Below are 115,343 nucleotides of genomic sequence, written 5' to 3'. Positions count from 1 at the left end.
TATTCGCCTTTTAACGGTGACTTAGTTTACTGGTCTAAGAGACAGTCCAAACTTTACGATGGAGCAACTTCTAGGTCTTTAATCCGACAGAACCATACCTGTGGATATTGTGGCTTGAAATTTATTGATGAGGAAAGAATACATCTGCACCACATCGATAGAAATCACGCTAATGGTCGAGCCAATAATCTTTTGGCAGTACACGAATCATGCCACGATTACATCCACAGGTGCAAAAGTGAAAGCTAAGATTATCGGGAGCCGAGTGCGGTGAAAGTCGCACGCTCGGCTCTAAGAGAGAGGTGCGGAGGATAATACCTCCCATCGACTCTACCCATCTTTTTCTGTGGCATGATCAGTTCGACAACCGATAATCTGCCTTCCGTGCCAACGAACAACTCTGAAATACAGAACCAAGCAAGAAGCGTCTTGGATGCAATTGCGTTTACTCCCTTTGAGCAATGCCAACCCTTGAGCCGGGATTTTAGTGACATTCCTGATTGTCCTGGCATTTACGCAGTCATACCATTTTTCTTTATTCGTGGCAGACATTCTACTCCTTTCTCCCTTTTTGGGAGAAGGGTTGGGGGTGAGGGAAATTAACCATCTCTGCCATTACTTTAGAAAAATGGTATCAGGCATAGATCTCAGGGATTGCTTTACATTGGTAAAACCAAAAGTTTACGGGGTCGTTTTAAAGGTGGACACAAAGCTTTTTTGTGGGCTTGGCTGGATCAATACAACAGCGAAGATGTACGCATAGCAGTGCAGACAATACCTTACTCGAAAAACCCTGCGCTACTATTAGAACTAGAGGCGATCATTTTGAGAGCGACTGAGCCACCCTATAATGTTCAAATTCATGCTGGAGTCCTAACCCATGCAAGCGAAACTTTCAGAGCAAATCTCGTCCACTGATGCAGAAATTATTTTAAGACGCTTACCAGACTGGATTCAGGATGCTTTGATTGCTCGCGCTACTGAAATTGATTATCCCGTTGAAGCGATTCTTGAGATGGCGATCGCCAGTTTTTTAGACACAGAGGCATTAAGTTTTGCCGACTGTAAGCCAGGGCGAGGTCAATAAGTGGGATGGCTACCGCTGTAGGGTGCGTTCCCTAATGCAGGATTTTTGAGAACGCACCATCCTCATTGATTGAAGTCGTTAGATTAGGGGTCGAGAAGGTCGTCACCGACCTCCCCTCCCATTCAGAACCGTGCGTGATACTTTCGCATCACACGGCTCCTAGTTTGACTGTTCCCCTGTTAAGGATACAACTTGACATCTTTTGGTTGTCCTTGTATTATCTACATTAACTTCTGATGGTGTCAATGTAGATGATTTTTAGGCTTCCATCCGATGCCGATTTATCATCGTGACAGTGGCGGTGTAGTAATTGAAGGTTCTTATATTCATCCTTTCCGCCTAAGCTTAGAGGGTGAATGTGGTCAACTTCAATTAAATCCGATGGGGTGAAATACTGCCCACATCGGCTACACTTGCCTTGTTGCTTCTTAAGTAGTTTGGCTACTCTTGTCGGTGTGTCGATTGCTTGTCCTCTTCTGGTCGCCCAGTAAGTCCAATTTCCGTCATAAGGTGATGCGTCGGGGCGTACTAGGGTATGTCTGACAATTGGTGTCCAATTATGTTTCCATAATTGATAACCATCTTTGGTTTGAAATAACCAAGATTCGTGTCTTTCTTTCCCATTGCTGAGTTTAACTGTACCCGGTCTAAAATAGTTTCTCAGTTTTTCGTAGTTCGCTTTACCGCATCTTGCTACTGTCCATGCCCTTAACATTAACCAGATTGTGTAGTCTAGTTTATTGAAGGTATCTGTGGATACTACTCCTGAGTAGTAGTTAGCCCAACCTCTAATAATTGGGTTTAAATGACTAATCAAGGCTGATTGAGGTGCTGTTTTGTATTTTTTGATTACACCTTTAATCGCTTCTGTGTGGGCTTTAACTGCTTTTTGACTGGGTTTAATGTGGGTTTTGTGACCAATTAATCGGCTTCCTCTCCCTCCTGTTTTCCCAGATTTGTATTTTCCTACTGGATATTGTCTGATATTGAATCCTAGAAAGTCAAAACCGGGTTCTTCTGTTTTCCCATTGTATTCAATGGGGTTGAGTGTATGACACACTCTGGTTTTCTCTGGTTTGAGTTCTAATCCAATGGGTTTTAACCATTCAGAAATAGCAGTTTTGCACTGTTCAATGATTTCGAGTGATGGGGAAATTACTACAAAATCATCGGCGTATCTTATTGAGACGGCTTGGATATATCTCTTTTTGGGAAATAAAGTTTCAATTAATCTCATCATTCCATCCAGTGCGATGTTGGCAAGTAGTGGACTTATTACCCCTCCTTGTGGTGTCCCTGTTTCTGTTTCTTCAAATACGCCGTTATCCAATACTCCTGCTTTAAGCCATTGTTTAATGTCTCTTTTCAGGGAACTTGGACAATGAATTTTAGACAGTAAAAAGTTGTGATTAATTCGGTCAAAACACTTGGCAATATCGGCATCTAATACAAAGTAGCTACCTTGATTAATGGTGGTGTATATCCTTGATATTGCGTCATGGGCAGACCTTCCCGGTCGGAAACCATAACTGGTTCCTTCCATTTTTGACTCCCATTCTGGTTCAAGTGCCGATTTAATCAACGCTTGTCTAGCTCTGTCTTTGATGGTTGGTATTCCTAGTGGGCGTTTTTCGTCCCTGCCGGGTTTAGGAATCCATACCCTTCTTAGTGGTTTTGCTTTAAGTGTTCCCTTGATTTCTTCGGTTAGATTTAGCCTTTGTTCTGGGGATACTGCTATCATTCCATCGACTCCTGCTGTTTTCTTTCCTTGGTTATCTTGGGTTACTTTGCGAACCGCTAATAGGCGAGCGTAGTACGATTTCACCAATAGACGTTGCAACCTTCTAACCTTTGCATCCTGTCCCGATTTAGCCGCTTGGTATATCCTCTTTTGGAGCTTGAAAACATATCTTTGGACTTTCGCCCAATTGATAGCCTTCCATACATTCGTAGTCTTAGTGGTTTTCGGTTTCCCGAACCCTTTACCTTCTCTCGATTTCGTCATATAGACTCCTACTGAACTCTATCCTTACAATCAAACCGTAACCCGTCAGCATATCCTGACTATTACCGTCAAGCGTTGGCTTTTGGTTACATCTCACACCCTTTAAGGCTTGCGCTTACACTTATCACTACTGGGTATTTCGACCGATACCAGAGCCTTAAAGGGGTTTATTACGTTCCGTTTATATGGGCATTCCATCTTTAGATTTATCCTCTCCACCGGGGTACTTTAAAGGTCTGTGTGAGTTAAAAGCAAAATTTTCTCACTGTTTCCCTTATTCTTTTGAACGCAGTGTGTCAACCTATTTCACTGCTTATTAATTACGATGGTTCAGGTCAGACATTCGGCTCACGCCTAATCATGGATGGTTGGCATTGGTCTCGATTCTGGTGTTAGGTTATACCTCGGAGCCTTCCGTTCCCCGCTTCAGTCCCAGAGTTGTGACTTCTGAATCTGGGGGTGGCTATCGCCGTTACTCTCACCTTTGAGACAATTGTAAATAATTGTTACAAAGTGTTTTGACCTTGAGTCCCCTTGCCTAGCTTGGTATCAAGTGATACTAAACGTCGGGACATATAAACAGTTATAAGGTTGGTCAAGGTTGACCTTTTAGATTCAGTCAAGGGACTGAAGACCTTACTAGGCGGTTATTTCAGGCATTTCAGCCCTATTTCATGCCTAAACGTTTCGCACTACCGCTTCAATTTTAGGGTAATATGGCATAGAACGAGTTAGTTAGGACAGATGCCTGAAGGCTTTACTCACAGCATCCACAAGGTTTTCACTATCATTGATAATCTGACTAACATAGTTTTTCAATCTAGCCCAGAACTTTTCAATTTTGTTGAGGTCTGGAGAATAGGCGGGTAAAAATAGCACTTCACATCCCGCTTTAGCTAACAATTTTTTGATTCTCTCTTTGGGATGAAAACTGGCGTTATCAATGATGATAATTTGACCGGGTAGTAGTTCGGGTAATAGCAATTGTTCTATCCACTCACACACCAACTCTGTATTACAGTACCCCTCAAACACCATTGGCGCGATCGTGGAACCACGCCACCAACCGCTGATCACACTAACTCGTTCGCTACAGTGACCTAACTTTAAAGCCTCAAATCTTTCTGATTTGTGACAATATCCATAAGGATAATCGATGGTGTTATCTATTCCAGCTTCATCAATATAGACAAATCTTTCCGGGGCATAACCTCTGATTTTTTGGAGAAACTCTTTTCGGGCTTCTTCATCTCTTTCTCTGTAGCCATAAGTTTTTTTTTTCTAGTAAATCCAATTCTTTTGAGCGCTTGACCAATTCTCATCCTACTGACTGGGTTAGCCCATTTTTGCGCCATTTTTTCTTGGGTCAAATGCCCATATTGTTCGGCCAACTTTTGAAAGGCTTCTAAATCGTCAATTTTGGGCTTCGGCCCTCGACGATAGTTAGTTTTAGCGGCCACCGTCCCAGTTTGTTTCTTCCGTTTCAGCCATAGGTCTAATGTATTACGACTAATATTGAGGGTGCGACAGACATGGCTTTTTTTCTCCCCTCGCTCTACGGCACTCACTGCTTTCTGTCTTAAATCATCACTATAGGGTGCTGCCATGAAAGCTTCTCCTCATTTCTTTTTCTCTATTATGTCCTAACTATCCCGCTCTTTGCTATAGTTGCTAAGGTTCGCTAACCTCACCGGTGAAGCCACCTAGGGAGAGGTTTTTGATCGCTAAAAAATTCTTTATTCTCCATAAAGACAATAAAATCTCTATTCTGGAAGCATAAAGAGGCTTCAGGCGAATTTAAAGGCACATTTAAGCTATATAAATCGAATATTTACACTTTTTTCAGCTAATCAAGCTATTAATGGCTTGATTTATTTGCATCTAACCTAACTAAGAGTGTATAAATTTTTCTTCAATGTATTGTAATTGTTTTTTATTTCATATAAAATACAATCTCAGGAAAAATACCTAGCAATCTCCCATAAATAAACAAAGGAGCCGATGACATCGTGATCCATGAGCCTAGACCCGAAAAACCGAAAACCCTCTTACCTTTTATTTCTCTAGCTACGGCTGCCGTCGTCACAACGGGAATTGGACTAGCTTCTAGTCCCCTATCGGCATCGGGGAATCTGCTGGCAAGTCCGGATAAACAGCAAGCTAAACAACAAACCGTGGAAATCACCCTAGTTTCCTACGCGGTGACTCAATCGGCCTACTCAAAAATCATTCCTCTATTCGTCAACAAATGGAAAAGAGAGAAAAAACAGGATGTGGTGATTAAACAGAGTTATGGCGGCTCTGGTTCCCAAACCCGCGCTGTTATCGACGGATTAGATGCAGATGTGGTAAATTTGGCTATCGGTTCCGATGTGGAACGCTTGCAAAAAGCGGGTTTAGTTAACCCCGGTTGGCAGAAAGAACTCCCCAATAACGCCATCGCCACTCGTTCCGTGGTAGCTTTAGTTACTCGTCAGGGCAATCCCAAAGGAATCCGCAACTGGCCAGATCTAGCCAAATCGGGGATTAAAGTCATTACTGCCAACCCGAAAACCTCTGGGGTGGCCCGGTGGAATTTTCTGGCCCTGTGGGGATCGGTAACTCGGACCGGAGGCAATGAAGCACAAGCGACCAATTTCGTCCGTAATGTCTATAAAAACGTTCCTGTACTACCCAAAGATGCCCGGGAGGCGAGCGATGTATTCTTTAAACAGGATCAGGGGGATGTGCTGCTTAACTACGAAAACGAGGTGATTCTGGCCCGTCAAAAAGGAGAAACCGGTTTTTCCTATACTATTCCTGCGGTCAATGTTTCGATCGATCCGCCCGTGGCCGTAGTGGATAAAATAGTTGATAAACGCAAAACCCGGGAAGTAGCGACAGCTTTTGCCCAATTTCTCTTTACTCCCGAAGCGCAGCGGGAATTCGCCAAGGTGGGTTTCCGTCCCGTTAATGCTAATGTGGCTAAAGAGTTTAGTAAACAATACCCAAAAGTGTCGAATCTGTTCCCCTATACGGCGGTCGGTAGCTGGGATGCGATCCAGAAAAAATTCTTCGCTGATGGGGCGATTTTTGACCAAATTCAGCGTTAATTAGTCTTGATCCGTCAGCCGTCAGCTAGATAACTGTGATTACAAAAGTAATGGCAGAGATAGTTGATTGCTGATGGCCAAAAAAACAAAACTGATAGTTAGTAAGTAGTCGTGCAAAATTAATTTCCTAGTGAAGATAGGCAAGAGGCACTCTTGCAAGAGGCAAGAGGTGTTTAGATATGTGTAATTAATTTTGCTTAGGTACTTAGCTAAAAAAAGATGTATCTACTTGACAAAATCAAAAATGGAAACTTGCTATTGATTCTTCCATTCTCGACCCCTAATATATTTCTATTATTTCCCTCTCAATTCTAGCATTTTAAACACCTCTTGCGCCACTCGATCGCAACTGCCCACCGTTCCTAAACCGGCCCTAGTTTCTGCGTATTCATCTAACATTTTTTGCCGACGTTGCTGATTTAATAATAGGTCTAGACATTCCTGCATAATTCTTTCCGGGTTAGCTTCCTCTTGTAATAATTCGGGAACAATTTCTCGCATTAAAACTAAATTTACCGGTGAGACAAATGGCACAGAAAACTTCATAATATTGCGGGCAATCCAAGCAGTAATTGCACTTAAACGGTAAACCACCACCTGCGGCACGTTTAACAAAGCAATTTCGAGATTAACTGTACCAGACTTAGCCACAGCCAGATCGGCGGCGGCAATGGCTTCTAAAGTCTGATCTCGTTCCATAATCACCGCATTTAATCCATATTCCGCCACTAATTCTCGCATTTTTGGTTCGTATAAAGCTAAGGGAACGGGAATTAAAAACTTAATATCGGGAATTTTTTCCTGTAATTTTTGGGCAGCAGCGCACACCGTCGGCACGAGATATTTAAACTCCTGTTGACGGGAAGCGGGTAACAAAGCAATCACCGTTTCTTCGGGTTTTATTGCCCATTTTTGCCGCATTTCTTGGCGATTGGGAGCATTGGCCATACGATCAACTAAAGGATGTCCCACCCAAGTTACTGGTAAACCTTTTGCTTCAAAAAAACGGGCTTCGGCAGGAAAAATTGCCAATAATTTATCGGTGACGGCGATTAATTTTTCCGTATTAAATAACTTTTCTGCTGTGGCCCTTAGTTTAGCTGAGGGAATATTTTCTTCCGACCAAATCCACACCTGTGGGGCAATATAATAAATAATTGGCACCTGGGGAATAATTTTTTTAGCCGATTGACCGATCGCCACATTTGCCCCCACATAATCAATTAAAATAATCAGATCGGGGGGATGATCTCTAAAAAACTCTTTTGCCCGTTTTTGTAGTTGTAAAGTTGGCCAAATAAAGGGGATAGATTCAATTAATCCCATGGCAGCCAATCGAGTGGTTTTACCCAACATTTTCGCCCCGGCTAACTCCATGCGATCACCGCCGAGGGCAAAAATTTCTAACTCAATTGCCTGGGTTTTAGCTAGTTTAAAAAGGGATTCAATCAGCATCGCTGCCTGTAAATCACCCGATACCTCACCCGTACTAATAAATATACGCATTTGGATAATTATTTGATAATAAAAGAATTCAGGAGTCAGGAGTCAGGAGTCGGGAGATAGGAGTCAGGATTCAGGAGATAGGAGTCAGGAGACAGGAGATTATTTTTATTTATTCTTCCCACTTCCCCACTTCCCCATCACCCCACACCCGTTCGGCTGAGCTCACGGCCGAAGCCCACATCCCACACCCCACACCCCATACCCCATACCCTGTTCCTCAATCAAGAAATTATTTCCCCGGAATTAAACCGCGACGTTTTTCTCCTGTGGTAGAGGATTGTAAAAATTGACAGAGATGTTGAACGTGGGGATTATCGGTTAAGAGAGAAACTTGTTCTAAAGCCTCCTGAAGATTTATATTAGAACGATAGATAATCCGAAAAGCTTTTTTCAGTAAAGTTAAATCTTCATCGGTAAAACCGGCCCTTTGTAAACCGACTAAATTAAGAGTTCGTACCCGACAGGGATTGCCTTCTACTAAAGTAAAAGGGGGAACATCGCGATCAATACGACTCATTCCTCCTAACATAGCCATTTTGCCAATATGAACAAATTGATGTACTCCTAAAACCCCCCCGATAACTGCTTTTGATTCGATCTGGACATGACCTGCCAAAGCGACACTATTAGCGATAATAATGTTATCTTGCAAAATACAATTATGGGCAACGTGAACATAGGCCATTAATAAATTATTATTGCCAATTTGGGTAACTTCTCCCGTATCCGTGGCGCGATTAATCGTGACAAACTCGCGAATTTGGTTATGATCACCAATTTCTACGCTACTTTCGCCCCCTTTATACTTTAAATCCTGTGGTTCATTACCAATAACAGCCCCGGAAAAAATATGATTACCCTTGCCAATTTTGGTCGGACCCTCAATGACCACATGGGCATCAATAATTGTATCAGCTTCAATTTCCACATTGGCCCCGATCACAGCATAGGGGCCAACTTTAACCTTGGGATCAAGTTTTGCCGACGGATGGATAACCGCAGTGGGGTGGATTAACGTATTCAAAGGGAAGTCTCCCGCGCTCAACTTCGTCACTGTATGAATCATGGTATAGCTTATCCTATATTGGACAGATTGTGATCAAGATTGATAGCGGTTGCTTAGGGAGGGGACGACTTTAATGGGGAACCAGAACCCGATAAACTATTAACCAGATTCTCTTGGTTCTCCCGTCCCTCCCATCCTGATAAAAAATATATGAGTAATAATAGACCTAAAATCATAGTCTTAGATGACGACCCGACAGGTTCCCAAACAGTCCATAGTTGTCTGTTATTGATGCGGTGGGATGAAGATACTCTCCGCTTGGGATTGGCAGATAATGCGCCAATTTTCTTTGTTTTGACCAATACTCGCGCTTTAACCCCCGAAAAAGCCGAGTCTGTCACGCGAGAAGTCTGTCATAACCTGAAAACTGCCTTAACTAAAGAGGGAATCGAGGATTTTTTGGTGGTTAGTCGTTCCGATTCTACCCTGCGCGGGCATTATCCGATCGAAACTGATGTTATTGCCGAAGAATTGGGCGGTTTTGATGCTCATTTCCTGATTCCGGCCTTTTTTGAGGGGGGCAGAATCACTCGCGATAGTATTCACTATTTAATCATCGATGGCGTTCCCACTCCTGTCCACGAGACGGAATTCGCTCGCGATTCGGTTTTTGCCTACCATTACAGTTATCTGCCGGATTATGTGGAGGAGAAAACCCAAGGTAGAATTAAAGCAGATGACGTGGAGAGATTTTTACTGACAGATATCCGTCAAGGTAGTTTAGAAAGACTGCAAAAGCTCAAAAATAATCAATGTGGGGTGGTAGATGGGGAAACTCAAGCGGATCTCGATCGCTTTGCTGAAGATATTTTAACCGCCGCAGGGGAGGGAAAAAAATTTTTATTCCGTAGTGCCGCCAGTATTTTAACTTCTTTGGCTAATTTAGGAACTCAACCGATCGCGCCCGAATCTATGGGTAAGTATAAGCCCACGGGGGAAGCCGGGGCAATTATCGTCGGTTCCCACGTCAAAAAAACTAGCCAACAATTAGATGAACTGCTTCAACAACCCAACACCGTCGGAGTCGAAATCGATGTGACGGCATTGCGCGATCGTCCCGACCAACGAGAGCAACTCCTAGCACAAGTTCTGGAAAAAGTCAAGCTTATTCACAAAAATAAACAAACCCCCGTGATCTATACCAGTCGGCAAGAGTTAACCTTTGCCTCTGTGCAGAAACGTCTTGATTTTGGGGTTGCCGTCTCCACCCTGTTAATGGACATTGTTAAGGGTTTACCCAGTGACATCAGTTTTTTAATCAGTAAAGGCGGAATTACCTCCAATGATGTCTTAAGTACGGGTTTAAGCCTGCGTTCAGCCCGTTTACTCGGTCAGATTCTCCCCGGGGTCTCCATGGTTCGCACAGCAGCCGCTCATCCCCTCTTTCCTAATTTACCCGTGGTTCTTTTCCCGGGTAACGTTGGTGATGTGCAAGCTTTAGCCACAGTTTATCAGCGCTTGTGCCAATAACCGATTTGCTATCAAGGAAGGATCGAGAAAGCGGATTTTTTGGTAAGAGATTCGCTTCCTCACCGCCCAAATAACGATATAGAGGCATATTTTCAGAAGCAGCCGCGAATTTTAGGCGTACAGGGTATATTTTCCCGCAAAAATCCCCCTCTCTGGGGAGAAGGGGAAAAATAAACCCAAGATTAACCCTGCACCATCACCGAGGCAGCGGCAGCCACACCGGCGCCGGGGGTGACACCTTCCACACCTAACTCGATTAAAGTCGCTTCAATGGCAGCGATAACCGTGAGGATATCCCTCTCACTAGCAAAACCTAAATGACCGATACGGAAGATTTTACCCTTGAGGTGATCCTGACCACCAGCCACAGCGATGTCGAACTTTTTATTGAGAGTCGAACGAATTTTTTCCGCATCCACCAGAGTGGGGGCCACCGCAGTAATCGCCGTGGAAGCCCAGGAATCCGCCGCGTAGAGGGGCAAATCCAGGGCGCGCATACCGGCCCGCGTCATCTTCGTTAAGCGTTGGTGACGGGCGAAAATTGCCGCTAATCCCTCCCTTCTCATCATTTGCAGAGAAGCTTGTAAACCGTACATCAGGTTAATTGGAGGGGTAAAGGGGGAACTATCCTCATCGGTAGCTTTTTTGTATTTGCCTAAATCTAGATAAAAACGGGGCAGTTTGGCGGTTTCGTAGGCTTTCCAAGCTTTTTTACTTACGGAAACAAAACCTAAACCGGGGGGAATCATATAACCTTTCTGGGAACCAGAACCGACCACATCTAAACCCCATTCATCGATGGGGATATGATAAGCTCCTAAACTGGTGACAGCATCGACGATGATTAAAGCTTCCCCGTGGTTTTTTACCGCTTTGTTGATGCTTTCCAAGTCATTGAGAACCCCGGTGGAAGTTTCCGAATGGGTGATAATTACCGCTTTGATGGCTTTTTCCTTGTCTTCGGTCAGTTTAGCGGTAAATGCTTCTGGATCTAGGGGTTTACCCCATTCTGCCTTAACTACATCCACATTTAAACCGTATGCTTTCGCGACTTTCGCCCAACGTTCCCCAAATTTACCATTATCCCCCACCAAAACTCGATCGCCGGGGCTGAGAAAATTAATAATTCCCGCTTCCATGACACCGGTTCCCGAAGCGGTTAACATTAAGACATCGCCACTGGTTTGATGCAACCATTTGAGATTTTCGGTTAATTCGGCGATTACCTTGCTAAAAGCACCCGTCCGATGACCTATCGGTGCTTTAGCCATAGCCAATAATACCGCTTCCGGCACTGGTGTGGGGCCGGGAATCATCAACATATTTTTATTTTCCATGGTTCGTCCTCTCTCGTTGGGCCATATTTAACAAAGATAAAAAACCAAATCTCGATCGCATCAATTCTGAGGGGATGATTTAAGATTCGGCAAACTCTGATTATATCGCAGGAGGCAGGCTTGTCAGGAGTCAGTATTCAGGAGATAGGGTGATAGGGTTTTGGGGTGATGGGGTGATGAGACAGCTTTCCCACTTCCCCACTTCCCCACTTCCTAACTCCTATTCCCGATTTTCAAAGAGTTTTTGGATACCTGCGGCAGGATCGGGCAGTTTTACCAAAGATTCGCCGATTAGAACCGCATTTGCTCCTGCTTGCTTCACTTTCGCCAGATCTGTTGCTGTGTGTAATCCCGATTCGCTGACGATCAGAATACCTTTTTCTCGCACCTTTTCGCCCCTGGCTTCTAGTAATTGGCGAGTATTGTCTAAATCGACTTTAAATGTCTCTAAATTGCGGTTATTGATGCCGATTAGTTCGATTCCCTCAATGGCTAACACTCGATCGAATTCGGCCAGACTATGCACCTCTACCAAAGCTGTCATCCCTAAACCCTTGACAATTTTGACAAAATATGCTAGGTCTTGATCGCTTAAAATAGCGGCAATTAAAAGGACAGCATCGGCTCCTTGAGAGCGAGCGTAGTAGATTTGATAGGGATAAAGGATAAATTCCTTGCATAGTAGGGGTAAAGATACCGCTTGCCGGACGAGGCTAAGATTTTCGTAACTACCTTGAAAAAACTTACTATCGGTTAAAACCGATAAACAAGTGGCCCCACCCCGTTCATAGGTACGGGCGATCGCTACAGGATCAAAATCTTCCAGGATGACTCCCTTGCTAGGGGAAGCTTTTTTCACTTCGGCAATCAAAGCGGGTTGGGTTTTACCCTGTTTTAAGGCGGCTAAAAAGTGGCAAGGTGGCGCAGTATTGGCTATTTTTTGGCGTAATTCCGATAAAGGCAACTTTTCGCGCAATTTATCGACTTCGATCTCCTTATGCCAAACGATTTCTTCTAAAATATTTTGTGGTTGTGCCTCTGGCACTTTCACCACATAACTCAAACTCTCAACTTTGACGGCAGGATTGGGGTGTTTTCTTCGGATCTGCATTGTTTCACTGTCCAGAGTGTGAACAGTGATTAGTTTAACAGTGATTAGTTATCGGTAATTGAAATAGAGACGGGGAAAACCACGTCTCTACAGATATTTATCTATAACTTTTGTGGACATTCCCAGTCTTCACCTAAAGGCTATTGCATAGCTTCGATCGAACGTTCTAAAATTTTATCTTGGAGTTTTTCGTCTTCTTGACGATTTTCAGTTAATAAAACCCGCGCTTTCGCAGTTTCTGCCTCCCCTTCCCCTAAAAGCTCCTCCGTACGAGTTAAGACATTTTCTTCGAGCATTCCCTCTGCTTGTCGTTCTTGGGTTAAATTAAGACGTGCTTTTTCTTGAATATTCATAAATTTACCCTTGCCACAGGTGCGATCAACTTCTACCTTCAGTCTGACACAAATTTAGTATTCCGTATCATTAACTACAGAAAAATTTAGAATCTTACCTATGAAACTGAGATTTAGGTATTTGTTCTCATTCCTCAAATGGACAGGGATCGATCGACCTCAAGCTATACAATAAAACCTATGGAACAATTCCCCAGCGTAATCAAGCTTGTATATCGGGCGAATAATGATCGATTGCCTAAGCCAACAGATTTCTTGACAGTATCCGACTCTATCGTAATATCCTATTTGCAGAGCTTATGACCAAAGGTAATTTAAACGATCTCATCCGTACAGAAGCTAATAAAGAGGTAGAATCCCAACCCTCTCCTTCTGTCAAACGTTCTAAGGAAACTAACGCCACCTTACAGGCAAAAATTAACGACTTGACGGCAGAATTAGAAAAAACCGAGAAAAATGGGCAAACTCTCCAAGAAAAAGTTATTTCTCTGGAAGAAGAACTTAAAGAACAGCTGGAACTCTCTGTCAGTTTACAGCAGTTACAACAACAGACTGAGCAGTTAGAATCTGTCCTCTCGGAAAAAACCACTTTGGTGGCACAATTATCGAGTCAATTAAGTCAATCCCAGACGGAATTAACCGAGAAAAAACAGTTAATTGAAAAACTATCGAGTCAATTAAGTCAATCCCAGACGGAATTAACCGAGAAAAAACAGTTAATTGAAAAACTATCGAGTCAATTAAGTCAATCCCAGACGGAACTGACTGAGAAAAAACAGTTAACTGAAAAATTATATAATCAAATTAAAACCCTAGAAAATAGTCCCACCCCCACTCCTGAATCCTCACCAATTATCAAACCTGCGCCGAAGAAACCCAGTCTTTATAACTTTGAAATGGCAACTTTAGCCCGTTATATTGCCCCCAATCCTACCCCCACAGAGTTAACGGATTCCGAAATCGGTTGGTTCGATTAATTATGGCTAGTAAAAATCAAGAACAACAACATCCACAGGAAAGACTCGATCGCCCGATTGTTGATCAGCTGCTGCAATCAGAACCCAATGATTTAAACTTAGCTGAATGCGCTCGTTTACGCATACGTTATCAAAACTTTCCGGGGGCAAGAGAAATCCAAAGAGATTTAGATTTAATCCTAGAAAAATGGCAGTTAGATGAAGCTAGTTTATGGGCAAAAACTCGACAACTGCACAGTCACGGACAAGTGTATCAAATTCGCCAAACCGAGGAGCAACAGGATTGGAGTTAAATTGCAGCAGTTATCTTAATGGTGCGAGAGGAAAAATAAAACCTATAATTTGATTTTATCTAATAATCTCTGAAAACGATTTTTTGGTTTGCTTGCCTGCGGATCTGCGGGGGGATTAGGATCATCTAGATAACGATAATATTTCCAGATATCCCAGTAGGGACAACCGGGTTCGATGCGAATTCCTGCCCAATGTAAATATTTTAAGGGCTGATTTAATCTCGGATCGATTAAGATATTCCCCTGACGTTGAAAATGAGAACTTCCCCCCCAATTTCCCGCTTGACAACCCGGGGCGCGGACAATATTAAATCGATTGGGAACTCGTTTGAGAATGGTATAATTAATAATCGGTTGATCGGAGGTTTTTTGAGAAAAATCAAAATATTCTGGATGAGCGGCACATTCTTGAAAAGCACTATATAATTCCTGTTCTGAGAACAGATTCTTTTTACTAGCCCAAAAACCACCGTTAAACATCCCAGTTAGATCATTTTCTGTGAAGATTCCTTGTTCTAAAACAAGCGGATTAAAGACGTTAGTAATCCCTTTTTTGTGTTGGTAATCACAGCAGAGAAAATCGTAGGTATCGAGGAAATTTAGATTATCTATTATTTTTTCAAAAACTACGATATCCGTATCGATATAAAGAAATTGATCTAATTCTCCAAACCAACACACCTGCTTGCGAAATTGATTGGGACGAGCAAAGAATTTTTCTCCAAAAATATCGTAGATTTTCTGGGCTAATTCTTCCACTAATTGCAGATCGGGATAGAGAATAACCCCGTATTTTTCTGCCAATAAATCGGCAATTTGTTGATAATTATTGTCGTAGGGAATCAAGATGACGGGAGAATCGGGATCGTACAAGCGAATACTATTCATCAATGCGATCGCCTGATCGATAACTCGATCGTTAGCGGTAATGTAAATTCCTCGCTTCATAAATATCCTCGGGGTAAGAGTTAAGTAGTCGTGCAAAATTAATTTCCCAGTCGAGACAGGAGACAGGAGAAGGGATCAGATTTGAGTTTTTAGTTTACTGTTTACTGTTCACTGATAACTGATAACTGAGAGGAGATGTCTGGAAGGGATCATAGCCGATCGATCTTTCTCTGTCAACTCTCAAAGTTGATGCGTTTACTTAAACAGTTTTTTCTTAAGTTTAGCGAGGGAACTCTGTATCCATAATTTTTTAAGTCGCAGGGGTTCTAAACCTTCTATATCAGCCGGATAGCGTTTTTTAATATCAAAGAAATCATTAATTTCTCTTAAAATTGTTTCAAAACGTGGTAGTAATTTTTCGGGATGATAATCATCGAGAAAATTAGCAGGTAAAGAATTAACGGGAAAATTACGGGCATAATTAAGAATACGTTCCAGATCGTATTGAGTGGAATAGGCCCCGATTTTTTGACAATTGAAACCGGGATCGAGATAATCGGCTAAGGCGCTATTGACGCTAGAAAATACCGTACAACCACAGGCTAAAGCTTCCAGGGGCGGTAAGCCAAAACCCTCGGTTAAACCGTTTACAGCCCAATATTCAGCCGAATCGTAGAGATAAACCCGACTGCGATTGAATAATCCCACTAAATCCTCCACATAGCTATCTAAAACCTTAACGCGACAGTGGGGACGGAGGGCGGGAACTAGACGATTGAGAAGATACTTTGAGGATTTGCGCCCCTGTACTAGGACATCGATATCCCTTTCTAAGCCTAAATTGAGAAATTCTGAGCCAATTTGATTAGGAAGATAGTAAATCAAAGCATTAGGAGCTTTTTCTCCCCAATAACCCATAGTATTGCGGCTAACGGTGATAATTGGTATTTGGGAGGGTAAACGGAAACCGTAACCTGTACTATGGGCATGATAAATGATATTATGCGATCGCAATCTTGGCACCAGTTTAGGCAGATCAAAACCCCAGCTAACCACAAAAATACTGTCATCCGAGCTTATTTTCGCGAGTATATCCTCTAAAAAAGGATAATTTAACTCTTTTTGACGATAAGTCACAATCTGGGCGGTACAAATTTGACTAGCCAAATTGACAGTTTTCATTTCTGCCCACAGTCCACCCCCACCAAAAGGAGAAGTAGTACCGGGCAAGAGAAAATAGAGGTTTCTCATCAGGATAATAGAAGTTTTGGTTAAGCGTTAGTCGTAAGACTTGGCTATTATTGATCAGAACCGTGCCTGAGACTTTCACCTCAGACGGCTCCTAGTTTGACTGCTCCATTGTTAAGGATACAGCTTGTCTTAGGCGCTTGGAATATCCTCTTTTGGAAGTACCGGTTTCCCGCTGATGAGAAAGGCTGTAACTGAATATTAGAAGATAGGGAGATGAGAGCTTTTTTGCTGTGATCGGTAAACAGTAATCAGTGAACTGAAAACTGAAAACTGAAAACTGAAAACTGACCGGTATAATGGGGGAGAAAACCGGAAAAAATCGATGTCTAGCCTTCCAGAAACCGATAATCCCAGCTACAAGGGCATCTTAGAGGCATTAAACCATTTAATCACCGTTGTTGCCCGTTTACGAGACCCAGAAAGCGGCTGTCCTTGGGATTTAGCCCAAACCCCAGCAACCCTGATTCCCTACGTTATCGAAGAAGCTTATGAGGTGGTAGCGGCAATTAAAAGCGGTGATAAAACTGCCATTGCCGAGGAATTAGGCGATTTACTGCTACAGGTGGTTTTACAAGCTCAAATTGCCAGTGATGAGGGTAATTTTAGCCTAGAAGAAGTGGCTAGAGGCATCACCGATAAATTAATTCGTCGTCATCCCCACGTTTTTGGAGATCTATCCCTAGAAAATCCCGAACAGGTGCGTCAAAATTGGGAGAAAATCAAAGCTGAGGAAAAAAATGACCCGACTATTAGCGGCAAATTAACTCGTTATGCCCAAACTTTACCACCCTTGATCGGGGCGATGAAAATTTCTCGGCAAGCGGCGCGAGTCGGTTTTGAGTGGGAAAATATCGCGGGAGTCTGGGAAAAATTCGGCGAAGAGTTGGCAGAATGGCAAGATTCCCTAGAATCGGGCGATAAAGAGCATCAACAGGCAGAATTAGGCGATTTACTCTTTACTATTGTTAATCTTGCTCGCTGGTATAATTTAGACCCCAGTATCGCTTTACAAGAGACTAATCTGCGTTTTATTCAACGTTTTTCCCTAGTGGAATCTGTGGCGGAAAAGCCTCTCCATGACTATACACTAGAGGAATTAACAGTTTTCTGGCAGCAAGCGAAGGCTAAGTTACACCAACCATCACCCTGGCAATAATGCAAGAGCAAGAAATTAATAAGGACAAATCCAAGAGTTTTTGGGCTTCTATTCGAGAAAATCTGCAAATTATCACTATAGCTTTAGTTTTAGCCCTACTGATCCGCACTTTTGTCGCCGAACCTCGTTTTATCCCCTCTGATTCTATGTTACCCACCTTAGCACAGGGCGATCGCTTAGTAGTGGAAAAACTTTCCTACGATTTCCATCCTCCTCGACGGGGGGATATCGTCGTCTTTGAACCGCCAGCACAATTACAATTACAGGGATACCAAAAGAACCAAGCTTTTATTAAAAGAGTGATTGCCACAGCAGGGGATGTAATTGCTGTCAAGGAGGGCAAAATTTATCTGAATAATCAACCCTTGTCAGAGGATTATATTCTCGAACCCCCTCAATATAATTTAATGCCTTTGCTCGTGCCGGAAAATAATTTATTTGTCATGGGAGATAATCGCAATAATAGCAATGACTCCCATATCTGGGGGGTTTTACCAGAAAATAACGTGATTGGTCGGGCGTTTTTTCGCTTTTTTCCTTTTAATCGTTTGGGGATTTTAGGGGGGAATAGCTAATACTAAATCCTGTTTAGAAGGTATAGGGGAGCGGGGAGCGGGGAGCGGGGAGAAACAATTCATAACTTAGGAGTTAATCACACTATTAAAAACGGATTTGGTATCACTTATCAGAGAGAGCCTTGGCTTTGTTGTGATGTGGCTAGAAAAGCGCTTAGGCAAGGAATCGAAAAGGTTAGGGTGAAATATCCTTTTGTGATTGATGCTTTTGTTCTATTACCTGATCATTTTCATTGTTTATGGACGTTACCAGATGATGATCAAGATTTTTCGGTAAGGTTACGATTAATCAAAACTTATGTCACAAAGCATTATGGGCAGGCATTGGGGGTTAATCGTGAAGTTTCTCGATCGCGGCAAAAACGAGGAGAAGGGAATCTTTGGCAACGCCGATTTTGGGAGCATTTAATCCGAGATGAACAAGATTTTGCAACACATTGCGATTATATTCATGACAATCCAGTGCGGCATGGTTTCTGTGAAAATCCTCAAGATTGGCAATATTCCAGTATCCATCGGTTTATCGCTCAAGGAATTTATCCCCAGGATTGGGGTAGTGGTGAACGTATAGCCAAGCCTGAAGGTTTTTGGGGTGATTAAGCAATATAAATGTATCAAATGTAGTGGATTGTTTCAGCTAAAATAGGGCGATAGATTTCGGCTTAAAGTCTTAGATTATAGAATTTATAGCATTTTTCTAATACACCAAATTAGCTGAAACAGTCCACTACAAGATCGGCTACCTGAAATTTCAGCTATCTGTAACCCTACAGGCCAAAATAGTTTAAAAATCGGCCGAGAATTTCTAGGATAGAAGTAAAGACCATCCTTGCCTACTTTTTCTATGATCCTAGCCGCCGAAACTGGACTAAAAACCGCTACTCTAGACGTAAAAGGCATGAAATGCGCCGGCTGTGTGAGTGCCGTAGAACGACAACTCAGCCAAAATCAAGGGGTAAAATCGGCCCAAGTTAACCTAATCACGGAAATTGCCGTGATTGAATACCAACCAGATGCGATCGCACCAGAGCAATTAGCCGCAAAATTAACCGCGATTGGATTCCCCACCCAACCGCGCAGCTCATCGACTCCCCTTTCTCAACAAAATCAACGTCGGCAAAACCAACAAAAAGAACAGCAACAACAATTATACCGATTAGCGATCGCTTGTTGTTTACTGGTTTTTTCCCTGATCGGTCACTTACACCACATCGGGGGACCAGAAATCCCCATCTTTCAAAGTATTGCTTTTCACTGGACTTTAGCCACCCTAGCCATTTTATTCCCCGGCCGCGATATTTTCATCGATGGTTGGCGGGGATTACGGCACGGGATGCCAAATATGAACACTCTCGTTAGTTTAGGCACAGGTAGCGCCTATATAGCCAGTTGTTTGGCTCTTATCTTCCCTAATCTCGGTTTAGAGTGCTTTTTTGATGAACCAGTCATGCTGTTAGGTTTTATTCTCCTCGGACGGACTCTAGAAGCGCATTCCCGTCATCGCGCAGCCGCAGACTTAGAAGCGCTTACCTCCCTACAACCGGCAGTGGCTCACCTGATTGGTAGTACAGATGACCGTGTGGGCGTGGCGATTCCGGTGGAACAGGTGCGCGTCGGGGAATGGGTGCGCGTCTTACCCGGGGAAAAAATTCCCGTGGATGGGGAGATTATTCAGGGAAGAACCACGGTAGATGAAGCTTTATTAACGGGGGAATCGCTGCCGGTGGTTAAGGAAATGGGAGATCTAGTCATTGCTGGCAGTTTCAATCTCTCTGGTGCGATCGCCGTGCAAACTCGTCAGGTGGGGACCGATACCACCCTAGCTAAGATTATCGCAGCCGTGGAATCAGCCCAAACTCGCAAGGCCCCAGTGCAGAAGATAGCAGACCGGGTAGCGGGTTATTTTGCCTACGGAGTCATGATAATTGCCCTAATTGTGCTGCTCTTTTGGTATTTTTGGGGAACTAGGCTTTTTCCAGAGGTGTTAGGGTCAACCACAGGACACCACGAGATGATTCAACCCACTTCTCCCCTACTTTTGTCCCTAAAATTAGCGATTTCCGTGCTTGTGGTCGCTTGTCCCTGCGCTCTCGGTTTAGCCACACCGACGGCCCTACTGGTGGGAACCAGTTTAGCAGCCGAACGGGGTATTTTGATTAAAGGGGGTGATGTTTTGGAAACCGTCTCGCAACTGCAAACGGTGGTTTTTGACAAAACGGGAACCCTTAGCCAAGGTCATCCGGAAATTACCGATTGTTTGAGTTTTTCTATCCTTAATCCCCTGGAAATTCAACAATTAGCGGCAGTAGTGGAGAGTGGTACTAATCATCCTCTTGCTCAGGCGATTTTAGACGCGGTTACTCCCCCTACTAACCTGACGGGGGAAGATTTTCAAACTGTGGCCGGATTGGGAGTTTCGGCAAGGGTGCAGGGGTCGAAAATTGTTCTGGGAAATCGGCAATGGTTGGCGCAGAACGGCATTAAAATCGATGAAACTATCCCCAGTATTCAAGAGCTTTTACAAGCGGGTAAAACGGTGATTTATCTGGGGATGGAAGAACAATTACTCGGCGCGATCGCTTTTCAGGATCGATTGCGTCCCGATGCTCAAACAACCGTTAATCAGTTGCAAAAACTCGGTTTAGAGGTGATTTTACTCAGTGGCGATCGCCAAGAAGTGGTAACAGCGATCGCTAATAGTTTGGGTATTAGCCAATTTTATGCCGAAGTTGCCCCCACCGAAAAATCGGCCTTAATTGCCGACCTACAGACAAAAGAGGGCAAAATCGTGGCTATGGTCGGGGATGGTATCAATGATGCTCCTGCACTAGGACAGGCTAACATCGGTATTGCTCTGGCCGGTGGCACGGAAGTGGCCATGGAAACGGCTGGGATCGTTTTAATTAGCGATCGCCTAGAGGATGTGGTGCAATCTCTGCATTTAAGTCTGGCCACATGGCAAAAAATCCGACAAAATCTTTTTTGGGCTTTGGGTTATAATACCTTTGCTATTCCCATTGCTGGTGGTTTATTACTGCCCCGTTGGGGTCTAGCTTTCAGTCCGGCCTTGGCGGCAGCTTTAATGGCTTTTAGTTCGGTTATGGTAGTGAGTAATTCCTTGCTTTTACGTCGTAAATTTCCTCCGCTCAAATCGACGAAGGAAAGCGAAAATTAAAGCAATTATCGATTTTTTCTCGATAAATCTATCAAGCGCCAAAAAGAGCGACTCTCTTATTCTTTGTGTGATAAGTTTCACTGATACAGGAGCGATCAATCTCTGTGTCCTCTGTGTCTTTGTGGTTCGTTACCTAAGAGAGCCAAGATGGTATTTTGTCCCCGTCTTTGTCAGTTGACGGAGACAGGAACAAATCGGGTTAAGCGGTAATTCTGGTCAGGGATTGCCCTTGATAATTGTTGGTAATAATCTGGTGAATAGATTGGAAAAATTGCCGACAACGATTATTAGTTCTCAGGGGCAGCTCATGATTTTTTACCAATAAATCGATCTGAAGTTCCGAGCTAGTGGGGGGATGAATAAATAACTCCACTTTCACTAACTGGGGAAAGAGAGCATCGTTAGGAACTTCCGATAAAAGCAAGACATCGGACCGGCGCTTGATGATTTCAAATTCACCCAAACTTAGGATATCATCGTATAAAAGCCCGGTTTGATGGGGAGAAATTCCGACAAAATAAGAACAGGAATAGCGAGCCATGGCAGGGAAAAGATGATAGATTGGTCACGGTTAATCGGTCAAAATCAGGCCATTGAACTACTACAAAGAGCGCTTGAAATCAATTCGATCGCTCCCGCTTACTTATTCGCCGGCGCTAAGGGGATTGGACGCAATCTGGCCGCAAAATGTTTCTGTCAAGACTTGTTAACTAGAGATCGATCGCCGGAAACAAGGGAATTAATCCTCAAACGCTTTCTGGGAGGCAATCATCCCGATTTACTCTGGATTGAACCCACTTATCAACACCAAGGCAAACTGCTCACCGCAAAAGAAGCACAGGAAAGCAATCTCAAGCGTAAAGCTCCCCCGCAAATCCGCATCGAACAAATTCGCGAGATTACTAACTTTTTAAGTCGTCCTCCCCTGGAATCGTCCCGCTCTGTGGTAGTGATCGAGCAAGCAGACACCATGACGGAATCAGCAGCAAATGCCCTCTTAAAAACGCTTGAGGAACCGGGAAAAGCCACTTTAATCCTGATTGCTCCCAGTCCTTCCTCTTTACTACCCACTCTCGTTTCTCGCTGTCAACACATCCCTTTTCAGCGTCTTTCGGAAGAAAATCTCGCTCAAGTCCTCCGCTCTAACGGACACGCTCGCGTTCTCAATTATCCGGCAATTCTCGGTTTAGCCCAAGGTAGCCCGGGAGAAGCGATCGCCGCTTTAGAATTTCTCGACAGTCTCCCCCAAGATTTACCGCGATCTTTGAGCAAATTTCCCCTAAAACTCTCCCAAGCACTGGAATTAGCCAAAATTATCGCTCAAACTCTTGACACGGAAACCCAATTATGGTATGTGAGTTATCTTCAGTATGAGGATTGGCAACGACGACGAGAGCGATCGATTTTAGAAATCTTGGAAAAAACCCGCCGGCAGCTGTTAGCCTACGTTCAACCCCGTTTAGTCTGGGAATGCACTTTCTTGGCATTGGCCAAACTATCCACCGCCCAAAAGTCTTAAAATTGTTATATTTATCGATCGAGTGGGGAGAAAGACTATGAAAATCAAATCCTTAGTTTTGCTGATTCTGTTAACCTTGACTACGGTTTTAGGCGCTTGTCAGGGAGGAAAAGAAGCCGAAGAACCGAAAAATGGCTCTCCTGCGGTGGAATCACCGCAAAAAAACGAAGATAGCGATGAAGACGGGGAAAATCGGCAAAAAGACGATGATAATGACCAGAATAAAGACGATGACGATGATGATAACTAGGGTTTGCGGCAAAAAGTTTTTCTTGGGGGCAGGGTGTGGGGTGTGGGGTGTGGGGTGTAGGGTTTTACCGATTTTGAAGGGGTCAATTACCTAATTTTCAGGGAAAAAGTCCCTGAATTTTCCCCCCGATCACTCCCATATCTGGTACTTTTTGATTTACAAAAACTCTAAAAGTCTTAACCCACAAGGGTTTTACCATTATTCAGCAAGCCATAACTAAATCCCTAGTATAAAAAAATCGGGTGAGCTTTAACCCACCCGATCGCCTATAGATTGAAATCAACCTATAACTGTGGTACAAACTGTTCTTTTTCGGGAACGTAGGCGTATTCAGCCACAATTTGCCGGAATTCTTCCCCATTGATCGTTTCTTTTTCGATCAGCAGATCCACCACTCGATCGATCACTTCGCGATGATCGCGGACAATTTGTCGAGAAATTTCATGGCAGTGTTCCACGATCGATCGCACTTGATCATCGATACGAGTAGCGACCTTCTCAGAATACTCGGAACGAGTCATCAAACCGCCACCGAGGAACACTTCACCCCCTTGACTTTCTAGGGACAAAGGACCCAAATCGCTCATCCCGAAACGAGTCACCATCTGGCGGGCCATATCAGAGACTTGCTGTAAATCGCCACCGGCACCGGTAGTCACCTCATCATAGCCGAAGATTTCTTCCTCAGCCGCCCGACCACCTAACGCACCGGAAATCCGGGCCATTAACTGCGCTTTCGTGGTTAAACCCTGTTCTTCGTTGGGAGTGAACCAAGTTAAACCCTGGGCCTGTCCCCGGGGAATCAGAGTCACTTTCTGGACGGGATCGTGATCTTTTAAGAGCGTACCCACGATCGCATGGCCCACTTCATGGTAAGCGATTAAGCGCTTGCTCTTGCTATCGACTAAAGGAGTGCCTTCCATACCGGCGATAACGCGATCTACCGCGTCATCTATCTCTAGGAGGGTAATGGCTTCTTTGCGACGACGAGCGGTTAAAATTGCCGCTTCGTTCAGTAAATTGGCTAAATCTGCTCCACTGAACCCCGGAGTGCGCCGGGCGATCGCTTCGATGGAAACGTCGTTAGCCAGCTTTTTATTGCGGGCGTGAACGTCTAAAATCTCTAAACGACCTTTAAAATCGGGCGCATCCACGGTTACTTGCCGATCAAAACGGCCCGGACGCATGAGAGCGGAATCGAGAACATCGGGGCGGTTAGTGGCGGCAATGATGATAATTCCCGTATTCCCCTCGAAACCGTCCATTTCTGTCAATAATTGGTTTAGGGTTTGTTCCCGTTCATCGTTACCACCACCGATACCGGCACCCCGTTGACGACCTACCGCGTCAATTTCATCGATAAAGATTAAACAGGGGGCATTTTCCTTGGCTTTTTTGAACAAGTCGCGCACGCGAGAAGCACCGACACCGACAAACATTTCCACAAATTCCGAACCGGAAATGCTGAAGAAAGGTACACCCGCTTCACCGGCGATCGCTTTGGCTAACAGGGTTTTACCCGTACCCGGAGGGCCAACTAACAGGACTCCTTTGGGGATTTTGGCCCCGACGGCGGTAAATTTCTCCGGTTGTTTGAGGAAAGTGACGACTTCCTGTAATTCTTCCTTCGCTTCGTCAATTCCCGCCACATCATCAAAGGTGATGCCGGTTTTTGCTTCCATCTGGAAGCGAGCTTTTGATTTACCAAAACTCATCGCTTGACCGGGGCCGCCTGGCATATTATTAGAACGGCGGAACAGGAAAAAGAGAGCGGCAATCAGCAAAAAGGGGAAAAGTAGATTACCGAGGAATCCCCACCAAGCGCCATCATTCCGCATCGGGTGAGCATCGAAACTGATTTTAGAATCGCGTAAACGGGCGATTAAATCGGGGGAATTGGCAGGTAAATCGACCCGCAGGCGTTGTACTCGGTTTTCTAGTTCTGGATCTAGGGCCTGTACGATCGCGGTTCTGCCCCCTTCGTAGAGATCGACACTGACAACCCTACCACTGTCTAGGTATTCTAGAAAGCGTCCGTAGGTCATGCGGGTACTGGCGGTGTTATTGCCGATATTACTGGTGGCTGTGGCAAAAGTGCCTTGCCAGAGGAAAAAACCGACCACAAGGGCGGGCAATGTCCACAGTAAAATCGTTTTCCAGGATAGTTTCATGTTTGTTTAGTGGTTCTAGGATAAAGATTTTTGCTTAACTCATTTAGCTGTTTTTGTCAAGGATTTTACGTTATTTTTTCGAGATTAATCCCCGCAGCCAATTAAATCTTAACTAAATGTAACGTAATTCTCATAATTCTGACAAGAATGGTGACGAGAGATTTTTTTAGTTCATTTGTTCTAACAAGATACCATGGTTTCTGGGATAAGCTGTACTGAATTTAAACTGTCTAGAAGTATATACTATATCTATTGATACGAAAATCATCTCCAAAATCCTAGAATTGCTTCTTTTTCCCATATTTGATAATTTTGCTAGATGTAACCAATTAAAGATAGAGGGGTGTATCTCACTTATGCAGAAATACCAACAATCAGCAATTATCAGTGATCCTTAAATTATTACAGATATATCAGCAGCTACCTGTAAGCATCCCACCGAAAAACTAATGCGCTCCGAGGTTTGGGGCGGTGCCACGCACCCAACGGGGGGTTTGGGTAGGGTTGATTCATGAATCAACCCTACTATAGAGTTCTTGCATAATTAATTTTTGAGAGGGCAAAAATGAGATGCACCCAAGATAGAGTTAGTATCTCAACAAAATTTTTACCCTGATTTGACCTTTATTCACGAGCCAACAGGAGCTAAGTTTGCTGTGGATAGAAATTACTGTTAATGAGGAGAGTGTTTAGTGAAGTTAACGCCACTTGTGCCACCGATTAAGTGTCAAGGAATTAAAACTAAATTGGTGAAAGATATTAAAAATATTGTGTCTGATCTGAGCTTTGGGCGTTGGATAGAACCCTTTTCTGGATCGGGGGTGGTGGCTTTTAATATTAATCCCAAAAAGGCTTTACTTGCGGACACAAATACTCATATTATCCAGTTTTATAATAATCTAAAAAATCAAGTTATTACCAGTAAAACTGTTAAGCTTTTTTTGCAAGAAAATGGTCAAGTTCTTAAGGAGCAGGGAGAAAGTTATTATTATCAAGTACGAGAAAGATTTAATCAAGCTCCTAATTCTCTAGATTTTTTATTTCTGAATCGCTCCTGTTTTAATGGCGTGATGAGATTCAATCGTAAGGGACAGTTTAACGTCCCTTACTGTCATAAATCAGAACGATTTTCTCAAGCATATATTACCAAAATAGTCAATCAAGTTATTGCCCTAGAAAATATTCTTATTAAAACTGATTATAATTTTCAAGTTGCTGACTTTCGAGAAACTTTATCTAATTGGCAAAAAACAGACTTGATCTATCTCGATCCTCCTTATTTAGGGAGACACACCGATTATTTTAACTCTTGGTCTGAAGAGGATGAAGATTGTTTGGTGACTATTTTAAAGGATATTTCTTGTCGGTTTATTTTGTCCACTTGGCACAGTAATCAGTTTAGAAGCAATCCTTTAATTAAAAAAAATTGGAGTGCTGATAAGTTTTATATCTATACTAAAGAGCATTTTTATCATGTTGGTTCCACAGAAAAATTACGTCATCCGATCACCGAAGCGATCATTACTAACTTTAACATTCCCTTGTTGCCAGAGCGAGGAACTGATTTGCAACAACTGTCATTAAGCTGTTCGTAATTTAAATTGCTTGTTGAGACGAGGCAAGAGGCAAGAGGCAAGAGGCAAGAGGCAACAGTAAAGGGATTGGGGGAGATTCGGCTAATCTTAAGAATAAGCGCTTTAAATGCGTCTTAGCTTATCCCCATCGACAGCAGAAAATAAGGGAGTGAGAACAGTCTAGAAGATGCCTAGTTGCTAATTCTCACTCCTTACTATTTATCCTTGGCTTTGGCGTAGATGGTCATTAATTTGGCGTTTACGCTTTTCTTCGGGGGTAGTGCTAGTAATTTCGCCAAAATCTTGACTACTCATGGAAAGATGGGACATTATCTTTCTTTTGCGCTCTTTAGCAGTTAATTCCGGTGAAGGAGTTACTGGAGGCGGCGCTGCCACGGGTTCCACTGCCACCGGGGGAGTTTCCACAATTGGCAGCGGTTTTTTAGGAATATAGTCAGCACCAGTGGTACTTCTGGAGAGATGATCGAGAATGCGCCGTTTGCGATCGTCAGTAGCCATAAAAATCTTTGCCAATCTAGTTTAAAGTTTTGTAACTATCACCTATTGTCAAACATCCCTATCCCCTTGAGAAGTCAAGGGAGACTTTATCTTGAGGGATTGAAGACATATATAGCGTTTTTCAGTCTGCTGAGGTACAAAAGTTATGGGTTTTAGGCAAAAGGCAAGAGGCAAAAGTCAAAAGGGAAGAAAAATATGTGTACCTCACTAGCTTAGGAAACGCTATAATAACCTGCGATCGCATTTATCTGGCCGTGGAACTGGGGGTCTTCTCGCCCAAGGTGATAAGATAAAAAACTAAGTCTTTGAAAATATGACAAAGGATTTATCTATCATGACACCCTCTTTAGCTAACTTTCTCTGGAGCCTTGTTTTAGGTGCGGTTATCGTCCTGATCCCCGCCACTATCGGTTTGATTTTCATCAGTCAATACGACAAGATCAAACGGACTTAATTTAATCTAACTCTAAAATGCCCAGACGGATTCCTCTGGGCATTTTAGCTAATTTTGGAACTGGCAAGAGCGATCGCACCGACTACCCGATATCCCTCTGTGCGTAAAACCTGCACAGCTTCCTCGATCGTGGTTCCCGTGGTATAAATATCATCAATTAAGAGAATCGGCACTGATTTCGGTAAATTTTTCCCCAGTTGAAAAGCCGCTTGCATCGTCTTTTTTCTCGCCTCGGCTGCCAGACTAAATAAAGCTGCCGTGTTCTTAATCCGAATTAATCCGCGACTAGCCAGAGGATAACCGGTTAAACGACAAAAACCCTCGGCAATGACTTCTGCTTGATTAAAACCCCTTTCCTTTAATCTTTCTGGGTGGAGAGGGATAGGAATCACCGTCAAACGTTTATCGGTGAGGGGAGGACGAAGCAGCCAAGTTTCCCCCATGCAACTGCCTAGCAAAGAGCCGAGAGCGGGATGGCGATCATATTTCATTTTAGCGATCGCCTGTTTTAATTTACCTTCGTAGCGTCCCCAGATAAACAGGGGAATAGAACCACGCCAGAGAAAAAGCGGGTTATTCTGACGATAGGACTGTAATTGTCGCCCACAATCACGGCAAAGCTCTCGCTCGCTCTGCCGTTGACAAAGAGGACAGGGAGACTTAAGAAATAAAGCGAGAAAAGGTTCGAGCATGGGAAGTCAAAGTTTTAGCTAGATGCTGATTTCCATCGTCAAAAACGGTCAAATAATGGGGATTACTCCGCTCGATCGAAAGACTGATTCCTTGCGCTCCTTCGGACTCTATATCCTGTAGATAACCCCCCTGATGCTGTTGTGCTTCCTCAAAAGAAGCAAAGGGACCAAAATAGTAAATACAGTGGGGGGAAAGGGAGGTAATTTTCAGCCACCAAGGCGTGTTATCGTCAGAAATTTTATTTGTCTCTAAGAAAGATAAAATCATGTTCTGGTAGTGATAGGGGACAGGGATTGCAGGAATCAAGGATAGGTTTTGAGGAACTTTGCCTCCATAATTCCCATTTGCTGGCCAAAAAATCGAGCTTTTGGCCAAAGAGAGTCTTTTTATCGTATTAGAGTAACAAGGGGATCGGTCGCCAAATCGAAAGAGATTCTAAAAATTCCCCTCAGCCAAGGGGAAGCGGATCGAGATAGGATAGTAAAAAGTTTTTTTTTAGAAAGCTAAGGGGATCAGATAACTATGAGCCAGATCACAGACACAGATAAGAGTCTTGAGGCGATGAAGAATTTTGCCGAACAGTACGCTAGACGTACAAATACTTACTTCTGTAGCGATCTCTCGGTGACAGCGGTAGTAATTGAGGGATTAGCGCGTCATAAGGACGAATTAGGCGCTCCTTTATGTCCCTGTCGTCACTACGAAGACAAAGAAGCGGAGGTAAAAAATACTTTCTGGAATTGTCCCTGTGTACCAATGCGGGAACGGAAAGAATGTCACTGTATGCTATTTATTACCCCCGATAACGAGTTTGCTGGGGAAGAACAGGTAATTTCCCTCGACTATATCCAAGAAGTCCGCGAATCGATGAAGGGGCATTAGTTTAGGGTAATGACAGCCACCGCTTTTGGGCAAGGAATCGACGAATTTAATCGCCAGCAATTCTATGCTTGTCATGATACCCTAGAGGCTTTGTGGATGGAGTCCGCAGAGCCTGAAAAAACCTTTTATCAAGGCATTTTGCAGATTGCTGTCGCTTGTTACCATCTAGAAAATAATAACTGGCGCGGGGCGGTAATTCTTTTGGGAGAAGGGGTTAGACGTTTACAACACTATCAACCCGATTACGAGGGGATCAACGTGACGCACTTAGTCGGGGAGAGTTTGGATCTATTAAACTTTTTACAGAATCTCGATCCCCAAGCTTTACCGGCAGTGCTAGAAGGGATGAAAAGCAATCAGGAACACCCTCATCCCCACCTCGATCGATCTATCTGTTCTCTGCCGAAAATCCTCAAAAGTCATCCCGTTCTCTAAAAAGCTAGATTATACCATTTTTCTAAAGTAATGTCAGAGATGGTTAATTACCCTCACCCCCAACCCCCCCCCAACCCCCAACCCCCCGACATCGGGGGGGTCGGGGGGCAAGGGGGGGCGGGAGAGAGGAGTAGGATGCCTGCCACGAATAAAGAAAAATGGTATTAGTTAGTCAATACAATTACCTCTAAGTAGGTGGGTGTTAAAAATTGTCTAATCCCCCCCTTATCAAGGGGGGATTAAGGGGGGATCAAGGGGGGATCAAGGGGGGATTTATCTTCAATTTAATTGAAACCATTTACTTATAGGTGACATTTCTATGAGAGCAAGATACGCAAAAATCAGCGGATGGCTAGTTGCCCTCGTTTCTACTAGCTTAGTCATGGGATTAGGTACTTCTCCCCTAGTCAAGGCACAGCAGAACATTGTACCGGGTAATGCCATGACAGTGCGATCGGATATTCAGGAGGCGAACTCAAAAACGGGGGTAATTACTGCTCGAGGTAACGTACAAGTGTTCTATCCCGCTCGCAAAATGCAGGCCACTTCCGCCCAAGCTCAGTATTTTAGCCGCGAACGTCGTTTAGTGATGACGGGTAACGTTTACGTTTTGCAGGAAGGCAACAGTATCCGCGCCGAAACGATGACTTATCTTGTCGATGAGGGCAGATTTATCGCTACTCCCCAAACCAGTCAGCAGGTGGAGTCAATTTATTTAGTCAAAGATAACGAAACTTCCCCCCAACCGGCTGCTTCCCCGACACCCGCACCCATACCTTCCCCTTCCCTCCCCGCTGCCCCAATTATTAACCCGCAGTGATTAGGAGTCAGGAGTCTCCGAGTCAGGAGTCTCCGAGTCAGGAGTCTCCGAGTCAGGCGTCTCCGAGTCAGGAGGCAGGAGGCAGGAGTCTCCGAGTCAGGAGTCTCCGAGTCAGGAGTCTCCGAGTCAGGAGTCTCCGAGTCAGGAGTTTCCCACACCCCACACCCCACACCCCACACCCCACACCCCACACCCCACACCCAACAGCCGCTCAAGATGACTTTAGTATTAGAAAATATCCATAAATCCTACGGTAAAAGGCTCGTGGTTAACCGGGTGAGTATTACTGTTGCCCCGGGGGAAATTGTCGGGTTATTAGGACCAAATGGTGCGGGAAAAACCACAACTTTTTATATCGCCACGGGATTAATCAAACCGAATCAAGGGCGCGTTTGGCTCGATCAAAAAGAAATTACCAAATTACCCCTTAATCAAAGGGCGCGTCTGGGTATTGGCTATCTGACGCAGCAGGCCAGTATTTTTCGTTATTTAACTGTATCAGAAAATATTCAGTTAGCCCTAGAACAGTCGGGGGTTCCCTTTTCCCAACGGGCAAATCGTCTCTATGATTTATTAAAAGAATTTCGCCTCGATAAGATTGTTGGCACTAAAGGCGCTTACGTTTCCGGAGGAGAAAGAAGAAGGACAGAATTAGCCCGCGCTTTAGCGGTGGGAGTCAACGGACCAAGATTTTTATTATTAGATGAACCTTTCGCTGGGGTGGATCCGATCGCCGTGTCCGAGATTCAAGCGATGATCGCTGGTTTAAGGGAGCGTCAGATGGGAATTTTAATTACTGATCACAATGTGCGAGAAACTTTGGCTATCACTAATCGGGCTTATATTATGCGCGAAGGGCAGATTTTAGCGGCGGGAAGTGGCGAAGAACTTTATAATAATCCTCTGGTGCGTCAGTATTATTTGGGTGATAATTTTTTCAGATAATTGTTATTAATAAAAATCGCTGCATTATATCATGAAAGTTGGCAATTGGCAAGGAAATTTAAGTAGAATACCCGGATTTAGCATCTTAGACCGCTATATTTTTGTCGAGTTATTATTACCCTTTCTATTTGGTATGGGTTTATTCACTTCTTTGGGAGTGGCGATCGGTACTTTATTTGATTTAGTGCGACGGATTACTGAATCGGGTTTACCCTTGACTTTGGCCTTAAAAATTCTCTTATTAAAAATGCCAGAGTTTATCGTTTTAGCCTTTCCCATGTCAATACTTTTAGCGGCTTTAATGGCCTACAGTCGTTTAGCCAGTGATAGCGAATTAATTGCTTTTAAAAGTATTGGAATTAGTGTTTATCGCCTAATAATTCCGGCCATTGTGCTAAGTTTAATAGTGACGGGATTAACCTACGTTTTTAATGATTATGTGGCTCCAGCTGCCAGTTATGAAGCTAATGCTACCATGACCAAAGCCCTGCGACCAAATCGCAAATCTTTTATTGAAGATAATATTATTTATCCTGAATACGGCAAAGTGCGGCAACCGAATGGAGGGGAACCCCAAACGGTATTAAGAAGGTTATTTTATGCCGAAAGATTTAACGGTCAAGAGATGCTAGGTTTAACCATTCTCGATCGCACCCAACCGGAAGTTAATCAAATTATTACCTCAGAATCAGCTTCTTGGAATATTGAAAAAAATATCTGGGATTTTTATAACGGCACAATTTATCTAATTGATCCTAATGGTTCCTATCGTAATATTGTCCGCTTTCAACATCAACAATTAGCCCTACCGCGTACCCCTTTAGATTTAGCTTTTCGAGGCCGAGATGGTTCAGAAATGACCCTAAGACAAGCGCAGGAATACCTAAAAATACTGCAATTAAGTGGCAATCCCACCAAAATTAGAAAATTGCAGGTTCAAATCGAGCAGAAAATATCTTTACCCTTTGTTTGTTTAGTTTTTGGGATGATTGGGGCGGCCTTGGGATTACGTCCCCAAAATTCTAATAAAGCCACCAGTTTCGGTATTTGTATTGTCCTAATTTTCTCCTATTATCTCCTATCTTTTGTCACCAGTTCCTTAGGCATTGGCGGAGTTTTAACCCCCTTGATGGCCGCTTGGTTGCCCAATATTTTAGGATTAACTGCTGGGGGAATTTTGTTACTTCAGTCGGCTAAGTAATCGAGGGTTAGCGGTGGGAATAAAAATTGATAATCATCAAATTTCCAAAGCTAATTTATATAAACGACTGCGGGATAAATTAGTAACTTGTGCTAATTGTCTGCTGGCTTGCGATCGATTAACTCCTCCTTCGATAATTTGTTTTAATTCCCGTTTTAATTCCTCATCGGATAATTGGATATTATCGGCCTGATTGTTGCCCATAACTACGAGCGTAAATTCCCCTTTAGGAGTTTTATTCTCCCGATATAAATTAATCGCCTCGGCGATAGTTCCTCGCCAAATTTCTTCGTAAAGCTTGGTTAATTCCCGACCTAAAACTATCTTTCTCGTTGGGCCGAAAGTTTCTCGTAAATCCTCCAAAGTCTTAATAAGTTTATGAGGTGCTTCATAAAAAACCATCGTTCTCGTTTCAGTTTTTAAACCCTCTAAGCGCTCTTGTTTCATCTTTTCCTTACCCGGAAGAAATCCTTCAAAACAGAATCTTTCCGTGGGTAATCCCGACACCGCTAAAGCAGTAATTACCGCCGTTACTCCGGGGATGGGAACCACTTCGATATTAGCTTCTATACAAGCTTTAATTAACTCATAACCCGGGTCAGAAATTCCAGGCATTCCCGCATCAGTAACCAAAGCGATATCCTGACCTTGGCTGAGAATATTTAATAACTCATCGAGACGGGAAAGGCGATTATGTTCGTGGTAACTAATTTGAGGGGTCGGAATATCAAAATGCTGCAATAATTTGCCCGTGTGTCTGGTATCTTCGGCAGCAATTAGAGTGACTTTTTTGAGAGTTGCCAGGGACCGGAAAGTCAGATCGTCTAAATTGCCGATCGGCGTTCCCACCACATACAATTTACCGAGATTATTCATAAATTGGCTAAAAATAGGCTGGTTGGGCGTATTTTAAGTGATCAGTAAACAGTAAACAGTAAACTAAAAACTCGGCTCTCCCAGGTTTGGTGGGTAAAATGTATTCTAAGATACAGTCTTGGGGCAGTGAGTGGAACGAACCACAGAGACACAAAGGACACAAAGATCGATCAATCCTCTGTAAGTTAAACTTATCACACAGAACCTAGAAGAGCCAAAACTCACATCTGCTCACCGCTCACTGATAACTGCTCACTGATAACTGATAACTGATAACTGATAACTGAAGACCGATCGCTTTTGTCTGTTCAGGGATCACTCAAATAGGGTAAAGTAGGTCAAGGTATGCTCACCCTGTTATTGCATTAATCTAGTCTAAGGAGAACGTCTTAGTAATGTTAACCCTAAAAATCGCCGTTTATATCGTTGTTTCCTTCTTTGTCTTACTTTTTATCTTTGGCTTCCTTTCCGGCGATCCTACCCGTAACCCCGGACGCAAAGACTTTGAGTAGAAGACAATTACCAAACCGGTTCTAGGGTAGAGACACAGGGAACAAGTTATCGGACTTTCCCTGTCTCCCTAGGAATAATGATCATGGTAGTATCATTGAGGTTCGCTCGTCCTCTATTTTGATCGCCGACTCGTGCAGTCATGTCTTTTTTTCTCTTAGCTGTTGAACCACCTGCCCTGATTAATACTGTAGCCGAACCGGAAACGGAGGAGCGCCAAGTTTCTGAAAATAGTCCCGCGTCAGTAATTCCCCTCCCTGTCACCCCAGCACCTCTAGAAGCAAAAAAGCCTTCAGAAGAGAGCGTTTCTATTCCCCTCACCGTCACTCCACCCCCGGAAACCGTCGAGGTAAAACCTTTGGTTCCCGATGAGGGTATTCCCCTAAAACCATTACCTAGCAGTGCGGGTGATGCGGCAGCTTTAGGAAAACCCCTTTCTGTTCAGAATTCTCCACCCCCCGCAGCCGTTGGTGTCACCATTCATCCCGAAACCGAGATAGTTTCAGGATTAAATCAAAAAGCTCTTAACCAGAAAAATGGCTCAACTCGGCTATTAGTGCGGAAAAAAGGCGAAACAACCAGCCAAGAATACTTGATTTCCCTCAATAACAGCCTAGCTCAGACCGCTGCAGTTAATCCAGAAGGGGAAAGACCCCTAGAATTAGTGGCCGATGAGCAGGAATTTGACCAAAATCGGCAGATTATCACCGCTAGAGGTAATGTCACCCTGCGTTTTGCCCAAAGTGTACTAACGGCCGATCGCTTACAGATTAATCTTCCCGAAAAGTTAGCGGTAGCGGAGGGCCAGGTGATCCTAACCCGGGGAGATCAAATCCTGCGCGGCGATCGCTTCGAGTATTATTTCGTCCAGGATAGCGGTGTGGTATTTAATGCTAATGGGGAGATTTTTCAACCCAGCACCGCTAGGGATTTAGGACAAACGCTGCCCACGGATGTGGGGGCCGGTAGTTCTTTTGCAACCCTAACTGATCGTTTGACATTAAATCAACCCTTGCAGAGAATCACCACGGGAGAGGGTTTTCAATTTGTCGTCGGGGGACAGGATCCCAGTCGGCGCGATCGACAGAATATTAGTGGTCCGTCGGGGGGAACGATTAATCGTGTCCGTTTTCAGGCCGAACGCTTGAATTTTGATGGTAAGGTGTGGAATGCCACTAATGTGCGTCTGACTAATGACCCTTTTTCCCCTCCTGAATTGGAAGTTCGGGCCAATTCCGCCACTTTTCGCAGTACTGGCCCCTTTACCGATGAGTTGCGGATGAGTAATTCCCAGTTGGTTTTCGATCAACGGGTAGTGGCCCCCACTTTTATTAATAGTCTCACTTTCGATCGCCGTCGTCGTCGTCCTTTTTTAATTGCCCCGGGCTATGATGGGGAGGATCGGGGCGGATTTTTCGTAGAAAGTCCCCTAACTTTAGTGGAGACACCGAAGACTCTTTTTGAGTTGACACCGCAATATTTAGTGCAAAAAGTCCTTAATCCCGATGCTTTTCCCTCAGCTAACCCCGGAGGTGGCGAAGTTTCGCCCCTTAGTCCGAAAGCTTTTGGTTTATTGGGGAATTTTGCCACTAATTTTGGCGAGCGCTCGTTTTTGCAAGCAACAGCCTCTTTTTCTAATTTAGATTTGGAACAGATCGAAAATATTGTTCGTTCTAAGATTCGCTTTCAACAGACGATCGGACAGTTGCAGGATCCCTATCTGCTCAATGTGGAGTACAATTATCGCGAGCGTCTCTTTAACGGTTCTTTAGGGTTTCAGACGGTTAATAGCAGTTTTGGGGCAATTTTGACCTCACCGGTGATTGTCGTCCCGAATACGGATATTAGACTCAGTTATCAAGCTTCTGTTCAGAATATCAACGCACCCACCGATCGCAGTGATCTCTTAGCGGCCAATGCAACGGATAATGTTACTAATTTAAGCCGTTTTCAGGGGGCTGTCTCCCTCAATCGCAGTTTTTTACTCTGGTATGCCCCTACTTTACCACCGACTCCCGACCAAGGGTTAAGATTTTCTCCTCTTCCCGTTCAACCCTATATTGCTATTGTCACTGGTGTCACCGGTGTCACCAGTTATTACACTAATGGAGAGACGCAAAATTCCGTCACGGGAACCGTGGGATTATTAGGGCAGTTTGGGCGTTTTTCCGGCAATTTTCTCGACTATACCGGGTTTAATATCAGTTTTAGTCAGGGTTTGGTTAACGGACAATCACCCTTTTTCTTCGATCGCTTTGTTGATCAACAAACAATGTCCTATGGTATAACTCAACAGGTATATGGTCCGATTCGTGTGGGTTTCCAGAGTATTTACAGTATCGATCAAGCTAAGGAAATCAGTACAGAATATTTTCTCGAATGGAGTCGTCGCACCTATAGTTTAATTTTGCGCTATAACCCGGTGCTGCAGTTGGGAATACTCAACATCCGCGTGTCGGATTTCAACTGGACAGGCAACCCCGGCTATTTTGAGGGCAGCGATGTCCGTCCGGTGGTGGATGGAGTAACCCGTTAAGACTACATGGGAATGATGAATTATGAATTATGAATGATGAATTATGAATGATGAATTATGAATTATGAATTATGAATGATGAATTATGAATTATGAATTATTGTGTAAGATGGTGATCGCACTACAACGCCCACCCTACTCCAATGGAAAGGCTATAGATGACTACTACTCTTGAAAGCTTACAGGAATTTATTGATTTTTGTCAACAGCATATTACTGGCAAAGAAAGGAAAGAAGCTCAGATTTTCCTAGACCGTTTCTTTCGAGTTTTTGGTCATAAAGGTGCGTTAGAAGCGGGTGCAACCTATGAGGAGGCGATTACTAAAGGTAGCAAGAAAGGTAAAACCGGATTTGCTGATTTAGTTTGGAAACCTCGTGTTTTAATTGAAATGAAAAAGCGAGGAGAAGATTTAAGTAAGCACTATCCCCAAGCTTTTGAATACTGGAGTCGATTGGTTCCTAATCGCCCTCGCTATGTCTTATTATGTAATTTTGATCAGTTCTGGATTTTTGATTTTGATCTTCAAATAGATGAACCGGTAGATCGAGTAAATCTCAACGATTTGAAAAATCGGGTGAGTGCCTTCAATTTTATGGAAGTAGGGAATCGTACCCCTATCTTTCAGAATAATCAAGTCGAGATTACAGAAACGGCGGCGCGGCGGATGGGTGAGTTATTTCAACTGTTAAAAAAACGCAGTCATAAAAGCGGTTTTGATGAGTTGACGGCCCAGCGATTTATTTTGCAGTGTGTATTAGCAATGTTTGCTGAGGATCGAGGATTGTTACCAAGAGATTTATTTATTTCTTGTGTACAAGAATGTCTAAATGGGGGCAATTCCTATGATGTCTTGGGGGGATTATTTCAACAGATGAACCAACCCGGAATTACCCCCGTTGGCAAGTATCAGGGAGTGGATTATTTTAATGGGGGACTGTTTAGTATAATTCATCCAATTGAATTAACTAATAAAGAATTAGAGTTTCTGGATGTGGCGGCGCGTCAGGATTGGAGTAAGATCCGTCCGGCAATTTTTGGTAATATTTTTGAGGGGACGGCTAATGCTGAAGAACGCCACACCTACGGAATGCACTTTACCTCAGAAGCGGATATTATGAAAATTGTTCGCCCAACTATTAGCCGTTACTGGGAGGAGAAAATTGAGCAAGCTGGGACGATTGGTGAGTTAAATACACTTCAGTTAGAATTACAGCAGTATAAGGTATTAGATCCGGCTTGCGGTTCGGGTAATTTTCTCTATGTCGCCTATCAAGAATTAAAGCGCATTGAACAGTTATTAATTGAAAAGATTGCTAACCGTCGTCGTTCTTCTAGTGACCAGTTACAGATTAGTTTTGTTACGCCTAAACAGTTTTATGGAATGGATATTAATCCTTTTGCTGTAGAGTTGGCGCGGGTGACTTTAATGATTGCCAGAAAGGTGGCGATTGATAAGTTTAATTTGACGGAAGCTTCTTTACCTTTGGATACTTTGGATAGTAATATTATTTGTGCTGATGCTTTGTTTACGGATTGGCAAAAAGCAGACGCAATTATCGGTAATCCTCCATTTTTGGGAGGTAAACACATGAGATTAAATCTCAGTGATGATTATGTTAATAAAGTGTTTGGAAGGTTTTCTGAGGTTAAAGACTCGGTTGATTTTTGTTCCTATTGGTTTCGTCTAGCACATAATCAATTAGATGAGAAAGGAAGAGCGGGTTTAGTCGGAACTAATTCTATTAGTCAAGGGAAAAGTCGTGTAGCGGCGTTGGATTATATTACTCACAATGGTGGACACATTCATGAGGCGATTTCTACTCAGCCTTGGTCTGGTGAGGCTAATGTTCATGTTAGTATTGTCAATTGGAGTAAAGTTGAACCAGTAAGTTATTATTTAGATAATCATCAAGTTTCTCAAATTAATTCTTCTTTAAAAGCGACTGTAGATGTCTCTAAATCTCCGCGATTAAAAGCTAATCTTAATCAATGTTTTCAAGGAGTGATTCCTGTTGGTAAAGGTTTTCTAGTTAGTGAAAAACAAGTTGATGAATGGATTAAACAAGATTCTAAAAATAGGAATGTCCTTAAGTTGTTTTCAATGGGAGCAAATCTAGCCCAAAATCCTCACGGTAAGCCAGAACGCTGGATTATTGATTTTAATGATATGAGTTTAGAGGATGCTAGTGAATATACACTACCTTTCGAGCATATTAAAGTAAATGTTAAGCCAGAAAGAGAGATAAATCGGATGAAAGTCAGAAGAGAGAATTGGTGGAAGATGGGATCGAATGCTTCAATAATGAGAGAATATATTGTTAAAAAATCGTTTTATTTTACTGTCCCACGAGTCTCTAAATGGGCGGTTTTTATTCCAGCACCTCTTGACTGGCTTCCTGGAGATTTAAATATTGTTCTTGCCTCCGATGATTTCTACATTCTCGGTATCCTGACATCTAAGATTCATCGCCTCTGGGTAAAAGCTCAAAGTTCAACTCTTGAAGACAGAACTCGCTATACTAATACAACCTGTTTTGAAACCTTCCCTTTTCCCCAGAAACCTTCACAGGAACTTGTCGAAAAAATCCGTAAAACCGCCAACGAATTACACGAATACCGCAGCCAACAGATGGAGAAAAAACAATGGGGAATCACCAAACTATATAACCAATTCTTTAACGAACCCAGTAGCCAACTGTATCAACTCCATCAGAAATTAGACAAGCTAGTGATGGAAGCATATCACTTCCAAGCTGACGACGACATCTTAGAGAAACTATTAACCTTAAACCTGGAATTAGCAGAAAAAGAGAAGCGAGGAGAAACCGTCATCGGTCCCTGGTCTCCTTACTCTTAGATTACTCCAAAGCCTTACATTAGATTGAAACAATCTGAATTTCCCTGACTCGGTGCATTGGTTTGGTTGGCTTTTCGGTGGTGATTAGTTCATCAGCTTGAATTTGCAGCGCAGCAGCAACATGAAGTGCATCCATCGCCGCTAAACCGTAAGTGCCAGCAATTTCATGAGCATTCTGTATAATTTTTTCTAAGTCAGTTGCCCAGTAATTAACAGCCAGAAAAAATGTTTCGTAAAATTCTATTTCTTCTTGTTGCTTGTTAAAAGTTGCTTTAGGCAATACTTCTAACTGAACAAATCGACTGGAGGCAAACTCCCGATTTTCATCGTTGAGAATTTGATAGGCTTTGATACTGGCTGATTGGATGCCTTGGAAAGCAGTAATCAGTACGCCAGAGTCTATGTAGGCTTTCCTATGACTCACTGCACCCTCCTCGACGTGCAGCAAGTTCTTGTTCTATTTCCTCTTCATTGAGCAGTTGCAATCCAGCTGCGATCGCCCGATGTCGGATTTCCCATAACTTTTTGCTTAATGGTGTTTGGGGAATAAATTTAGCTTCTGGTGTTGTTTGTGACTCAGATTTAAGTATTTGAACAAATTGCCAAACTTTTTGTTGCTTTTCCGGGGTCAATTCTCGCCATTGTTCAAGTAGTTCTTCTTCTTTATCCATAAATACCTCGCTCTTAAATTACCCATTCCTCGAATCGTTGGCTGTCCAAGACATATTTGTGGATTAACTTTCGGCTCTTGTAGTAGATATGTATGGGTAGTTCAGGTGTTTTAGGTGGGAACTGGTTCACCTGGCCGCAAACTAGACCATTTACCAGTTTCGCGTAAAAAGCTTTCACAACCCACCACATCCCACTCCATTTCGATATAATCTTCCTTGGTGCGAATGTTAACGTTAATAGAAGGGTTCTTCGCTTCAAAGTCCGGTGTCTCGGTGAGATGACGTTCCTGATGTTGTGTTTCTACGGCATGATAGGTGAGACAGCGATCAACAAAATAGCAGTTAATACAAATACACATAGGTTTAACTCTATAGGTCTTTTCCGCTAATCTAGCTCAGTCTCTCCCCAAATGGGGCCTGTCAAAATTATATTTTTGTAAATTTATCTTCTCGATGTCTTGTCAAAAAAACCTAGATAGTTTAGTTAAAGAAGTTTTTGCGATTAATCGGCAAGAATTGCCAGAAAATGCTTATTTAGTCGGTGGTGCTGTGCGAGACGCTTTATTAAACCGTCAGAAAGACTATATTGACCTAGATTTTGTGGTTCCCGAAAAAGCGATCGAAATTGCTCAAACTATTGCCCATCATTATAAAGCGGGTTTTGTGGTTTTAGATGCCGTTCGTCAAATTGCTCGCGTCGTTTTTCCGCAGGGTACTCTTGATTTCGCACAACAGGAGGGAGAATCTCTAGAAATAGACCTAAAAAGACGGGATTTCACCGTTAATGCTCTCGCTTATAATCTCCACACCCAAGAAATTTTCGATCCTTTAGGGGGATTAAAAGATTTAGGCTGCCAATCCCTGCGGATGATTTCCCCCGAAAATCTCCAAGATGATCCCCTAAGATTATTAAGGGCCTATCGACAAGCGGCTCAATTGGACTTTGAGATCGAACCCCATACCCGTGCAACTATTCGTTCTCTTGCCCCTTTATTGCACCGTGTAGCCGCCGAAAGGGTACAATCCGAGTTGAATTACCTTTTGCTCAATTCCCGTGGCAATAAATGGCTAAAAAGTGCCTGGGAAGATGGCTTATTATCTCTCTGGTTGCGTCGGATTACCCCCGCAAAAATGGAGCGAGTTATGGGGGTGGAAGCGGCAGCGGGATTTTTAGAATCTTTGTTACCGGAAAAATTTATCTTTTCCCCTTCTCAGTTACAGTTGACAAAATTGGCCCTATTGGTATCGGATATTTTGGCAGAAGCGGAAAAAGAGTTAATCGATCTCAAGTATTCCCGTGGGGAAATTCGCACGGTAATCACGGTGATTAAGTGTTTACCTCCCCTCAAGGAGGCAGATAATTTAAGTCTGCGGGAACAGTATTTTATTTATCTAAATACGGGAAAAGTATTTCCTATCTTTGCCCTTTTTGCTTTATCAATGGGGATTAACAAAAATATCGTCGCTTCTCTGTTGACTTCCTATCTCGATCCCGATAATATTATCGCCCATCCCCGACCTTTATTAAGGGGCGATGATTTAATTAACCATTTACACCTGGAACCTAGTCCGATTATCGGTAAGTTATTAACCGAGGTACAAATTGCCCAAATTGAAGGCAAAGTCACAGTTTTTCAGGAAGCGATCGATTTTGCTAAAAAGTTATTATAAGTGGTTGGTTATAATTAAATTAAAAATGGATTTTAGGTTCGATCCCCCCTGCCCCCCTTGATAAGGGGGGTGCCGATAGGCGGGGGGATCTACCCTTGATAAGGGGGGTGCCGATCCCCCCTTAATCCCCCCTTAATAAGGGCGGCATCTGACAACTTTTAACGCCTACCTACTTAGCAATTGTTCACAGTTTGGAGAGTTTTGTCTGTTAATCAGAGTTTTAGATTCCGATTGAGTCTCGGGGTTTCGACTTATCCAAAACTCAGATTATCCACAACTGAGATTTATTTAGTTTTAAGCTGTGAAGATTGGGGAGCGTTTTCTCCTTCTATAGCAAAGAGCGGGATAGTTAGGACATAATAGAGAAAAAGAAATGAGGAGAAGCTTTCATGGCAGCACCCTATAGTGATGATTTAAGACAGAAAGCAGTGAGTGCCGTAGAGCGAGGGGAGAAAAAAAGCCATGTCTGTCGCACCCTCAATATTAGTCGTAATACATTAGACCTATGGCTGAAACGGAAGAAACAAACTGGGACGGTGGCCGCTAAAACTAACTATCGTCGAGGGCCGAAGCCCAAAATTGACGATTTAGAAGCCTTTCAAAAGTTGGCCGAACAATATGGGCATTTGACCCAAGAAAAAATGGCGCAAAAATGGGCTAACCCAGTCAGTAGGATGAGAATTGGTCAAGCGCTCAAAAGAATTGGATTTACTAGAAAAAAAAAACTTATGGCTACAGAGAAAGAGATGAAGAAGCCCGAAAAGAGTTTCTCCAAAAAATCAGAGGTTATGCCCCGGAAAGATTTGTCTATATTGATGAAGCTGGAATAGATAACACCATCGATTACCCTTATGGATATTGTCACAAATCAGAAAGATTTGAGGCTTTAAAGTTAGGTCACTGTAGCGAAAGAGTTAGTGTGATCAGCGGTTGGTGGCGTGGTTCCACGATCGCGCCAATGGTGTTTGAGGGGTACTGTAATACAGAGTTGGTGTGTGAGTGGATAGAACAATTGCTATTACCCGAACTACTACCCGGTCAAATTATCATCATTGATAACGCCAGTTTTCATCCCAAAGAGAGAATCAAAAAATTGTTAGCTAAAGCGGGATGTGAAGTGCTATTTTTACCCGCCTATTCTCCAGATATCAACAAAATTGAAAAGTTCTGGGCTAGATTGAAAAACTATGTTAGTCAGATTATCAATGATAGTGAAAACCTTGTGGATGCTGTGAGTAAAGCCTTCAGGCATCTGTCCTAACTAACTCGTTCTATGCCATACAACTAAAGATTTCACATGAGAACCTTGAAACTTTTCCATATTGCTCACTCGCCACATAGCCAGGGGAAAAGTAATGGCAAATAAACCAAAAAGTCCCACTAATATCCAGACGATATCGTGCATTTTACGCGAGGAAAACTTTCTAACTTGAGCGTTCATTTTGTCACCTCTTAGGCTTTAAGTTAAAGGTAAATAGGGAAATAGTGGATGCCATGACATGGCCGTGGCGGCAATCATGAGGGCAAAAAACCAAAAGAGAATGGTCTTAGCTTTTATCTGGCGATCTTTCCAAAGATAATGCAGTATCGGCCAACTGACTAACCAGCCAATTAATAACATCGTTTCTTTGCCGGTATAACTGCCGATATTGCCCCACATTTTGCTAGGATTTTTACTGCCAGGTATCCAACTGCCCAAATTCCAAAGAAGAGTTTCTACGGTTTTTGAATGGTCTGCATCGGAAAAATGGTGAGCAACCATCATTAAAAAACAGCCAATACCAGCACTAATAATCGCCGCCGCTGCTGGGCCAGAAGTGGCGGGGGAACGTTTGGCACCTTGGGCTAAACCTTGGGGAAATTGTTTTAAAAAAGCCCAGATTTTTCCATACCAAGGACTATCGACGTAACGTTGAGTCATCAGATTTGTTCCTATTTTTTCAGAGTTCGTAAGTGTCTAAAACCGAAAAGTCCCACCACTAAAAGTCCCCAACCGTATTACCAGCAGTAGGGAAACGACCGACGATTTGACTTTGGTTGCTAATGCTGGCCGCCCTCGTATCCGTACCATCGGGGCTAAGTTTACACCCCCTAGGGCGGGAGCGGTGATAGATAACCCGAAAACCGTAGCTAAAACGAGCAAAAGTTTAATTTTGTTCACTTTTGAGGTAAAGTAGCTAAATAATGGTTTACAGGGCGTGAATTTTGGCAACACCGAGGCCGCTAACGAGTCCACCCATGGCAAAAAACATCATCGCCATCAGGGCAATGCAAGTGACCGTTAACACCGGTCGATTAGCTTTGTCTAGGATTGAGTCGCCGTATTTCCAGAGAATCCAAGTGCAGGCCACCCCTAGGGGTAGGGTAAAAAGGACGCTGAATTCGTGGTATTCCATGAGGACGTATTGACCGAGGGGCGAATTTTCCTTTAGCCATGCCCGCGCACCGCCAAACTCTAAACCGGCCCGATAGCGCATATAGGCTAAATTGCCAGTGGCGATCGCCAAAGAAGCGAGGACGGTGGACCAGAAGGTGAGGGTTCGCATTTGCTGCAAAATTTTGCCAGAACCTCTTAGCAGCGGAAAAGCGAGATGACCAGCGTAAACAATCACGACTAGGGCTAATAGGGAACCAAAACCGTGAATTGTGCCTAGCCATCGCTGCCACGGACTCGGATGCAGCAGGTTGACGAAGGGCAGAAATAAAAATAGGCCCGCCGAGAGGATTCCTAGCCCATAGACGCAAACGGTGGCTATATCTAGGGTTTTAGGAAAATCAATTTTTTCTGATTCTGTGGTATAAGATGACATCGGTTTCTCCTTAACGGTCTAGAGAAGCTAAATGGGATTATTTCTCATTTAGCCCGGAATCTTGTTAGAACAAGTCCAGAGGGCATATTTGTCCAACCATCAGGGCATTTTTGGACTCAAGTTGACAATAAATAGAGTCAAGACTTGAATTTCGCCAATTCAAGTCTGAATTGCATCCCTGTCTGCTCTACAGCGTTTCTCGGATATATGAGGTATGTTTTCGCAACTGAAATTCTTACTTCGGCAAGGTTTATTACAATTCACCTTGACGAGAAACGCTACATCTTAATATGATCCCTGATTCGGGGTGCGATAGTCAAGACATTTTCAAGGAAGATTGTTAATAAAGTTTACGGATATTTTTACCTAGTTCTTCGTTACTTGGTATGGTTTGATCGGGTGGCATAAATCGACTACATCCTTATTAGATGAGCTTACCCTGAGAATCTGGCAAAGAAGGTTAGAAACTCAGTACATCAAAGCTTTTAGCTTAACTAATTAGGACTTGCTGAATAATGGTAAAACCCTTTGAAAATAAGGCTTTTGACCTGTTAAAATCTGATGTTAGTGCAGGAAAATAGGATTGGGACATTCAAAAACCTTGCATTATTCTCCTCGTAGTACAAAACTGGCACAAAAAAAGAGGGCAACAAAGCCTGAAACGACCGACTCCTGACTCCTGACTCCTGACTCCTACCCCCACGAAAAACTTTTTCAGCAAACCCTAATTAGGTTTTGGATTCGGCCCTTGTTATCAGGGAGCAACGTTACGCGAAAAAACCGAGTTAAATCTCAAAATTAGGCGTTTTTATCGAAAAAATTGTCGAATCGAATTTTAAACAAAAACACGATGCTGTAGGGAAGGCATTTGTCGTCGCACCTGTTGCAGACGTTGGGGATTAATTTCGGCAATTGCCACCCCCGCTTCTTCCCCCGCGTCGGCTAAAACCACACCCCAAGGATCGATAATCATAGCGTGACCGTGGGTGTAACGGCGTTCGTAATTATTGCCCGTTTGAGCAGGAGCTATTATATAACAAGTATTCTCGATCGCTCGCGCTTGTAACAAAACTTTCCAATGATCTTTCCCTGTAAAAGCCGTAAACGCCGCAGGTACAAATAAAACATCGGCTCCTTGCCGCGATAAATAGCGATAGAGTTCGGGAAAACGCACATCATAGCAAATCGAGAGGCCAATTTTGCCCAAGCTATCGGAGCCATAAATCGGCGGTAAATCGATCCCTGCCATGACTGTACTCGATTCCTGATAGGTGTTACCATCCGGGACATTGACATCAAAGAGATGGACTTTTTGATAACGGGCTAATTCCGCACCGTTGCCATCAACTAAAATAGCCGTATTATAAGCCTTATCGGGAATACCCGTCACCGGCACGGGAAAACCACCCCCTAAAATGGTCACTTGAAACCGTTGGGCCATGGTGCGGAGGAATTTATCGGCTTTTCGAGCAATAGTCTCGGCCTGGGCGATTTTATCGCTTTCTGCCCCCATAAAAGCGAAATTTTCTGGTAAACCGATTAATTCCGCCCCTTTACCCACGGCAAGTTCGATCAATTCTTCAGCGGCAGCGAGATTTTTCTCTAAATCCGGCTGACTGGTCATTTGAATGGCGGCGGCGAGATAGGATTTCATGGGGGTTGAAGCTCTAGAGTCGGATAATCTCTGTAAAATTAATCATAACCTTCGATTATATCCAATTTCAGATATTTTGTCACCCCATGAGTAAAATTGTTTTCTGTGACTTTGATGGCACTATCACCGCCGTGGAAACTTTTGCGGGTATGCTCAAAGAATTCGCCCCCGATTTATCGGCCCAAATTATGCCCCAAATGTACGCCCGCACTCTGACTCTGCGCCGGGGTGTTCGTCAACTGCTAGAGTCGATACCGAGCCAAAAATACGCCGATATTCTTGCCTATGCCGAAAGCAAGCCAATTCGCCCCGGATTAGCCGAATTCCTCGCTTTTTTACAGGAGCAATCCATCCCTTTTATTATTATCTCCGGTGGTATCCAAGCCATGATTGAAACGGTCTTAAAACGGGAGGGACTATTAGATAAAGTGACGGCAATTTATGGGGTCAATCTTCATACTCAAGGGGAATATCTGCAAGTTCATTCCGATTGGGAAAATGAGACGGAATTAGTGGCTAAAGCCTTGATTATGGCCAAATATTCAGGAGTAGAAACTATTGCGATCGGTGATTCTGTTACCGATATTACCATGGCTAGAAGGGCCGATCTAGTTTTTGCTAGGGATCGTTTAATCGATTATCTGCAAGCGGAAAATCAACCCTATATTCCTTGGGATAACTTTTTTGAGATTCGCGAATATCTGTTATTGAGAGATTAGGGATTGGCTGTTAATTAGGTAGGGGTTAAAAATTGTCAGATCCCCCCTTGGATTAAGGGGGGATCAAAGAGGGCGAATGCAATTCGCCCCTACGATAGATAATATTATTGCGCCAATGGTAGGAGCGCACTGTGGTCAGTGAGTTTATCGAACTGCGTGCGCCCTGTAATATAGATATTTCGACCAAATTGAGATTTACTACCCTACTCTTAAGGGTAACAATAATTATAAAATTTTGTAAATTTGTGTTGTTAGATATTGCAAAATCTCAATTTTTGTTGACAAGACAGAACCAAATCGGGGGGGGGGGTAGAATCCCGTTATGGCTCTGTTTTGTCATTAGAGGAACTAACTTAAAATTTAGTGATTGGCAATTTTGAAAAAACCAATTTTTCTCCCTTGCCAATGTCGCTTAATTTGAGATTTTCTCCTTTAAAGGTCAGTCAGAACATTTGTTTGTTTGTTTGTTTTGAGGAAAATTTCTGGATATGAAAACTTCGACTGTGCTTAAAAATTGCTCCAGAGTAGCAGCCGGTACTGTCTTTGTAACTTTGGGGATACTGACTACGGGAACCGCCCATGCCGCTGAATTGATTACCAACGGCGGCTTTGAAACAGGTTTTACGGGTTGGAATGTCTCAATACAACCTGGGAGTAACTCGACGAGTGGTTTCTTTATTGATGATGCTAACGGCTCCACGCCTTTCAGTGGTCAAGCAACTGTTGGTCCAGCCAGTGGCTCTTTCTATGCAGTGTCTGACCAAGGCGGTCCGGGAGCCTATGCGCTAACCCAGACTTTTATCGTTCCTGGAGCTGCCTCATCGGTAATTTTGTCTTACGATATGTTCGTCAATGATTGGAGTGGACTTGGACCTATCGTCAATCCATCTGGACTAGACTACACCAGTATTCCCAACCAACACGCACGGGTGGATATCCTAGTTGCTGGGGCCAACCCCTTCTCAACCAATCCTGCGGATATCGTCGGTAATTTCTATTTAGGAAACGATCCCTTTGCTTCCAATCCTAACCCTTATACTTCTTATAGTTTTGACATTACCAGCTTGGTAGGAGCAGGCGGGAGCTACATTCTCCGATTTGCAGAAGTTGACAACCGGTCATTTTTTAATCAAGGAGTCGATAATGTCAGTATTGATTTTACTCCTCTAGCTACTCCTGTTCCCGAACCTGCTTCAGTCTTGGGTTTACTCGCCATTGGTGCTTTAGGTGCGGGTGCAGCCTGGAAGCGCAAATTAAAATAAAAAACTGGTCAATCTAGCCTTAAATTAGCAGCGATCGCGCTCTATCAATAGAGTGCGATCGCTTTTTGGGGTTATAATAATTAAAGACACGATAAATTAATTCAAGTCAAGCCCATGCCACTAACTCTTAATTTAACATCGGAAATCGAACAATATCTCAGCCAAAAAGCGAGGGAGAAAGGTCTTTCTCTAGAAGCTTATGTCCTAAAGTTGCTCAAGGATACTATTTTAGAACAAGAAAAACAGACTAAACTGGTTAATTTACCTCAGTCTTGGATTGATGAAAAAGATGAACAATAACAAAAAGAAACTGGCGAATATTTAATAGAAAAACTCGAACAAGATCGCTTATCTGAGCGTCCTTTATTTCCGGCTGAATTAAAGGGAGTAACTTGGTGAATAGAGTAGTTTTATTAGATACGGGAATTATCGGTTTAATTACTAATCCTAAGCGATCGCCTGAAAGTCTAGCTTGTAATTTTTGGCTACAAACACTAATTAAAGCAGGTATTAGGGTTATTCTTCCAGAAATTGCTGATTATGAGGTGCGTCGAGAGTTGTTACGCGCTAACAAGATTAAAGGAATTAAGCGACTGGATGAGTTAGCTAACTTAATAGAATACCTAGCCATTACAACGGATGCAATGCGAAAAGCTGCTTTATTTTGGGCGCAGGCACGCCAACAAGGACAACCCACAGCAGGAGATAAAACAATTGATGGTGATATGATTTTAATTGCACAAGCTGTCACGTTATCTGTGAAAAATCCGATAATTGCAACAACAAATGTAGGTCATTTATCCAAATTTGTCAGAGCAGATTTATGGCAAAATATTAGTTTTGATTGACATCTTTCTCAGAGGAACTTTATTGCAAGGGAAGTGACGCAAACCGAACGAGAAGCTTATGAAGAGGGATGAGCCAGAAATGGAAGATGATTTACGGACAGAGTATGACTTGAAGCACCTCCGAGTTAGAAAGTTAGGCTCTGGAAGAAAAAGCTTTGGTGGAGTCACTGTGCGCTTGGAGCCTGATGTCGCAGAAATGTTTCCCACTGCTGATGCGGTTAACGAAGCATTAAGATTGTTGATCAGAGTAATGCGAGATAACAAAACTCTTGCTTCTACAGTACAGGCTAACATGAAGGCTGAGTCCTGACGAAATGCGGGGCGGGATTGAGTATTTATGAGAAAGCGAAGGGAATGGCGAATAAAGCTATAGTCTCGAATTAGATGCGATCACGCTATATTTGTAGAGGGCGATCGCTTTTTGTGTTATGATGGTAGGAGTGTGGATGAATGAAGCAAAATTGAAAATCTATTTCGACGCTTGAATTGAGGAAAATTACTATGAAAGTTAAAACAGATTTGACTATTCCTGAGATTAAGGAAATTAGCAAAGAGGGAGTTAAAGCTCTTGTAGAGAGATTGGGAATTGCTAAAGCGGCTTTCTTTCTAAGAGAAACAGCATCCCAACCTCTAAATTATTTAGAAACTAAAGATCAGTTATTTGGTGAAATGACAGCGACGGATATTTACGCTCAAAGTAAAGGCGGCTATCACTGAAATGATTGAGGAAATTCGTCAAAAAGTTAGACAAAACCAATTGGAATTTTCTCAACACGCTGTCAATCAAAGTATCCTGCGTCAGATCAGTGTTCAAGAATTACGGGAGGCGATGGAACAAAGCGAAATTATTGAAGATTATCCGGCTGATAAGTATGGTGCAAGCTGTTTACTTTTGGGATTTACTCTAATTAATAGAGCCTTACACATTCATTGTAGCTATCCCTCTCGCCCTTTGCTCAAAATTATTACCCTATATGAACCCGATCCAAATTTATGGATTGATTTTAAATCAAGGAGAACACCAGATGTCAACTAATTCTAGACAAGAAACCTTAATTGAACAAGAAGTTACCTATACCCTTGAAATCAATGGCAATTTTTTTATTATAGAAAATGTCCCCGCTAGAGTCTGTGTAGAAACGGGAGAGCGTTTTTTTGCACCAGAAACTGTCGAACGCTTGCAGGAAATTATCTGGGAAAATAAGCGACCAAAACGGGTAATTGAAACACCAGTATTTGACTTTGCTAGTTAGTGTTTAATAGAAAACTGGCAAATCGAGCAACAATTGAAGTCTTAAATTAGGGGCGATTGCGCTATATTTGTAGAGTGCGATCGCTTTTTTGGGTTATAATAGTTAAAGACACGATAAATTAATTCAAGTCAAGCCCATGCCACTAACTCTTAATTTAACATCCTCAAGCTACTTAAAGATACTATTTTAGAACAAAAAAAACAGACTAAACTGGTTAATTTACTTCAATCTTGGATTGATGAAGAAGATGAACAGGAACAACAAGAAACCGGTGAATATTTAATCGAAGCACTCGATCAAGATCGTTTATCTGAGCGTCCTTTATTTCCGGCTGAATTAAAGGGAGTAACTTGGTGAATAAGCTGCCCGCAAATTTAAATTGCTTGTTGAGATCAGGCAAGGGGGGATTGGTGGAGATTTAGCTGCGCGGGGGTAGCAAGCTCCTGTCCTCCCTAAGGGGGTTTGGGGAGTAGAAACCCTCAAGGGCTGGGATTGGGTGATAAAATAATCAGAAGCAAAGCCCAATTTTAACCGAGGGGTTCCTTTAAAAAATCCCAACTTAGTCAATATCAAAAATGAGATGTACCCCAGAGGAGTTCTCCCTATGGATAGCAAACGATTAATCGAAGAATTAAAAAATCCCGACTTTTATCCTCATTCTGTCAAAATTCCCGTTGAAATTATCCAAACCCATGCTTCAATTATCTTCTTGACAGGAGATTATGCCTATAAAGTCAAGAAACCAGTTAATTATAATTTTTTGGATTTCTCCACTTTAGAAAAGAGAAAATATTATCTAGAACAGGAACTAGACTTAAATAAAAGAGTTGCCGCCAATATCTATCTGGAAGTTTTGTCAATTAATGAGGAACGGGGTAGCATAAGTTTAAATGGAGAAGGGAAAGCGATCGAATACGTTTTAAAAATGAATCAGTTTCCCCAAGAATGTTTACTGAGTAAAATTTTTGAACGGGGAGAAATAACGGAAAAAGCTATAGAGTCTTTGGCTGAAAAAGTGGCACAATTTCATCGGCAAGCTGTGACTAATTCCTATATTACTCAATTTGGCAATTTAGAAGTTATTAAACAAGCTTTTGATGAAAACTACCAACAAACCGAGAAATATATTAATCTTGTCCAAACCCAAAAACAATACGATGAAACGAAAGCTTATACAGATAAATTCTTCGCAGAACACGGAGATTGGTTAGAAGAAAGACAAATAAAAGGGATGATTCGCGAATGTCACGGCGACTTACATTTAAATAATATCTGTCAGTGGCAGGGAGAAATACAATTATTTGATCGCATAGAATTTAATGAATCTTTTCGCTTCGTTGATGTCATGTACGATATTGCTTTTACAGTCATGGATTTAACCGCTAGGGGGAGAGAAGATTTCGCTAATTTATTTGTGAATACTTATTTAGAACAAACCGCCGACTGGGAGGGTTTAAAAGTCTTGCCTCTCTACCTGACCAGACAAGCGTATGTGAGGGCAAAAGTCAATAGTTTTTTGCTTGATGGTGACAGTTTTTACGAGAAAATTAAAGCAGATGCACAAGATTATTATCAATTAGCTTGGCAGTACACACAACCGCAGAAACCGAGATTAATTCTGATGTCGGGATTTTCTGGATCGGGTAAGAGTACCATAGGGAAAGTAATTGCTAAAAATCTTAATGCTATTCAGATTCGTTCCGATGCAGTTCGCAAACATTTGGCTGGAATTGACTTAAATCAAACGGGAAGTCTAGACATATATAGTCTCGAAATGAGTCAAAAAACCTTCGCTAGACTGGCAGAATTAGCGGAAATTTTAATAGCTTTAGGTTATCCAGTTATTCTCGATGCACGCTACGATAAATATGCTTGGCGAGAACCTTTATTAACCTATGCCCAAAATTTACAGATTCCTTTTCATATTGTCCATTGTCACGCACCTATAGAAGTTTTAAAACAACGGATTGCCGCTAGAAAAGGCGATATTTCTGACGCTACTATCGAGGTTTTAAATGCCCAAATTGAGAAAACAGAACCTTTTAATGAAAAAGAACAACCCTATCTAATTTCCCTAGACACTACTAATCCCGATTGGCCAGAATTTTTGGAGAGTCAATTAGGTAAATAGCTTGAGATGAATCAACGATAGGGCCATTCTTATAATTAAGTTATAGTTGATAAAGTAGCAAAAAGGAGAAGCGATGGAAACTGTAGTGTTAAATCTAGAGACAGTTAATCTGACCGATGAACAATTTTATCATCTCTGTCAGGCTAATCAAACATGGAATTTAGAACGTAATCAAAAAGGAGAATTATTAATTATGCCTCCCGTGGGTGGAAATACTGGTAAACAAGAAGCTAATTTGATTGTTAAAGTGGGGGTATGGAACGAGCAAACTCAACTTGGTGAGGTGTTTAGTTCTTCGACAATTTTTCGTTTACCAAAGGGAGGATATCGTTCTCCTGATGTTGCTTGGATAAAACGGGAGAGATGGGAAGCTTTGAGCGCAGAAGAGCGAGAAAAGTTCCCACCTTTGTGTCCCGATTTTGTGATTGAATTACGTTCTCGTAGCGATTCTTTAACCTCTTTACGCGACAAGATGCGCGAATATTTAGCCAGTGGTTTACGTTTGGGTTGGTTGATTAATCCTCAACAGCAGCAGGTGGAAATCTACCGACTAAATGGCGGTGTGGAAATTATTAATTTACCTGCTACTTTATCCGGGGAAGATGTCTTACCCGGGTTTGTTTTGCATTTAACTTAGGAAGAATGACAGGGAATAACAAAGGGAATGAGACAGAATCAGGATATCTCTATTCTGTCAAAACATTTCCAGAAAAGCGATCGATTGTCAGCTTGAAGGTGTATAATCTCTCAAAAGCCAGCATCAAGCTACAAAGTTCTCAATATCGCCCAAAAAAAAGAATCAGGATTTCAGGAACAGATTCTCTGGCTACTTCTTCAAAGAAAGAGGAAACTCTCAGTCACAACATTGATATTTGTCAATAATGTCACCTAAAATTTTCAATCATCACTTTACTCCTCTTAAATCCCTCTCTCTGGGATTATTTCTCCTGCAAGCTTTCACTCCCCTCACCCTAGCAGCCCCCCCGCGAGAACCGGATCAAACCGTCGGCTGTGATATTCTGGTGGTGGGTGGTGGTTTAGCCGGTGCCGGTGCGGCCTACGAAGCTTTATTATTAGGAAAAACCGTCTGTTTAACCGAGATTACCGACTGGGTAGGGGGACAGATATCTTCTCAGGGAACCTCCGCATTAGATGAAAGACGAACACAAAGAGAAAAATTATTTTTCCCGAAAGGTTATCTAGAATTTAGGGAAAGAATTAGAAAGCATTACGGGAAACGCAACCCCGGGGAATGTTGGGTAAGCGGGTCTTGTTTTTTGCCTTTTGATGGACATAAATTATTATTTCAACAGTTAGAAGACGCTGCCAAAAAAGGCAAAGGAACCCTGAAATGGTTTCCCTCCACGGTAGTCAAAGAATTAAATATTGAAACTTTACCCAATCGCGGTACTGGTCAACAGATTACCAGTGTAATTGCTATTCAACATAGTCCCGCAAAAGGTACTCCTCCCCTAAATACCGAGTTTTTATCGCAAAAAATGGAGGATATCTATCGCTACGAAAATTCTCCCCGTTTTGATAAGAAAATCCTCCGTTTTGTCCCCAAATCCTCCCAACCGAATCAATTAGCAGATTGGTATGTGATTGAAGCGACCGAAACCGGGGAAATAATCGGATTATCAGATATTCCCTACCGTTTAGGTGTCGATAAGCGCAGTTATCTCGAACCTTCTTCCTCTAGCGTCACTGGCGACCCCTACTGTACCCAAGGCTTTACCTATACCTTTGCCATGGAGGAAACAGAAAAGCCACAAACCCACGAGAAACCCGTTTATTATGAACGCTATGCCCCCTATTTTAGCTATGAATTGCCGCGATTAGCCGATTTTGACCTCGTTTTCACCTATCGTCGTATTTGGAGTCCGCAACTAGGTAAAGAGAAAACCTTTGGGGGAATTACTTTTACCGAACCAGTTCCAGGGGATATTTCCATGCAGAATTGGACTTGGGGAAATGATTATCGTCCGGGGACTGGGAAGGATAACTTTATCTACACCCGTGAACAGTTGCAACAGCTAGGACAGTTATCTCCGGGGGGATGGATGGGAGGATTACGCACAGAAACCCTCGCGAGGGGCGAAGAACACGCCATTTCCTACTATTATTGGTTAGTAGAAGGAACCACCGATTCCCAGTTAGGGGACGGGGTAAAAGTTCCCCATTTGAATAACCGTTATCTCTCCGGTTTTGATTCTCCCATGGGTACTGCCCACGGTTTGTCAAAATATCCCTATATTCGGGAAGCAAGACGGATTATCGGTCGTCCTTCCCTGACTTTCCCCGCTGGTTTTACCGTCACAGAAATCGATATTTCCCGACAAAATTTTCAAAGCGATTTCTATCGTCAAAATCTTTCCCCGGCAGAATATCGGCGCTTAATTGCCACCTTGGCAGGATTAGAGGGATTTTCCGTACTTGATGGCACATTATCCCCCGATAAGGCCGTTAAACGCAAGCGATCGACTATTTACCCCGATTCCGTCGGTATCGGCCACTATGCGATTGATTTTCATCCCTGCATGACGGAACATCCCCCCGAAAAACCGGGTAATACAGAAAAAGCAGGAGAAAGACAGGGACAAGGGCAAGCTTATCCCTTCGAGATACCTTTAAGGGCTATAATTCCCCAAAAAATCGATAATTTACTGATAGCGGGTAAAAGTATCGCCCTCAGTCATATTGCCGCGGCCGCCTATCGTGTCCATTCCTTCGAGTGGTCCTCCGGGGTAGCTGCTGGCATCACGGCAGTGTATGCTTTAGATAATAATGTACTGCCCTATCAATTAGTAGAAAGTGATTTTCTCATCGGCAATAAACAACTGCGAGAATTACGGCAAAAAATCGACGCAAGTGGTAATCCAACTATGTTCCCCGATGCCTCAATTTTCCAGTCGATGGATAATTGGTATTAATTAGGGTTTACTGAAAAAGTTTGTTGGTGGGGTTAGGAGTCGGGAGTCAGTATTCTCCGAGTCAGTATTCTCCCCTCTCCCTTCTCCCCACCCTCCTATACCTTTTAAGCAGAATTTAGTATTAAGTAGTCGTGCAAAATTAATTTCCTAGTCGAGACGGTCGTCAGGAGACTGTCGTCAGGAGACGGGAGACGGGAGACGGGAGACGGGATACAGCTATTAGGGATCGGATTTGAGTTTTCAGTTCACTGTTTCCTCACATCAGAAGTCTGACGGAGTAGTGGCTTAGATGTGTAATTAATTGTGCTTAGATACTTACAAGAGGTCTAATAGGAAAAAACCCCATCTTGAACAAAGATGGGGTAAGGTAAAAATCAAATCAATCTAAACAGTAACAGGTTCTCGATCGAGGGGTTTAACGCGATTGAGCAGGGTCTGCAATTGTTCCCCTTCAATCACCTCTTTACTGAGGATTTCTTGGGCAATTTCTTCGAGTAAATCGCGATTTTGAGCCAGGATATCCAGGGCCTGCTGATGACCATTTTCGACAATCTCTTTCACTTCATTATCGATCGCTTTGGCCGTATCATCGCTCACCAAGCGCCGGGGATTCATCATGCCATCTCCCAGAAAACTATTCTGTTGACCTTTTTCGTAGGCTAGAGGACCCAAGGTCTTACTCATACCATAGGTCGTCACCATACGTTCGGCCAAGTCCGTCGCCCGCTGCAGGTCATTAGCGGCCCCAGTAGTAATACTACCGAAGATAATTTCTTCGGCGGCCCGACCGCCTAAAAGAGTAGCAATTTGGTCGCGTAATTCCGTATCATCCATAAGGAAACGGTCTTCCGTGGGCATTTGCAGGGTATAACCGAGGGCTGCCATGCCGCGAGGCACGATCGAAATCTTAGCAACTTTACCACCCCCCGGCATAACTGCACCGACGAGAGCGTGACCAACTTCGTGATAAGCGACGATTTTCTTCTCTTTTTCCGAGAGAACCCGGCTTTTCTTCTCTAAACCCGCCACTACCCGCTCGATTGCCTCATTAAAGTCCTCTTGGGCGACGGTGCTGCGTTGATTGCGGGCTGCCAATAAAGCGGCCTCATTGACTAGATTAGCTAAGTCAGCACCAGCAAAACCGGGGGTACGGGTAGCAATCTGTTTTAAATCCGCATCCGAGCCTAATTTTACCTTACCTGCGTAGATTTCGAGGATTTTTAAGCGTCCAGCCAGATCGGGGCGATCAACTAACACTTGGCGATCAAAACGGCCGGGGCGTAAAAGGGCGGGATCAAGAGTTTCGGGGCGATTAGTGGCGGCCAGTACGATCACCGTCGCATCACCAGCGTTAAAACCGTCCATTTCCGTCAATAATTGGTTTAAAGTCTGTTCCCGTTCATCGTTACCCCCCATAAAATTACCGTTAGCGCGAGATTTACCGATCGCGTCTAATTCATCGATAAAAATAATACAGGGGGCTTTTTTCTTGGCCTGTTCAAACAGATCCCGCACTCGGGCTGCCCCTGCACCGACAAAGAGTTCCACGAATTCCGAACCTGAGATACTAAAGAAAGGAACCCCCGCTTCTCCTGCGACTGCTTTTGCCAGCAGGGTTTTTCCTGTCCCCGGCGGACCGACTAGGAGGACACCCTTGGGAATCCGCGCCCCGATTTGAATGTAACGTTGGGGATATTTGAGAAATTCGACGATTTCTGCCAATTCGGTTTTCGCTTCTTCCACACCGGCCACATCTTTAAAAGTGGTTTTGGTGGTGTCTCCTTCCACATAGACTTTAGCGCGACTTTTGGTAATCGAGAGGGCCCCGGCCGGACCACCGCCGCCGCTGCGGGCGAGGAAAAATTGCCAAATACCGACAAAAATCAGGGGAGGAATCACCCAACTAAGGACACTACCAATCCAGCCATTTTTTGGCGGTGGAGCGGCGGCGAATTCTACGCCCTTAGCTTCCAGACGTTTGGGCAATTCTAGGTCAAAAATCGGTGTAGTGCTGAAAATTCGTCCGTAGTTGCCCTCTTGGTCGTTTTTAAGCTGATAACGAATCTCATTCTGTCCCACGGATACCCTAGCGACGTTGCCATCTTCCACTTGGTCGATAAAAAGACTGTAGGGAACTTTGGGGACGCTAGGGCCAAATAATTGCGGAAAAAGGAGATTAACAATCAGAAATAAGCCGCCTACGGCTAATAAAACATTACCGATCAGGCGAGATTGTGAAGGAGGTTTGCTTTTTATACTCATTGCTGGGCCTGATTCATTAAAATTAGTCTCTATACTTTCCCCATTGTAGGCTGTTGACTGCTCAAGTTCAGATTGAATCAGGCGGGGGGATTACCGTCGTCTTCGGGCGGTTTTTGCCCTAGTAAAGCGTCTAGACGAGTTTGGGCAAGCTCAAAATCCGGCGCAATCCCTAAAGCTTTTTGATAACAGGCGATCGCTGCTTGGGTTTCGCCCAAATTTTCTAGGGTACTGCCGCGATTGTACCAAGCTTGATAAAAATTATCGTCCGCTTCTAGCACCTGTTGCCAACATTCTAAGGCTTCTTGCCAACGTTGCAGTCCGTATAGGGCGCTGCCTCTAGCGTTAATGACTTGGTGATCGTTGGGGGTGATTTCTAGGGCGCGATCATAACTATTTAAAGCTTCTTCGTAGTTACCAATCATGGCTAAGGCACCACCACGATTATGCCAGGCCGAGGCTAATTGGGGATCGATCTTCAGGGCCTGTTCCCAATCAGCGATCGCATTTGACCAATTGCCTAAATTTGCCTGTTCTAAGCCCTGATTAAACCAATCTGCGGCAGTTTCAGGGTTTTTACCCTCCTGGGAGGAAAATTGAGCGATCAGACTATTAATAATGCTTTCTGCGTCCTTATTTTCGATGCCTAATTGTTCGGCCATTTGGCCCGCTAGGGTAGGATCGTTGTGCAGACGGTTAAATAATTCATCGAGGGTGAGGGTTTCTAATTGGGGATTTTCTGGGTCAGCACCGTTAAAATCGCTAGTTTCACTGGAATATAAGAGATTTTCTGGGGTAGCAACAGTATAACTGCCCGGGTCCTCATCTTCGCCGGCGTATTCCCAGATTAAAGTGGCAGTTTCTTTGGTGTAGAGTTGATAACCGATCTCGTAGGAAGCTTCACCAATACGTTCAATTCCGGGGAAAGCGCGGGCTAATTCTCCTAAACGAATCATTCTGGTGGCGAGAAGTTGGTTAAGGGAAGCGGAGGATTGCAGACGGGTCCCAAAGCGCTCTAACCATTCTACCCAATCTTTTTGCCGACCTCGATCGCCCAGTTTTTCAAAAAATCTCAGAATTCTGCCTTCGTGCCAACCGTGGGCCACTCCATCGAGTAACTGCATATAGAGAAATTCGTAATCTGTATCGGTTAGGGGAACAGATTCGATCGCTTGTACTTTCCCCTTTCCCCCTTGTCCCCCCAAAAGTCGGGTAAAAAAGTTTTCTATCGCGCGCCAAAGTTTTCTTAAAAGTCCCTGCATTCTAATCTCGACACTGGTTTTATTAATCTTGCAAGCGTAACCCAATTAGTCTAGCAGTTATCAGTTATCAGGGAATAGGGGTTAGGGTTTGGGGAGATTTGTCAGGGATCGGTAAACAGTAAACAGTGAAAATACTCCCCACTTAATAAGCTGTTCGTAATTTAAATTGCTTGTTGAGACGAGGCAAGGGGCAACCCCCCCGACGTCGGGGGGGCAAGGGGGGGCGGCTAATCTAAGAATAAGCGGTTTAAATGCGTCTTAGCTTACCGCTTACCGATCACCGATAACTTAATTATTGGCCATCACCCAATTAACTAGAGTGCGGACGGGAAAACCGGTGGCCCCGGCATTATTAACGCCATTTTCCTTGTCGGACCAGACGGGACCCGCGATATCTAGGTGCAGCCAGGGAGTGTTATTAATGAATTGCTTCAAAAATAAAGCGGCTGTAATGGAACCGCCGGGGCGCGGGCCGGTGTTTTTCATATCGGCAATTTGAGACTTCAGCCCCTCGAAATATTTTTCTTCTAGGGGCATCGGCCAGAATTTTTCGCCGGCTAATTTAGCGGCCTCTTGGAGTTGATCAGCGAGACTCTCATCGCTACTCCATAAACCGGCGATATCGTCTCCCAAAGCAACGACACAGGCCCCGGTTAAAGTGGCTAGATCCACGATCGCATCCACCTCTAATTTTTCCGCAAAAACCAAGCCATCGGCCAGGGTTAATCGTCCCTCGGCATCGGTGTTATTGACTTCAATAGTTTTGCCATTAGAAGCGGTTAAAATGTCCCCGGGGTGCATAGCGCGACCACTAATCATATTTTCCGTAGCCGGACAGATAAAGTGTACTTCCACTTCTGGCCGTAATTGGGCGATCGCCTTGGCTGCCCCTAGGGTGGCGGCACCACCTCCCATATCCATTTTCATGGTTTCGATGCCACTGCCGGCCCCTTTAATATTCAAACCGCCGGAATCAAAGGTTAAACTTTTGCCAACGATTGCTAGTTTACGTTTCGGGGTCCCTTGGGGTTTATAGATTAAATGAAGGAATTTCGGGGGAATATCCGAGGCTTTGGCTACTCCTAAGAAGGCTCCCATCCCCAAGCTTTCGCATTCTTCCTGTTCCAGAATTTTCAGACTTAATCCGTATTCGCTGGCAATTTGCTCGGCGGTTTCTGCCATGGTCAGGGGGGTGACGGTGTTAGCGGGAGCATTGACTAATTCTCTGGCCAGAATCACCCCGGAACAGATTTGCTCGGCGTTAGCGATCGCCGATGATTGTTCTCCTAAACCCAATAACTCGACGGTTGCTAATTTGGCTCCTTTTTCCTCTTTAGTGGACTTGAAGCGGGTATCCTGATGATTGGCCAGTAGTAGTCCTTCCGTGATTGCTCCGGCGGTGGCGGACTGATCACCAACTACCGGTAAACTGATGGCCAGAGCTTGGCTTTTTTGTTGTTTGGCCAGACGAGCGATCGCGGCGGCCGCTAGACGCAGGGTTTGCAGGTCGAAATCGGCAGTTTTTCCCAATCCCACCAGGATTAATTTGCGAATCGGACCACCACCACCTAGACGAGTCGCCGCACTGCTGCCTAATTTTCCCTCGAATTCCGTCTCGGAGATGAGATCCCCTAGGTTTCCCCCTAGTTTATCGTTTAATTCTGCCAATTCTCCTGCAATCTCGATGGCTCCTTCTGGTAAACCTAGGGCTAAAGTATCTCCTGTCCAAGTAAGGAGCGAGGTGTCAGTCGATCGAATATCCATTCTTTATCTCGATAATTCTTTGCAAATTGCTTCTATTAATCACTATACTGTAAGCTCTATCAGTTATCATCGATCATCTGTTGAGGTTTAGTGGCTCCCTGTCAAGAATCAAGGTCTAGCTCTTGCTAAAATCATTGTCCCTGATTGCTGATGCTGACTGGGGATAACTGCCAGGGGTTCTACTACTTAGAAAAAAATTATCAAGTTTGTGTCGATCACTCAAGGAGAAATTTTTATGGAAATATCTCGTCCTAATCAAGTAGAATTAACCGCAGAAGAACAACAGGAACTAGAAAAGTTGCGAGCTATTATCGAACAGGCTAGTGTTGATGGCGTGATCACTCAAGGGGAAAGGGAAAGAATCGCCCTAGCTATGAGGTCTGATGGTAAAGTGACCCTAGAAGAATTAGAGTTAGTCAGAACTTTAATTACCGAAAAAGTGAGCAAAGGGGAATTAGTTCTGGATTATCTTTAAACTCTGGAAAATCAGATAAAAAAAAGACGGGGTTTTCACCCCGTCCTATTTGTCAATAATTATGACAAATCCTTGACTTGTGATACTAATTGTGCTACCACATCTTGAGCGCTACCAAAGAGCATAAAGGTTTTGGGATTGTAGAATAATTCGTTTTCTACCCCGGCAAAACCCGATCGCATACTGCGCTTAATCACGATCGTGTGCTGTGCCTTATCCACGTCCAGAATCGGCATTCCATAAATGGGACTAGCTTTATCGTGACGGGCAGCGGGATTAACCACATCATTCGCCCCAATAATTAACGCCACATCGACGCGCTCAAACTCAGGATTAATATCATCCATATCGTAGAGTTGCGGATAGGGAACATTAGCTTCGGCCAATAATACATTCATGTGTCCTGGCATTCTTCCCGCCACGGGGTGAATAGCATATTTAACCTCAACGCCATTTTTTTCCAACTGTTCGGCTAATTCTCGCACCGCGTGTTGTGCTTGGGCCACCGCCATGCCGTAACCGGGTACAATCACCACAGAACGCGCATAACCGAGCATCATTGCCCCTTCTTCTGAATCAATAGCATGAACCGATTTATCAAGGCTAGAAGTGGCGCTGGCTTCGCCTCCGGCACTAGCACCTGTACCGAATGCCCCAAATAGTACACTAGCCAGCGATCGATTCATGGCTTTACACATGATCTGAGTCAGGATAATCCCCGACGCACCCACCAAAGCACCGGCGATGATCAACATACTATTCATCAGGATAAAACCGACTACGCTGGCGGCAAGTCCCGAAAAAGAGTTTAAGAGGGAGATAACCACGGGCATATCGCCGCCGCCGATGGGAAGCACGAATAAAGCCCCGAAAATTAAGGAAAGTGCCACCAAGGTCAGGAAAACATCGATCGAGGTGGGATCAAAAAAGAGATAGACACTACCCCCTAAAAAGGTGAGTAGCAAGAGAATGTTAAAGGGTTGTTGGAAAGGAAAAGTTACGGGCGCGCCACTGATTAATTCCTGTAATTTGGCAAAAGCGAGGACACTACCGGTAAAAGTGACACCGCCGATCAATATACCCAAAATAGCGATCAGTATCGAGTCAAAGGCAATATTTTCACCACTTTGCAGTAAACGCCAGTATTCGCCAATGGCAATTAAAGCACTGGCAGCACCGCCTAAACCGTTAAAAATCGCCACCATTTGGGGCATAGCCGTCATCGGGACTTTTTGCGCCGAAACTAAGCCGATAATTGAGCCAATCACCAACGCTACGGCGATTAAACCATAGCTGAGGATTTCTTGATTGATTAAGGTGGCAATAACGGCGATTAGCATCCCGATGGCAGCCAGAAAATTGCCTTGACGGGCGGTAGCGGGGGAAGATAATTGTTTAAGACCGATGATAAATAAAATGGCGGCCAGTAGATAGGATAACTCGATCCCTGTGGTAAGGGCATTATTCATGATTTAGCCTCTTTTTTCTTGAACATTTGCAGCATTCGATCGGTAACGACAAAACCACCGACCACGTTAACCATCGCCAAAATAACGGCAATTAACCCTAAAATTACGGTTAATTCGTGCCAATCCGTGCCTCCGGCGATGAGGAGCGCACCAACAACGGCGATACCTGAAATTGCATTCGCTCCCGACATCAGGGGTGTATGGAGAGTGGGAGGGACTTTATTGATTACCTCGAAACCGACAAAGGAAGCGAGGACAAATACCACTAAAGCGGTTAAAAGTTGGGCAGTCATTGGTTAAGTAAAAAGGGGATAGGGTTTGGGGATTGGGGAAGTGGGGTGTGGGGTGTGGGGTGTGGGGTGTGGGGAGAATAAAGCTGCCTTCTGCCTTTTGCCTTTTGCCTTTTGCCTCCTGCCTCCTGATAGCTAAAAAGCTGATAACTGTTCACTGAGGGCGGATTTAATGCGTTGGTTGCGGATTTCGCCAGCGTGGGTGACACAGGCACTATTAATGATGTCATCGGCAAAATCGAGGTTTAAACTGCCGTCTTTGCTGACTAGAAGCTGTAGCAGCATTTGCAGGTTTTTGGCGTACATCTGGCTGGCATTGGTGGCCACTGTGGCAGGAAGATTAACGGCTCCGACGATTTTTACCCCATTTTCGATGATTTCTCGTCCCGGTTGGGTGTAGGCGCAATTTCCGCCCTGTTCCGCCGCTAAATCAACGATTACCGACCCCGGTTTCATGGTGGCGATCATTTCTTTGGTAACTAGCAGCGGGGCCTGTTTCCCCGGTACTTGGGCGGTGGTGATCACCACATCAGCCCGCTTAATTGGTTCCGTTAGGGCTTGACAAATGCGCTCCTGTGTGCTAAGAGAAACCTCTTTGGCGTAACCGTTATCGGCGACGGTATCTTCTTCTAGGGGCATTTCAATAAATTTCGCCCCGACACTCTGTACTTCTTCTTTGACTTGGGGACGAATATCAAAAGCCTCCACCACTGCCCCCAAACGGCGGGCGGTAGCGCAAGCTTGCAATCCGGCAACTCCTGCCCCCAATACCAGCACTTTGGCTGGGGCGATCGTACCGGCGGCGGTAGTCATCATCGGGAACATTTTCGGCAGCTCAACGGCGGCGAGGAGTACCGCTTTGTAACCGGCGAGGTTAGCCTGAGAGGAGAGGGCATCCATGCTCTGGGCGCGACTACTGCGGGGAATTAATTCCATGCTCAAAGCGGTGATCCCGCGCTCGGCTAATTTGGCAATGCGCCGGGGTTGACGCAGGGGATCGAGAAAGCCGATGAGGATACCACCATTTTTCAGGCGATCGATCTCGCTATCGCTAGGAGGGACGACTTTGAGAATAATATCAGCAGTTTCATAGATATATTCGCTGTTTTCGCTCAGGGCGGCTCCCACGGCACTATAGGCACTATCGGCAAAGTTAGCGCTAATTCCCGCCCCATTTTGGACAATTACCTCAAATCCCGCCTTGACTAAACGGGCGACGGTATCCGGCACTAGCGCCACCCGCGCCTCGCCTTGGTCACTTTCTTTGATTACGCCGATTTTCATGGCTGGGTTTCTCCTTAATAAGTCCTTCTCTTGTCTTATGCTGTTGGGGTAAGGGTTTCGTTAAATGCGATCGATCCCTTGGGATAATTTCGAGTCAAAATTGCTTTTCACTTCCATCCTAGCTATCCTCACCTTTCTGGCTCTTTTTCGGGCTGAATCTTAGGATTATCTTCAGAATTAAAGGGTTTTGAGCGCCATTGTTTGGGAATTTTTTTATAATGATGAGGTACAATATTTTCGTTTTATGGAACGCCGAAACGCTTAAGATTAGCTGGTCTTCGGTCGTAGATACCAGATTAAATTATACTTCATCTTTATGAGAAGGGCTGTAATACGTCTCGACAATCTCAAAGTTTTACAGTTCTTTTAACTTCGATCGCAATTCCTCTAATTCTGCATCCACTACCGAATCCCTGACGGTAGTTGCTGGGGGTAAATTGCTTTGATTAGAAGTTGTACCCGGTAATGCTCCCCCGGACATTTGTGCTTTTAGCAGTGCTAATTCATCATCCACATCGCTACCCGATTCTAGGGCAGCGAATTGATTTTCGATGCCGATGTTAACCAATTCACCGTCAACTTGACTACTGGATTCTAACTGGATAAATTTTGCTTCCATGCGCTCAAAAGCTGAACGGTAAATACTATTGTTCCCATTCTCAAAAATAGTTAAGTTTTTTTGTAAAGTATCGACTTGAGTTTTAATTTGTTCGATCTGACTTTTGATGATATTGGCGATATTAATATGATTCTCTTTTTGTCTAAAAGCTTCTCTAACAAGGGAATAATCTACTTCATATCTAGCTAATTTAGCTCTCCTGTCCCATTTTAAAATTTCCGCTAGTTCTTGATTATATTGTTGTTCTGCTCTTTTTTGTAAAGTGATTATTTCGGCCATGTCTAATCTTGGTAATTTCTTTTCGATTGCCATCCCGTCCAATTCGTCATAAATTTGACTAGGATCTTGCAATTGTCTAACTTTTCCCTCTGGGACTTCAAAAACCGCCTTGTCAATGCTAGTATCTATACTGCCGATACTTTTTTCGTTAATCTTTCTTTCTAAAATCGGCAATTTTTCTTTCAGTTTATCAACTTGGATATTCAGTTTTTCCAGTTGATTTTTAATAATATTTGCGGTATTAATGTGATGTTTTTTCTTTATATTAGCTTCTTGTGCCAGAGACTTATCACCTTTATCTAGAGCGAGTTTAACTCTTTCTTCCCATTTTAAAACCTCAGCTTGTGCTTGGTTGTACTGTTGTTCGGCTCTTTTTTGTAAGGCAATTACTTCGATAATTGAGGAACGTAAATTAGATAAATCATCCCGCATAATAGTGATGGTTAATTATGACTAGCAATTAATATTCCCTATCTCAACAACAAAATTAATAAATAGAGACGTACCGTAGATAGTACGTCTCGACGCTCTCAAAGTTTTACAGTTCTTTTAACTTCGATCGCAATTCCTCTAATTCTGCATCCACTGCCGAATCCCTGACGGTGGTTGCTTGGGGTAAAGTGGGTTGACTAGAAGCTGTACCGGGTAATGCTCCCCCGGACATTTGTGCTTTTAGCAGTGCTAATTCATCATCCACATCGCTACCCGATTCTAGGGCAGCGAATTGATTTTCGATGCCGATGCCACCCAATTCACCGTAAGCTTGACTACGGGCTTCTAACTGCATAACTTTTTCTTCCATGCGCTCAAAAGCGCCCACGGAACTGCTAGTATCGATACTGCCGAGGGTTTTTTGGATTTCTTCGTTAGCTTTTGCGGCTCTGGAGCGAGCTACTAACATATTTTTCTTGGTTTTTGCCTCAGAAATCTTACTTTCGAGCGCGATCAAGTTTTTTCTCAGACTATCTACCTGTACCGTTTGCTGATCCAGTTGATTTTTGAGAATGGCGGCGGTTTCTGTGCAATCTTTCTTGCGCTTAAGAGCTTCCCTGGCGAGATTTTCATCCCCTTTAGAAAGGGCTAATTTGGCCCTTTGTTCCCATTTATTGGCTTCTGACTGGTCTTTACTGTATTTTTGTTCCGTTTGTCGTTGTTCAGCGATCGCTCTAGCAACCGCTTGACGTACCTGTACTAGATCCTCTTGCATCTCACTGACAGCTTGTTCCAGCATTTTTTCTGGATCTTCAGCCTTGCTCACCATATCATTGAGGTTAGCTCGGACAACTCGGCTAAGGCGATCGAATAAACCCATGACGCTCTTGTTCCTCTCGGTGTGTACTAAATCAGTTAACTGTTCTTAAAATTTCCTATCTTGCCTAACGGCTTATTATCCAATATAAACCACGAGAGCTAGGATAGGGGATAGGAGTTAGGAGTTAGGAGTCAACAGTCAAGAGTCAGGAGACAGGAGACAGCTTTTTTCTCCCCACACCCTACACCCCACTTCATAATTCATAATTCATAATTTATAATTCCCTATCACCCATCCAAGTTTTCTTGTTTTAACTTGAGTAATTCGGCTTCAATTTGTTTTTGTCCCTCCAAATCTTGGAATTGTCGCTCTAAGGGGTCTTTATACTGGATTAAATCGGCTTGGGATTCGGCTTCTAGGACTTTTGCTTCTAATTTCTCGAAAATAGTCCCCATCTGACTGCTGTTCAAACTGCCCATAATTTCTTGAGCTTTTTGACTGGCACTCGCCGATCGCAATCTGGCCACATAAAGGCTTTTCTGTGCTTTCATCTCAGCATATTTGCGTTCAATTGTCAAGAGTTCTTTCTTTAATTTTTGTATAATAGCCGTCTGTTGTTGCAGGGAGATTTGTAGGGGGGCGATCTGACTTTGATAGGTTTGCCATTGGCTGAGAGCTTGGCGGGCGAGTTGCTCGTTACCGTGATGTAGGGCTAATTGGGCGCGTTCGTGCCAAGTTTGGGCCGCTTTTTCCTGTTGTTGTCGTTGGCGCTCGGTGCGTTTCTGGGTAGCGACGGCCGCCGCCAGGGCTTGTCGCATTTGTATCAATTCCCCTTCCATCTCCAAGATCGCCTTTTCCAGCAGTTTTTCTGGATCTTGGTTTTCCTGAATCAGACTATTGACTTGGGCGCGAATTGCTTGGCCCATGCGATCTAACAAACCCATTGCCGTCCTCCCGATACCAACCCTAATAGTTTACCGAAGTGCCGCTCCTATCAATAATGATAGAACTAGGGACGGGGGACTGGGAGGGATCGGCTGTTTCTGAAGGTGGCGGACTACTGGGAGAAGGGGCTACTTGTAATTCTGGCGGTAACTGTTTCATTAACTCCGCCGCATCCTGTGGGTTTTGATTGGCCAAGCGACGGGCTTTTTCCCGTTGAAAAAAGGGTAAATTAGCGGGTGATTCTTCTCTTTGGCGCAATTCCTCTAACATTCGTTCGTTAATGACCGCCGGAGAGGGGACGGGGGTGACTTGGGGCGGTGGTGGCGGTGGTGCGGAAACTAGGGAAGATACGGGCGGGGTAGCGGGGTCCGGGGGGGCGACGGGTAAAGATTGCTCGATCTTACTGACGGGTAATTGATGGGCCGGCATCAGGGACGGTGGCGGATTCGGGGGTAAGAGGGCATTAGTCAGATTTCTAGCGGTGGGGGGACTCTGAACCACTGGTGGGGCGGTAATATTAGTTATCGGGCTAGTTTTAACGGGAGGAGCGGGAATATTAGCGATCGGACTGGTTTGAGGAGTTTTCTGCACTGGACGAGCGATCGCTATCAATCGATCGAGGTGGCGGGAGTTATTTTTGCGATGCCCCAGCAGGGAATTCTCAGCTTTCCTCGGGGTGGGGGGGGTGGTGGTTAACCATTGATTGAGACTGAGGAGAATATTAGCAATTAAAAAGATCGCCATTGCCCCGATACCCCAAGGGGTAAAAAAGACATCTTTAGCTGGGGGATAGACGTTAATAATAGCGGCTTCCAGGTGTTCTGGTTCCTGAGCGGGATCAATGGCTGAACTGGGTTGATGGACGATCGAGAGAGGGGAATCTTGGGGGGATGGGGATTGATCGGATTTCATGGCGGATATCTAGGGCAAGGATATTAAAGGTTATGCTGAAAAGTTAGCAGGTTTTTTCGTCCCAGTGTAGCGTGGTATCCCCTAGATTTTCCAGATGTCTTTACATTCTCTTGCCAAAATTTTGGCGACTATTACTCAACAGGCGGGTTGGGAAGAATATCGCCACTATGATCAAGTGCTGCAATTATGGCCAAAAATTATTAATCCCCGTCTGCTCGAGCAAACCCGGCCTTTTTCCCTCAATCGCGGGGTTTTATCGGTGGCTACCAGTAGCGCTGCTTTAGCACAGGAATTGTCTTTACAACGCTATAGCTTATTAAAACGGCTTAATAGTAAGTTAGAGACTCCCTTGAGCGATATCCGCTTTTCTGCTGCCCGTTGGCAGCAAGATAGTCAGTTAATTCCGCTAGAAGCGATCGCACCTAATTCCCTCAGAGATCATCCTAGTTATGTTGTCCCAGAAAAACCGCCAGAAAATCCCCAGCAACCGGACGGTTTAGAGAGTTGGAGCCAGAAAATAGTTCATAGAACCCGATCTTGGCCGATTTGTCCTCGTTGTCAGTCTCCCAGTCCCTCCGGAGAGCTTGAGCGTTGGCAATGTTGTGCTTTTTGTTTTGCCCAGTCGGGCGGAGTAAAAGATTAAATTTTTTTATAGTCTTGTGGAAAGAGTGGTTTTGAGTCAGGAATCGATTTGCCGATCTTTTCTGTCTTAATTGAACCTGTATTTATCAATTCTGTCTAGTTAAGGCTTGATCCCCGTTCTGTTATTGCTGATACTAGACCCAATAACATCGGACACAACTGAGTTAAACTCTTCAGTTTTGAGACAGTGCTGCTTTTTGCAAAGTAACTATTAAAAGATTCTAAAAATAAAATTTTTTTTGGGGATCACTAGAAACTATATGGCATATCAGTTCTAGCTATGCTAGTCAGGAAAATACCCTTGGCACAGGGTAGGACAATATTACACAGAGCAAAAAGAGAGTCATCCCTTGAGTTCCTTATAATCATCTTCCTTTTAAAGCCAACCCATGCAAGCCGCAAACTTTCTTACTTCTTCCTGTCGATACTGCCGATACTATCAAACCCAAGGTCGGCGCGGTGGCACTTGTCAACAACTAGATGTTCCCGTCGAAGCTCATTGGAAAGCCTGCGCTCTAGCGATGCCTCCTTTTAGTACTGAATGGCAACAACTCAATCGGGTGGTTAGTTTAGAACAGTCTCTAGAATTAACCTGTACAGTGTCGCCAACTCCCGTGGTGGTTTCCCCTAGTCGTCATGCTCCCCGACAACCGATCGCGGTTTAGAAGATCTGGGGCCTAAACAGGAGCAAAAAATTGGCGTTGCCCATTTAAAATATGAATTCACCCTCCCACATCTTTTAGGGCGCTATTTTTGAGATAATAGATGAGTTAATTGCCAAGATAAAGCTAGGAAAAGCAGAATTGCTGTAGAAAGTATTCAGGAGACGGTATTCAGGAGTTGAGAGTTGGGGTTTTAGGGTTTTGGGGTATTAGTTGAAATTCCCCTATCTCCCCACTCCCCTATCTCCCCACTCCCCTATCTCCCCACGCCCCGCACCCCGTACCCCGTACCCCGTACCCCACACCCCACACCCCACTTCCCGATAATTAATGTCGCCAGAATGCCCCCGATGACTTCTAATCATCCCCTGAAAATTGGTATAGTTGGGACAGGGTTCGCCGCTCAACGTCGCGCTGAAAGCTGGCAAGCCGATGATCGCGCCCAGCTTCTGTATGTTAGCGGTAATAGTCCCGAATCGATCGCTAATTTCTCGCAAAAATACCAAATTTCTGCCCTAGATTCGGCACTAAGCCTTGCCAGCCATCCCGATCTCGATCTGATTGTCATTGCCAACGTTAATCAGGCCCATGCCTCGATCGCCCGTACGGCCTTAAAATCAGGTAAGCACGTTATCGTCGAGTATCCCCTGGCTTTCCACCCGGCGGCGGCAGCAGAATTAATCACCCTAGCCGAAACCGAGAAGAAATTACTGCACGTCGAACATATTGAACTTTTGGGGGGACTGCATCAAACCCAACAGCAGTATTTAGCCACCCTCGGCAATATCCATCTAGCCCGTTATACCACGATCGTCCCAGGCAGACCGGCACCCCGGCGCTGGACATTTCATCGGGATTTATTCGGGTTTCCTTTGATTGCGGCCCTTTCTCGTATCCATCGCTTTACTAATTTATTTGGGGAAGTGGAGTCCGTATCCTGTCATTGTCGTTATTGGAATGCCCCAGAATCCGATTATTTTCTGGCCTGTTTGTGTGAGGCGCAGTTATTATTTAAAAATGGCCTAATTGCCGAAGTTACCTACGGCAAAGGCGAAGTTTTTTGGCAAAGTGAGCGAACTTTCACTATTCATGGTGAGGGGGGTAGCTTAATTTTTGAAGGAGAAAAAGGGCAGTTAATTAATAGTGAAGGTAGCCAAGCTTTAGAAGTGGAAACCCGTCGCGGTCTTTTTGCCAAAGATACCGCCATGGTGCTAGATTATCTGTTCGATCGGGTTCCTCTCTATGTTACTCCCCAAGCCAGTCTTTATGCCCTAGAAGTGGCTTATGCTGCCTATCAATCTTCTTTGTCGGGAAAAACAGTTTTTCTCGGGGCCAATTAAACCGACTTAGACTTTTTGAATTAACTTTCTGCCTAGTAAACCCTGGGGACGAACTAACAACATAATAAAGAGAATAGCAAAAGCTATCGCCTCTCGATAACCAGAATATTCTGCGGGAACAAAAGCTTCGGCAATACCCAATAATAAACCACCGATGACCGCTCCGGGGATACTTCCCAATCCCCCTAAAACGATCACTCCTAAACCTTTTAATCCGAAAGCAATACCGAAATAGGGACCGGCGATACTAACACTAGAACCGACTAAAGTTCCTGCTAAACCTGCCAAGGCACCACTAATAAAAAAGGTAATCACGATAAATTTTTCGGGATTGATCCCCAACAAACTGGCAGTGGTGACATCTTCAGCTACCGCTTGTAAAGCTTTGCCCATTTTGGTGAAATTAACCCAATAAGTCAGTAAAGCTACCATCACTGCTGAAACCAGAAAAATAATAATCTGAATTGTGCGAATTGCCACGGGGCGATCGGCTGTACCAAAATTAATTGCGGGGGGAAGATTGCCATAAATCCCATCGGGAAAAGTATAAATTTCTGCCCCGAATAAGTATTGAATGACATTGACAATCACCACGGCTGCTCCTAGGCTAGAAACCAAGGTTAAGAGGGAATCGGAACCCCTTACCCGGAGAGGTTTAAAGGCCAATCTTTCCAGAAGAACCGAGGTGAAACCTGAAAGGATACAGCCTAGCAAGAGTGCTAAAAAAAAGGGTAAGGAAAAGGGTAATTTGGCATTAGCTAATAAACCATTAAAACCGAAAACTCCCCCCGCTAGAGCGTAGGTAAAATAGGCTCCGAGGGTAAAAATTGCGCCATGGGCAAAATTGATAATTCCTAGAATGGAAAAAATCAAAGTGTAACCGAGGGCAAAAATAGCATAGACACTACCGATCGATAAACCGTTTAAAACCTGTTGAAAAATCGTTACTAGATCCATTGTCAGGGTTGGCTAGGGTAACTTTTGATTATAACTGACGGTCGCCACCACATCCGGTAAAGGACGCTGCAGTTTATATAACCAGAATAAACCGAAAAGACCGACAGCGATCGCTCCTAAACTAATTATTTGCGCCATTTTCAGAGGTCCAAACATTAAACTATCGGTGCGTAGTCCCTCGATCCAGAATCTACCTAGACTGTAGGCGATAAAATAGACTAGGGTAAGGGTGCCAATTTTTAATTTACTAGGGTGTTTTAAACCCCAGAAAAATAGATAGATGAGTAGGGCAAAAACTGCCAGATTCCAGAGAGATTCGTAGAGAAAGGTGGGGTGAAAATAATCGACGGTGATATATTCTAAAGGACGACTAGCCGGAGGAATAAACAACTTCCAAGGTAAATTAGTCGGACTGCCAAAAGCTTCCGAATTAAAAAAGTTACCCCAACGTCCGATCGCTTGACCGAGAATAACTGAAGGTGCCACCAGATCGAGTAATTGCCAAAGAGAAACCCGATTAATGCGAGCAAAGATTAGGGCTGCCAGCAAACCCCCGATAATTGCCCCGTGAATAGCGATACCTCCCTTCCAAATGGCGATAATATCGGCAGGATTTTGCGCGTATTCTTGCCACTGAAAGAGAACATAGTACAGACGGGCTGCAGGTATAGCCCCCACTACTAACCAAATGGCCAAATCAGCGATTAAATCGGGATTGATCGCTCTTTTTTGGGCTAGGTACTGGGAGAGGGTGACACCCAATAATACCGCCATAGCAATCAGAAATCCATACCAGCGCACCGAAATCGGTCCGAGCACCGGAATCGGTCCGATCTCCCAGAGGACGGGGCCGGGAGACTGAAAGACAAAACCTAAGAGCATAAAATTATTAAGAATAAAAAATTTTATCTTTCCTATAGTATCTTATGCTATGATCAAATACGGTAATACATTTGCGGATGTGGCGGAATTGGTAGACGCGCTAGATTTAGGTTCTAGTGTCTTTGATGTGTGGGTTCGAGTCCCTCCATCCGCATTAACCCTGGGGTCGATGAAGTGTAACCTAATTTGGTATTGACGACCGACGACCCAAAAGGAAAACTTGTTAATTTCCATTTTTGAGACTCCGGTTCAGATTTATTTTTTCAACTGACTTCTTACCCAATTCCGAAATGCTTTGACTAACTCTAGGTAATCCAATGTTTCAGCTTGTTGTAAAAATATAGCAATTTCTAAGATGGGTAAATTAGGAAAAAATCGACTGGTTGGGGAAGTTATATAAGTGCCATTTTGTAATTGTTGGATGACCAGAGATTCCCCATTATAAACCCAAACCTCTGCCACGCCTAGATCTGCATAAACCTGAAGGCGATTTTGAGAACTGCTGGTGACATCAATTTCTATGACTAAATCCGGTGCTGGGTCTTCATTTAAGTCCAGTCGCTTTTTCCCCCGAACCGCATCAATATTATCAATGTAAAAACATTCATCTGGTTCTGCACCACTTAATTGAGGGCGTTTAAAGGTGGTAGAACCGAGGGGATAAATCGGGACTGTTGATTCTTCCGCTAGGGTTTCGACAAAGCGACCGATGAGTGTTTTACTAAATTCGTGTCCGGTCGAAGGAGCCATGATTTCTAAATTGCCACGATTGTAGGTCAGCCGGAGACGGCGATCGCTCATTTCTTCCAGCAGCGTTTCGTAGGTTTTCCAGCTAATCCCGGACAGGTGAATTATTTCAGCCGGTGGTGCGAACAGTGTTAAAGTCATAGATTCAAGCAAAAATCCCCTGCTTCCATAATAATCAAAGGGTGAGCATTGCCCACCCTTGCTAATTAAGCGGTTACTACCTGGGAAGCTAACCGTTTAAAGGTCAATCTTTCATCGGCCACATCGACAAAAATCGTGTCTCCCCCTTTGAATTCGCCGCGCAGAATTGCCTTAGCGATCGGAGTTTCCACATATCTCTGTACTGCCCGTTTTAAGGGTCGCGCACCGTACACTGGATCGTAACCAATTTCTGCTAGATAATCGAGGGCAATATCGGCAAATTTCAGGGCTAATTTTTGTTCCATCAAGCGGTCGCTGAGATTGGCTACCTGTAGTTTGACAATCGATCGCAGTTGCGCTTTTTGTAAACTATGGAAAATGATCGTTTCATCGATACGATTGAGGAATTCGGGACGGAAACTATTCCGCATTGCTTCCATCACCCGCGCCTGCATTTCCTCGTAACGAGACTCATCACCAGCCACGTCTAAAATGTATTGAGAACCGATATTACTGGTCATAATAATGATGGTATTTTTGAAATCAACCAGATGACCTTGAGAGTCGGTTAAGCGCCCATCGTCAAGGATTTGTAACATAACGTTAAAAACGTCGGGATGGGCTTTTTCAATCTCATCAAAGAGGATGACAGAGTAGGGACGACGCCGGATTGCCTCGGTTAATTGTCCCCCTTCATCGTAGCCGACGTATCCCGGAGGCGCGCCCATGAGACGGGAAACGCTGTGTTTTTCCATGTATTCCGACATATCGATGCGAACTAGGGACTCTTCCGTGTCAAAGAGATTGCGCGCTAAAGCTTTCGCCAATTCTGTCTTACCAACACCCGTCGGACCGAGGAAAATAAAGCTGGCCGTGGGACGGTTGGGATCCGATAAACCGGCGCGGGAACGTTGAATCGCTTCGGACACGGCTGTGACCGCTTCTTCTTGACCGATGACACTTTCGTGTAATTCCTCTTCGAGATTGAGGAGTTTTTCTTTTTCCGATTCGATTAATTTATTGAGAGGAATTCCCGTCCATTTCGAGATAATTTCGGCGATATCCGATTCGAGAACTTCTTCCCTTAATAAACTTTTACCGGTGGTTTGTTTGTCGGCCAATTGAGTTTCTAGGGCGGAAATTTGCCGCTGCAGATCGGTTAATTTTCCGAACTTTAATTCTGCGGCGCGATTATAATCATAATCTCGTTCGGCCTGTTGAATTTCCAGATTAACTTGTTCGATCGCTTCTTTAACCCCACGAACTTTATCGATAATCTCTTTTTCCCCTTGCCATTGGGCATTTAATCCCGATTGTTCTTCCTTGAGGTTAGCCAGTTCTTTTTCTAACTTTTCTAACCGTTCCCGCGAAGCTGGATCGTATTCCCGTTGTAGGGAAAGTTTTTCCATTTCTAATTGGAGAATTTTGCGATCAATTTCATCGAGTTCTTCCGGTTTAGAGGTGATTTCCATCTTCAATTTGGCTGCCGCTTCATCAACTAAATCAATGGCCTTATCGGGCAAAAAGCGATCGCTAATATAACGATTAGAAAGCAGTGCCGCCGCTACTAAAGCATTATCGGCAATTTTTACCCCATGATGCACCTCATAACGTTCTTTAAGACCGCGAAGAATCGAAATAGTATCGACCACATTTGGTTCATCTACTAAAACCTCTTGAAAACGTCTTTCTAACGCCGCATCTTTTTCGATATATTTGCGGTATTCATCGAGGGTAGTGGCCCCAATACAACGCAATTCACCCCGGGCTAACATTGGTTTTAATAAATTGCCCGCATCCATTGCCCCTTGAGTGGCTCCCGCACCGACAACGGTATGAATTTCGTCAATAAACATGATGATATTGCCTTGGGAATCGGTGACTTCTTTGAGGACAGCTTTTAATCTTTCCTCAAATTCCCCGCGATATTTTGCTCCCGCAATTAAGCCACCTAAATCGAGAGAAATGAGAGTCCGGTCTAACAGAGATTCTGGCACATCTCGGTTAATAATCCGCTGGGCTAATCCTTCGACAATGGCCGTTTTTCCTACTCCCGGTTCCCCGATTAAAACTGGGTTATTTTTAGTCCGACGCGAGAGGATCTGAATCGTGCGACGGATTTCGTCATCCCGTCCAATTACGGGGTCTAATTTACCTTCCCGTGCCAATTGGGTGAGATCCCGTCCGTATTTTTCTAGGGCCTCGTATTTGCCTTCTGGATTCTGATCGGTCACTTTTTGACTACCTCTAACTTGTTGAATAATTTCCTTGAGTTTGCTTTCGGTAAGTCCGAATTCTTGAAAAATATTTTTACCGAAGCGATCATCTTTAGCATAACCTAAAATCAAATGCTCGATCGAGATAAAGTCATCTCCAAATTCTCGGCGATAATTTTCCGCTCGATCGAGTAAACTATCTAAACTACGACCTAAATAAATCGAGTCGCCGGGGTTAGAGATTTTTGGTTGACGACGGATAAAGTCATCGGTTCGATCCCGCAAACGGGCTAGACTAATATTAGCTTTACTAAAGACACTGCCCGCTAATCCCTCCTGTTCGAGAAGGGCTTTCATTAGATGTTCGCTTTCGATTTGTTGCTGGCTGTTCTGTTTGGCAATGTCCGGCGTTTTGACAATTGCCTCCCAAGCTTTTTCTGTAAATTGTTGTGGATTGGTTGGCTGCATTTTCTATAAGAGATTACTTTTATACCCTAGAGATTATTCTAGATTGACCGGTTTGTCGGCTCCTAGGGGCTTACCGTACCTAGTTCAGGGGGATTTCCCCTTAATGTGCGATTTAAGCGGCTAAAGTTTCAAGTTTATAAGCTGTCAGGGATTTAAACTGCGTCTTGGAAATTTTAGTACAAATGCTCGGATTCTCAACCAAGCTAAAATCTTAATTATTAAAGATGTCCAGTGATTACTGATTACTGATGACTGTTTACTGATGACTGATTACTGATTACTGTTCGGGTGCATCCCACATTTGCAGAAATACCGACAATCAGCAATTATCAGTGACTCTTAAATTAGTACAAAAATATGAACAATTGCGTGTAAGCATCTCACAGTTAAGCTAATGCGCTCCGGGGTTTGGGGGCGGCACTTCGACAAGGCTCAGTGGCCCCGCCACGCCTCCAACGGGGGGTTTGGGTAGGGTTGATTCATGAATCAACCCTACCATGAATTAACCCTACCATGAATTAACCCTACTATGAATCAACCTACTATGAATCAACCTACTATGAATCAACCCTAGGGGTTTGGGGGGTTCTACCCCCCAAAGGCTTGGATTGAGTGATAAAACCGAAAGTAACGCCCAATTTTAGGAGAAAGTTTCCCCTGAAAAATCCCAAATTAGTAGATTTACAAAAATGAGATGCACCCCTACTGTTCACTGATTAAAGCCCACCCGAAAATACTATCTAAGCGATTAAAGATTTAACTTTACTAATGATACCAACTGGGTCAATACCTTGGTGGGGAAATTGTTCCCATAAACCGCCACAACCTTCATGGTGAGTACCGATATAGGCGTATTTAGGAGTTAAACCGCGTTCGAGTAACCAAGAACCATAACGGCTACCTAAACCCGTGCGACGGTTAAATGCTTCTACCACTAAAACAAAGGGAGAATTACCAACTTTAGCGATAATTTCTTCATCCACTACATTGAGAGTCGGTTTATTAATTAAACCCACGTCAATACCTTCTTGTTTTAGACGTTCCACTGCATCTAAAGCGCGGTATAAACCATCGCCAAAGCTGATGATATAACCAGCAGTGCCTTCCCGAATTACTTCATCTTTTCCAGAGACAAAGGTATAACCATCGCCAAATAAATTATTGCCTTTAGTATCAAGAATATTGGGAGTTTTAGAACGAGTCGAGAAGATAAAACGTAAACCGGGTTGATGGAAAGTTGCCTCGACACAAGCGGTCATTTGTGCCGCATCGGCTGGGAAATAAAGACGGGTTTCGTAACCGTCATCTAGTCCATTATCGGCAAAGAAATTATTCAAACCAAAGTGACAGGTATTATCCGCCATGTCATCGATACCAGAATGGGAAAAATGACATAAAAGATTAGAATAATTCAAGCGGGCCATGGTGATTTCAGAAATACACATTTCTAGAAAAGCGGCAAAGGTGGCGAAAATTCCCTGTTTACCTTTTTCCATACCAAAACCAGCGGCTGCCGAAAGATTGCCCCGTTCCATAATACCGGAAGGAATAAACACTTCGGGATGTTTATCGTGGATAATTTTCAGACCGCAGGAACCCTCTAAATCGCTATCTACTACTAATACCTTAGCCTTGCGTTCTTCTTCGCTCATTTTGCCTAAAAGACTGACTACCGCTTCGCCGAAAACGTTGCGGTTAGAACCCCATTTATCCCCAGAACCGAGGAATTTATAGTCATTAGAAGGCTTCTTAATACTGTTGAGATATTCCACGGCGGCACTGTGTCCTTTTGCCTCTAAATATTTCAAAGCCAAGGGAACAGAAATCACATCATGGCCGTGGTTAGAACCTTCTAAACCTTCAATTCCAGGACACATGGGACGTTTATTAATAATTGCAATCGGGCCAGGAGTATTAATTGCTTCACAGATATTGCGATACAAACTATCGATATCTTCCCCATCTCCCACTAACACTTTTACGCCATGGCCAGTGAGAGTTTTAGCCACATCATAACCGGGTAAATATTTGGAAGGATTACCTGCAATCGTCACATCATTATCATCAATAATTAGCTTAACATTGATGTGTTGAGCCACGGCTAAACGGGCAGCTTCCGCGTCATTGCCTTCCTGTTGAGAACCATCGGAACCTAAACAAAAAACGGTTTTTCCGGGGTTAGCTAAAGCGACACCGTTAACGTAGGGCCACATATGTCCTAAACGGCCAGAACTAAATTTTACGCCGGGGGTTAATCCTAATTCCGGGTGTCCGGGGAGTTTAGAATTGGCCTCGCGGTAGTGCATTAATTGTTCTGGGGGTAAAGAACCTTCTAACGCAGACATGAGATATTGAGTACCGACGCGGTGTCCCGCTTCATCGAAGAAAATTGGTACAAATTGACTAGGTTGACTGCGGAAAAGAGCATCGAGAATCACCACTTCCGGGACGGTATCGTAGGGGCCGCCGGTGTGACCACCCACACCCCGGGCCGCACCCGTGGCAGTAAAAAAGATGATAGCATCGCGACACAGTTGGATATTGGCTTTTAGGGCGCTTCTTTGGTCGTCGGTGAGGGTGGGGTTACTGGGGTCGAGACTGATGGGTTTATAGGCGCTCAAATCGATGGGAAAGGCTGTCATCGTAGATTTTCCTTACTGTAGAGAAATAACTATAGTCAGGGAAATCATAGCCTAGAATGTCACCCGATCGATTGATTGAATAATTTCTTATCATAGATGCCCCAAACAAAAAACGAGTGCCTAAACCCTAATAACCCACATTCCGCACCCTCAACTGTCACATAAGCTGTCCCGCTCCAGAGGCTTGAGTAAAAATACTTAGAGAGTGAGGCTTTTTTGGGTACCCGCAAGGGGGTATTGAGAGCCCTAATTAGGAGAAAATAGGAATTGTTTGACCCCTCTCGCGGCGGGCGTTGTTGTTCCATGACTCAATCAACAGAAATTGAAGTTCAGAATCTAGACCATCTAGGATTGGTAGCCGGAATTATAGATGAAATAGGAGGAGACAGGGGGGAAATCTTTACCTAATCAGATTTTCACCTGGCGGCATATAATTGATTGTCATAAAAGATGATAAAATCCTCAAAAGTAGTAACTTTTTCTGGCAATTTGCCCTGTAATCAAAACGAACAAAAGAGAGAATTTACTTCTCTCTTCTGCTCATGAAAATTATGCCAATTTTTCGATAACCGAGGGGAATTTATTCTATTTGTAATTGGCTCTCGTGTCTTTAACCGCCGCCCAAAAAAATAGGGCTGTTAATGGTATGCTTGCCGCTAGAATTAAGCCAGTGGTGGTATTGCCTAAATCTGGTTCTCCTGAACTAATTTCAAAGACACAACCCACACCAGCGATCGCTGCAATACAGGATAATAACAATAAAACGCCGCTTTTTGGGGTCATCTTCACTCCTCGCCTCAATTAACTAATGCCTTTATTTTGACACTTTCTCGACGGGTTTCACCGCTTGCACGGAAAAACCGTGTTTTTTTAATTCTTCATTGAGTGCCAAATCGTTATCTACTCTATCCACGAACATGACACCATTAAGATGATCCATTTCGTGTTGAATTACCCGCGCTAGTAAACCGTTAGCTTGCAGTTTTCGCGGTTTGCCCTGTTCATCTTTATAACTCACTTCGATCGATTGGGGACGGATGACATCTAAAAACACATCGGGAATACTCAAACAACCCTCCTCCGCTTTGCACAATTCCCGACTATAACCGATAATTTGGGGATTAATCAGAATTAGTGGCGTATTTTCGGGTTTATCAGGTTCACAATCGATGACAATCAATTGTTTATTGACTGCCACTTGCGGGGCTGCTAACCCGATACCATTGGCACTATACATAGTTTGCAGCATTTCTCTGGCTAATTGACGAATGCTGTCATCGACTTTAGCAATCCGCTTGGCCGGTTGACGCAGGACTCGATCGCCGAGATAATGCAGTTCTAAAGGGGGTTTTTCTAATTTGCGTTTTTCTACGGTAATAGTGGCGCTCATAAACTTAATTATCGATGGGATGCACAATTTTGATCTTAGTCACTGGCTCTGGGGCATTTCTCAGGAAAAGGGAGAAAAAAGCCGAGACTCTTCATAAAATTTTACACCGATCACAGACAGTTCGTCCATATCAGGGGGAGGGAAGTGGGAAGTGGGAAGCTTTTTCAGTTATCAGTAAGCAGTAATCAGTAATCAGTGGGGGAGTGGGGAGATTTTTCAGTTATCAGTAAACAGTAAACAGTAATCAATGAACTAAAAACTCAAATCTGAGCACTGGTAACTGATAACTGATAACTGATTCAAGGCTGATGGCTGTAAGATTACTTATTAAGTACCTAAGCAAAATTAATTACACATATCTAACTACCTCTTGCCTTGTGCCTGTTGCCTTTCCTAACCAGGAAATTAATTTTGCACAGCTACTTATTAGTAATTGGCATTCCTAACCATTGGCTTAATTCCGCCGCTAACCATTCAATTTCGGGTTTACTCAGATAGGCTTTTGTCTGACTGCTAATAGTATATTCTTTAGTCCCTGCCCAAATAGTTAAAGCCATCGGTACATAAACTCGATCGCCATCGTCATCTTTGGTATGATAACTATCAGCTTTCACCAGTTTATTAATATGTTCCCGTGCCATTTTCTTTTTACCCGGAAGTGTCAAACCCCAAATTCGCTGATAGGCAACAATTTCTTCCCTATCAATAGTGATAATTTCCTCCCCTTTGAGACAATAAATAATCCCGCCAAGCATTCCTAAACCCACAAACCAAAAAGGCAAGGAAAAGAGCAGAAAAAACCAACTCATCCACAGAGGAATAGAAATGGCTCCTCCTGTCCATACTAATAAAAAAGCGTTCCAAGCAATGGCAAAGGTTCCGGGAAAAATTAATTTAGGGGTAAAACCTTCGGGGGGTAAAAATATTTTAATTTTCTCCTCGTTTTTTTGCAATTGTACCCGACTCCCGGAGGGTTTTTCAAGGTTTGAGGAAGTTAATTGCATTTCGTGGAGAGTATTTAAAGCTTGATTTGCCGCCTGTGCTGAAATAAACCTTTTTTCGAGACTAGGTTCGATTAGCTGCCCTAACCAATGAACAAAAGCAGGGCTTAAATTAGCTAAATTATTTAATTGAATTTTGCCATCTTTCTGCGGTAAATCGGCGGGATGAATGCCTGTAGCTAGATAGATTAAAGTGGCTCCTAAACTGTATAAATCAGAAGCGGCAACGGTGCGACCACCGAATTGTTCGGGGGGCATATAACCGTAGGTTCCGACAATAGTTAAAGTGGCCTGTTCCTGTTGGGCAACAGTCTGGACAGAACCAAAATCAATTAAATAAACATTGCCGATACTATGGCCCGAGCGATCTTTTAATAAAATATTACTAGGTTTCAAATCCCGGTGGATAATTGGCGGGTTAAGTCCATGGAGATAAATTAAAATACCTAGGATATATTTAGCTAATTCTTGCAGGTCTGCTTCACTAAATTTGCGACCAGTTTCTATCTGTTCCTTGAGAGATTTAGCCTCGATATAACTCTGAACAAGGGCAAAACCTTGATAGGTATCGGTGCGAACTTCAAAATAGTCGATATATTCAGGAATCGAGCGACAATCTAGATGTTTAAGAGTTTCGGCTTCCCGTTCAAAAAGTTTTAAATCTGTCCATTCAAAATCGGGACTGAAGATTAATAATTTGACGACAACAGTAGCGCCCGTTTTTAGATCTTGGGCGAGAAAAGTGCGTCTTCCGGTTTGTTTACCTAACTGACTTTGAATTTGGTATCGATCGCCTAAAATTTGCCCTGTCAGCATACAATATATTCCTAGGAGAATCCTACTTCTAGGCTAATCGAGAAATTTCCAAACCGCAAGCTAAGAAAACGGAAGTTTGACCGAATCATCAAAACTTTAGCATTTCCCCTGATAACTGCGGTGAAATTCAATTATATCGCCCGTTTTTCGCCAATTCCTGGACCAGGCTGAGGGAGGTATTTTTTCAGGTTAAAAGAGAAAATAGGCATCAGAAAAGAAAATTGACCTCTCTCCGTCTGGAAAACTTTAGTACAAATGCTCAGACTGTCAACTCCGGCATTCCCATGCAGTCTGAAGGGGTAATTTAGATAGTCAACAGCTTAGGGGACAAGGGAGCAGTCAGTTTAATTCTGATCGAGGTGGAGTTTCCTGATATAGTTTTAAAAGCAGTCGGTTCAAGACAAAAAGACATGGTTACTAGGGGCGAACAAGGGGTAGAAGTGAGGAAAAACGAGAGCTTTTCTCTGGCTTCCTATCTGGAGGAAAAGCGGTTAATTGTCGAGTCAGCTTTGGATAGCTCTTTAGTTATCGGCAATCCTGCCAAAATCTACGAGGCGATGCGCTATTCTCTCCTCGCCGGTGGCAAACGTCTGCGGCCGATTTTATGTCTGGCTACCTGTGAACTGATGGGCGGTTCCCTAGAGATGGCTTTACCCACCGCTTGCGCCCTAGAAATGATTCACACTATGTCATTAATTCATGACGATTTACCCGCCATGGATAACGATGATTACCGACGCGGGAAATTAACCAATCATAAGGTTTTTGGCGAAGATATCGCTATTTTAGCTGGGGATGGTCTCCTGGCCTACGCTTTCGAGTATGTGGCTACCCAGACTCGTAATGTACCTCCTGTACAGATTTTAGAGGTAATTGCCCGTTTAGGTCGCACTGTCGGGGCAGCGGGTTTGGTGGGAGGTCAGGTTTTAGACTTGGAATCCGAAGGAAAACCCGATATTTCGGCGGAAACTCTCGGTTTTATCCATACTCACAAAACGGGGGCCCTGTTGGAGACTTCTGTGGTGTCGGGGGCAGTTTTAGCGGGGGCAAAAGCGGAAGATATAGCTAAATTAGACCGTTACGCTCAAAATATTGGCTTGGCTTTCCAAATTATCGATGATGTTCTCGATATCACGGCGACAATGGAGGAATTGGGCAAAACCGCCGGTAAGGATCTACAGGCACAAAAAGCTACCTATCCTAGTCTCTGGGGGATAGAAGGATCCCGCCAGCAAGCTCAACAGTTAATAGACAGTGCCATCGGTGAATTGAGTAGCTACGATGAGGCCGCTGAACCTTTACGGGCCATCGCCGAGTATATTGTTAATCGTAAAAATTAAATTAAACGAATGAGATTATGCAGGACTTCGAGCAGGTGTTACACAATCAAATACTGCTAGTCTCTCTTTTAGCTTGTTTCACTGCCCAGGGACTAAAAGCGCTGATTGAGTTAATCCGGGATGGTAAGGTGAGTCTGCGCTATCTAGTCTCGTCGGGAGGAATGCCTAGCGCTCACTCGGCGCTGGTGGGAGCCTTGGCTACTGGGGTAGGATTACAGATGGGTTGGTCTAGTCCCGAATTTGCCATCGCCGCGCTTTTTGCGGTTATTGTTATGTATGATGCGGCCGGAGTGCGTCAGGCAGCCGGAAAACAGGCCCGGATTCTCAATCAAATTATCGATGAAATGTTCCAGGAGGGCAAGGAATTTAACGAGGAACGTTTAAAGGAATTAATTGGTCATACTCCTTTTCAAGTGCTGGTCGGTTTAAGTTTGGGTATCGGTATCGCCATCGTGATGCTCTGTCGTTAATTGAGGTGTTTTCTGGGGTTGAGATAAACTAGATTTAATAACTAAAATCCGGGGTAATCACTGATGTTACAATCCCTAAAAATTGAAGGCTTTCGCGGTTTTCAAAATTTTGAGATGGCCAATCTTGGTCGCATTAATCTCTTAGTAGGTAAAAATAATAGCGGCAAAACTTCTATTTTAGAAGCGATTCTTATTTATGTTTCTAAATTTGATATAGGAAAAATACAAAAAATTCTTAATCATCGGGGCGAGTATTCTCATAGAGAAATAGATGCGGCTAATTTTCCCGGTAATCCCTGGCAATCTTATCAGATAAAAAATTTATTCTATAAATACTTACTAAAGGATAATCAAAAAATAGTTATTTATGAGCCAGATAAACCAGCCAATCAGGTGATTTTAAGTATTCAATCTACATCTAAAGAATTACTCTCTAAAGTCAATAATAATAATTTGCAATCCCTGGGTAGTTTTTGCTTGGTAGTTGAATTTGAGCATCAGCAAAAAGTCTATTCTTTATCACCTGAAGGGGATATTTTACAGATAAATTTAACTGATAAAAAACCGTCTCAGGATTTTGAAAAACTAGAATTATCTTGGATTCCTCCTCAATCTATAGCAGTTGAGGCAAACAGATATTTTTTCAGTCAAAGTCTGCTTAACTCTACGGATAACCTAGTTATTGAAGCTTTAAAAATCATTGAACCTAAAATAGAAAAAATTGCGACTACCGAAGAATTTCAACCTCCAGTATTTAGTAGGACATCGGGAGGACGTGGGGGATTTATGGTTAAACTTAAAGGAGTAGAAGAACCAGTTCCGATTGGCAGTTTAGGTGATGGATTTTGGCGAATGTTAGGATTAGTTTTAGCGATGGTTAATCTTGAAAATGGAATTTTATTAGTTGATGAAATTGATAGCGGATTGCACTTTACTGTCATGACTGATATGTGGAAATTCGTCTGGGAAATCGCCAAAAAACTCAATATTCAGGTATTTGCCACCACTCACAGCCGGGATTGTTGGCAAAGTTTAGCCGAATTAATTACCGAAGAAAAAATTACCGATAACGAGATTACTATTCAAAGGATAGATAGGGACAAGGAAAAAGCAGTTTCCTTCAATACTAGACAAATTTACCTCGCTTCTGAAAGAGATGTTGAGGTTCGCTAAAAATGCCCAAAATACATCCTAAAAAACTCTTGGTAGAGGGAAGAGAAGAAATGAGAGTGATTCCCGAATTAGCAGAAGCCCATGGCATCTCTTGGGGAGACAAAAAAGACACAGCTATTATCTATATTAAACCGACTGATGGTATTGAGAATTTACTCGATAGCGATAATATTTACAACGAAATCAATGATAGTGGACTAACTCATTTAGGAATTATTATGGATGCGGACGAAGAACCTGATAATCGTTGGAAAAGTTTATATAATGCCTGTTTACCAAATATACCTAACTTACCTCAAAATTTACCAGCAGAGGGATTAATTATAACTCTAGAATCGGGGATAAAATTCGGTGTGTGGATGATGCCCGATAATCAATCTAGAGGAATGTTAGAGACTTTTTTAGCCTATTTAGTTCCCGATAATAATCTTTGGCAATATACACAAAACAAGGTGATAGAGGCAAAACAACAAGGGGCAACCTATAGGGATTATCATCTAGATAAGGCTAATATTCATACCTATTTAGCTTGGCAAGATCCGCCGGGGAAACAACTTCACGATGCAGTAAAACAAAGAATACTTAATCGCTCCCATCCCCAATCGGCAATTTTTTTGAGATGGTTACAGGGGTTATACGAGATTTGATAGAAGTATGGATCGAAATGGGAATGACAGCCCCATAATATTTCTCTGTGCTTTGTTAGATAAAGCCTCTGTCAAAAAGACTTAAATTAATCGTGCCGCGGGGGTTTATTGGTCGCAGAAGCCGCCGGAGCGACCTTGGAGGTGGGGGGGATACCCTTGAGGGAAATGAGCGTATTCATCACCGTTTTTGCCACCGGAGCGGCAACAGTGGAGCCAAAAGTATTGGCCCCCTTGGGTTCATCCACCACCACCAAAACCACATAACGGGGCGATTCGATTGGTAAAATCGCCACAAAACTGGTAATTTTGGCGTTAGGTAGATAACCCCCCGTCGAACTAGCTTTTTGTGCGGTTCCCGTTTTGCCTCCGATGCGATAACCGGGGATTTGGGCCGCTACCCCCGTCCCCTTGCTGACGACGGTTTCCATCATTTCCACCACTTGCCGGGCCACGGTGGGAGAAAAGACTTTTTTGCTGGGATAATCGGGCTGCCAGTGCAAACGGCCGCGGTCGTCGGCTAATCCTTTGATCACATGGGGAGTTACCAAGGTGCCACCATTGGCCAGCGCACCGTGCAATTGTACTAATTTTAAAGGAGTCAGGGATAAACCTTGACCAAAGGAAGCGGTGGCCGATTCAATGGCATTATCCAGAAATTGTTGTTCGGGTTTGAGATATCCTGACACTTCCCCGGGTAAATCTACACCAACCCTTTGATTTATGTCCAATCCTAATAAACTTTTATAGAAATCAACTCGCCCCATTTTTTGGGCAATTTGCACCATGGCCACGTTACTAGAGGTTTGCAGGACTCGGGCCATATCTAGCGCCCCATAACCCTGTTTAGAGGCATTTTTAATCGTCCAGGTACCGACTTTAATTGCCCCCGGATCATTGACTACTGTATTAGCTTTAATTGCCCCTGCTTTCATGGCCAGGGCGATAATAATTGGTTTAAAAGTTGACCCCGGTTCGTACTGATCGGCTACGGTCCAATTTTTAAATAGAGCCACATTGGCTTTATAGTATTCATTGGGGTTAAAAGTTGGCTCACAAACTAGGGCTAAAAGAGAACCATCAAGGGAGTCCATAACGATGACGGCTCCCCGTTTAGCATTAAATTTTTTTAGCTGTTCTCGTAGGGCTGTGCGGGCGGCTCTTTGTAGTTTTAAATCGAGGGTTACTTCTAACTGTAATTCATCAAATTGAAAGATACCATGGGGAACAAAAATAGGTAAAATTCTCCCGTCTCCCATGCGTCTTGTATTGACAGAAAAAGGAGATCTTTCTAATAACTGACTGGAACCTCGTTCTAATCCTGCTTGGCCACGATGTTCTTTATCTACATAGCCAATCACGTCGGCTGCCACATCGTCTTGGGGATAATAACGAGCGTATTTTTCCTCTAATTCTACACCGTCAAGAGATAATTGTTTTAAGCCCCTAGCCACGGATTCAGTTAATTGATTGGCTAAACGAATTCCTGTTTCTTTTTCTTTAAATTTTTGAATGAGTTGATTAGTGGGAATATTTAATAAAGGAGCTAATTTATCAGCCACTTCTGCTGGGGGAATAGCAAACAGTTTTGGGTGTACATAAAGAGTATAAATTAAGCGATCGGTCGCCAAAACATTACCATTACTATCGACGATCGCCCGCCGGGGAATATAGGGTCTAATACTTGTAGTTTGCTGTTGTCTGGCTCTTTTTTGTAATTCCTGCGCCTGTACTATTTGCAATTGGTACAATCGCCAAGCTAAACCCAAAATACCCATGACTAAAACCAACCACACCGCCACCAATCGCCCGTTACTCACAGGCAAATTTTTTAACTGTTTTTGCCGTTTTTTGGCGGTTAAATAGGACTTTCTGTCCCGGATCCTGCCGGAGGGCGATCGAGTTTCTTTACCTCTAAATCTGGGTCTTTTTGTGTCAGTCATGAGCAGTATCTTTCAGTTATCAGTAAACAGTAATCAGTGATCAGTAAACAGTAATCAGTGATCAGTAAAAAGTAAAAAGTAAAAAGTAAAAAGACAGTAGGAAACTTCTATTTAATACTGCACACTTAAAAACTCACATCTGCTAACTGTTAACTTACCCACTGATAACTGATAACTGATAACTGTTAATAGGCACTTCTGGGTCGAGAATTGACGGTAGATTGGGGTTGAGAAGCGGGGGCCGGTTTCAGGTTCGGGGCAGATTTACGCTGTAAAAAGATATTTTGGAAGGGTTGGGGATGAGTTAATCCAGTTTCGGGTTTTTCTGCTTGTTGAGCTAGTTGATGTTTAAGGGTTTCATTGGTGGCCAAAAGATGGCGCTCGTGACGTTGCAGTGTTTCCAGTTTACCAAATTCTTTGTCCCAAACCTTGGGAATATATACCGTCCAAGCATATATTCCCAGAGTCGAACCCAACAGACAAAAAGTAATCACGGCCACTATTCTTTCTAGGAGGCAAAGAGAACGTAATTGACGCGAGGCCACTTGTTTTTCTGTCGGGGCTACGGGAACTCTCGCCACCGATTTAGTCGTCGGTTTGGTCATTGGGGTCGCCTGATTTACTGGTGATTGGGGACGGCGTTGACTCCCTTGGCTTTTTTGGCGAGAAACGGGAACAGGAATATAGGACTTATGGGCAGCAGACATGATTTTCTCTCAATATTTCTAGCTAGTGGTCGTTGTCAAAAATTAAGTTTCTAAAATTAGGAGTCGGTCATCAGGAGTCAGTAGGAAATATTTAATTGATCACTGTTGCCTTTTTTCCTTTTTCCTTTAAAATCACTGTTCTAGTTCTAGACGTAAACGATATAAGATAGTTTGCGGATGAACTTGAGCGAGAATTTGATTAATCACCGTACTCGGTCCAGATGCCCCCCAACTACAACCGCGTTCTAGATAGATTTTAGCGGCTTTCCCGATGGTATAGGTTCCATAAGCAGCAATTGCCCCCTGTAGGAGAGCGGTGCTACCGTAGAGGGTTAAAGAGGTGGGATTTTCAAAAATACTCGCCGCTGCCGCTGCCGTTTTGCCCAAACCGATAATCACAGTGCTGAGGATTTCCCCCACCAGCAACCCCGCACTACTGAAAAGTAGAGTCCGCCAGAGTTGACCAGCTTGGTGACTGGTAATCGGCAGGCCGTACAAACGAGCTAAAGCCCGAACTAGAGTCAAATCGACGATTGAAGCCCCTAGGAGGTCTAAAATAGCGATCGGATTAGCCGCAATCGCTAAAGCCTTATATTTCGCGTATTGCCAGATAATTTCCTCCGCTTGACTGTCCCGGAGTTCCAGGGTTTTTCTAGCGATATTTTCCTCCGCTTCTTGGCCTTGCACTAAAGCATTTAAGGCCAGCAGCGAGCGCCCTTCCCGATTTAAAATCGTTAAGAGTTTATCTTGCAGCTCCTCAATTTCGGGGGGAGGGGTTTCCCACTCAGTCACCACGCGCCCATCGGGGTATTCCACCCGGACGGGAATCGGTTGCGGTTCGGCGGCTACCATAACTATCTCATCGCTAGTTAACAAATCTTCTAACGTTTTTTCGTCCTGATTGGTTCCTAATCGCTGTAACTGCTGAAAAATCTGACGGCGATCGGCTTCCGGATAGAGATCAATCTTATTAAACACCAAAATGATCGGTTTTTTGGCCCGGCGCAATTCTGCCAGGGCCTCGTATTCAGTGCGGGTAATATCCCCCGCGACGATAAATAAAATCAAATCGGCACTTTTAGCGACTTCTCTGGCCATATTCGCCCGTGCTTCCCCCTCAATCTCATCCAGTCCGGGAGTATCGATTAATTCTATCTGAATTTTACCCGTGGCTGGTGTCCAACGCACCGATCGCGGCCAGCGTGTCACCCCGTGTAGGGGGCCGGTTGCCAGGACTTTTTGACCGACTAAAGCGTTTACCACCGAGGATTTACCGCGACTGACTAACCCGAAGGCCGCCACCCGAATCACCGTTTCATCCAGTTTATCCAAGGCCGATTTTAGGGACTGTAAATCCTGTTTAACGGCGGCCTGAAGTTGGGGATCGGGGGGATAATTCCAATGGCGGCGAAAACTGGCATACCAAGTTAAGGCCTGTTGTAAACTAGCTTTGGCCTGATTGTAATGAGTTTCCTGGAGGGATGGGGTCTTAGTCACGGTTGATTTTTTTACCAAAATAACACGGGAGCATGAAAGCCATTGTCTTTTTAAGCAATGGATGAAATGCGACTCGACGGGTTTCAACCCATCCTATCCTTTTCCTCTAATTTTAGACTATAGAGTTCTTGCATAATTAATTTTTGATATTCAAAAATGAGAAAAATAGGCATAAAATTGCCTAAAATCCCTAAATAGAGCATTTAATTGATTAATGCTCATTCTTAATTCTCCTGACTACTGACTACTGGCTCGGAGACTCCTCACCTAACGGGAGATTTTTGATTTTTGCAAGAGCTAATCTAAGGATAGGCGGTTAAAATGCGTCTTAGCTGACAAATTCCAACTAAGGCCTGCGATTCGTTCCTAGCAAAAGTTTAACAGACGTGGCTAGGATAGTTCACCAATAACCGAGGCAAGCTTTAGGGCTACAATAACCATTTTGGGGCAGTTAAGAGAAATAACTGGCATTTACCGAGGGGATTTTGTTGATTGGGAACCTCTAGACCAATTATTCCCGCTTTTTTGACCGATAATTTTCCTTGAAATTTGCCCCAAACTAGCATTTCCGTCCAATAACCTAAATCCGGTTCGTGGCCTACCAGTGCGATCGCGTTTTGCTCTCGCTGATAGTCCGACTTTTGCCACCATTGCACCCAATCTTGAAGATTGCCATTGGGCGATAGGGGATTAAATTGCTCAATTTTACGGCTTAAACCCGCTTTTTGCAAAATTTCGGCGGTTTGCACGGCACGCACCAGGGGAGAAGTAAGAATTAGGTCAAATTTCACCCCCAACTGTCCTAATCTTTGGGCAACTTTAGCAGTTTTTGTCTTACCTTCCTCGGTTAAAGGACGTTCCCTATCGTTGAGATAATCCCCAGATTGTCCTGCTAATCCATGACGCACAAAATAAAGTTTCATATCAGTGTAGGGTCGGTCTTGGCCATGATAATAGATAGCTGAGATTTAATACCTAGGTGCGAATTACCTTTTCATCGGGGTTAACTAGATGGGAAAGTTTCTGTTTAATTTGGGTGTCATACAGTTCCCACTTAAGTTTTGCATATTCGGCATTATTATTAAAACCACCGAGAAAACCGATCGGAATTTCAAAACCTCCGGCCATATAACGACCACCACCAAAAAAGCGACCTTGGTTATCCTGTCCGAAAGCTTCCTTGAGAAATTCATCGGGATCTAGGGTAATTTTACTGGTACGCATAGAACCAATGACTAACTCGATATCCTCATCTTCATCGTGAACGATACCGTAAACTAAAGCCGTGTGAACATTTTCTTCTGTCACCAAAAAATCGGCAGCTTGGGGAATCGCATCCCGGTCATCATAACGCAAATAACCGACCCCGGCGATCGAATAATTATTTTTAATAATACGGTTTTTCAGGGCCCGTTCAATCACATCCATCACCCGTCGGGATCTGGCCGATTGCAGGACAGCGTTTAATAATTGAGCATCGTAGAAACGACTGAGATAACCAGCAGCGATAAATTCACACTCTTGCGCTTGCATTAAATTATTCGTATCCGATCGCAATCCGTGCATCAAAGCTGTGGCACACTTAACATGGACGGTATCGCTAGTATTAAAACTTATTAACCCTTTTTGGATATATTGGGTTAATATCGTCGCTGTTGCCCGGATTTGGGGACGAATATCGACAAATTCCGCCTCTAGCTCCCCTTGGCGAGTATGATGATCAATCACGGCAATAATGGGAATTTTTGCCTGTTTAACCAGAGTAGTTAGCTGACTATTGGTTCCCTGACCATCGACAAAAACACAACCCTGATAAACCGAAAGATCTCTATCCTTGAGGGTATGGACTCCCCAACGTTTAGCCGGTAAACCCGTTAGTTTTACCAAAGCGACATTTTCCTGATGGGAGAGAGTCCCCGCATAGACTATATCACAGTGAATATCGTACTGTTCGGCGATAATTTGATAGGCCCAGGCACTAGAAAGAGCATCGGGATCTGGGAAATCCTGCATCACCACAATTTGATTTTCGCCGCGGTGATTTTCCAAAGTACGTCGCAGGCGATCGATCAGGGAAATAAGTAGGGTATCATTACTAACCGTGACTGGAGGAAGGGGACATACTGCCGGCGCTTCCCCTACCACTACATCAGTTTCGAGGGACTTGGCAGGAACTAGACTCAGTAATTCAGCCATCATTTTTAGAAAAGTTCGCTTAAAGGTAGATTCAGTCAGGATTTTTTGAGTTAATTAATTCTAGACGATATTCTCGCTCGATCGGTTCATCTCAATTATTAAGCTTTTCTTGCCCCTAGCTCCTTACTCTGGGTCCATAACTCTAGTCTATCGAAAGAACCCTTCCGTTTGTTCTGGGAGAGGAGTTAGGGCAATTAACCATCGCTGCCATTACTTGAGAAAATAGATAAGCTAAGACGCATTTAAAGCACTTATTCTTGGCTCTACCGAACCTGTCATGTAAAACTATCAACAACTCATGCTTGTAAAGCTTATATACTAAGGCTTTGAGTTTTTATTAGATTGATATTTATCAACTTTAGAGCATTGCTGGGCAGAGAGGGAACTTGAGGAATTTTCTACAGTGTAAGTTCGGAAGAACCTTATTCTTAAGATTAGCCGAATCTCCCCCAATCCCTTTACTGTTGCCTCTTGCCTCTTGCCTCTTGCCTCTTGCCTCGTCTCAACAAGCAATTTAAATGCGCGGGCAGCTTACTATACCAAACCCCTTAATTTTCCTCTCACGCTCGACCATCTACCTAATTCTTGAGTGAAATTTCATGGCCCAACTGGACAACATCGAAGCGATCGAAAAAAAGCTCTGGAAAGCGGCCGATACTCTGCGCGCTAATTCTAACTATGCCAGTAACGAGTATTTTCTGCCCGTTATGGGCTTGATTTTCCTCCGCCATGCCTACAGTCGTTTTCTCAAGGTTAAGAGGGAGGTAGAGGCGGATTTACCGAAGCGACAGGGTAAAACACGCTCCTTAACCAAAGAAGATTTCTTGTGCAAAGGAGCGATCTATCTCCAAGAAAAAGCTCAGTTCGATTTTCTGGTGGCGCTCCCCGATAGCGTCAATCGATCGACCTCCTTAATGGAAGCAATGCTATCGATCGAGGGGGATTATCCACCTTTAGGGGGTATTTTACCGAAAACGGAATACCAAGAACTAGATAACGTGGTATTAGGGAATTTACTACGGATTTTAAACCCAGAAGAGTTAAAAAAAGCCGATGGGGATATTTTCGGGCGAATTTATGAATATTTCCTAACACAATTCGCTAATCTCAAAGCTCACGATAACGGAGAGTTTTTTACTCCCGTTTCTCTAGTATCTTTGATCGCCAATGTTTTAGAACCCGATCACGGATTGGTTTTCGATCCTGCCTGTGGTTCGGGGGGAATGTTTGTCCAGAGCGCACATTTCGTTGAGAGACAGCGCATCAATCCCCAGATGTTAACTTTTAAAGGGTTAGAGAAGAATCCGACCACAATTCGTTTAGCCAAGATGAATCTCGCGGTTCACGGTTTAGAAGGGGATATCCAAAAAGCGATCACCTACTACGAGGATCCGCTGGCATTGGCCGGGAAAGTGGATTATGTGATGGCCAATCCTCCCTTTAACGTGGACGAGGTGGATAGTAAGGTAGATGGTGATGAGCGCTTACCCTTCGGATTGCCGGGGGTTAATAAAAGTAACAAAGTTTCCAACGGTAACTATCTATGGATCAGTTACTTCTACAGCTATCTCAATGATCGAGGAAAAGCCGGTTTTGTCATGTCTTCCCAAGCTTCCAGCGCCGGGAGAGACGAAGGCAAGGTAAGACAGAAGTTAATCGAGACGGGAACGGTGGACATAATGATCGCGATCCGCTCCAACTTTTTCTATACCCGCTCCGTACCCTGCGAGTTGTGGTTTCTCAATCGAGGGAAACCCGCCGAGCTTCAAGATAAGATATTAATGATCGATGCCCGCAATATTTACCGGAAAGTAAACCGGACGATCAACGATTTTAGCCCAGAGCAGTTACAGAATATTCTCTCGATTGTCTGGCTCTATCGGAGCGAATCGAAGCGTTTTATCGATTTGGTTGTCGGTTATTGCCAGAGTATCGATCGAGAGTATCAGGGATCGATCGCTCTTTTACAAAACTATCGCGAGCATCTGGACAAGTTAACCGAGTCCCTAGAGAAATTTTATAATCTCATCGATGAAAAAGACGGAACATGGTTAGAACTCCGAACAGCATCTGAGCTTTTCAAAGATGACATGGATAAATACGCCGGTTTCGCTCCGATTTCCTATAACGCTGATGATTTAGAGACTTTACACGAGGCTGTCCGCTGTTATCACGAATACAGCGAATTTAGTCGGGATCTGGGCAAACAGGCGGATCTGGTGAATAAATTATTAGGTCGAGCGATCGAGCGTGCCGAGAAGGATCTGGGGGCAAGAGATAGTAAACTGTGGTGGAATTCCCGCGAACTCAACACCTTACGCAAAGAAGCCGATACAAGCCGTCAGAATGCGATCGAACAGCTTAAATCGGTTCGTGGTTTCTACCGTCACGCTCACTGGCTATTGGAAAGGTTCCCCGATGCCAAGCTGCGGGATGTGGAAGGGTTGGTTAAAGTGGTCGATCGCGAGGAGTTACAGGCGAATGATTGGAGTTTAACCCCCGGACGCTATGTAGGCGTTTCCCCAGAGGAGGAAGATGAGGGTTTCGATTTCGAGGAAACGTTACGCGAAATTCATCTGGAGTTAAATGATCTCAACTCCGAGGCGATTCGTTTAGCTGATGAAATTGCGAAGAATTTTGAAGGGTTGGGGATTTAGTCAGTCAAAAATCTTAAAAATCGAGGTAATTTATCGTTGATTGATTTATTAAGGAGTAGTTTTTAAATATGAAATGGTCAAAAGTTGCTTTAGGATCTCAAATATATATAAAACATGGGTTCGCTTTTAAGGGTGAATTTTTCTCGGATTCAGGAAAATATATTTTACTTACTCCGGGTAATTGCCATGAAACAGGGGGATTAAAATTAAAAGGAGACAAGGAAAAATATTATGTTGGTGATGTACCAGAAGAGTTTATATTGCATCAAAATGATTTGCTCGTAGTTATGACAGATTTGGTTCAGTCTGCTCCAATTCTGGGCGGTGCGTTGCTAATTCCAGAAAATGAAAAATACTTGCATAATCAACGATTAGGATTGGTTAATATTCTAAATCAAAAAGAACTTGATAAAAAATACCTTTATTATTTATTAAACACGCATAATTATAGATCGCAAATCAAAGGCTCGGCTACAGGTACAACCGTAAAACATACAGCACCAGAACGTATTTATCGTTGTTTAGTACCTTTACCGCCTCTACAAGTTCAACAGAAAATCGCCGATATCCTCTCCAAATATGATGATTTAATCGAAAATAATCGCCGCCGCATCGAGTTATTAGAACGTTCAGCCCGTTTACTTTACAAGGAATGGTTCGTCCGTTTACGCTTCCCCGGACACGAACACACCCCGATTATCGATGGTATTCCTGAAGGGTGGGAGAATACAAAAATTACTAATTTATGTTATGTGATTGATGGAACTCACGATAGTCCTAAACCCGTACATGAAGGATACTATTTAGTAACTGGAAGACATATAACAGATGGTTTTATTGATTTTTCTAAATGCTATGTGATTACTGATGAAGACCATCAAAAGGTTATGCAAAGGAGCAGACCAGAAACAGGAGATATAATTTTTTCAAATATCGGGACATTAGGTTCAACGGTTTTGGTAGATAATGAATTCGAGTTTAGTATAAAAAATGTAGCTTTATTTAAACCTTTTGACAAAAACTATTCTAGTTTTATGTTTTTATATTTTTCCGATCCTGCTACTTTAAGAAAAATGGAAATTCAGTCTTCTGGAACATCACAAAAGTTTTTTAGTTTGAAATTTTTAAGAGGCTTGCATATACTTACTCCTAATAAAACTCTTCTTAGATTATTTAATGATGTAGTCGAGCCAGCGTTAAAACAACGCTCTCTATTGCATAAATACAATCAAAAACTAAAACAAGCGCGTGACATACTACTTCCGAAACTTATGAATGGAGAGATCGAGGTGTAGAGGCGAAAGAGCGATCGCACCTGTAAAAATCCCTGAAAATTGGCAATATTAATAAAATAAACCACTCCCCCGCACGATCGACCCTATGACCACCGAGGATAAAGTACAACAACTCACCGCCAACTGTCTGCGAGATCAACTTGGTTGGCAGAGTGTCTATGCTTATAATCAAGAGGATTACGGTGAAAACAGCCTGCTCGGACGGCAAAATCAGAAAGAAGTTATCCTCAAACGCTACCTAAAACAGAAATTACGAGAATTTAACCCCAATCTTCCCGAAGAAGCCTATAAATCGGCTATTCTCCAAATCGAAGAAATCAACTCTAGTCAAACCCTTCTGGCCACCAATCAAGAGAAACATCAACTCCTTCTCGATGGAGTACAGGTGAGCTACCGCAACGCCAAAGGAGAGCTAATTAGACAAACCCTAAAAATCCTTGATTTCGACCAACCCAGCAATAACCATTTTCTAGCGGTTCGAGAACTGTGGATACAGGGGGAAATCTACCTCCGTCGCACGGATTTGGTAGGTTTTGTTAACGGCATTCCCCTACTCTTCCTAGAAGCGAAAAACCTCAACCGAGACCTAAAAGCGGCCTACGACGAGAATTTATCGGACTATCTTGATACTATCCCCCATCTATTCGCCTATAACGCCTTTGCGATTTTAGTTAATGGCACAGACGCGAAAATAGGTAGTTTCTGCGGCAAATACGAACACTTTCACCCATGGAAACGCTTGGCCGAGAGTGACCCCGGCATTGTCGATATGGAAACCATGCTAAAAGGAGTCTGCGATAAAAATAACTTTATCGATCTGTTAGAAAATTATGTCCTTTTCGATAACTCCAGTGGCAAAACCTGCAAGATTATCGCCCGAAATCACCAGTTTCTAGGGGTTAACCAAGCGATCGATTCTGTGAAAAGATGGCGGGAGGGTGCGATAAAAGATAACAAACTAGGGGTTTTCTGGCATACCCAAGGCTCTGGAAAGAGCTACTCTATGGTTTTTTTCACCCGCAAAATTCGCCGTAAACTAGGCGCAAACTATACCTTTGTTATCTGTACCGATCGCGAAGATCTAGATAAACAAATCTACTATACCTTTGCCGGTTCCGGATTGACCAATAACGAGCAAGAACTCTGCCAAGCTTCCAGTAACGAACACTTACAGAGTCTTCTGGGAGACCATAAAGCCTATATTTTCACCCTCATCCAGAAATTCAACCAAACCGTCAATCCCGACCAACCCTACAACTCCCGAAACGATATCATCATTATCAGCGACGAAGCCCACCGAACCCAGTACGGAACCCTAGCCAGCAACCTCCGGGCTGCACTTCCAGGCGCTGGTTTTATCGGTTTTACCGGCACCCCTCTAGTCAGCAACGACGAGATCACTAAACGCTATTTCGGGGATTATGTCTCCACCTACGACTTCCAGAGAGCGGTCGAGGATAAAGCCACCGTTCCCCTCTACTATGATGCAAGGGGTGATAAACTCTCGATCGCCGTCAACGACCTCAACGAACAGATCGCCGCCAAAATCGAAGAGTTAGAGATCGAAAATGTCGAGATAGAAGACCGTTTAGAAAGGGAATTAAGAAGGGATTACTACATCCTGACGGCCCCGCAGCGGTTGGAGGCGCTGGCCCGTGATTTCGTTGAACATTACAGCACCGCTTGGGAAACAGGCAAAGCCATGGTGATTTGTATCGACAAGCTCACCTGTGTCAAGCTGCATAACCTGATCGATCGTTACTGGAGCGAAAAAATCCAACAACTGAAAAAAGACCTCAAAAAAATTACCGATGACCAAGAGGAAAACTATCGTCAGCGTCAGATTCAATGGATGGAAGCAACCCTAACGGCCGTGATCGTCAGCGAGGAACAGGGAGAGATCGACAAATTCCAGAAACACGGGTTAGATATTACCAGCCATCGCAGTGTAATCAAAAACGGCTTTGAACTGGCGGACGGTACAAGGATCAGCCCAGAAAATGCCTTTAAACAAGCCGATCACCCCTTTCGGATCGCCATCGTCTGCGCCATGTGGTTGACCGGTTTCGATGTTCCCTCCCTCTCCACCCTCTACCTCGATAAACCCCTGAAAGCTCATACGCTCATGCAAGCGATCGCTCGTGCTAACCGGGTTAACGAGGGCAAAACCAACGGTTTAATCGTGGATTACTGCGGAATCCTCAGAAATCTCCGTCAAGCTCTCGCCGATCTCGCCCAAATTTCCGATCAGGGACGTGGCGAAGACCATCTTAGTCTCGACCCCACGAAACCGCAAGAAAATTTACTGGATGAATTGGCCCGATCGATCGAGGCAGTTAAAGAATTTTTGGGGGAAAGTAACGCATCCCTAGACGCGCTCCTCGAATATAAAATACCTAGTTTTGCCTTCAATAAAGCTATTAACGACGCGAAAGAAGCGATCAATCGAAGTGATCAGGCCCGACAAAATTTTGGACTCCTCTCTCAAGAGGTCTTCCATCTTTTTAAGGCCTGTCTTAATCAGCCATCGGTTAATCACTACCGTCCGGCTCACGACACGATTAAACTTATCTATAAATGCATTCAAGGTGATCGGGAGAAAATAGACATCGCGGAAATTCTCTTGGAAATGCGATCGGTAATCGACGGGGCGATCGATGTAACCACCGAAGCGAGGGCCGATGATACCCCACTGTACAACATCAGTAAAATCAACTTCGAGCGTCTGAAACAGGAATTCGCCAATAGCGATCGTAAGAATACCACCGTCCAAACTCTCAAAAACGCCATCGAAAACCGTCTCCGAACAATGCTCGAGCAGAATCTGCAACGGACGAACTTTCAAGAGCATTACGAGCGGATCGTCGCTGATTATAATTTCGAGAAGGATCGGGTGGCGATCGAACAGACCTTCGAGGCCTTATTAGAATTTATTCAGGAACTCGATCAAGAGTCCCAACGGGCGGTTAGCGAGGGATTAGACGAGGAATCCCTCGCCCTGTTCGACCTTTTAACCAAAGAGAATCTATCACCGCAAGACATTGAAAAAATTAAACAGATCGCCACGCAGCTTTTAAAAACCCTAAAACAAGAGAAACTAAAGATCGATCGTTGGCCAGATAAAGAATCCAGTCGGGCGGAGGTTAAAACTACTATTCACAACTTTTTATACAGCGATGATACTGGTTTACCCGTCGATCTCTACACGGAAGAAGAAGTGGAAGAAAAAACCGAAGAAGTCTTCCGCCACATCCGGCGAGTTTATCCGAGTCTGCCTTCGCCTTATTACAGGTCGGCTGCCTAGATTCTGGACTGTCCATATTTCGCTTTTCCGAAGTTGCTGATTTTAGCTCTAATAATCATCACCGTCCCTAAATATTTGCTCCGATTTTTTGTAGTAAAGTTATACTAAATCCGTTGAGTATAGGTAACATATCAGGATAGGCAAAAGGCAAGAGGCAAGAGGCAAGAGGCAAAAGGGGGAATAAATAATCAGTTTTTAATAACTGGATTTAGTATTATACTATTAAGGAAGCAAAGACGAAATTCTAAGTAGGTGGGTATTAAAAATTGTCAGACACCCCCATGATCAAGGAGGATCCCCCCGCCTATCGGCACCCCCCTTATCAAGGGGGGCAGGGGGGATCAAAACCCCCCTTATCAAGGGGGGCAGGGGGGATCAAGGACAAAATCTATCTTCAATTTAATTGAAACCACTTACTTAGGGTTAAGCAATGGTTAGACAACTCGACGACAGCCCGAAAACCACAATCGTCTATCCCGATAGCGATGGTAAACCCATGGCCGACAATACAAGACAATTTCGCTGGATTACGACGATTAAAGCGAATTTAGACTGGTTATTTGCCAATAATGCCGATGTTTTTGTCGCCGGTGATTTACTCTGGTATCCCGTGGAGGGAGATAATAAGACTCGGCAAGCACCCGATGTCATGGTAGCTTTTGGCAGACCAAAAGGGGAAAGGGGTTCCTATCAACAGTGGAAAGAGAACAATATCCCCCCGCAAGTGGTTTTTGAAATTCTCTCTCCGGGTAATACCCAAACGGAAATGACCAGAAAACTACTGTTTTATGACCGTTATGGTGTGGAAGAATACTACATTTATAATCCCGATAAAAATGATTTGGGCGGCTGTATTCGTCGGGAAAATCGGCTCGAAAGTCTGGAAAATCTCGATAATTGGGTCAGTCCTCGCTTGGGCATTCGTTTTCAATTAGCCGAACCAGAGTTACTCTTGTATTATCCCGATGGTCAACCTTTCACCAGTTACAACCAAGAACGACAACGGGCCGAAACGGAACGACAACGGGCCGAAACGGAACGACAACGGGCTGAAGTGGAACGACAACGGGCCGAAAGGTTAGCGGCAAAACTACGGGAATTAAATATTAACCCCGAAGAAATTTAATCATTCTTTATCGTCTTGGTTTAAATCTTGCTGCGGTTAGTTTTGCCCTGACTACGGTGTTAGGTGTTAATTTTTGCCGAACCGCAATTACTAGCAGTAATTACTGGTTTATATGTAGTTTTTTGTCTGGATTTAGGACTACAGCGTTTCTCAGATCGATGAGGTTCGTTCTTGCATCTAATAGCTTCTCTATTTTCCCTCAAACTGACAATTTTTAGCTTAACAGACCACTAGATTGGCAAGGTGAGGGTAAAAGTGGTGACAGCATTGGCACTGGTGACATCGATGGTAGCATTCAGGGGTTTAATCAGTTTGCCGACCAAAGCTAAACCTAAACCAGTACCACTGTAGCGCCAGGGATCTTGGTTAGGAATGCGATAAAAAGGAGCGAATATTTTTGATAATTCTTCTGGGACGATTTCTACACCTGAATTGCTCACACTAATTAATATTTGCTCGTCCGCACGCCAGACATTTACCCTAATTATTCCCTGCTCCGGAGTATATTTAGAAGCATTGGTCAGTAATTCCGCTATGATGCGCTCAATATGACACAGACTGCTGTTAATCTCCGGTATATCCCCATCTATATCTAAAATTAACTGCTGTTGTCGCTCGCGGGTGAGAGTGCGAAAAGGTTCCACTAATAAGGGTAGCCAAGAAAGTAAGTCAATCGCTTCGATCGCCGGCGGTTCTGTTTCCGCATCCAGATAGGTTAAAGTCAACAGATCATTAACTAACTTACTCTGACGTTGAGATTCAATGTTAAGAATTTGCAACAGTTGACCGATCGAATCCTCTGGATCGATCTCGATCCCTCGATATTCTAGGAGACTTTCTAGGGTTTCCACCGCTAGACGAATGCTGGTAATCGGGGTTCGCAGTTCATGGGAAAGGGTTTTCAGGAATTCGCTTTTTAATCTTTCCAGTTTTTCTAATTCCCTCACTTGTGCTTGGGAAGATTCGTAGAGTCGCGCTTGTCGAATAGCGATCGCACATTCGGTGGCAATATGTTGAATCAAATTAGTTTCTAAAGAGTTAAAAATATGATTAGCTGGTCGAATTAGCCAAAGATTGCCCAAAAAACCCTGATCGTCAAAGATAGGACAAGCACAACGGTTAACACGACCAATTTGCGGATTACCAAGGGGAAGACGATCAACAAATTGTAAAATTTGTTTGTGCAGCAGCGGTTGATAGATTTCGGGAAAATCGCTAATTTGACGGGTAATTCCCTGACAGATAAGCTCTTGAGTGGTATATTCGTGGACAATAGTGGCTTTGCTGCGACTGGGATCATAAAGCTCAATTTGGGCGCGTTCTACGGGTAAAACCTGGACTAATTCCCTGGTGGTAGTTTGCAGAATATGATTTTCATCGAGACTATCACGAATTTTTTCGGTAATCCGTCCGATTAATGCCTCATACTTCAAACTCATCTGCAATTCGGCGGTTCTTTGCTGAACCTCCGATTCTAGGGCAGTATTCAAGCATTTTACCCGTTGGTGCAGTTCTGCTTGTTGAATGGCAATTCCCACTTGAATGGCTAATTGTTTGAGCAGATCGATTTCTTGGGATTGCCAAGAGCGAGTTTTTTGGCAATTTTGGGCAATTAGTAACCCCCAGAGTTGGTTATCGCAGATAATTGGCACCACTAAGTTAGCCTGTACTTGCAAAGAAGTAAGTAAGTTGCGATAACAGGGATCAAGTCCCGAATTATGGACATTTTCAATAACTTGAATCCTGCCGCGGCGATAATTTTCCAGACGTTCTGGGGATAAATTAAAACAGGGATCCTGGATCCTGTTTCCTAAGACAGAATTAATCCTCCCAGTATGGGATTCCACCACAATCATGCCACTATGATCGGGGAATAAACGATAAATTAACACTCGATCGCAGTTGAGAAATTGTCGCACTTCTTTAACGGTTCTTTGCAAAATGCGATCAAGATCCAACGATTGCCGGATTCTTTCCTGCATTACCCCCAGTAGTTGTTCCCGTTCTGCTTGTAATCTTAAAGCTTCTTCGGCCTGTTTGCGTTCGGTGATATTGGTACTGGTTCCCACCAAACGATAGATGCGCGCATTGTTATCCCGTAGGGGTGTTAAAGTTGTTAGCCACCAGTAGGGTATATTTTGAAAAGGTAAATACTGTTCGTAGGAAATAGTCGTTCCGTAACGCACACAGTCACTATAGTGTTGCCGCACACTGCGCGCATCATCGGGGGGAAGGATTTGTTCGGGAGTTTTGCCTTTAATATCCGATGAGCGCAATCCTGTCCAGCGTTCATGAACGGGGTTTGCTCCCACATAGCGAAAATCTCTATTTTCCAGCACGTCCACCACAAAAATCGACGCTTGCACGGAATTAAAGATACTACGCAGAAACTGTTCGGAATCCTCCTCTTGTAGCTGTGTATCTAACTCGGTATCGATTTCTGACGGCTGCTTTTCCATAAGAGCCTCCCATTGTGCTAATTGGTGGATTTGGATCGATAATCACAAAATCGTCGGCTACTCCTAGAGCGATTTAATTATTTTTTAAGATCCTCGCACAAGTTTTCCTATCCGCTGCCGATTCCGATATATTTCTTTGCAAAAACGAGAAAGCAACCCCAATATACTGAGATCAGTTATCAGTTATCAGTTATCAGTTATCAGTTATCAGGTTTAAGTTTTAAGTTTTAAGTTAAGTAGCTAGACACGATTAATTACACATATCTAACTACCTCTTACATGAGTGCCTCTTGCATGAGTGCCTATCCTAACCAAGAAGTTAATTTTGTCCTATTACTTATCAGAGTTCAATTACAGCGTTTCTCCTCAAGATGAAGCATAACCTAATTTGGTATCGACGACCGGCTCTCCAAAAGGAGAACTTCCTAGCTCACCATGAAGATAACTGCTGTAATTAGTTAACTATATATGTTATTTTCAGTAATCACTGTTCACTGATTACTGATTACTGATCACTGAATTTAGGCTTCTTGGTTGACAAAAGGCAATAAAGCCATTAAACGGGCCCGTTTCACCGCTTCAGTTAAATCTCGCTGTTGTTTAGAAGTTAAACCGGTGATGCGTCTAGGTAGAAGTTTGCCGCGTTCGGTGATAAATTTGCGGAGGAGTTCGGTGTCTTTGTAGTCAATCGGTTGACTGGGGGAGATGGGGGAGAGACGTTTACGATAGTAGCTCATAGATTTGTAAAGATTGCTTGACTTTTTAACTAAAGTGTGCTTACTTAATTTCCTTGTGGACGGTGTGCTTATTGCAGTGGGGACAGTATTTCTTGATTTCCAGTCTGCCGGTGGTATTGCGGCGGTTTTTGCTGGTGGTGTAGCGAGAAACGCCGGGGGTACGCTTATCGGGATTACTGCGGCATTCCGTGCATTCTACAGTGATGATCAGGCGAACGCCTTTTTTACTAGCCATAACAACAGGGGATCGGGTAAATTTACACGCAATCGATCATTATGACATATCTGGGGCCTTTTAGGCAAGAGCGGCCGGGACACCTGCGAGGAATTGTCGGCTGAAAAGTTGATTTTGGGATGAAATCCAGCACAAAAAAGCTAGAATAATCACAGCAGTTGGCGAGGATGAGGAAAAATGACGGTAAGATTGGGTAAACCGATTTTAGTGACGGGGATAGGCATTACCATCGCTTTCACCCTGGGGGAAACTCTCAATAGTAAACTGAGCGAAATCGGTTCCTGGGGTATTTTAGGTGCGATTGCTCTTGGTGCTGGTATCTGGTTTTGGCAAAAACCCAACTCGAAAATCGATTTTTCCCCCCCCACTCCCCTGAGTCTAGAAAAGGTTAAACAAGCGATTAGCAAGGCCGAGAAGATAATTAATTATCTGGCCAAAGAAGACCCCCATCAAGACTTAACCCCACTCAAAAGCACTTTAACCCAATTAAACCAAGAATTTAGTCGCCAAGACCTGAAAATTGCCATTACCGGCGCTAGAAAAACCGGTAAAACTGCCTTAAAAAAACTACTAGAAAGCGGCAACTTTGGAGAATCTATCGCTTTTCTGGAAACGGAACCCCTTCTGACTTTCGACTCCACCGCTAACCAGAAAAAGGCCTTGGCAGCCGACTTAGTTTTGTATCTTATCAATGGGGATTTAAGCGATTCCGAATGGCAAATCCTCCAGCAATTCGATCGAATGCACCAGCGTGTTATCCTGTTACTCAATAAACAGGACCGCTTACCCGCCGAAACCAGAGAAGAAATTCTCCTTTCCCTAAAACAAAGACTGAAAGAAACTATTCCCGCTCATCATATTTTAGCCATAGCCGCTGCCCCTGAACCCCTAAAAGTTCGTCAACATCAAAGCAATGGAGAAATCAAGGAATGGACGGAACCTCAAACGGTAGTTATCGCTCCTTTAGATAATCATCTCCGACAAATTATCGAACAAGAAAAGCCCGAATTAGTTCTCGGAACTATCTGGAGACAAGCGCTAGAATTAGCCAAGGAAACCAAACAATTACTCAATCAATCCCGACGCAAAAAGGCTTTACCTGTTATCGAACAATACCAATGGATAGCCGCTACTGCCACTTTTGCTAATCCTCTTGCAGCCCTAGATTTAGTTTTAGCGGCAGCCACTAACGCTCAAATGTTAGTGGATTTAGGGGCAATTTATCAACAAAAAATGTCCCTTGAACAAGCAAAAACAGCCATGACTACCCTAGGGAAAATGATGGTACAATTGGGCATGGTAGAGGTAACAACCCAGGCATTGGGAACAATTCTCAAGGGAAATACGATTACTTATATCGCCGGTGGTACAGTGCAGGGAATTGGGGCAGCCTATCTAACTCGTTTAGCAGGTTTAAGTTTAATTGAATATTTCCAAGAACAGGAAATTAACGAGCAACTGAATAATGATTGGAATTGGACGAGTTTGCAGAATAAAGTTAAACAGGTCTGGGAACAAAATCAGCGCCTAGCATTTTTACAGGATTTTGTCAAGCAAACGAGCGCTCGTTGGTCGGCATTTTCTGGTTAAAAAATCTATAGCAATTTCCATAGTTGTGAGGTACAGAGTCTTAGGTTTTGAGGAGTCAGGAGTCAGGAGTCAGGAGTCAGTATTCAGGAGTCAGGAGATAGGAGATTATTTTATTTATTCTCCCCACACCCCACACCCTACACCCCACACCCCACACCCTGTCCCCACGAAAAACTTTTTCAGCAGACCCTAGTTAAGAACTGGGAAAAGGTAAATGCTGACGCAGCACATCCCAGCGCGAACAATCCCAATAATCGATATGAGAAATAATCAGATTATTGTCATCGAGAGTTAATTCACTGCGTCCAGAAATAGCGATGCGAGGCTGCCAAGGTAAAGGAGTTGTCCAGTGCAATGTCCAACGGGTATTAATAATATTTCCCTGCTGTTCAATTGCATGGACATCCATCTTGATAGCTTGGAACCATTGACTCATAAAACCAATCATTTCCCGATAGCGTTTAATCCCCCGAAATTGATTGAGAGGGTCTTTAAAATAAACGTTATCAGCATAAATATCATAGGTTTGATCGAGGGGAAATCTTTGATAATCTTGCTGCAAAATAGCGATAATATCCATAAAATAAGTAATTAGTTATAATTAAATTGAAGATAGATTTTGCCTTTGATCCCCCCTGCCCCCCTTAATAAGGGGGGTATCTGACAATTTTTAACAGCTACCTACTTGGTAAATTATTCCCGATAGCTATTGCCTTTTTTCACTGCTGAGGGGTCACTGTTAACTATTAAGTACCTAAGCAAAATTAATTACACATATTTAACTACCTCTTGCCTTTTGCATGAGTGCCTTTTGCCTCTCCTAACCAAGAAATTAATTTTGCACCACTACTTAAAATATCACTCCCGTCAAACTAAAGGGACGGACTTCGGTAATTTTAACCTTAACCAATTTGCCGCGCAATTCCTCAATATTTCCCGTCAAGAAAGTTAAGCGATTGCCTCTAGTTCTTCCCATAACTTGACTAGCATCTTTAGGGTTCACTTCTTCCACTAAAATTTCCTCAATTCTGCCTAAATATCTTTGGGAACGTTCAGCAGCTTTGGTGGCCACTAAATGATTTAATCTTTGTAGGCGATCGCTTTTTACCTGCTCACTTAATTGATTATCCCAAATAGCGGCCGGAGTCCCGGGACGGGGAGAATAGGCCGCCGTATTTAATTGATCAAAACCAATCTCATCGACTAATTTTAAAGTATTCTCGAACTGTGCCTCTGTTTCTCCGGGGAATCCGACAATCGCATCGGCACTAATAGCAGCATCCGGCATTAAATCGCGAATATTAGCGATAATTTGTCGGTATTTTTCCTGAGTATAGCCCCGTTTCATCGCCTTGAGAACATCATTATCCCCCGATTGAAAAGGGATATGAAAATGTTCACAAACTTTAGGTAATTCCTGACAAGCTTTAATCAAACGTTCGGTAAAATAGCGGGGGTGACTGGTGGCAAAACGGAGACGTTCAATGCCAGCCACATCGTGAATGTAGTAGAGTAAATCGGTGAAATTGTGCAGATGTCGGCCGCTTGCCGTCACTCCGGGTAAATCCCGTCCGTAGGCATCAATATTTTGACCTAAAAGGGTGATTTCTTGATAACCCTGTTGTCCTAATTGTTCCATTTCTGCTCGAATTGCCGCAGGAGTGCGCGATTGTTCCACCCCGCGCACCCCCGGAACCACACAATAGGTACAACGTTCATTACAACCATAGATGACGTTCACCCAAGCGGTAATATTACTATCCCGGCGCGGTTTGGTGATATCTTCCATGATGTGGATGGGTTCGGTGGCCACCACCTGGGAACCGTCAAAAACTTGTTGTAATAAGTCTCCCAAGCGGTTTGCGTGTTGCGGACCGATAATTAAATCCACTTCGGGAACCCGTCTTAACAATTGTTCCCCTTCCTGTTGGGCCACGCAGCCAGCGACCACTAGAGTAAGATCGGGTTGAGTTTGTTTGCGTTTAGCCTGTCTGCCGAGATAGGAATACACCTTCTGTTCGGCATTATCGCGAATTGTACAGGTATTGTAGAGGATTAGATCGGCTTCGTTGGCATCCTCGGACCATTGAAACCCCAAATCTTCTAAAATACCCGCCATGCGTTCGGAGTCAGCTTTATTCATCTGACAACCAAAGGTGGTGATATGGTAACGACGTGGGGATTTATTCATGATGCTGGCTACAGAAACAAGAGTGCAGGTTTCTATTTTAGGCTATTTATTCTCTGACTTGAAAGAAGCGGTCGGCGGTCGGCAGGATTCAGTTATCAGTTATCAGTTATCAGTTCACTGAGAAAACACCCTACACCCTACACCCCACACCCCACACTCCACACCCCACACCCTACACCCCACACCCTACACCCTACACCCCACACCCCACACCCTACACCCCACACCCCACACCCTACACCCCACTTCCCACTCCCCAGAATTGGACATAAAGCATACTCAGCCATACAAGCAAAGAAAAACGAAACTTTTGCTTTGAGGATATCTCCTGACTGGTAGGATAAAAATAAACCATAACTAGGCAGTTTAACCTCCACGCCGCCGAGGCCACACCTTTAATCATCAAAGGAAAAGTATTTATATGTCTAAAAATCAAGTGTTCGACTTCTTCGCCTTAGCCGCTAAAAACGAAGAATTGGGTCAAAAAATGCGCTCAACCCAAGATCCTAAGCAATTACTAGAGATAGCTCGCTCGCAAGGCTTCGATTTCTCCCTTCCTGAATTAGAAGCGGCGCTCAAATCCTTGCACGAGAGTCCCGACTTTTTCCAAAAGTTAGCTCATGCAGTGTTAGAAGTTTTCAGCCCTAACCACGATAATTATCCCTCGATCGGTGTTCAACCCTACGAAGGCGAGATCGATCGCTAGAATCAGTGAGCAGTGATCAGTTAAGCTAAGACGCATTTAAAGCGCTTATTCTTAAGATTAGCCGAATCTCCCCCAATCCCTTTACTGTTGCCTCTTGCAAGAGTGCCTCTTGCCTCGTCTCAACAAGCAATTTAAATGCGCGGGCAGCTTACCAGTGATCGGATGGGAGTTTTCATTTCACTGTTTACTGATCACTGAAAAAGGCTCCCCACTCCCCACTCCCAGCCGTATATAGTATAAAAAAATTATAAAAAAGCCGAAATCAGCGAAAAATAGGCTTTTATCTGCCAATAAATCCAGCCAAGACAAGCAAGCCGCCAAGAGAGAAGTTAAAGCGAAAATCCGCTCTTAGCAAGGGTTTTAGCTGTAAATCTCCTGAGAATTGCTGAGGCTGATGGGCGAAGGGAAGGAATGATTAACTTTCGTTAACCTGAAGATGAGAAATAATCATAATGTTTTATATTGTCAAAGGTGTCATAGTTTCCTATGCTTTTTTTAGGTTGATAATTTTGCCTGACTCGTCAAATTTTTACCAACCAGCCCTAGAAAATAAAATTAGTGGATGAAAACGGTCACGATCGAGATAAAATTCAGGATGGTCTTACCCACCTTGCCACGATCCCGACTGCCACCAAAGCTAGAGCAGGAAAAGTAACAAGGAAAGAATTTGACTGAAACAAAGTTGATAACGCTAACGAAATTAATAGTTTAGTTTGGCTTGACAAGCGAGGAACAAAAAAATGCCAATTGCAGTAGGAATGATTGAAACCCTAGGATTTCCCGCCGTTGTGGAAGCGGCCGATGCCATGGTCAAGGCCGCCAGGGTGACTCTAGTGGGTTACGAAAAGATCGGTAGTGGTCGCGTCACTGTCATTGTCCGGGGAGACGTTTCAGAAGTGCAAGCTTCTGTGGCTGCCGGAGTGGAAAACGCCAACCGGGTTAACGGAGGACAAGTGCTATCTACCCATATCATCGCCCGTCCCCACGAAAACCTCGAATACGTGCTGCCCATTCGCTACACCGAAGAAGTAGAGCAATTCCGCAGCTATTAAACACCGTTGATCGGGGTCAGCATCTATAGAGTCGAAGAAAGCCAACCATTAGGAGACAAAAATATTATGTCAATTGCAGTGGGCATGGTGGAAACCTTGGGTTTCCCAGCCGTCGTCGAGGCGGCCGATGCCATGGTGAAAGCCGCCCGCGTAACCCTAGTAGGTTACGAAAAAATTGGTAGTGGTCGCGTCACCGTCATCGTCCGAGGAGACGTTTCGGAGGTACAGGCCTCCGTATCGGCGGGGACAGAAGCGGCATCTAATCGTGTTAAAGGTGGTCAAGTCCTCTCGACCCACATCATCGCCCGTCCCCACGAAAACCTCGAATACGTTCTTCCCATTCGTTATACAGAAGCCGTGGAACAGTTTCGTGAAAGTGTTAACCCGCAACCTTTAAGACGAATCTAGAGCGCAACTAACTTTTAGTGTAAACAAATTCCATGCAAATTGCCAAAGTTTGCGGAACCGTCGTTAGCACCCTGAAACCGCGCAGTATGACGGGAGTGAAACTTCTGCTTTTGCAATTCATCGACGCTCAAGGGCAACTTTTGCCTAAATACGAAGTAGCGGGTGATATTGTCGGAGCGGGGATTAATGAATGGGTGCTAGTGTCCCGGGGAGGAGCAGCTCGGATCGAAGACGGGCAGAACAATCGCCCCCTTGACGCGATGGTGGTGGGGATTATTGACACTATAACCGTAGAAAATCGCACCCTCTACAGCAAGAGAGACGAATTTCGTCAATCCGGTTAAACATCGATAGGACCCAAACACAGTTAATTAACAACCAGCCAGCCAAATTCAGTATGGAGGAAGACTAACTATGGTCGTCCGCACAACGGCGGCTAGTCCGAAAAAGCGGACCAAATCCCCAGAGGAAACGCGCATAGACGAGAGTGCCAAAGTCCACACCTTCTCTAACCTCAGTGGCGCTATCGAGATCGGGGCGCGAGTGGTGATTGCTCCGGGGACTTCCATCCGCGCCGATGAAGGAACCCCCTTTCACATTGGCGACGACAGCAAAATTCAGGACGGAGCAATCATCCACGGTTTAGAAAAAAGCCGTGTGGTGGGAGATGACGGCCGAGAATATTCGGTGTGGATCGGCCGGGGCAGCTGCATCACCCACATGGCACTCATTCACGGGCCTGCCTATGTGGGCGATCGCTGCTTTATCGGTTTTCGCTCCACCGTCTTTAATGCCCGCATCGGGGCCGATTGCATCGTCATGATGCACGCCCTCGTTCAAGACGTGGAAATCCCCGCCGGTAAATTCGTGCCATCCGGTTCCGTGATCACCAGCCAACAACAGGCTGATCGCTTACCCGATGTCACAGAAATCGATCGAGCCTTCACCCGTCACATTGTCGATATCGACCTCGCCCCCAGCGTCCCGGTCAAAGCCCACAGCCCAGCGACTCCTCCACCGGCAGCCGCTATAAACATCGCTAATGAGACGCTATATAGAAATTCGGTGACACCTATGAGTTTAAATACAAACATTCGAGCGCAGGTTCGCTCCCTCCTCTCCCAAGGCTACAAGATCGGCATCGAATACGCTGACAAACGCCGCTTTAAAACCAGTTCTTGGTTAAGTGCCGGCTTTATCGACGGCGGCCGCGAAGAACAGGTATCCCAATCCCTAGAAGCCTCCCTCAGAGACCTACAAGGCGAATACGTCCGCCTGATCGGAGTCGATCCCGCCGCTAAACGGCGCATACTGGAAATGATTATCCAACGCCCCGAAGACACCCCGGGAGAACCGGCCCGCACCACCACCGCCGTCCACGGCGGTCATGGCAACGGTAACGGCCATTCCGACCTGTCGGTACAAGTGCGTTCCCTGCTGGCCCAAGGACTGAAAATCGCCACCGAACACGCGGATAAACGCCGGTTTAAAACCAGTTCTTGGTTAACCGGACCTGCGATCGAAACCAAGAGCGAAGCGGGCATCATTCGCGATATTGAAGCGATCGTGACTGAAAATAGCGATGAGTATGTCCGCCTGATCGGGATCGACCCGCAAGCGAAAAAACGGGTCGTCGAAATGATTATTCACCGCCCCGGCAGCGCCCCCGCTAGTAACGGCAGCGGCAAAGCCAGCAGCTACAGCGCCCCCGCTAGTAACGGAGCCAGTCATAGCAGCAGTGGTAGCTTAAGTGGGGAAACGATCGCTCAAATTCGTTCCCTGCTCGCCCAAGGCTACAAAATCGGCACCGAACACGCCGATAAACGCCGGTTTAAAACCAGTTCTTGGCAGAGTTGCGCTCCGATCGAAAGCAATCGCGAATCCGATGTAATTACTGCTTTGGAAGATTGTTTACGCGAACATAGCGGCGAATACGTCCGCTTACTCGGTATCGATGCTAAAGCCAAAAAACGGGTTTTAGAAACGGTGATCCAGCGTCCCGATGGTTCGGTGGCTAGTAATGGCAACGGTAAAACCGCCACCGTTGCTGAACCGAGTTTCAAAAGCTCTGCTTCCGGTTCCTCCAGCGGCGGTACTGCCACTTTAACCAGTACCTTAACCGCAGAAACGATCACTCAAATTCGCTCTTTATTGAACCAAGGTCACAAAATCGGGGCCGAACACGCGGATAAACGTCGTTTTAAAACCAGTTCTTGGCAAAGCTGCACCCCGATCGATAGCAGTCGCGAATCCGATGTGGTGGCCGCTTTAGAAACCTGTCTGCGCGACCATCAAGGGGAATACGTTCGTCTGATCGGGATTGACTCCCAAGCGAAACGTCGTGTTCTCGAATCGATTATTCAACGCCCTTAATTTCAGGACTCGGCGATCGGTGAAGGGAGATAGGTGTTAGGTGTTGGCGGATCGGGAAAAATACCGGAAACTCTAACCCCTACCCCCTAACCCCCGATCACTGATCACTGATCACTGAGTGACTGTCAATTATGTCCTTACCCCCCGTTCAACCTATTAGCCGCTCGGAATTCTATGTCAATGGTGATGTAACCATTGATGAGAGTGCGATCGTGGCTCCGGGGGTGATTCTCCGAGCAGCCCCCAATAGCCAAATAATTATCGGTGCGGGTGCTTGCCTGGGTATGGGAACAATTTTAACCGCCTATCAGGGTGTTATTGCTATCGGTGCAGGGGCAATTTTAGGTACAGGTGTTCTAATAGTCGGTCAGGGTGAAATCGGTGAGAATGCCTGTATTGGCTCAACCACAACGATTTTTAATGCTTCTGTGGCAGCGATGTCGCTCGTGCCGTCTGGTTCCCTGATCGGAGATACTTCCCGTCAAATTACCATCGAGGTGTCAGCAACCCCATCGGAACCGGAAAGGCCTCCTCTACCACAACCGGAACCCGTAGTCAGTCAAGTGTCCCCAGTCCCGTCCGCGGAGGAAGTGGTCGCCGAAACCGTGGCCAGTCCTTGGGATAGCGAGGAAATGGCCGCCGAGGCCAGTCCTCCGGAAACCAGAGAACAAGCATCTACTACTAACCGACCGAATCAAGCATCTGTGGTCGGAAAGGTCTATATCAATCAGTTATTGGTCACGCTATTTCCAGAACGTCATCGTTTTAATGGCAACAATAACCATAATTCTTGAAGGGGAAAATAATCGTTCACAAGCCAAAAATCTCAACAATAATTACTGAGTAATTAGACCTAATTTATCTAGAGTTCACGGCTGTCTAACTGTCCTCTAGGTACTGGGTATAATTGCTTAGAAATCCAGTTAATATTTAGCGATTGCCGACAATTTTTTGAGGTTGTAATTATTGATAATCTTCCTCAATTAAAGAGTAGTTTTAATCGCTCAAAGCCTGATGAGCAGAAGTTTCTGCGTGTCAATCAGGTAAATTTTTGTTGATTTTTTTGTGTTTTTGTAGAGATTGTCAAAGTTAGATGACGACAGATTAAAGAAACTAATCGCCCCGAGAAAAAAAAACAATCAAAATTTTAGAGATAGAGAAAAAAATGATCAGAATAGGATAAAGTTCGTGTTAAGATGATCAGTTGAAAAAAACATTAGTGAAAATTGCTCCCTAACTTCGCTCCTAGCAGCAGGGGAAAGGAGCTTAAGAAAAATCTATGTCGGTTGACGGCGAGATTTTACAGGTGCGACTAATCATGCAGTTTATGGAGGAATAATCCCAATGGTGCAAGCCAAATCCAAAGGTTTCCAGGCCGGCGTAAAAGACTACCGCCTGACCTACTACACCCCCGACTACACCCCCAAAGATACCGATCTACTAGCTTGCTTCCGGGTAACACCCCAACCCGGAGTTCCTCCTGAAGAAGCAGGTGCGGCGGTAGCGGCGGAATCTTCCACAGGTACCTGGACCACCGTTTGGACAGATAACTTAACCGACCTCGATCGCTATAAAGGCCGTTGTTATGATATCGAACCCGTACCCAACGAAGATAACCAATTCTTCTGTTTCGTTGCCTATCCTTTAGATCTATTTGAAGAAGGTTCCGTCACCAACATCCTCACCTCGATCGTTGGTAACGTTTTCGGTTTCAAAGCTCTACGCGGTCTCCGGTTAGAAGATATCCGTTTCCCCGTCGCTTTAATCAAAACCTTCCAAGGTCCTCCCCACGGTATCACCGTTGAACGGGACAAATTAAACAAATACGGTCGCCCCTTACTCGGTTGCACCATCAAACCCAAACTCGGCCTTTCCGCTAAAAACTACGGTCGTGCCGTTTATGAATGTCTCCGCGGTGGTTTAGACTTCACCAAAGACGACGAAAATATTAACTCTCAACCCTTCATGCGTTGGCGCGATCGTTTCCTCTTTGTCCAAGAGGCGATCGTTAAATCCCAAGCAGAAACCAACGAAGTTAAAGGACATTACCTCAACGTAACTGCTCCTACCTGCGAGCAGATGATGCAACGGGCTGAATTCGCCGCCGAAATCAAAACCCCCATCATCATGCACGACTACCTCACCGGTGGTTTCACCGCTAACACCACCCTGGCGAAATTCTGCCGCGACAAAGGGTTACTGCTCCACATTCACCGGGCAATGCACGCGGTTATCGACCGTCAGAAAAATCATGGTATCCACTTCCGCGTTTTAGCTAAGTGCTTACGTCTCTCTGGTGGTGATCACCTGCACTCGGGAACCGTTGTCGGTAAACTCGAAGGTGAACGCGGGATCACGATGGGTTTTGTTGACCTGATGCGTGAAGACTATGTAGAAGAAGATCGCGCTCGTGGTATTTTCTTCACCCAAGACTACGCTTCCTTACCCGGGGTAATGCCGGTTGCTTCTGGTGGTATCCACGTTTGGCATATGCCCGCGCTGGTGGAAATCTTCGGTGACGATTCCTGCTTACAGTTCGGTGGTGGAACCCTCGGCCACCCCTGGGGTAACGCACCGGGTGCCACCGCTAACCGTGTGGCTCTGGAAGCTTGTATCCAAGCTCGTAACGAAGGACGCTCCTTGGCCCGCGAAGGTAACGACGTTATCCGGGAAGCTTGCCGTTGGAGTCCTGAACTGGCTGCCGCTTGCGAACTCTGGAAAGAAATCAAATTCGAGTTCGAGGCTATGGATACCCTCTAATACAGCCCTTCAGAAGGTTGTTAGCAGTTATCGGTGGAAAATAATGCTGGGGACTTGCCCAAAATCGGCAAGCAGTCGCTAGAATTTCAACACTGATAACTGTCTAGCCAATAACTGAAAACTGTATAAAATGTATCCGAAAAAAGTTGTTCAAGATACCGCGAAAGTCTTACAAAGTTACCTAACTTACCAAGCGGTTCGCACGATTATCGATCAATTGTCAGAAACT

Annotated in this window: 107 protein-coding genes, 1 tRNA gene and 5 pseudogenes (2 of these 113 cut by a window edge); 62 read left to right on the top strand and 51 right to left on the bottom strand. The window is 44.0% G+C overall.

All coding sequences use genetic code 11. The annotated features are described in order from the left end of the window. The 3 genes from RAM70_RS14180 to RAM70_RS14170 form a co-directional block, all read left to right on the top strand. A protein-coding gene (locus RAM70_RS14180; protein WP_502572682.1) for a group II intron maturase-specific domain-containing protein crosses the window boundary here: on the top strand, positions 1–249 show its final stretch. 267 nt of this gene lie to the left of the window's left edge; the window shows 249 of its 516 coding nt (coding positions 268–516); its start codon lies off the left edge, out of view; it ends in the stop codon at positions 247–249. A gap of 384 nt (positions 250–633) precedes the next feature. Continuing rightward, positions 634–918, top strand: coding sequence for a GIY-YIG nuclease family protein (locus tag RAM70_RS14175; RefSeq protein WP_312675924.1), 285 nt, complete (start codon positions 634–636; stop codon positions 916–918). Next, positions 881–1,087 (top strand): hypothetical protein, encoded by a 207-nt coding sequence (locus RAM70_RS14170; RefSeq protein ID WP_002793818.1) that lies wholly within the window; start codon positions 881–883, stop codon positions 1,085–1,087. The genes RAM70_RS14175 and RAM70_RS14170 overlap by 38 nt, the downstream gene beginning before the upstream one ends. Positions 1,088–1,246: 159 nt before the next feature. On the opposite strand, the pseudogene ltrA reads toward RAM70_RS14170, so the two are convergent. The 3 genes and pseudogenes from ltrA to RAM70_RS14155 all read right to left on the bottom strand — a co-directional run bounded on the left by ltrA (position 1,247) and on the right by RAM70_RS14155 (position 4,699). After that, positions 1,247–3,092: pseudogene (ltrA, locus tag RAM70_RS14165) on the bottom strand (group II intron reverse transcriptase/maturase). Positions 3,093–3,827: 735 nt separating this feature from the next. Next, a pseudogene (locus tag RAM70_RS14160) lies at positions 3,828–4,313 on the bottom strand (IS630 family transposase); the annotation flags it as partial. Continuing rightward, positions 4,259–4,699: an IS630 transposase-related protein gene (locus RAM70_RS14155; RefSeq protein ID WP_312672026.1), complete on the bottom strand. Its 441-nt coding sequence runs from the start codon at positions 4,697–4,699 to the stop codon at positions 4,259–4,261. The gene RAM70_RS14155 and the pseudogene RAM70_RS14160, both read right to left, overlap by 55 nt. Positions 4,700–5,101: 402 nt before the next feature. On the opposite strand from RAM70_RS14155, the gene RAM70_RS14150 reads away from it, so the two are divergent. Beyond that, the gene (locus RAM70_RS14150; protein WP_045356592.1) at positions 5,102–6,184 is read left to right on the top strand and encodes a sulfate ABC transporter substrate-binding protein; all 1,083 of its coding nucleotides are present in this window, start codon (positions 5,102–5,104) and stop codon (positions 6,182–6,184) included. A 294-nt stretch (positions 6,185–6,478) separates the two neighbouring features. Here the strand turns inward: RAM70_RS14150 and lpxB are convergent, their stop codons facing one another. Next, the gene (gene lpxB, locus RAM70_RS14145) at positions 6,479–7,690 is read right to left on the bottom strand and encodes a lipid-A-disaccharide synthase (protein WP_045356593.1); all 1,212 of its coding nucleotides are present in this window, start codon (positions 7,688–7,690) and stop codon (positions 6,479–6,481) included. A 229-nt stretch (positions 7,691–7,919) separates the two neighbouring features. Continuing rightward, on the bottom strand, positions 7,920–8,756 hold the full coding sequence (lpxA, locus tag RAM70_RS14140) for an acyl-ACP--UDP-N-acetylglucosamine O-acyltransferase (protein ID WP_045356594.1): 837 nt from the start codon (positions 8,754–8,756) through the stop codon (positions 7,920–7,922). A gap of 150 nt (positions 8,757–8,906) precedes the next feature. Here lpxA and RAM70_RS14135 point away from each other — a divergent pair, with 150 nt between their 5' ends. Beyond that, positions 8,907–10,226, top strand: a complete 1,320-nt coding sequence (locus RAM70_RS14135) for a four-carbon acid sugar kinase family protein (RefSeq protein WP_312674310.1) — start codon at positions 8,907–8,909, stop codon at positions 10,224–10,226. A 182-nt stretch (positions 10,227–10,408) separates the two neighbouring features. On the opposite strand, the gene RAM70_RS14130 is transcribed toward RAM70_RS14135, so the two are convergent. The 3 genes from RAM70_RS14130 to RAM70_RS14120 all read right to left on the bottom strand — a co-directional run bounded on the left by RAM70_RS14130 (position 10,409) and on the right by RAM70_RS14120 (position 13,027). Then, positions 10,409–11,563: a pyridoxal-phosphate-dependent aminotransferase family protein gene (locus RAM70_RS14130; protein ID WP_045356596.1), complete on the bottom strand. Its 1,155-nt coding sequence runs from the start codon at positions 11,561–11,563 to the stop codon at positions 10,409–10,411. Between the two features lie 220 nt (positions 11,564–11,783). Further along, complete coding sequence (gene trpC / locus RAM70_RS14125) at positions 11,784–12,674, bottom strand: indole-3-glycerol phosphate synthase TrpC (RefSeq protein ID WP_312674308.1); 891 nt, start codon at positions 12,672–12,674, stop codon at positions 11,784–11,786. 140 nt (positions 12,675–12,814) lie between these two features. Next, positions 12,815–13,027 carry a hypothetical protein gene (locus RAM70_RS14120; protein ID WP_002760983.1) on the bottom strand — a complete coding sequence of 71 codons (213 nt, stop codon included), beginning with the start codon at positions 13,025–13,027 and terminating at the stop codon, positions 12,815–12,817. Between the two features lie 299 nt (positions 13,028–13,326). Here RAM70_RS14120 and RAM70_RS14115 point away from each other — a divergent pair, with 299 nt between their 5' ends. Both RAM70_RS14115 and RAM70_RS14110 read left to right on the top strand, forming a co-directional pair. Continuing rightward, a complete protein-coding gene (locus tag RAM70_RS14115; RefSeq protein ID WP_045356600.1) occupies positions 13,327–14,004 on the top strand; it encodes a hypothetical protein in 678 nt (225 codons plus the stop codon). 2 nt (positions 14,005–14,006) lie between these two features. Next, the gene (locus RAM70_RS14110; RefSeq protein WP_002767861.1) at positions 14,007–14,297 is read left to right on the top strand and encodes a DUF3288 family protein; all 291 of its coding nucleotides are present in this window, start codon (positions 14,007–14,009) and stop codon (positions 14,295–14,297) included. A gap of 42 nt (positions 14,298–14,339) precedes the next feature. Here the strand turns inward: RAM70_RS14110 and RAM70_RS14105 are convergent, their stop codons facing one another. Both RAM70_RS14105 and RAM70_RS14100 read right to left on the bottom strand, forming a co-directional pair. Then, positions 14,340–15,245: an Npun_R2821/Npun_R2822 family protein gene (locus tag RAM70_RS14105; protein ID WP_045356604.1), complete on the bottom strand. Its 906-nt coding sequence runs from the start codon at positions 15,243–15,245 to the stop codon at positions 14,340–14,342. A gap of 195 nt (positions 15,246–15,440) precedes the next feature. Next, positions 15,441–16,436: a glycosyltransferase gene (locus tag RAM70_RS14100; protein ID WP_045356605.1), complete on the bottom strand. Its 996-nt coding sequence runs from the start codon at positions 16,434–16,436 to the stop codon at positions 15,441–15,443. A 322-nt stretch (positions 16,437–16,758) separates the two neighbouring features. On the opposite strand from RAM70_RS14100, the gene mazG reads away from it, so the two are divergent. The 4 genes from mazG (at position 16,759) to RAM70_RS14080 (ending at position 21,342) form a co-directional block, all read left to right on the top strand. Beyond that, positions 16,759–17,592 (top strand): nucleoside triphosphate pyrophosphohydrolase, encoded by an 834-nt coding sequence (gene mazG / locus RAM70_RS14095; protein ID WP_312674304.1) that lies wholly within the window; start codon positions 16,759–16,761, stop codon positions 17,590–17,592. Continuing rightward, entirely contained in the window at positions 17,592–18,167 is a 576-nt protein-coding gene (gene lepB, locus RAM70_RS14090; protein WP_045356607.1) for a signal peptidase I, read from the top strand. The genes mazG and lepB overlap by 1 nt, the downstream gene beginning before the upstream one ends. A 57-nt stretch (positions 18,168–18,224) precedes the next feature. Then, entirely contained in the window at positions 18,225–18,767 is a 543-nt protein-coding gene (locus RAM70_RS14085) for an REP-associated tyrosine transposase (RefSeq protein WP_441338880.1), read from the top strand. Positions 18,768–19,011: 244 nt separating this feature from the next. Beyond that, positions 19,012–21,342, top strand: a complete 2,331-nt coding sequence (locus tag RAM70_RS14080; protein ID WP_312675920.1) for a heavy metal translocating P-type ATPase — start codon at positions 19,012–19,014, stop codon at positions 21,340–21,342. A gap of 199 nt (positions 21,343–21,541) precedes the next feature. On the opposite strand, the gene RAM70_RS14075 is transcribed toward RAM70_RS14080, so the two are convergent. Then, positions 21,542–21,883: a hypothetical protein gene (locus RAM70_RS14075; RefSeq protein WP_045356581.1), complete on the bottom strand. Its 342-nt coding sequence runs from the start codon at positions 21,881–21,883 to the stop codon at positions 21,542–21,544. A gap of 12 nt (positions 21,884–21,895) precedes the next feature. On the opposite strand from RAM70_RS14075, the gene holB reads away from it, so the two are divergent. Together holB and RAM70_RS14065 are read left to right on the top strand one after the other, a co-directional pair. Next, a complete protein-coding gene (gene holB / locus RAM70_RS14070) occupies positions 21,896–22,861 on the top strand; it encodes a DNA polymerase III subunit delta' (RefSeq protein ID WP_002795934.1) in 966 nt (321 codons plus the stop codon). Between the two features lie 37 nt (positions 22,862–22,898). Beyond that, on the top strand, positions 22,899–23,111 hold the full coding sequence (locus tag RAM70_RS14065; RefSeq protein ID WP_045356577.1) for a hypothetical protein: 213 nt from the start codon (positions 22,899–22,901) through the stop codon (positions 23,109–23,111). 284 nt (positions 23,112–23,395) lie between these two features. On the opposite strand, the gene ftsH2 is transcribed toward RAM70_RS14065, so the two are convergent. Next, positions 23,396–25,282 (bottom strand): ATP-dependent zinc metalloprotease FtsH2, encoded by a 1,887-nt coding sequence (gene ftsH2, locus RAM70_RS14060; RefSeq protein ID WP_190381637.1) that lies wholly within the window; start codon positions 25,280–25,282, stop codon positions 23,396–23,398. A gap of 284 nt (positions 25,283–25,566) precedes the next feature. Between ftsH2 and RAM70_RS14055 the strand changes: the two genes are divergently transcribed. Together RAM70_RS14055 and RAM70_RS14045 are read left to right on the top strand one after the other, a co-directional pair. Next, positions 25,567–25,680, top strand: a complete 114-nt coding sequence (locus tag RAM70_RS14055) for an EcoRV family type II restriction endonuclease (protein WP_238567726.1) — start codon at positions 25,567–25,569, stop codon at positions 25,678–25,680. A 294-nt stretch (positions 25,681–25,974) separates the two neighbouring features. Continuing rightward, positions 25,975–26,877, top strand: coding sequence for a DNA adenine methylase (locus RAM70_RS14045; RefSeq protein ID WP_190381638.1), 903 nt, complete (start codon positions 25,975–25,977; stop codon positions 26,875–26,877). A gap of 198 nt (positions 26,878–27,075) precedes the next feature. Here the strand turns inward: RAM70_RS14045 and RAM70_RS14040 are convergent, their stop codons facing one another. Further along, positions 27,076–27,375: a hypothetical protein gene (locus tag RAM70_RS14040; RefSeq protein WP_045356571.1), complete on the bottom strand. Its 300-nt coding sequence runs from the start codon at positions 27,373–27,375 to the stop codon at positions 27,076–27,078. Positions 27,376–27,709: 334 nt separating this feature from the next. On the opposite strand from RAM70_RS14040, the gene psbX reads away from it, so the two are divergent. Continuing rightward, entirely contained in the window at positions 27,710–27,829 is a 120-nt protein-coding gene (psbX, locus tag RAM70_RS14035; protein ID WP_002733679.1) for a photosystem II reaction center X protein, read from the top strand. A gap of 44 nt (positions 27,830–27,873) precedes the next feature. On the opposite strand, the gene RAM70_RS14030 is transcribed toward psbX, so the two are convergent. Together RAM70_RS14030 and RAM70_RS14025 are read right to left on the bottom strand one after the other, a co-directional pair. Further along, positions 27,874–28,521 carry a ComF family protein gene (locus tag RAM70_RS14030; protein WP_045356569.1) on the bottom strand — a complete coding sequence of 216 codons (648 nt, stop codon included), beginning with the start codon at positions 28,519–28,521 and terminating at the stop codon, positions 27,874–27,876. After that, positions 28,490–28,789 carry a DUF1816 domain-containing protein gene (locus RAM70_RS14025; protein WP_190381780.1) on the bottom strand — a complete coding sequence of 100 codons (300 nt, stop codon included), beginning with the start codon at positions 28,787–28,789 and terminating at the stop codon, positions 28,490–28,492. The genes RAM70_RS14030 and RAM70_RS14025 overlap by 32 nt, the downstream gene beginning before the upstream one ends. Positions 28,790–29,044: 255 nt before the next feature. On the opposite strand from RAM70_RS14025, the gene RAM70_RS14020 reads away from it, so the two are divergent. The 5 genes from RAM70_RS14020 to RAM70_RS14000 all read left to right on the top strand — a co-directional run bounded on the left by RAM70_RS14020 (position 29,045) and on the right by RAM70_RS14000 (position 32,805). Then, positions 29,045–29,404 (top strand): ferredoxin thioredoxin reductase catalytic beta subunit, encoded by a 360-nt coding sequence (locus RAM70_RS14020; protein WP_045356567.1) that lies wholly within the window; start codon positions 29,045–29,047, stop codon positions 29,402–29,404. Positions 29,405–29,413: 9 nt separating this feature from the next. Next, positions 29,414–29,839, top strand: coding sequence for a DUF309 domain-containing protein (locus RAM70_RS14015; RefSeq protein ID WP_045356566.1), 426 nt, complete (start codon positions 29,414–29,416; stop codon positions 29,837–29,839). A 319-nt stretch (positions 29,840–30,158) separates the two neighbouring features. Beyond that, positions 30,159–30,659 carry an LptA/OstA family protein gene (locus RAM70_RS14010; RefSeq protein ID WP_045356565.1) on the top strand — a complete coding sequence of 167 codons (501 nt, stop codon included), beginning with the start codon at positions 30,159–30,161 and terminating at the stop codon, positions 30,657–30,659. A gap of 216 nt (positions 30,660–30,875) precedes the next feature. Beyond that, a complete protein-coding gene (lptB, locus tag RAM70_RS14005) occupies positions 30,876–31,604 on the top strand; it encodes an LPS export ABC transporter ATP-binding protein (protein WP_045356564.1) in 729 nt (242 codons plus the stop codon). 31 nt (positions 31,605–31,635) lie between these two features. Beyond that, positions 31,636–32,805 (top strand): LptF/LptG family permease, encoded by a 1,170-nt coding sequence (locus RAM70_RS14000; protein ID WP_190381429.1) that lies wholly within the window; start codon positions 31,636–31,638, stop codon positions 32,803–32,805. 36 nt (positions 32,806–32,841) lie between these two features. Here the strand turns inward: RAM70_RS14000 and rsmI are convergent, their stop codons facing one another. Further along, a complete protein-coding gene (rsmI, locus tag RAM70_RS13995) occupies positions 32,842–33,681 on the bottom strand; it encodes a 16S rRNA (cytidine(1402)-2'-O)-methyltransferase (RefSeq protein ID WP_045356562.1) in 840 nt (279 codons plus the stop codon). 395 nt (positions 33,682–34,076) lie between these two features. On the opposite strand from rsmI, the gene RAM70_RS13990 reads away from it, so the two are divergent. The 3 genes from RAM70_RS13990 (at position 34,077) to RAM70_RS13980 (ending at position 39,585) form a co-directional block, all read left to right on the top strand. Next, positions 34,077–34,193 (top strand): photosystem II reaction center protein I, encoded by a 117-nt coding sequence (locus RAM70_RS13990; RefSeq protein ID WP_002732356.1) that lies wholly within the window; start codon positions 34,077–34,079, stop codon positions 34,191–34,193. A 140-nt stretch (positions 34,194–34,333) separates the two neighbouring features. Then, positions 34,334–36,727: a DUF3769 domain-containing protein gene (locus tag RAM70_RS13985; protein WP_312674290.1), complete on the top strand. Its 2,394-nt coding sequence runs from the start codon at positions 34,334–34,336 to the stop codon at positions 36,725–36,727. A 158-nt stretch (positions 36,728–36,885) separates the two neighbouring features. Continuing rightward, positions 36,886–39,585, top strand: a complete 2,700-nt coding sequence (locus tag RAM70_RS13980; protein WP_312674289.1) for a DNA methyltransferase — start codon at positions 36,886–36,888, stop codon at positions 39,583–39,585. A 19-nt stretch (positions 39,586–39,604) separates the two neighbouring features. On the opposite strand, the gene RAM70_RS13975 is transcribed toward RAM70_RS13980, so the two are convergent. From RAM70_RS13975 to RAM70_RS13965, 3 genes are all read right to left on the bottom strand, one after another. Beyond that, complete coding sequence (locus RAM70_RS13975) at positions 39,605–40,009, bottom strand: type II toxin-antitoxin system VapC family toxin (protein ID WP_008207411.1); 405 nt, start codon at positions 40,007–40,009, stop codon at positions 39,605–39,607. Next, positions 39,999–40,256 (bottom strand): hypothetical protein, encoded by a 258-nt coding sequence (locus RAM70_RS13970; RefSeq protein WP_002793765.1) that lies wholly within the window; start codon positions 40,254–40,256, stop codon positions 39,999–40,001. The genes RAM70_RS13975 and RAM70_RS13970 overlap by 11 nt, the downstream gene beginning before the upstream one ends. A gap of 110 nt (positions 40,257–40,366) precedes the next feature. Then, complete coding sequence (locus tag RAM70_RS13965; RefSeq protein ID WP_002795917.1) at positions 40,367–40,615, bottom strand: Ycf34 family protein; 249 nt, start codon at positions 40,613–40,615, stop codon at positions 40,367–40,369. A gap of 94 nt (positions 40,616–40,709) precedes the next feature. Here RAM70_RS13965 and RAM70_RS13960 point away from each other — a divergent pair, with 94 nt between their 5' ends. The 3 genes and pseudogenes from RAM70_RS13960 to RAM70_RS13950 all read left to right on the top strand — a co-directional run. Then, positions 40,710–41,927, top strand: a complete 1,218-nt coding sequence (locus RAM70_RS13960; RefSeq protein ID WP_312674281.1) for a tRNA nucleotidyltransferase/poly(A) polymerase-related protein — start codon at positions 40,710–40,712, stop codon at positions 41,925–41,927. Positions 41,928–42,316: 389 nt separating this feature from the next. Further along, positions 42,317–42,757, top strand: a complete 441-nt coding sequence (locus RAM70_RS13955) for an IS630 transposase-related protein (RefSeq protein ID WP_312672026.1) — start codon at positions 42,317–42,319, stop codon at positions 42,755–42,757. Continuing rightward, positions 42,703–43,188, top strand: a pseudogene (locus tag RAM70_RS13950) (IS630 family transposase); the annotation flags it as partial. The gene RAM70_RS13955 and the pseudogene RAM70_RS13950, both read left to right, overlap by 55 nt. Here the strand turns inward: RAM70_RS13950 and RAM70_RS13945 are convergent. From RAM70_RS13945 to RAM70_RS13930, 4 genes are all read right to left on the bottom strand, one after another. After that, entirely contained in the window at positions 43,189–43,368 is a 180-nt protein-coding gene (locus tag RAM70_RS13945; RefSeq protein WP_312674279.1) for a hypothetical protein, read from the bottom strand. A gap of 18 nt (positions 43,369–43,386) precedes the next feature. Then, on the bottom strand, positions 43,387–43,848 hold the full coding sequence (locus tag RAM70_RS13940) for a hypothetical protein (RefSeq protein ID WP_079209429.1): 462 nt from the start codon (positions 43,846–43,848) through the stop codon (positions 43,387–43,389). 268 nt (positions 43,849–44,116) lie between these two features. Next, a complete protein-coding gene (locus tag RAM70_RS13935; RefSeq protein WP_190381343.1) occupies positions 44,117–44,737 on the bottom strand; it encodes a hypothetical protein in 621 nt (206 codons plus the stop codon). A gap of 835 nt (positions 44,738–45,572) precedes the next feature. Next, positions 45,573–46,391: a carbon-nitrogen hydrolase family protein gene (locus RAM70_RS13930; RefSeq protein ID WP_287768348.1), complete on the bottom strand. Its 819-nt coding sequence runs from the start codon at positions 46,389–46,391 to the stop codon at positions 45,573–45,575. Between the two features lie 86 nt (positions 46,392–46,477). Here RAM70_RS13930 and RAM70_RS13925 point away from each other — a divergent pair, with 86 nt between their 5' ends. From RAM70_RS13925 to RAM70_RS13865, 13 genes and pseudogenes are all read left to right on the top strand, one after another. Continuing rightward, complete coding sequence (locus tag RAM70_RS13925) at positions 46,478–47,110, top strand: HAD-IB family phosphatase (protein WP_312674271.1); 633 nt, start codon at positions 46,478–46,480, stop codon at positions 47,108–47,110. Positions 47,111–47,598: 488 nt separating this feature from the next. Next, a complete protein-coding gene (locus RAM70_RS13920; protein WP_242017346.1) occupies positions 47,599–48,372 on the top strand; it encodes a PEP-CTERM sorting domain-containing protein in 774 nt (257 codons plus the stop codon). Between the two features lie 114 nt (positions 48,373–48,486). Then, positions 48,487–48,771, top strand: a pseudogene (locus tag RAM70_RS13915) (hypothetical protein). Next, complete coding sequence (locus RAM70_RS13910) at positions 48,768–49,220, top strand: PIN domain-containing protein (RefSeq protein ID WP_080754219.1); 453 nt, start codon at positions 48,768–48,770, stop codon at positions 49,218–49,220. The pseudogene RAM70_RS13915 and the gene RAM70_RS13910 overlap by 4 nt, the downstream one beginning before the upstream one ends. 58 nt (positions 49,221–49,278) lie before the next feature. Next, entirely contained in the window at positions 49,279–49,530 is a 252-nt protein-coding gene (locus RAM70_RS13905; protein ID WP_045356544.1) for a hypothetical protein, read from the top strand. 191 nt (positions 49,531–49,721) lie between these two features. Then, complete coding sequence (locus RAM70_RS13900; protein ID WP_045356542.1) at positions 49,722–49,937, top strand: hypothetical protein; 216 nt, start codon at positions 49,722–49,724, stop codon at positions 49,935–49,937. 1 nt (position 49,938) lies between these two features. Beyond that, positions 49,939–50,256: a DUF4258 domain-containing protein gene (locus RAM70_RS13895; protein ID WP_002755280.1), complete on the top strand. Its 318-nt coding sequence runs from the start codon at positions 49,939–49,941 to the stop codon at positions 50,254–50,256. Further along, entirely contained in the window at positions 50,195–50,473 is a 279-nt protein-coding gene (locus RAM70_RS13890; protein ID WP_002755282.1) for a YgiT-type zinc finger protein, read from the top strand. The genes RAM70_RS13895 and RAM70_RS13890 overlap by 62 nt, the downstream gene beginning before the upstream one ends. A 159-nt stretch (positions 50,474–50,632) precedes the next feature. Then, positions 50,633–50,830, top strand: a pseudogene (locus tag RAM70_RS13885) (hypothetical protein); the annotation flags it as partial. A gap of 247 nt (positions 50,831–51,077) precedes the next feature. Then, positions 51,078–52,604 (top strand): bifunctional aminoglycoside phosphotransferase/ATP-binding protein, encoded by a 1,527-nt coding sequence (locus RAM70_RS13880; RefSeq protein WP_312674263.1) that lies wholly within the window; start codon positions 51,078–51,080, stop codon positions 52,602–52,604. A 73-nt stretch (positions 52,605–52,677) separates the two neighbouring features. Next, positions 52,678–53,241, top strand: coding sequence for a Uma2 family endonuclease (locus tag RAM70_RS13875; protein WP_045356534.1), 564 nt, complete (start codon positions 52,678–52,680; stop codon positions 53,239–53,241). 5 nt (positions 53,242–53,246) lie between these two features. Continuing rightward, entirely contained in the window at positions 53,247–53,486 is a 240-nt protein-coding gene (locus RAM70_RS13870; RefSeq protein ID WP_152606946.1) for a hypothetical protein, read from the top strand. Then, positions 53,486–55,537: an FAD-dependent oxidoreductase gene (locus RAM70_RS13865; RefSeq protein WP_312674260.1), complete on the top strand. Its 2,052-nt coding sequence runs from the start codon at positions 53,486–53,488 to the stop codon at positions 55,535–55,537. Before RAM70_RS13870 ends, RAM70_RS13865 begins: the two co-directional genes overlap by 1 nt. 384 nt (positions 55,538–55,921) lie before the next feature. Here RAM70_RS13865 and ftsH4 read toward each other — a convergent pair whose 3' ends face one another. The 3 genes from ftsH4 to RAM70_RS13850 form a co-directional block, all read right to left on the bottom strand. Further along, positions 55,922–57,799, bottom strand: coding sequence for an ATP-dependent zinc metalloprotease FtsH4 (ftsH4, locus tag RAM70_RS13860; RefSeq protein WP_312674258.1), 1,878 nt, complete (start codon positions 57,797–57,799; stop codon positions 55,922–55,924). Positions 57,800–57,876: 77 nt separating this feature from the next. Next, positions 57,877–59,058 (bottom strand): tetratricopeptide repeat protein, encoded by a 1,182-nt coding sequence (locus RAM70_RS13855; RefSeq protein WP_045356616.1) that lies wholly within the window; start codon positions 59,056–59,058, stop codon positions 57,877–57,879. A gap of 288 nt (positions 59,059–59,346) precedes the next feature. Next, on the bottom strand, positions 59,347–60,822 hold the full coding sequence (locus RAM70_RS13850) for a leucyl aminopeptidase (RefSeq protein WP_190381242.1): 1,476 nt from the start codon (positions 60,820–60,822) through the stop codon (positions 59,347–59,349). Positions 60,823–61,057: 235 nt separating this feature from the next. Between RAM70_RS13850 and RAM70_RS13845 the strand changes: the two genes are divergently transcribed. Then, positions 61,058–61,297: a hypothetical protein gene (locus RAM70_RS13845; protein ID WP_044034906.1), complete on the top strand. Its 240-nt coding sequence runs from the start codon at positions 61,058–61,060 to the stop codon at positions 61,295–61,297. Positions 61,298–61,356: 59 nt separating this feature from the next. On the opposite strand, the gene RAM70_RS13840 is transcribed toward RAM70_RS13845, so the two are convergent. From RAM70_RS13840 to RAM70_RS13810, 7 genes are all read right to left on the bottom strand, one after another. Further along, positions 61,357–62,766 (bottom strand): NAD(P)(+) transhydrogenase (Re/Si-specific) subunit beta, encoded by a 1,410-nt coding sequence (locus RAM70_RS13840; RefSeq protein WP_045356525.1) that lies wholly within the window; start codon positions 62,764–62,766, stop codon positions 61,357–61,359. Then, a complete protein-coding gene (locus tag RAM70_RS13835) occupies positions 62,763–63,059 on the bottom strand; it encodes an NAD(P) transhydrogenase subunit alpha part 2 (RefSeq protein ID WP_002733247.1) in 297 nt (98 codons plus the stop codon). Before RAM70_RS13835 ends, RAM70_RS13840 begins: the two co-directional genes overlap by 4 nt. Before the next feature lie 132 nt (positions 63,060–63,191). After that, complete coding sequence (locus RAM70_RS13830) at positions 63,192–64,340, bottom strand: Re/Si-specific NAD(P)(+) transhydrogenase subunit alpha (protein WP_312674252.1); 1,149 nt, start codon at positions 64,338–64,340, stop codon at positions 63,192–63,194. 355 nt (positions 64,341–64,695) lie between these two features. Then, positions 64,696–65,670, bottom strand: a complete 975-nt coding sequence (locus RAM70_RS13825; protein ID WP_312674250.1) for a PspA/IM30 family protein — start codon at positions 65,668–65,670, stop codon at positions 64,696–64,698. 106 nt (positions 65,671–65,776) lie between these two features. Continuing rightward, entirely contained in the window at positions 65,777–66,550 is a 774-nt protein-coding gene (locus tag RAM70_RS13820; protein WP_312674249.1) for a PspA/IM30 family protein, read from the bottom strand. A gap of 227 nt (positions 66,551–66,777) precedes the next feature. After that, the gene (locus tag RAM70_RS13815) at positions 66,778–67,434 is read right to left on the bottom strand and encodes a PspA/IM30 family protein (protein ID WP_312674247.1); all 657 of its coding nucleotides are present in this window, start codon (positions 67,432–67,434) and stop codon (positions 66,778–66,780) included. 22 nt (positions 67,435–67,456) lie between these two features. Further along, a complete protein-coding gene (locus RAM70_RS13810) occupies positions 67,457–68,347 on the bottom strand; it encodes a hypothetical protein (protein WP_312674246.1) in 891 nt (296 codons plus the stop codon). 94 nt (positions 68,348–68,441) lie between these two features. On the opposite strand from RAM70_RS13810, the gene RAM70_RS13805 reads away from it, so the two are divergent. The 3 genes from RAM70_RS13805 to RAM70_RS13795 all read left to right on the top strand — a co-directional run bounded on the left by RAM70_RS13805 (position 68,442) and on the right by RAM70_RS13795 (position 70,991). Further along, positions 68,442–68,990 (top strand): DciA family protein, encoded by a 549-nt coding sequence (locus RAM70_RS13805; RefSeq protein ID WP_312674245.1) that lies wholly within the window; start codon positions 68,442–68,444, stop codon positions 68,988–68,990. Positions 68,991–69,378: 388 nt separating this feature from the next. Next, on the top strand, positions 69,379–69,654 hold the full coding sequence (locus RAM70_RS13800) for a hypothetical protein (RefSeq protein ID WP_045356513.1): 276 nt from the start codon (positions 69,379–69,381) through the stop codon (positions 69,652–69,654). 338 nt (positions 69,655–69,992) lie between these two features. Beyond that, entirely contained in the window at positions 69,993–70,991 is a 999-nt protein-coding gene (locus RAM70_RS13795) for a Gfo/Idh/MocA family protein (RefSeq protein ID WP_190380220.1), read from the top strand. A gap of 6 nt (positions 70,992–70,997) precedes the next feature. Here the strand turns inward: RAM70_RS13795 and RAM70_RS13790 are convergent, their stop codons facing one another. After that, a complete protein-coding gene (locus tag RAM70_RS13790) occupies positions 70,998–71,948 on the bottom strand; it encodes a branched-chain amino acid ABC transporter permease (RefSeq protein WP_002757675.1) in 951 nt (316 codons plus the stop codon). 12 nt (positions 71,949–71,960) lie between these two features. Further along, positions 71,961–72,830, bottom strand: coding sequence for a prolipoprotein diacylglyceryl transferase (lgt, locus tag RAM70_RS13785; RefSeq protein WP_312674241.1), 870 nt, complete (start codon positions 72,828–72,830; stop codon positions 71,961–71,963). Positions 72,831–72,903: 73 nt separating this feature from the next. Between lgt and RAM70_RS13780 the strand changes: the two genes are divergently transcribed. Continuing rightward, positions 72,904–72,984: transfer RNA gene (locus RAM70_RS13780), tRNA-Leu, on the top strand. Positions 72,985–73,085: 101 nt separating this feature from the next. On the opposite strand, the gene RAM70_RS13775 is transcribed toward RAM70_RS13780, so the two are convergent. The 6 genes from RAM70_RS13775 to RAM70_RS13750 form a co-directional block, all read right to left on the bottom strand. After that, positions 73,086–73,718: a Uma2 family endonuclease gene (locus RAM70_RS13775; RefSeq protein WP_312674239.1), complete on the bottom strand. Its 633-nt coding sequence runs from the start codon at positions 73,716–73,718 to the stop codon at positions 73,086–73,088. Positions 73,719–73,783: 65 nt separating this feature from the next. After that, the gene (clpB, locus tag RAM70_RS13770; protein WP_045356502.1) at positions 73,784–76,402 is read right to left on the bottom strand and encodes an ATP-dependent chaperone ClpB; all 2,619 of its coding nucleotides are present in this window, start codon (positions 76,400–76,402) and stop codon (positions 73,784–73,786) included. Positions 76,403–77,142: 740 nt separating this feature from the next. Next, on the bottom strand, positions 77,143–79,044 hold the full coding sequence (locus RAM70_RS13765; RefSeq protein WP_312674237.1) for a thiamine pyrophosphate-binding protein: 1,902 nt from the start codon (positions 79,042–79,044) through the stop codon (positions 77,143–77,145). Positions 79,045–79,629: 585 nt separating this feature from the next. Next, positions 79,630–79,827, bottom strand: coding sequence for a hypothetical protein (locus tag RAM70_RS13760; protein ID WP_008203353.1), 198 nt, complete (start codon positions 79,825–79,827; stop codon positions 79,630–79,632). 31 nt (positions 79,828–79,858) lie between these two features. Further along, positions 79,859–80,434 carry a peptide deformylase gene (def, locus tag RAM70_RS13755; protein ID WP_045356498.1) on the bottom strand — a complete coding sequence of 192 codons (576 nt, stop codon included), beginning with the start codon at positions 80,432–80,434 and terminating at the stop codon, positions 79,859–79,861. A 419-nt stretch (positions 80,435–80,853) separates the two neighbouring features. Continuing rightward, a complete protein-coding gene (locus RAM70_RS13750; protein WP_045356496.1) occupies positions 80,854–82,251 on the bottom strand; it encodes a serine/threonine protein kinase in 1,398 nt (465 codons plus the stop codon). A 410-nt stretch (positions 82,252–82,661) separates the two neighbouring features. Between RAM70_RS13750 and crtE the strand changes: the two genes are divergently transcribed. The 4 genes from crtE (at position 82,662) to RAM70_RS13730 (ending at position 85,881) form a co-directional block, all read left to right on the top strand. Next, positions 82,662–83,591, top strand: coding sequence for a geranylgeranyl diphosphate synthase CrtE (gene crtE / locus RAM70_RS13745; protein ID WP_045356494.1), 930 nt, complete (start codon positions 82,662–82,664; stop codon positions 83,589–83,591). 17 nt (positions 83,592–83,608) lie between these two features. Beyond that, positions 83,609–84,061: a divergent PAP2 family protein gene (locus RAM70_RS13740; RefSeq protein WP_045356492.1), complete on the top strand. Its 453-nt coding sequence runs from the start codon at positions 83,609–83,611 to the stop codon at positions 84,059–84,061. 63 nt (positions 84,062–84,124) lie between these two features. Further along, positions 84,125–85,234: an AAA family ATPase gene (locus RAM70_RS13735; protein ID WP_190380213.1), complete on the top strand. Its 1,110-nt coding sequence runs from the start codon at positions 84,125–84,127 to the stop codon at positions 85,232–85,234. 2 nt (positions 85,235–85,236) lie between these two features. Then, positions 85,237–85,881, top strand: a complete 645-nt coding sequence (locus RAM70_RS13730; protein WP_312674230.1) for a DUF3226 domain-containing protein — start codon at positions 85,237–85,239, stop codon at positions 85,879–85,881. Positions 85,882–85,967: 86 nt separating this feature from the next. Here RAM70_RS13730 and RAM70_RS13725 read toward each other — a convergent pair whose 3' ends face one another. The 5 genes from RAM70_RS13725 to RAM70_RS13705 all read right to left on the bottom strand — a co-directional run bounded on the left by RAM70_RS13725 (position 85,968) and on the right by RAM70_RS13705 (position 92,224). Further along, complete coding sequence (locus RAM70_RS13725; protein WP_312674228.1) at positions 85,968–87,821, bottom strand: peptidoglycan D,D-transpeptidase FtsI family protein; 1,854 nt, start codon at positions 87,819–87,821, stop codon at positions 85,968–85,970. A 185-nt stretch (positions 87,822–88,006) separates the two neighbouring features. Next, a complete protein-coding gene (locus tag RAM70_RS13720) occupies positions 88,007–88,528 on the bottom strand; it encodes a hypothetical protein (RefSeq protein ID WP_045356486.1) in 522 nt (173 codons plus the stop codon). Positions 88,529–88,660: 132 nt separating this feature from the next. Next, entirely contained in the window at positions 88,661–90,025 is a 1,365-nt protein-coding gene (locus RAM70_RS13715) for a GTP-binding protein (RefSeq protein ID WP_312674227.1), read from the bottom strand. 428 nt (positions 90,026–90,453) lie between these two features. Then, complete coding sequence (gene sixA / locus RAM70_RS13710; protein ID WP_045356482.1) at positions 90,454–90,948, bottom strand: phosphohistidine phosphatase SixA; 495 nt, start codon at positions 90,946–90,948, stop codon at positions 90,454–90,456. A 52-nt stretch (positions 90,949–91,000) separates the two neighbouring features. Continuing rightward, the gene (locus RAM70_RS13705) at positions 91,001–92,224 is read right to left on the bottom strand and encodes a DHH family phosphoesterase (RefSeq protein ID WP_045356480.1); all 1,224 of its coding nucleotides are present in this window, start codon (positions 92,222–92,224) and stop codon (positions 91,001–91,003) included. Between the two features lie 596 nt (positions 92,225–92,820). On the opposite strand from RAM70_RS13705, the gene RAM70_RS13700 reads away from it, so the two are divergent. The 4 genes from RAM70_RS13700 to RAM70_RS13685 all read left to right on the top strand — a co-directional run bounded on the left by RAM70_RS13700 (position 92,821) and on the right by RAM70_RS13685 (position 100,603). Then, the gene (locus tag RAM70_RS13700) at positions 92,821–94,878 is read left to right on the top strand and encodes a class I SAM-dependent DNA methyltransferase (protein ID WP_312674225.1); all 2,058 of its coding nucleotides are present in this window, start codon (positions 92,821–92,823) and stop codon (positions 94,876–94,878) included. A 68-nt stretch (positions 94,879–94,946) separates the two neighbouring features. Then, complete coding sequence (locus RAM70_RS13695; RefSeq protein WP_312674223.1) at positions 94,947–96,173, top strand: restriction endonuclease subunit S; 1,227 nt, start codon at positions 94,947–94,949, stop codon at positions 96,171–96,173. Between the two features lie 85 nt (positions 96,174–96,258). Then, the gene (locus RAM70_RS13690) at positions 96,259–99,477 is read left to right on the top strand and encodes a type I restriction endonuclease subunit R (RefSeq protein ID WP_312674222.1); all 3,219 of its coding nucleotides are present in this window, start codon (positions 96,259–96,261) and stop codon (positions 99,475–99,477) included. Between the two features lie 430 nt (positions 99,478–99,907). Further along, positions 99,908–100,603: a Uma2 family endonuclease gene (locus RAM70_RS13685; protein ID WP_312674220.1), complete on the top strand. Its 696-nt coding sequence runs from the start codon at positions 99,908–99,910 to the stop codon at positions 100,601–100,603. 230 nt (positions 100,604–100,833) lie between these two features. Here the strand turns inward: RAM70_RS13685 and RAM70_RS13680 are convergent, their stop codons facing one another. From RAM70_RS13680 to rpmG, 3 genes are all read right to left on the bottom strand, one after another. Then, positions 100,834–103,062 (bottom strand): sensor histidine kinase, encoded by a 2,229-nt coding sequence (locus tag RAM70_RS13680; protein WP_190381218.1) that lies wholly within the window; start codon positions 103,060–103,062, stop codon positions 100,834–100,836. A gap of 521 nt (positions 103,063–103,583) precedes the next feature. Then, positions 103,584–103,799 (bottom strand): 30S ribosomal protein S18, encoded by a 216-nt coding sequence (gene rpsR / locus RAM70_RS13675; RefSeq protein ID WP_002732313.1) that lies wholly within the window; start codon positions 103,797–103,799, stop codon positions 103,584–103,586. Positions 103,800–103,839: 40 nt separating this feature from the next. Continuing rightward, positions 103,840–104,034: a 50S ribosomal protein L33 gene (gene rpmG, locus RAM70_RS13670; RefSeq protein ID WP_002734724.1), complete on the bottom strand. Its 195-nt coding sequence runs from the start codon at positions 104,032–104,034 to the stop codon at positions 103,840–103,842. A 177-nt stretch (positions 104,035–104,211) separates the two neighbouring features. Here rpmG and RAM70_RS13665 point away from each other — a divergent pair, with 177 nt between their 5' ends. Then, a complete protein-coding gene (locus RAM70_RS13665) occupies positions 104,212–105,624 on the top strand; it encodes a slr1306 family protein (protein WP_045356469.1) in 1,413 nt (470 codons plus the stop codon). A 193-nt stretch (positions 105,625–105,817) separates the two neighbouring features. Here the strand turns inward: RAM70_RS13665 and RAM70_RS13660 are convergent, their stop codons facing one another. Both RAM70_RS13660 and miaB read right to left on the bottom strand, forming a co-directional pair. Next, positions 105,818–106,204, bottom strand: a complete 387-nt coding sequence (locus RAM70_RS13660) for a C6orf136 family protein (RefSeq protein ID WP_312674210.1) — start codon at positions 106,202–106,204, stop codon at positions 105,818–105,820. Positions 106,205–106,474: 270 nt separating this feature from the next. Next, positions 106,475–107,815 (bottom strand): tRNA (N6-isopentenyl adenosine(37)-C2)-methylthiotransferase MiaB, encoded by a 1,341-nt coding sequence (miaB, locus tag RAM70_RS13655; RefSeq protein WP_312674208.1) that lies wholly within the window; start codon positions 107,813–107,815, stop codon positions 106,475–106,477. A gap of 421 nt (positions 107,816–108,236) precedes the next feature. On the opposite strand from miaB, the gene RAM70_RS13650 reads away from it, so the two are divergent. The 8 genes from RAM70_RS13650 to rcbX form a co-directional block, all read left to right on the top strand. Then, a complete protein-coding gene (locus RAM70_RS13650; RefSeq protein ID WP_045356463.1) occupies positions 108,237–108,521 on the top strand; it encodes a Nif11-like leader peptide family natural product precursor in 285 nt (94 codons plus the stop codon). Between the two features lie 740 nt (positions 108,522–109,261). Beyond that, positions 109,262–109,573, top strand: a complete 312-nt coding sequence (locus RAM70_RS13645) for a carbon dioxide-concentrating mechanism protein CcmK (protein ID WP_002734613.1) — start codon at positions 109,262–109,264, stop codon at positions 109,571–109,573. 66 nt (positions 109,574–109,639) lie between these two features. Further along, a complete protein-coding gene (locus RAM70_RS13640; RefSeq protein ID WP_002733426.1) occupies positions 109,640–109,981 on the top strand; it encodes a carbon dioxide-concentrating mechanism protein CcmK in 342 nt (113 codons plus the stop codon). A 32-nt stretch (positions 109,982–110,013) separates the two neighbouring features. Beyond that, a complete protein-coding gene (gene ccmL / locus RAM70_RS13635; protein WP_002741688.1) occupies positions 110,014–110,325 on the top strand; it encodes a beta-carboxysome shell vertex protein CcmL in 312 nt (103 codons plus the stop codon). Positions 110,326–110,395: 70 nt separating this feature from the next. Beyond that, positions 110,396–112,354, top strand: a complete 1,959-nt coding sequence (locus RAM70_RS13630) for a RuBisCO small subunit-like domain-containing protein (protein WP_287999761.1) — start codon at positions 110,396–110,398, stop codon at positions 112,352–112,354. 131 nt (positions 112,355–112,485) lie between these two features. Further along, the gene (gene ccmN, locus RAM70_RS13625) at positions 112,486–113,148 is read left to right on the top strand and encodes a beta-carboxysome scaffolding protein CcmN (RefSeq protein WP_045356457.1); all 663 of its coding nucleotides are present in this window, start codon (positions 112,486–112,488) and stop codon (positions 113,146–113,148) included. Positions 113,149–113,698: 550 nt separating this feature from the next. Next, positions 113,699–115,114: a form I ribulose bisphosphate carboxylase large subunit gene (locus tag RAM70_RS13620; RefSeq protein WP_002753365.1), complete on the top strand. Its 1,416-nt coding sequence runs from the start codon at positions 113,699–113,701 to the stop codon at positions 115,112–115,114. Positions 115,115–115,244: 130 nt separating this feature from the next. Beyond that, a protein-coding gene (rcbX, locus tag RAM70_RS13615; RefSeq protein WP_002732424.1) for a RuBisCO chaperone RbcX crosses the window boundary here: on the top strand, positions 115,245–115,343 show its 5' portion. It continues 300 nt past the right edge of the window; the window shows 99 of its 399 coding nt (coding positions 1–99); its start codon is at positions 115,245–115,247; its stop codon lies beyond the right edge, outside the window.

Source organism: Microcystis wesenbergii NRERC-220 (assembly GCF_032027425.1).
GTDB classification, from domain to species: Bacteria; Cyanobacteriota; Cyanobacteriia; order Cyanobacteriales; family Microcystaceae; genus Microcystis; species Microcystis wesenbergii_A.
This window is presented reverse-complemented; position numbering and strand designations above follow the sequence as displayed.

Coding starts and splice junctions, on each gene's coding strand:
- RAM70_RS13810 (WP_312674246.1), bottom strand. CDS start 68,347: ATGAAATCCGATCAATCCCCATCCCCCCAAGATTCCCCTCTCTCGATC.
- lgt (WP_312674241.1), bottom strand. CDS start 72,830: ATGCTCTTAGGTTTTGTCTTTCAGTCTCCCGGCCCCGTCCTCTGGGAG.
- RAM70_RS13725 (WP_312674228.1), bottom strand. CDS start 87,821: ATGACTGACACAAAAAGACCCAGATTTAGAGGTAAAGAAACTCGATCG.
- RAM70_RS13685 (WP_312674220.1), top strand. CDS start 99,908: ATGGTTAGACAACTCGACGACAGCCCGAAAACCACAATCGTCTATCCC.
- RAM70_RS13880 (WP_312674263.1), top strand. CDS start 51,078: ATGGATAGCAAACGATTAATCGAAGAATTAAAAAATCCCGACTTTTAT.
- def (WP_045356498.1), bottom strand. CDS start 80,434: ATGAGCGCCACTATTACCGTAGAAAAACGCAAATTAGAAAAACCCCCT.
- ftsH4 (WP_312674258.1), bottom strand. CDS start 57,799: ATGAGTATAAAAAGCAAACCTCCTTCACAATCTCGCCTGATCGGTAAT.
- RAM70_RS13815 (WP_312674247.1), bottom strand. CDS start 67,434: ATGGGTTTGTTAGATCGCATGGGCCAAGCAATTCGCGCCCAAGTCAAT.
- RAM70_RS13695 (WP_312674223.1), top strand. CDS start 94,947: ATGAAATGGTCAAAAGTTGCTTTAGGATCTCAAATATATATAAAACAT.
- RAM70_RS14015 (WP_045356566.1), top strand. CDS start 29,414: ATGACAGCCACCGCTTTTGGGCAAGGAATCGACGAATTTAATCGCCAG.
- RAM70_RS14065 (WP_045356577.1), top strand. CDS start 22,899: ATGAAAATCAAATCCTTAGTTTTGCTGATTCTGTTAACCTTGACTACG.
- RAM70_RS13825 (WP_312674250.1), bottom strand. CDS start 65,670: ATGCGGGATGATTTATCTAATTTACGTTCCTCAATTATCGAAGTAATT.
- RAM70_RS14135 (WP_312674310.1), top strand. CDS start 8,907: ATGAGTAATAATAGACCTAAAATCATAGTCTTAGATGACGACCCGACA.
- RAM70_RS13740 (WP_045356492.1), top strand. CDS start 83,609: ATGCAGGACTTCGAGCAGGTGTTACACAATCAAATACTGCTAGTCTCT.
- lpxA (WP_045356594.1), bottom strand. CDS start 8,756: ATGATTCATACAGTGACGAAGTTGAGCGCGGGAGACTTCCCTTTGAAT.
- RAM70_RS13705 (WP_045356480.1), bottom strand. CDS start 92,224: ATGATGGCTGAATTACTGAGTCTAGTTCCTGCCAAGTCCCTCGAAACT.
- RAM70_RS13940 (WP_079209429.1), bottom strand. CDS start 43,848: ATGACTCAACGTTACGTCGATAGTCCTTGGTATGGAAAAATCTGGGCT.
- RAM70_RS13900 (WP_045356542.1), top strand. CDS start 49,722: ATGAAAGTTAAAACAGATTTGACTATTCCTGAGATTAAGGAAATTAGC.
- ftsH2 (WP_190381637.1), bottom strand. CDS start 25,282: ATGAAACTATCCTGGAAAACGATTTTACTGTGGACATTGCCCGCCCTT.
- RAM70_RS13895 (WP_002755280.1), top strand. CDS start 49,939: ATGATTGAGGAAATTCGTCAAAAAGTTAGACAAAACCAATTGGAATTT.
- holB (WP_002795934.1), top strand. CDS start 21,896: ATGATAGATTGGTCACGGTTAATCGGTCAAAATCAGGCCATTGAACTA.
- RAM70_RS13870 (WP_152606946.1), top strand. CDS start 53,247: ATGACAGGGAATAACAAAGGGAATGAGACAGAATCAGGATATCTCTAT.
- RAM70_RS13775 (WP_312674239.1), bottom strand. CDS start 73,718: ATGACTTTAACACTGTTCGCACCACCGGCTGAAATAATTCACCTGTCC.
- trpC (WP_312674308.1), bottom strand. CDS start 12,674: ATGCAGATCCGAAGAAAACACCCCAATCCTGCCGTCAAAGTTGAGAGT.
- RAM70_RS13700 (WP_312674225.1), top strand. CDS start 92,821: ATGGCCCAACTGGACAACATCGAAGCGATCGAAAAAAAGCTCTGGAAA.
- mazG (WP_312674304.1), top strand. CDS start 16,759: ATGTCTAGCCTTCCAGAAACCGATAATCCCAGCTACAAGGGCATCTTA.
- RAM70_RS14170 (WP_002793818.1), top strand. CDS start 881: ATGCAAGCGAAACTTTCAGAGCAAATCTCGTCCACTGATGCAGAAATT.
- RAM70_RS13680 (WP_190381218.1), bottom strand. CDS start 103,062: ATGGAAAAGCAGCCGTCAGAAATCGATACCGAGTTAGATACACAGCTA.
- miaB (WP_312674208.1), bottom strand. CDS start 107,815: ATGAATAAATCCCCACGTCGTTACCATATCACCACCTTTGGTTGTCAG.
- RAM70_RS13865 (WP_312674260.1), top strand. CDS start 53,486: ATGTCACCTAAAATTTTCAATCATCACTTTACTCCTCTTAAATCCCTC.
- RAM70_RS13735 (WP_190380213.1), top strand. CDS start 84,125: ATGTTACAATCCCTAAAAATTGAAGGCTTTCGCGGTTTTCAAAATTTT.
- RAM70_RS13985 (WP_312674290.1), top strand. CDS start 34,334: ATGTCTTTTTTTCTCTTAGCTGTTGAACCACCTGCCCTGATTAATACT.
- RAM70_RS13830 (WP_312674252.1), bottom strand. CDS start 64,340: ATGAAAATCGGCGTAATCAAAGAAAGTGACCAAGGCGAGGCGCGGGTG.
- RAM70_RS13945 (WP_312674279.1), bottom strand. CDS start 43,368: ATGAACGCTCAAGTTAGAAAGTTTTCCTCGCGTAAAATGCACGATATC.
- RAM70_RS13980 (WP_312674289.1), top strand. CDS start 36,886: ATGACTACTACTCTTGAAAGCTTACAGGAATTTATTGATTTTTGTCAA.
- RAM70_RS13905 (WP_045356544.1), top strand. CDS start 49,279: ATGAAGAGGGATGAGCCAGAAATGGAAGATGATTTACGGACAGAGTAT.
- RAM70_RS14030 (WP_045356569.1), bottom strand. CDS start 28,521: ATGCTCGAACCTTTTCTCGCTTTATTTCTTAAGTCTCCCTGTCCTCTT.
- RAM70_RS13760 (WP_008203353.1), bottom strand. CDS start 79,827: ATGACCCCAAAAAGCGGCGTTTTATTGTTATTATCCTGTATTGCAGCG.
- RAM70_RS14155 (WP_312672026.1), bottom strand. CDS start 4,699: ATGGCAGCACCCTATAGTGATGATTTAAGACAGAAAGCAGTGAGTGCC.
- RAM70_RS13790 (WP_002757675.1), bottom strand. CDS start 71,948: ATGGATCTAGTAACGATTTTTCAACAGGTTTTAAACGGTTTATCGATC.
- RAM70_RS13935 (WP_190381343.1), bottom strand. CDS start 44,737: ATGTCATCTTATACCACAGAATCAGAAAAAATTGATTTTCCTAAAACC.
- ccmN (WP_045356457.1), top strand. CDS start 112,486: ATGTCCTTACCCCCCGTTCAACCTATTAGCCGCTCGGAATTCTATGTC.
- RAM70_RS13630 (WP_287999761.1), top strand. CDS start 110,396: ATGGTCGTCCGCACAACGGCGGCTAGTCCGAAAAAGCGGACCAAATCC.
- RAM70_RS13690 (WP_312674222.1), top strand. CDS start 96,259: ATGACCACCGAGGATAAAGTACAACAACTCACCGCCAACTGTCTGCGA.
- RAM70_RS14105 (WP_045356604.1), bottom strand. CDS start 15,245: ATGAAGCGAGGAATTTACATTACCGCTAACGATCGAGTTATCGATCAG.
- RAM70_RS14040 (WP_045356571.1), bottom strand. CDS start 27,375: ATGGCTACTGACGATCGCAAACGGCGCATTCTCGATCATCTCTCCAGA.
- RAM70_RS13765 (WP_312674237.1), bottom strand. CDS start 79,044: ATGACAGCCTTTCCCATCGATTTGAGCGCCTATAAACCCATCAGTCTC.
- RAM70_RS13850 (WP_190381242.1), bottom strand. CDS start 60,822: ATGGATATTCGATCGACTGACACCTCGCTCCTTACTTGGACAGGAGAT.
- RAM70_RS13820 (WP_312674249.1), bottom strand. CDS start 66,550: ATGGGTTTATTCGATCGCCTTAGCCGAGTTGTCCGAGCTAACCTCAAT.
- RAM70_RS13800 (WP_045356513.1), top strand. CDS start 69,379: ATGCAAGCCGCAAACTTTCTTACTTCTTCCTGTCGATACTGCCGATAC.
- RAM70_RS14100 (WP_045356605.1), bottom strand. CDS start 16,436: ATGAGAAACCTCTATTTTCTCTTGCCCGGTACTACTTCTCCTTTTGGT.
- RAM70_RS13835 (WP_002733247.1), bottom strand. CDS start 63,059: ATGACTGCCCAACTTTTAACCGCTTTAGTGGTATTTGTCCTCGCTTCC.
- clpB (WP_045356502.1), bottom strand. CDS start 76,402: ATGCAGCCAACCAATCCACAACAATTTACAGAAAAAGCTTGGGAGGCA.
- RAM70_RS13955 (WP_312672026.1), top strand. CDS start 42,317: ATGGCAGCACCCTATAGTGATGATTTAAGACAGAAAGCAGTGAGTGCC.
- RAM70_RS13805 (WP_312674245.1), top strand. CDS start 68,442: ATGTCTTTACATTCTCTTGCCAAAATTTTGGCGACTATTACTCAACAG.
- RAM70_RS13660 (WP_312674210.1), bottom strand. CDS start 106,204: ATGGATATTATCGCTATTTTGCAGCAAGATTATCAAAGATTTCCCCTC.
- RAM70_RS13730 (WP_312674230.1), top strand. CDS start 85,237: ATGCCCAAAATACATCCTAAAAAACTCTTGGTAGAGGGAAGAGAAGAA.
- RAM70_RS13925 (WP_312674271.1), top strand. CDS start 46,478: ATGAGTAAAATTGTTTTCTGTGACTTTGATGGCACTATCACCGCCGTG.
- RAM70_RS13665 (WP_045356469.1), top strand. CDS start 104,212: ATGACGGTAAGATTGGGTAAACCGATTTTAGTGACGGGGATAGGCATT.
- RAM70_RS14120 (WP_002760983.1), bottom strand. CDS start 13,027: ATGAATATTCAAGAAAAAGCACGTCTTAATTTAACCCAAGAACGACAA.
- RAM70_RS13840 (WP_045356525.1), bottom strand. CDS start 62,766: ATGAATAATGCCCTTACCACAGGGATCGAGTTATCCTATCTACTGGCC.
- RAM70_RS14080 (WP_312675920.1), top strand. CDS start 19,012: ATGATCCTAGCCGCCGAAACTGGACTAAAAACCGCTACTCTAGACGTA.
- RAM70_RS14130 (WP_045356596.1), bottom strand. CDS start 11,563: ATGGAAAATAAAAATATGTTGATGATTCCCGGCCCCACACCAGTGCCG.
- RAM70_RS13645 (WP_002734613.1), top strand. CDS start 109,262: ATGCCAATTGCAGTAGGAATGATTGAAACCCTAGGATTTCCCGCCGTT.
- lptB (WP_045356564.1), top strand. CDS start 30,876: ATGACTTTAGTATTAGAAAATATCCATAAATCCTACGGTAAAAGGCTC.
- crtE (WP_045356494.1), top strand. CDS start 82,662: ATGGTTACTAGGGGCGAACAAGGGGTAGAAGTGAGGAAAAACGAGAGC.
- RAM70_RS14020 (WP_045356567.1), top strand. CDS start 29,045: ATGAGCCAGATCACAGACACAGATAAGAGTCTTGAGGCGATGAAGAAT.
- RAM70_RS13640 (WP_002733426.1), top strand. CDS start 109,640: ATGTCAATTGCAGTGGGCATGGTGGAAACCTTGGGTTTCCCAGCCGTC.
- lpxB (WP_045356593.1), bottom strand. CDS start 7,690: ATGCGTATATTTATTAGTACGGGTGAGGTATCGGGTGATTTACAGGCA.
- RAM70_RS13750 (WP_045356496.1), bottom strand. CDS start 82,251: ATGCTGACAGGGCAAATTTTAGGCGATCGATACCAAATTCAAAGTCAG.
- lepB (WP_045356607.1), top strand. CDS start 17,592: ATGCAAGAGCAAGAAATTAATAAGGACAAATCCAAGAGTTTTTGGGCT.
- RAM70_RS13890 (WP_002755282.1), top strand. CDS start 50,195: ATGAACCCGATCCAAATTTATGGATTGATTTTAAATCAAGGAGAACAC.
- RAM70_RS13970 (WP_002793765.1), bottom strand. CDS start 40,256: ATGGATAAAGAAGAAGAACTACTTGAACAATGGCGAGAATTGACCCCG.
- RAM70_RS13920 (WP_242017346.1), top strand. CDS start 47,599: ATGAAAACTTCGACTGTGCTTAAAAATTGCTCCAGAGTAGCAGCCGGT.
- RAM70_RS13930 (WP_287768348.1), bottom strand. CDS start 46,391: ATGAAATCCTATCTCGCCGCCGCCATTCAAATGACCAGTCAGCCGGAT.
- RAM70_RS13720 (WP_045356486.1), bottom strand. CDS start 88,528: ATGTCTGCTGCCCATAAGTCCTATATTCCTGTTCCCGTTTCTCGCCAA.
- RAM70_RS13650 (WP_045356463.1), top strand. CDS start 108,237: ATGTCTAAAAATCAAGTGTTCGACTTCTTCGCCTTAGCCGCTAAAAAC.
- RAM70_RS13795 (WP_190380220.1), top strand. CDS start 69,993: ATGCCCCCGATGACTTCTAATCATCCCCTGAAAATTGGTATAGTTGGG.
- RAM70_RS14010 (WP_045356565.1), top strand. CDS start 30,159: ATGAGAGCAAGATACGCAAAAATCAGCGGATGGCTAGTTGCCCTCGTT.
- RAM70_RS13960 (WP_312674281.1), top strand. CDS start 40,710: ATGTCTTGTCAAAAAAACCTAGATAGTTTAGTTAAAGAAGTTTTTGCG.
- rsmI (WP_045356562.1), bottom strand. CDS start 33,681: ATGAATAATCTCGGTAAATTGTATGTGGTGGGAACGCCGATCGGCAAT.
- RAM70_RS13845 (WP_044034906.1), top strand. CDS start 61,058: ATGGAAATATCTCGTCCTAATCAAGTAGAATTAACCGCAGAAGAACAA.
- RAM70_RS13855 (WP_045356616.1), bottom strand. CDS start 59,058: ATGCAGGGACTTTTAAGAAAACTTTGGCGCGCGATAGAAAACTTTTTT.
- RAM70_RS14110 (WP_002767861.1), top strand. CDS start 14,007: ATGGCTAGTAAAAATCAAGAACAACAACATCCACAGGAAAGACTCGAT.
- RAM70_RS13990 (WP_002732356.1), top strand. CDS start 34,077: ATGTTAACCCTAAAAATCGCCGTTTATATCGTTGTTTCCTTCTTTGTC.
- RAM70_RS14115 (WP_045356600.1), top strand. CDS start 13,327: ATGACCAAAGGTAATTTAAACGATCTCATCCGTACAGAAGCTAATAAA.
- rpmG (WP_002734724.1), bottom strand. CDS start 104,034: ATGGCTAGTAAAAAAGGCGTTCGCCTGATCATCACTGTAGAATGCACG.
- RAM70_RS13875 (WP_045356534.1), top strand. CDS start 52,678: ATGGAAACTGTAGTGTTAAATCTAGAGACAGTTAATCTGACCGATGAA.
- RAM70_RS14000 (WP_190381429.1), top strand. CDS start 31,636: ATGAAAGTTGGCAATTGGCAAGGAAATTTAAGTAGAATACCCGGATTT.
- RAM70_RS14075 (WP_045356581.1), bottom strand. CDS start 21,883: ATGGCTCGCTATTCCTGTTCTTATTTTGTCGGAATTTCTCCCCATCAA.
- sixA (WP_045356482.1), bottom strand. CDS start 90,948: ATGAAACTTTATTTTGTGCGTCATGGATTAGCAGGACAATCTGGGGAT.
- RAM70_RS13965 (WP_002795917.1), bottom strand. CDS start 40,615: ATGTGTATTTGTATTAACTGCTATTTTGTTGATCGCTGTCTCACCTAT.
- RAM70_RS14025 (WP_190381780.1), bottom strand. CDS start 28,789: ATGATTTTATCTTTCTTAGAGACAAATAAAATTTCTGACGATAACACG.
- ccmL (WP_002741688.1), top strand. CDS start 110,014: ATGCAAATTGCCAAAGTTTGCGGAACCGTCGTTAGCACCCTGAAACCG.
- psbX (WP_002733679.1), top strand. CDS start 27,710: ATGACACCCTCTTTAGCTAACTTTCTCTGGAGCCTTGTTTTAGGTGCG.
- RAM70_RS13620 (WP_002753365.1), top strand. CDS start 113,699: ATGGTGCAAGCCAAATCCAAAGGTTTCCAGGCCGGCGTAAAAGACTAC.
- rpsR (WP_002732313.1), bottom strand. CDS start 103,799: ATGAGCTACTATCGTAAACGTCTCTCCCCCATCTCCCCCAGTCAACCG.